Source organism: Prevotella dentasini JCM 15908 (assembly GCF_000614065.1).
Lineage (GTDB): Bacteria > Bacteroidota > Bacteroidia > Bacteroidales > Bacteroidaceae > Prevotella > Prevotella dentasini.
Genome location: NZ_BAKG01000006.1, coordinates 1 through 115343, shown reverse-complemented (window position 1 = coordinate 115343; position 115343 = coordinate 1). Strand labels below are relative to the sequence as shown.

The 115343-nt window shown below is 51.6% G+C and carries 77 protein-coding genes, 1 tRNA gene and 14 pseudogenes (1 of these 92 running past the window's edge); 51 read left to right on the top strand and 41 right to left on the bottom strand.

The genetic code is table 11. From position 1 onward, the window contains the following. The 4 genes from polA to JCM15908_RS04550 form a co-directional block, all read left to right on the top strand. On the top strand, positions 1–1635 hold the 3' portion of the coding sequence (gene polA / locus JCM15908_RS04565) for a DNA polymerase I (RefSeq protein ID WP_025002447.1). The gene continues 1128 nt to the left of window position 1, outside the view; 1635 of the gene's 2763 nt are visible here — the last part of the coding sequence; its start codon lies off the left edge, out of view; it ends in the stop codon at positions 1633–1635. Positions 1636–1970: 335 nt separating this feature from the next. Further along, positions 1971–3731: a helix-turn-helix domain-containing protein gene (locus JCM15908_RS04560; RefSeq protein WP_025002446.1), complete on the top strand. Its 1761-nt coding sequence runs from the start codon at positions 1971–1973 to the stop codon at positions 3729–3731. 368 nt (positions 3732–4099) lie between these two features. Next, positions 4100–4570, top strand: a complete 471-nt coding sequence (greA, locus tag JCM15908_RS04555; RefSeq protein ID WP_025002445.1) for a transcription elongation factor GreA — start codon at positions 4100–4102, stop codon at positions 4568–4570. A gap of 17 nt (positions 4571–4587) precedes the next feature. Then, positions 4588–4983 carry an HIT family protein gene (locus JCM15908_RS04550; protein ID WP_025002444.1) on the top strand — a complete coding sequence of 132 codons (396 nt, stop codon included), beginning with the start codon at positions 4588–4590 and terminating at the stop codon, positions 4981–4983. A gap of 203 nt (positions 4984–5186) precedes the next feature. On the opposite strand, the gene JCM15908_RS04545 is transcribed toward JCM15908_RS04550, so the two are convergent. The 6 genes and pseudogenes from JCM15908_RS04545 to bamJ (JCM15908_RS12310) form a co-directional block, all read right to left on the bottom strand. Continuing rightward, positions 5187–6200: a M28 family peptidase gene (locus tag JCM15908_RS04545; RefSeq protein WP_025002443.1), complete on the bottom strand. Its 1014-nt coding sequence runs from the start codon at positions 6198–6200 to the stop codon at positions 5187–5189. 62 nt (positions 6201–6262) lie between these two features. Next, on the bottom strand, positions 6263–8116 hold the full coding sequence (locus JCM15908_RS04540) for a membrane dipeptidase (RefSeq protein WP_025002442.1): 1854 nt from the start codon (positions 8114–8116) through the stop codon (positions 6263–6265). A gap of 182 nt (positions 8117–8298) precedes the next feature. Beyond that, positions 8299–8762: pseudogene (locus JCM15908_RS12320) on the bottom strand (Lrp/AsnC family transcriptional regulator). A 191-nt stretch (positions 8763–8953) separates the two neighbouring features. Then, complete coding sequence (bamJ, locus tag JCM15908_RS04530) at positions 8954–9970, bottom strand: BamJ family beta-barrel-assembly machinery protein (protein ID WP_025002441.1); 1017 nt, start codon at positions 9968–9970, stop codon at positions 8954–8956. Positions 9971–10061: 91 nt separating this feature from the next. After that, a pseudogene (gene bamJ / locus JCM15908_RS12315) lies at positions 10062–10972 on the bottom strand (BamJ family beta-barrel-assembly machinery protein). Positions 10973–11039: 67 nt separating this feature from the next. Further along, positions 11040–11644 (bottom strand): annotated as a pseudogene (gene bamJ, locus JCM15908_RS12310) (BamJ family beta-barrel-assembly machinery protein). A gap of 204 nt (positions 11645–11848) precedes the next feature. Here bamJ (JCM15908_RS12310) and JCM15908_RS04515 point away from each other — a divergent pair. The 6 genes and pseudogenes from JCM15908_RS04515 (at position 11849) to JCM15908_RS04490 (ending at position 18634) form a co-directional block, all read left to right on the top strand. After that, positions 11849–12544: an NAD-dependent deacylase gene (locus tag JCM15908_RS04515; protein ID WP_025002440.1), complete on the top strand. Its 696-nt coding sequence runs from the start codon at positions 11849–11851 to the stop codon at positions 12542–12544. Between the two features lie 412 nt (positions 12545–12956). After that, a complete protein-coding gene (locus tag JCM15908_RS04510; protein ID WP_025002439.1) occupies positions 12957–13604 on the top strand; it encodes a hypothetical protein in 648 nt (215 codons plus the stop codon). A 222-nt stretch (positions 13605–13826) separates the two neighbouring features. Further along, positions 13827–15337: pseudogene (gene rpoN, locus JCM15908_RS12305) on the top strand (RNA polymerase factor sigma-54). Between the two features lie 112 nt (positions 15338–15449). Beyond that, positions 15450–16066 (top strand): annotated as a pseudogene (locus tag JCM15908_RS12300) (hypothetical protein). A 67-nt stretch (positions 16067–16133) separates the two neighbouring features. Continuing rightward, positions 16134–16640, top strand: a complete 507-nt coding sequence (purE, locus tag JCM15908_RS04495) for a 5-(carboxyamino)imidazole ribonucleotide mutase (RefSeq protein ID WP_025002438.1) — start codon at positions 16134–16136, stop codon at positions 16638–16640. Positions 16641–16726: 86 nt separating this feature from the next. Further along, positions 16727–18634, top strand: coding sequence for a 4-hydroxy-3-methylbut-2-en-1-yl diphosphate synthase (locus JCM15908_RS04490; protein WP_025002437.1), 1908 nt, complete (start codon positions 16727–16729; stop codon positions 18632–18634). A 329-nt stretch (positions 18635–18963) separates the two neighbouring features. Here the strand turns inward: JCM15908_RS04490 and JCM15908_RS04485 are convergent, their stop codons facing one another. The 10 genes and pseudogenes from JCM15908_RS04485 to JCM15908_RS12275 all read right to left on the bottom strand — a co-directional run bounded on the left by JCM15908_RS04485 (position 18964) and on the right by JCM15908_RS12275 (position 34096). Beyond that, positions 18964–19920, bottom strand: a complete 957-nt coding sequence (locus JCM15908_RS04485) for a lysophospholipid acyltransferase family protein (protein ID WP_025002436.1) — start codon at positions 19918–19920, stop codon at positions 18964–18966. Positions 19921–19997: 77 nt separating this feature from the next. Continuing rightward, a pseudogene (locus JCM15908_RS12295) lies at positions 19998–22018 on the bottom strand (LTA synthase family protein). 22 nt (positions 22019–22040) lie between these two features. Beyond that, positions 22041–23899, bottom strand: a pseudogene (locus tag JCM15908_RS12290) (ABC transporter ATP-binding protein). 280 nt (positions 23900–24179) lie between these two features. Further along, a pseudogene (miaB, locus tag JCM15908_RS12285) lies at positions 24180–25489 on the bottom strand (tRNA (N6-isopentenyl adenosine(37)-C2)-methylthiotransferase MiaB). Positions 25490–25864: 375 nt separating this feature from the next. After that, a complete protein-coding gene (locus JCM15908_RS04465) occupies positions 25865–27850 on the bottom strand; it encodes an Omp28-related outer membrane protein (protein ID WP_234396375.1) in 1986 nt (661 codons plus the stop codon). Between the two features lie 199 nt (positions 27851–28049). Further along, positions 28050–29708 carry a putative transporter gene (locus tag JCM15908_RS12280; protein ID WP_234396374.1) on the bottom strand — a complete coding sequence of 553 codons (1659 nt, stop codon included), beginning with the start codon at positions 29706–29708 and terminating at the stop codon, positions 28050–28052. A 91-nt stretch (positions 29709–29799) separates the two neighbouring features. Then, positions 29800–30618, bottom strand: a complete 819-nt coding sequence (locus JCM15908_RS04455; protein WP_025002434.1) for a bifunctional hydroxymethylpyrimidine kinase/phosphomethylpyrimidine kinase — start codon at positions 30616–30618, stop codon at positions 29800–29802. Between the two features lie 1039 nt (positions 30619–31657). Further along, complete coding sequence (locus JCM15908_RS04445) at positions 31658–32065, bottom strand: glycosyltransferase family 2 protein (protein ID WP_025002432.1); 408 nt, start codon at positions 32063–32065, stop codon at positions 31658–31660. Between the two features lie 21 nt (positions 32066–32086). Then, positions 32087–32845, bottom strand: coding sequence for a glycosyltransferase family 32 protein (locus tag JCM15908_RS04440; protein WP_304621697.1), 759 nt, complete (start codon positions 32843–32845; stop codon positions 32087–32089). A 106-nt stretch (positions 32846–32951) separates the two neighbouring features. Continuing rightward, positions 32952–34096 (bottom strand): annotated as a pseudogene (locus tag JCM15908_RS12275) (glycosyltransferase family 4 protein). 41 nt (positions 34097–34137) lie between these two features. Between JCM15908_RS12275 and JCM15908_RS04430 the strand changes: the two are divergent. Continuing rightward, on the top strand, positions 34138–34911 hold the full coding sequence (locus tag JCM15908_RS04430) for a glycosyltransferase family 2 protein (RefSeq protein WP_025002430.1): 774 nt from the start codon (positions 34138–34140) through the stop codon (positions 34909–34911). A 167-nt stretch (positions 34912–35078) separates the two neighbouring features. Here JCM15908_RS04430 and JCM15908_RS15045 read toward each other — a convergent pair whose 3' ends face one another. The 6 genes from JCM15908_RS15045 to JCM15908_RS04400 all read right to left on the bottom strand — a co-directional run bounded on the left by JCM15908_RS15045 (position 35079) and on the right by JCM15908_RS04400 (position 39249). Continuing rightward, the gene (locus tag JCM15908_RS15045) at positions 35079–35276 is read right to left on the bottom strand and encodes a hypothetical protein (protein WP_234396373.1); all 198 of its coding nucleotides are present in this window, start codon (positions 35274–35276) and stop codon (positions 35079–35081) included. A gap of 132 nt (positions 35277–35408) precedes the next feature. Next, positions 35409–35936: a PG0215 family putative anti-sigma factor gene (locus JCM15908_RS04425; protein ID WP_025002429.1), complete on the bottom strand. Its 528-nt coding sequence runs from the start codon at positions 35934–35936 to the stop codon at positions 35409–35411. Continuing rightward, positions 35902–36399, bottom strand: coding sequence for a GFO_1088 family ECF-type sigma factor (locus JCM15908_RS04420; protein WP_025002428.1), 498 nt, complete (start codon positions 36397–36399; stop codon positions 35902–35904). The genes JCM15908_RS04425 and JCM15908_RS04420 overlap by 35 nt, the downstream gene beginning before the upstream one ends. A gap of 146 nt (positions 36400–36545) precedes the next feature. Continuing rightward, complete coding sequence (locus JCM15908_RS04415; protein ID WP_025002427.1) at positions 36546–37493, bottom strand: GIN domain-containing protein; 948 nt, start codon at positions 37491–37493, stop codon at positions 36546–36548. A gap of 400 nt (positions 37494–37893) precedes the next feature. Continuing rightward, on the bottom strand, positions 37894–38487 hold the full coding sequence (locus JCM15908_RS04405) for a hypothetical protein (RefSeq protein ID WP_025002425.1): 594 nt from the start codon (positions 38485–38487) through the stop codon (positions 37894–37896). 126 nt (positions 38488–38613) lie between these two features. Then, the gene (locus JCM15908_RS04400) at positions 38614–39249 is read right to left on the bottom strand and encodes a DUF4294 domain-containing protein (protein ID WP_025002424.1); all 636 of its coding nucleotides are present in this window, start codon (positions 39247–39249) and stop codon (positions 38614–38616) included. A 189-nt stretch (positions 39250–39438) separates the two neighbouring features. Here JCM15908_RS04400 and JCM15908_RS15460 point away from each other — a divergent pair, with 189 nt between their 5' ends. Together JCM15908_RS15460 and JCM15908_RS12270 are read left to right on the top strand one after the other, a co-directional pair. Then, complete coding sequence (locus JCM15908_RS15460) at positions 39439–39660, top strand: hypothetical protein (RefSeq protein WP_306303706.1); 222 nt, start codon at positions 39439–39441, stop codon at positions 39658–39660. Beyond that, a complete protein-coding gene (locus tag JCM15908_RS12270; protein WP_306303705.1) occupies positions 39639–41429 on the top strand; it encodes a helix-hairpin-helix domain-containing protein in 1791 nt (596 codons plus the stop codon). Before JCM15908_RS15460 ends, JCM15908_RS12270 begins: the two co-directional genes overlap by 22 nt. A gap of 162 nt (positions 41430–41591) precedes the next feature. On the opposite strand, the gene JCM15908_RS04385 is transcribed toward JCM15908_RS12270, so the two are convergent. The 5 genes from JCM15908_RS04385 to JCM15908_RS04360 all read right to left on the bottom strand — a co-directional run bounded on the left by JCM15908_RS04385 (position 41592) and on the right by JCM15908_RS04360 (position 48611). Then, entirely contained in the window at positions 41592–42401 is an 810-nt protein-coding gene (locus tag JCM15908_RS04385) for a DUF3108 domain-containing protein (RefSeq protein WP_025002422.1), read from the bottom strand. An 895-nt stretch (positions 42402–43296) separates the two neighbouring features. Further along, complete coding sequence (locus JCM15908_RS04380; RefSeq protein ID WP_148295514.1) at positions 43297–44289, bottom strand: hypothetical protein; 993 nt, start codon at positions 44287–44289, stop codon at positions 43297–43299. Next, positions 44286–45578 carry a leucine-rich repeat domain-containing protein gene (locus JCM15908_RS14065; RefSeq protein WP_084607822.1) on the bottom strand — a complete coding sequence of 431 codons (1293 nt, stop codon included), beginning with the start codon at positions 45576–45578 and terminating at the stop codon, positions 44286–44288. The genes JCM15908_RS04380 and JCM15908_RS14065 overlap by 4 nt, the downstream gene beginning before the upstream one ends. Before the next feature lie 28 nt (positions 45579–45606). Next, complete coding sequence (locus JCM15908_RS04370; RefSeq protein ID WP_025002419.1) at positions 45607–46881, bottom strand: Omp28-related outer membrane protein; 1275 nt, start codon at positions 46879–46881, stop codon at positions 45607–45609. 788 nt (positions 46882–47669) lie between these two features. Beyond that, positions 47670–48611, bottom strand: a complete 942-nt coding sequence (locus tag JCM15908_RS04360; protein ID WP_025002417.1) for an acyltransferase family protein — start codon at positions 48609–48611, stop codon at positions 47670–47672. A gap of 350 nt (positions 48612–48961) precedes the next feature. Here JCM15908_RS04360 and ychF point away from each other — a divergent pair. The 5 genes and pseudogenes from ychF to JCM15908_RS04335 all read left to right on the top strand — a co-directional run bounded on the left by ychF (position 48962) and on the right by JCM15908_RS04335 (position 57099). Beyond that, positions 48962–50064: pseudogene (ychF, locus tag JCM15908_RS12260) on the top strand (redox-regulated ATPase YchF). 67 nt (positions 50065–50131) lie between these two features. Next, on the top strand, positions 50132–50971 hold the full coding sequence (gene lgt / locus JCM15908_RS04350) for a prolipoprotein diacylglyceryl transferase (RefSeq protein ID WP_025002416.1): 840 nt from the start codon (positions 50132–50134) through the stop codon (positions 50969–50971). A 163-nt stretch (positions 50972–51134) separates the two neighbouring features. Further along, positions 51135–52397 carry an energy transducer TonB gene (locus tag JCM15908_RS14060; protein WP_084607821.1) on the top strand — a complete coding sequence of 421 codons (1263 nt, stop codon included), beginning with the start codon at positions 51135–51137 and terminating at the stop codon, positions 52395–52397. A 442-nt stretch (positions 52398–52839) separates the two neighbouring features. Next, on the top strand, positions 52840–55530 hold the full coding sequence (locus JCM15908_RS04340) for a TonB-dependent receptor (RefSeq protein ID WP_025002414.1): 2691 nt from the start codon (positions 52840–52842) through the stop codon (positions 55528–55530). Between the two features lie 30 nt (positions 55531–55560). Beyond that, positions 55561–57099 (top strand): beta-helix domain-containing protein, encoded by a 1539-nt coding sequence (locus JCM15908_RS04335; protein WP_148295512.1) that lies wholly within the window; start codon positions 55561–55563, stop codon positions 57097–57099. Positions 57100–57569: 470 nt separating this feature from the next. Here JCM15908_RS04335 and thiD read toward each other — a convergent pair whose 3' ends face one another. After that, positions 57570–58742, bottom strand: coding sequence for a bifunctional hydroxymethylpyrimidine kinase/phosphomethylpyrimidine kinase (gene thiD / locus JCM15908_RS04330; RefSeq protein WP_025002412.1), 1173 nt, complete (start codon positions 58740–58742; stop codon positions 57570–57572). 173 nt (positions 58743–58915) lie between these two features. Between thiD and JCM15908_RS12250 the strand changes: the two genes are divergently transcribed. Next, on the top strand, positions 58916–59422 hold the full coding sequence (locus tag JCM15908_RS12250) for a methylated-DNA--[protein]-cysteine S-methyltransferase (protein ID WP_036892749.1): 507 nt from the start codon (positions 58916–58918) through the stop codon (positions 59420–59422). A gap of 10 nt (positions 59423–59432) precedes the next feature. On the opposite strand, the pseudogene JCM15908_RS12245 reads toward JCM15908_RS12250, so the two are convergent. Together JCM15908_RS12245 and JCM15908_RS04315 are read right to left on the bottom strand one after the other, a co-directional pair. Continuing rightward, positions 59433–60406 (bottom strand): annotated as a pseudogene (locus JCM15908_RS12245) (phosphatase PAP2 family protein). 44 nt (positions 60407–60450) lie between these two features. Beyond that, positions 60451–61470, bottom strand: a complete 1020-nt coding sequence (locus JCM15908_RS04315; protein ID WP_025002411.1) for an NAD-dependent epimerase/dehydratase family protein — start codon at positions 61468–61470, stop codon at positions 60451–60453. A gap of 79 nt (positions 61471–61549) precedes the next feature. On the opposite strand from JCM15908_RS04315, the pseudogene rnr reads away from it, so the two are divergent. The 3 genes and pseudogenes from rnr (at position 61550) to JCM15908_RS04300 (ending at position 65415) form a co-directional block, all read left to right on the top strand. Continuing rightward, positions 61550–63808: pseudogene (gene rnr, locus JCM15908_RS12240) on the top strand (ribonuclease R). A 135-nt stretch (positions 63809–63943) separates the two neighbouring features. Then, the gene (gene trhA, locus JCM15908_RS04305; RefSeq protein ID WP_025002410.1) at positions 63944–64600 is read left to right on the top strand and encodes a PAQR family membrane homeostasis protein TrhA; all 657 of its coding nucleotides are present in this window, start codon (positions 63944–63946) and stop codon (positions 64598–64600) included. Then, on the top strand, positions 64597–65415 hold the full coding sequence (locus JCM15908_RS04300; RefSeq protein ID WP_025002409.1) for a hypothetical protein: 819 nt from the start codon (positions 64597–64599) through the stop codon (positions 65413–65415). The genes trhA and JCM15908_RS04300 overlap by 4 nt, the downstream gene beginning before the upstream one ends. Before the next feature lie 177 nt (positions 65416–65592). Here the strand turns inward: JCM15908_RS04300 and JCM15908_RS04295 are convergent, their stop codons facing one another. Then, positions 65593–67182 (bottom strand): tetratricopeptide repeat protein, encoded by a 1590-nt coding sequence (locus JCM15908_RS04295; protein ID WP_036892748.1) that lies wholly within the window; start codon positions 67180–67182, stop codon positions 65593–65595. A gap of 361 nt (positions 67183–67543) precedes the next feature. Here JCM15908_RS04295 and JCM15908_RS04290 point away from each other — a divergent pair, with 361 nt between their 5' ends. The 3 genes from JCM15908_RS04290 (at position 67544) to JCM15908_RS04280 (ending at position 73634) form a co-directional block, all read left to right on the top strand. Beyond that, complete coding sequence (locus tag JCM15908_RS04290) at positions 67544–69295, top strand: leucine-rich repeat domain-containing protein (RefSeq protein WP_025002407.1); 1752 nt, start codon at positions 67544–67546, stop codon at positions 69293–69295. Between the two features lie 60 nt (positions 69296–69355). After that, entirely contained in the window at positions 69356–71302 is a 1947-nt protein-coding gene (locus tag JCM15908_RS12235; RefSeq protein WP_025002406.1) for a leucine-rich repeat domain-containing protein, read from the top strand. Between the two features lie 793 nt (positions 71303–72095). Beyond that, positions 72096–73634: a calpain family cysteine peptidase gene (locus JCM15908_RS04280; RefSeq protein ID WP_025002405.1), complete on the top strand. Its 1539-nt coding sequence runs from the start codon at positions 72096–72098 to the stop codon at positions 73632–73634. Positions 73635–73814: 180 nt separating this feature from the next. Here JCM15908_RS04280 and JCM15908_RS14055 read toward each other — a convergent pair whose 3' ends face one another. Then, positions 73815–75095, bottom strand: coding sequence for a leucine-rich repeat domain-containing protein (locus JCM15908_RS14055; protein ID WP_148295511.1), 1281 nt, complete (start codon positions 75093–75095; stop codon positions 73815–73817). Positions 75096–75433: 338 nt separating this feature from the next. Between JCM15908_RS14055 and JCM15908_RS04265 the strand changes: the two genes are divergently transcribed. From JCM15908_RS04265 to JCM15908_RS04255, 3 genes are all read left to right on the top strand, one after another. After that, on the top strand, positions 75434–76861 hold the full coding sequence (locus tag JCM15908_RS04265) for a lactonase family protein (protein WP_025002402.1): 1428 nt from the start codon (positions 75434–75436) through the stop codon (positions 76859–76861). 110 nt (positions 76862–76971) lie between these two features. Then, positions 76972–77571, top strand: a complete 600-nt coding sequence (locus JCM15908_RS04260) for a choice-of-anchor J domain-containing protein (RefSeq protein ID WP_025002401.1) — start codon at positions 76972–76974, stop codon at positions 77569–77571. 191 nt (positions 77572–77762) lie between these two features. Beyond that, positions 77763–79847 carry a choice-of-anchor J domain-containing protein gene (locus JCM15908_RS04255; RefSeq protein ID WP_025002400.1) on the top strand — a complete coding sequence of 695 codons (2085 nt, stop codon included), beginning with the start codon at positions 77763–77765 and terminating at the stop codon, positions 79845–79847. 273 nt (positions 79848–80120) lie between these two features. On the opposite strand, the gene ribD is transcribed toward JCM15908_RS04255, so the two are convergent. Beyond that, positions 80121–81128 carry a bifunctional diaminohydroxyphosphoribosylaminopyrimidine deaminase/5-amino-6-(5-phosphoribosylamino)uracil reductase RibD gene (ribD, locus tag JCM15908_RS04250; protein ID WP_084607820.1) on the bottom strand — a complete coding sequence of 336 codons (1008 nt, stop codon included), beginning with the start codon at positions 81126–81128 and terminating at the stop codon, positions 80121–80123. Between the two features lie 29 nt (positions 81129–81157). On the opposite strand from ribD, the gene prmC reads away from it, so the two are divergent. The 17 genes and pseudogenes from prmC (at position 81158) to JCM15908_RS04165 (ending at position 97754) form a co-directional block, all read left to right on the top strand. After that, on the top strand, positions 81158–82018 hold the full coding sequence (prmC, locus tag JCM15908_RS04245; protein WP_025002398.1) for a peptide chain release factor N(5)-glutamine methyltransferase: 861 nt from the start codon (positions 81158–81160) through the stop codon (positions 82016–82018). Positions 82019–82050: 32 nt separating this feature from the next. Continuing rightward, a pseudogene (locus JCM15908_RS14330) lies at positions 82051–82568 on the top strand (regulatory protein RecX). Further along, positions 82552–83256 carry a ComF family protein gene (locus JCM15908_RS04240; RefSeq protein ID WP_025002397.1) on the top strand — a complete coding sequence of 235 codons (705 nt, stop codon included), beginning with the start codon at positions 82552–82554 and terminating at the stop codon, positions 83254–83256. Before JCM15908_RS14330 ends, JCM15908_RS04240 begins: the two are co-directional and overlap by 17 nt. Before the next feature lie 908 nt (positions 83257–84164). Continuing rightward, on the top strand, positions 84165–84734 hold the full coding sequence (locus tag JCM15908_RS04235; RefSeq protein ID WP_025002396.1) for a DUF3575 domain-containing protein: 570 nt from the start codon (positions 84165–84167) through the stop codon (positions 84732–84734). 10 nt (positions 84735–84744) lie between these two features. Further along, complete coding sequence (locus tag JCM15908_RS04230) at positions 84745–85290, top strand: DUF3868 domain-containing protein (RefSeq protein WP_025002395.1); 546 nt, start codon at positions 84745–84747, stop codon at positions 85288–85290. A 5-nt stretch (positions 85291–85295) separates the two neighbouring features. Next, the gene (locus JCM15908_RS04225) at positions 85296–86195 is read left to right on the top strand and encodes an OmpA family protein (protein WP_159101303.1); all 900 of its coding nucleotides are present in this window, start codon (positions 85296–85298) and stop codon (positions 86193–86195) included. 40 nt (positions 86196–86235) lie between these two features. After that, positions 86236–87990: an Mfa1 family fimbria major subunit gene (locus JCM15908_RS04220; protein ID WP_025002393.1), complete on the top strand. Its 1755-nt coding sequence runs from the start codon at positions 86236–86238 to the stop codon at positions 87988–87990. 110 nt (positions 87991–88100) lie between these two features. Then, entirely contained in the window at positions 88101–89081 is a 981-nt protein-coding gene (locus tag JCM15908_RS04215) for a FimB/Mfa2 family fimbrial subunit (RefSeq protein WP_025002392.1), read from the top strand. A gap of 397 nt (positions 89082–89478) precedes the next feature. Beyond that, the gene (locus tag JCM15908_RS04205; RefSeq protein WP_199897206.1) at positions 89479–90603 is read left to right on the top strand and encodes an Mfa1 family fimbria major subunit; all 1125 of its coding nucleotides are present in this window, start codon (positions 89479–89481) and stop codon (positions 90601–90603) included. A gap of 7 nt (positions 90604–90610) precedes the next feature. Then, complete coding sequence (locus JCM15908_RS14550; RefSeq protein WP_159101302.1) at positions 90611–90805, top strand: hypothetical protein; 195 nt, start codon at positions 90611–90613, stop codon at positions 90803–90805. Positions 90806–90938: 133 nt separating this feature from the next. Continuing rightward, positions 90939–91337 (top strand): hypothetical protein, encoded by a 399-nt coding sequence (locus JCM15908_RS04195; RefSeq protein WP_025002389.1) that lies wholly within the window; start codon positions 90939–90941, stop codon positions 91335–91337. A gap of 62 nt (positions 91338–91399) precedes the next feature. After that, positions 91400–92128 (top strand): hypothetical protein, encoded by a 729-nt coding sequence (locus JCM15908_RS04190; protein WP_025002388.1) that lies wholly within the window; start codon positions 91400–91402, stop codon positions 92126–92128. Between the two features lie 3 nt (positions 92129–92131). Then, entirely contained in the window at positions 92132–94390 is a 2259-nt protein-coding gene (gene fimD / locus JCM15908_RS04185; protein ID WP_025002387.1) for a fimbrial tip adhesin FimD, read from the top strand. Positions 94391–94395: 5 nt separating this feature from the next. Continuing rightward, on the top strand, positions 94396–95331 hold the full coding sequence (locus JCM15908_RS04180) for a hypothetical protein (RefSeq protein ID WP_159101301.1): 936 nt from the start codon (positions 94396–94398) through the stop codon (positions 95329–95331). 5 nt (positions 95332–95336) lie between these two features. Then, complete coding sequence (locus JCM15908_RS04175) at positions 95337–95861, top strand: hypothetical protein (protein ID WP_025002385.1); 525 nt, start codon at positions 95337–95339, stop codon at positions 95859–95861. 2 nt (positions 95862–95863) lie between these two features. Further along, positions 95864–96820, top strand: coding sequence for a FimE-like fimbrial tip protein (locus tag JCM15908_RS04170; protein ID WP_036892745.1), 957 nt, complete (start codon positions 95864–95866; stop codon positions 96818–96820). A gap of 1 nt (position 96821) precedes the next feature. Continuing rightward, a complete protein-coding gene (locus JCM15908_RS04165) occupies positions 96822–97754 on the top strand; it encodes a DUF5106 domain-containing protein (protein WP_025002383.1) in 933 nt (310 codons plus the stop codon). A gap of 344 nt (positions 97755–98098) precedes the next feature. On the opposite strand, the pseudogene JCM15908_RS12225 reads toward JCM15908_RS04165, so the two are convergent. The 8 genes and pseudogenes from JCM15908_RS12225 to JCM15908_RS04125 form a co-directional block, all read right to left on the bottom strand. After that, positions 98099–99645, bottom strand: a pseudogene (locus tag JCM15908_RS12225) (YifB family Mg chelatase-like AAA ATPase). A 7-nt stretch (positions 99646–99652) separates the two neighbouring features. Continuing rightward, positions 99653–100642, bottom strand: coding sequence for a TlpA disulfide reductase family protein (locus tag JCM15908_RS04155; RefSeq protein ID WP_025002382.1), 990 nt, complete (start codon positions 100640–100642; stop codon positions 99653–99655). 23 nt (positions 100643–100665) lie between these two features. Then, positions 100666–100750: transfer RNA gene (locus JCM15908_RS04150), tRNA-Leu, on the bottom strand. A 118-nt stretch (positions 100751–100868) separates the two neighbouring features. Beyond that, positions 100869–101468, bottom strand: a complete 600-nt coding sequence (locus JCM15908_RS04145) for a hypothetical protein (RefSeq protein ID WP_025002381.1) — start codon at positions 101466–101468, stop codon at positions 100869–100871. Further along, the gene (locus tag JCM15908_RS04140) at positions 101461–101910 is read right to left on the bottom strand and encodes an SRPBCC family protein (RefSeq protein ID WP_025002380.1); all 450 of its coding nucleotides are present in this window, start codon (positions 101908–101910) and stop codon (positions 101461–101463) included. Before JCM15908_RS04140 ends, JCM15908_RS04145 begins: the two co-directional genes overlap by 8 nt. 172 nt (positions 101911–102082) lie before the next feature. Further along, positions 102083–102718: an orotate phosphoribosyltransferase gene (pyrE, locus tag JCM15908_RS04135; protein ID WP_025002379.1), complete on the bottom strand. Its 636-nt coding sequence runs from the start codon at positions 102716–102718 to the stop codon at positions 102083–102085. A gap of 236 nt (positions 102719–102954) precedes the next feature. Continuing rightward, positions 102955–103566, bottom strand: coding sequence for a glutathione peroxidase (locus JCM15908_RS04130; RefSeq protein WP_025002378.1), 612 nt, complete (start codon positions 103564–103566; stop codon positions 102955–102957). Positions 103567–103982: 416 nt separating this feature from the next. Then, positions 103983–104186 carry a hypothetical protein gene (locus tag JCM15908_RS04125; protein ID WP_148295508.1) on the bottom strand — a complete coding sequence of 68 codons (204 nt, stop codon included), beginning with the start codon at positions 104184–104186 and terminating at the stop codon, positions 103983–103985. Between the two features lie 722 nt (positions 104187–104908). On the opposite strand from JCM15908_RS04125, the gene JCM15908_RS04120 reads away from it, so the two are divergent. From JCM15908_RS04120 to porZ, 6 genes are all read left to right on the top strand, one after another. Continuing rightward, on the top strand, positions 104909–107443 hold the full coding sequence (locus tag JCM15908_RS04120) for an outer membrane beta-barrel family protein (RefSeq protein ID WP_025002376.1): 2535 nt from the start codon (positions 104909–104911) through the stop codon (positions 107441–107443). 318 nt (positions 107444–107761) lie between these two features. Continuing rightward, a complete protein-coding gene (locus JCM15908_RS04115) occupies positions 107762–108718 on the top strand; it encodes a HipA domain-containing protein (protein WP_148295507.1) in 957 nt (318 codons plus the stop codon). Continuing rightward, positions 108715–109104, top strand: coding sequence for a HipA N-terminal domain-containing protein (locus JCM15908_RS04110; RefSeq protein WP_025002374.1), 390 nt, complete (start codon positions 108715–108717; stop codon positions 109102–109104). Before JCM15908_RS04115 ends, JCM15908_RS04110 begins: the two co-directional genes overlap by 4 nt. Positions 109105–109502: 398 nt before the next feature. Then, a complete protein-coding gene (locus JCM15908_RS04100) occupies positions 109503–112415 on the top strand; it encodes a leucine--tRNA ligase (protein ID WP_025002372.1) in 2913 nt (970 codons plus the stop codon). A gap of 117 nt (positions 112416–112532) precedes the next feature. Beyond that, the gene (locus tag JCM15908_RS04095) at positions 112533–113111 is read left to right on the top strand and encodes a non-canonical purine NTP diphosphatase (RefSeq protein WP_025002371.1); all 579 of its coding nucleotides are present in this window, start codon (positions 112533–112535) and stop codon (positions 113109–113111) included. A gap of 87 nt (positions 113112–113198) precedes the next feature. Beyond that, positions 113199–115226, top strand: coding sequence for a type IX secretion system anionic LPS delivery protein PorZ (gene porZ, locus JCM15908_RS04090; RefSeq protein WP_025002370.1), 2028 nt, complete (start codon positions 113199–113201; stop codon positions 115224–115226). Positions 115227–115343: the final 117 nt, after the last annotated feature.

Genomic DNA, 115343 nt, shown 5'->3' with positions numbered 1-115343 from the left:
AAGGCGTTTTACGTAGCCATTCCGGCAGAACGTGAACAAGCCTTAAAAATCATCAATATCTTCAAACCACTCTACGAAAACCCCAAAATAGAGAAGGTGGGGCAAAACATCAAGTACGACATGGAGGTCTTGCACTGCTACGGAGTGTCCGTTCAAGGACCTCTCTTCGACACCATGATAGCCCATTACCTCATCCAGCCGGAGCTGCACCACAACATGGACTATATGGCGGAGACACTTCTGAACTATAAGACGATACATATTGAGGAGCTGATTGGCCCGAAAGGCAAGAAGCAGAAGAACATGCGCGACCTCCATCCAAGCACGGTCTATGAATATGCGTGCGAGGATGCCGACATCACCCTGCAACTGAAGAACATCCTCGAAGCGAAACTGAAAGAGGCAAATGCCGAAGACCTGTTCCGCAAAATAGAGATGCCACTTGTCCCCGTCCTTGCCGACATGGAGCAGAATGGGGTGCTTCTCGACACGGAAGCCCTGCAGGAAACGTCAAAGATTTTCACAGAAAGGATGCAGGAGTACGAGCACGCCATCTACGAGGCAGCCGGTGAATCGTTCAACATATCGAGTCCGAAACAGGTAGGCGACATTCTCTTCGGGAAACTACAGATTATGGACAAACCGAAGAAGACGCGCACAGGGCAGTATGTTACCAGCGAGGAAGTCCTGACAAGCCTGCAAGGGAAGCACCCGATAGTAGGAAAGATACTGAACTACAGAGGGATAAAGAAGCTGCTGGGAACTTATATCGATGCGCTTCCGAAACTTATCAACAAGCGTACCGGCCATATCCACACCTCGTTCAATCAGGCCCTTACGGCGACGGGGCGGCTCTCCTCAAGCGACCCCAATCTACAGAATATCCCTGTACGTACAGACGACGGCAAGGAAATAAGGAAATGCTTCATCCCCGAAGCCGGATGTCTGTTCTTTTCAGCAGACTATAGCCAGATTGAACTGCGCATTATGGCCCACCTCTCCGAAGACGAGAACATGACAGAAGCCTTCCGCGAGGGATTAGATATCCACCGTGCGACTGCCGCCAAAATATGGCACGAGCAGATGGACGACGTTTCCGACACACAGCGGAAGAAAGCCAAGCAGGCGAACTTCGGCATCATATACGGCATTACCACCTTCGGACTGGCACAGCGAATGGATATTCCCAACAGCGAAGCACGCGAACTGATAGAAGACTACTTCAAGACCTTCCCGAAGGTACAGCAGTATATGGAGCGCGCCAAGGAGGAGGCACGCCGGAAAGGCTACGCAGAGACCATCTTCCACCGCCGCCGCTATCTCCCGGACATCAACAGCCACAATGCCACTGTGCGTGGATTTGCCGAGCGAAACGCAATCAACGCCCCCATACAGGGTTCGGAAGCCGACATCATCAAGGTGGCCATGATTCGCATCTGGCAGCGTTTCAAGGCAGAGAACATCCGTTCCAAGATGATTCTTCAAGTACACGACGAACTCAATTTCTCCGTATTCCCCGAAGAAAAGGAGCTTGTAGAGCGCATCGTCATCGAAGAGATGCAACGTGCCTATCCCCTCAGCGTTCCCTTGGTAGCCGATGCCGGATGGGGGAAGAACTGGCTGGAGGCGCATTAGGAAGCCTCCCCCACCCCCTCCCTTCGGAGGGGAGCCTCAATGGGAAACAAGGGCAGGAAAGGCAAAAGGCATATCTTTCCTTAGACTACCGAAGGGAAAGAGCACCCAATAAAGCAGGGACACACTTCGCGCGTGTTCCCATCCACCGGCCGAAACAGACAGACGAGGGCGGCTGTCTGCTCATTGCAAACCGATTATCAGCCGATATAGCCCGATAAAAAAGCCAAAGAACAGGACTCCTACTTCACGAAAAAAAGAAATAAAGAAGATACTACGGCAGAACCCGTAGCAGAAAACGTGCCCCGGAAGACAGCACACACAACAAAAGGACATCAATGACAAAGAACATCAGAACCCACATGCCCCTACTCCTGCTACTCTTACTCATCCATTCCCCTGCCATCAGCGGAAAGACGGGAACGAAGGGGCTGAACCTACTCCGTCTCACCGACATGCAGCTCTTCCGACAGGGCGACCGGCTGATACAGACAGAGAAGGCAGACAGCGCACTCCTCTGCTTCGAGCTGCTCAACCGCCGCAACACGTCCGACAAGCAGCTCTATGCCTCCAGCCTCTACAAGGCCGGACGGCTCTACTACGAGCGCGACTCCTATTCCAAGGCTATGGAATGTTACATGAAAGCCCTCCGATTCTGTCAGGAACAGGGCCTCGAGAACCTCCAACCACTGCTCTACAAGGACATAGGCAACATATACAGCATGTTCAACGACTACGAACAAGGCAGCTCGCTCTACACCAAGGCTCTCGAAATAGCACGGCGGCAAGGCGACAGAGAGTTTGTCAACATGCTCCTGAGCAACCTCATCTGTGCCTATACGCCCAAGACGCCCATCAAGACCTACTGGCAGTACTACGACGAAATAAGCAAGAACCGGGAAAAGCGTCCCCGGTACAACTTCGACCTCCTCTTCGACAAGGGCGTCATACTCAAATACGAAGACAAAAACAGCGAAGCCATCGAATACTTCCACCGTGCAGCCCGGTACAGCACCGCCAACCGCCTCACCATCGTCTGTCTGGCATCCTGCTACTCCAGCCTTTCCAGTGCGTTCCAAAGCCTTGGCAAACGCGACTCTGCCCTCTTCTACCTGAACAAGAACAAGGAAATAGCCATCCAGACAGGCCAAACCTCGCTGCTCATATCCACCCTCCGCAGCCTCTCAAGGCTCTATCACGGCATCAACGAGCCTCTATCGCTGGAATACAAGGCCCAATACCTGAGCCTGAGCGACTCTATCTTCAACCTGAACGAGTTCAACGGCATACGGAACACCCTCTTCTACTACGAGATGGACAACAATCAGAAGACCATCAGCAGCCTCAACCAAACCAACCGTGCCCAGACCGAGGAGATAGCCCAACAACGCCGCTGGCTCATTACGCTTGTCGCCTTCATCGCCATCGTCCTCCTGCTCGTCGCCGTAGCCTATATCCAGTACCGCCGGCTGCGCCATGCCTACCACGACCTGTTCGACCGAAGTCAGGAACAACTCGCTGCCGACAACCTGCACGCCCTGCGCATCAAGGAACTGGAGCACCGGATAGCCACCATGAAGGCCGAACAGACGCAGCCGTCAGCCCCGGCAGGCATACCGTCCGCACCGCTTCCAACTACGGAACAGACACAACCGGAAAGGCCTAAAGACGAGGCCGGAGCCACGTCTCCCCTGCCCGACTCCATGCGCATGCCCCTGAAGCTCTCCGAAGAGCACCAGACCCAGCTGCTGAACTCCATCCTACAGGTGATGGAACAGACCGAAGTCTACTGCGAAAGCGACTTTACCATCGACCGCCTCGCCACACTCGTCAACTCCAATTCCCGGTACGTCTCCCAAATCATCAACGATGTCTTCTCCAAGAACTTCCGCACGTTCCTCAACGAGTTCCGCGTGAAGAAAGCCATGATAAGAATGAACGACACCGAACACTACGGCAACTACACCATCAAGGCCATTGCCGAGAGCGTAGGCTACAAGTCGCAGTCTAACTTCATCAATGTCTTCACGCGGCAGACGGGCATTAAGCCGTCGGTTTTCCAAAAGCTGTCCAAAGAAAGACGCACCGTGGGAGAATAGCCTACGCACGCAGCCGGCACCTCCTTTCCCGCCCCTGCCGGCAACCATCCGGCAGGGGCAAGACCATACCGCCGCAGCGGCCAGACGAAAGTGCCGTTCCGACCATGCGAAACGGGCACTTTCACCATGCGAAAGCGGCACTTTCATTTTACCGCCATTTTATGCCCTAAAAACGGGCATTGCAGTATCATAAAGCATTTTTAACCCCATAAAACTTTGCCATCTCGTTTTTTAGGGCTACCTTTGCACCAGAAAAGATAAAGATAAGGAAATAAAGGATATGGAATTCCGACATGATGCTTGTGTCGGGATTCTGTGTTTTTTATGTCCGCTGAAAAACGTATAAACTTTAAACGTAAAGATTAATTATGTCTTACATGTCCCAAGAAGGCTACGACAACCTCGTGGCCGAACTGAAGCGTTTGGAGTCCATAGAACGTCCCAAGGCATCGGCTGCCATCGCCGAGGCTGCTGACAAGGGCGATTTGAGCGAGAACTCCGAGTACGATGCCGCCAAGGAGGCACAGAGCCATCTGGAGGCAAAAATCAATAACATCAAGCTGACGCTTGCACAGGCAAAGATTGTGGATGTTTCGCGTCTCAGTGCCGATGCCGTGCAGATTCTCAGCACGGTCGAGATGACCAATATGGCTACACAGGCAAAGATGAAATACACCATCGTCAGCGAAACCGAAGCCAACCTGAAGCAGGGAAAGATTTCCATAAAGACCCCTATTGCTCAGGGCCTGCTCAACAAGAAGGTGGGCGACATAGCTGAGATAACCATTCCGCGCGGCACCATCAGGCTGCGCATTGACAGCATCGCTATCGATGCCTAAGCCAAGGAGGAGAAAAGATGACCATATTTTCCAAGATTGCAGCCGGTGAGATACCGAGCTACAAATGCGCAGAAAGCGACAAGTTCTATGCCTTCCTCGACATCAACCCCGTAGGGAAGGCACACACGCTGGTAATACCCCGCCGCGAGGTAGACTATATCTTCGATATGGAAGACGACGAACTGGCAGAGTTTCAGGTCTTTGCCAAGAAGGTGGCACGGGCCATCAGGACGGCCTTCCCCTGTAGGAAGGTAGCGCAGATAGTCCTCGGACTGGAGGTCGACCACGCGCATATCCATCTCGTCCCCATCAACAGCGAAGCCGACGTAGACTTCCACAAGCACGTAAAGGTAAGCGACGACGAACAGAAGGAAATAGCCGCAAAGATTCTGACAGCATTTCAGAGCCTTTAACCGCTACACGCCGTACGACAGAAACGACAAGCCCCGGTCTTCCCGAAGAAATTCAGGGAAGACCGGGGCTTCGTTTGTATCTTTCTGTACCGGCAGTTTCCGTCCCCTCGCCCGGGGCAGATGCCCTGCCGGTGTCCGCCACGCCCTGCCGGAAATACCCGGACACTATAGCGACAACGCCGGCACGGCAGGCGAAAACGGCCTTAGCTGAACAATACCTGTATCACCGTCTGGCCCACAGCCTGCAAAGTGGTCTTGTCGATGTGTTCCATCGTGTCGTTGACGGTATGCCATACGGGGCCGAACGAGCTGGCCTGACAGTCGGGATAGTACGGAATGATGTCTATGGTAGGGATGCCTGCCTTCTGATTGACGGGTACATGGTCGTCCGTAACCATACCGCCATCCGACTCGGGGAAGTAGCTGCCGAATCCGGCTGCCTGTGCTGCCGACCAGACACGGCTGACAACGTCGGGTGCAAACTGCTTCGACATGCCTTCGCGGTAGAACTGCGCTCCCTCGCCGCCAACCATATCGAGGAGGATTCCGAACATGGGCTTCACGGCAGTGGGGAAGTTTTCGGCATAGTAGTGGGCACCGAGAGCCCACGTGTCGCCCGTATCCTGATAGCCGGTCTCCCACTGTGGCAGTCCCCAGTCCTCGGCATCGAAGCACACAAAATCCACGCCGATGTTCAGGGTGCTGTCCGCCTGTAGCTGACGGGCTATCTCCAGCATCACGGCAACGCCCGACGCACCGTCGTTGGCAGCCATGACAGGCTTGCGGTGGTTGGCAGAATCGGGATCGTTATCGGCCCACGGACGGCTGTCCCAGTGGGCGCAGACAAGCACGCGCTGCTGTGCCTCGGGATTGAACTGGGCAATGATGTTGGTCGACTTCAGCGTCGTGCCGTCGTAGCCCTTGAGGTCTGCCTTCTGCTCCTGTACGGTACAGCCATACTGCCTGAACTTTCCGGCTATCCATTGTCCGCACTTCTCGTGTGCCTCGGAGTTCATTACGCGAGGCCCGAAAGCGCATTGCGCGGCAGTAAAGGCGTATGCCGAGTCGGGATTGAACTTAGGGCCGACAGGCTTGGCGGTCGCCACGGTGTCTGCATTGTTGTCGGTAGAGGTGGACTTACCCTTACAGCTGAAAACTGAAGTGGCAAGTGCAGCGGCTGCGAGGCAGCCAAGGAAAAGTTTTATTCTGGTCTTCATTGTTGGTGAAAAATTCTTGTTTAGAGAATCTCCCCTCCCTCGGAGGAGCTTGGCGAGGCTTTTTACCGCTGCGCCTGTGCCATGACGCGCAGCCAGTTTCCTCCCCATATTTTCTCAATATCGCGTTCGCTGTACTTCCTGCGCAGGAGATGGAGGGTGAAGTTAATCATCTCGCTTGCATCAGCCAGTCCCCTGACCGTGCCGTCTCCGTCGAAATCGGTGCCGATACCCACATGGTCGATGCCCATAACGCTGATGGCATGTTCCAGATGTGCCACAGCGTCGAGCACGGTAGCCTCTCCCGACTTTACGAGGAAGCCCTTGTAGAGCGTTATATGGGCCACGCCCCCCTTCGCAGCCAACGCACGCAGCTGCTCATCGGTAAGGTTTCTGGGCGAGTCGCAGAGGGCACGGCTGTTTGAATGGCTGCATACGATGGGTTGGCTGCTGATGTCCAACGCATCGTAGAAGCTCTTTTCGGCACCATGGCTAAGGTCAACGAGTATGCCGTTACGGTTCATCTCGCGGATGACCTCCGCGCCAAACTTGCTCACACCGCCGTGCGTATTGCATCCGCGGGCTGAGTCGCAGATGTCGTTGTCGCCGTTATGGCACAGCGTTATGTAGGTTACGCCTCTCTGCGCGAAGTGCTTGACATTCTCCAACTTATGTTCGAGGGCCAATCCGTTCTCTATCGCAAAGAGAATACTTCTCCTTCCCTTACGCTTGTCTTCGTAGATGTCGGACGGAGTGCGTGCTATGCTCAGGTAGCGTTGGTTCTTCTTGACAATCTGCTCTATCTTGTCGAAGATTAAGTCGGCATAGACCGCAGGCGTAAGGTTATCGAGCGAGGCAGTAAGTTCGGGGTTATACTTCTCCAGTCCGGCTACGTCTATCTTTGAAGAGAATGTTTCGCCAATCTTGGGTTGCGGCAGATAGGCTGCCATCGTAACGGCGTCCTGATGCCCCTCGGTCATTTTGTGGAGGTCGTAGAGGATGCGCCGGTCGCGCTGGTCGAACTGCACGCCCTGTGGGAAGAACATCGGCGTGTCGCAATGGGTATCGAGCGTGAGGACGCGCTGGTGGAGTTTCTTTGCCTGATAGAAGTTGTTCGCCTGTACGACAAGCCACTGAAAGAGCTTCAATCCGTCTTCTCCGAGAAATTCCGGGTGCCACTGGACACCCAATATAGGCTTGAACTCCGTGCTTTCTATGGCTTCTATCACACCGTCGGGGGATTTTGCCGTCGCCCGGAAGCGTGGCCCGGGAACAGAGACGGCCTGATGGTGGAACGAATTGACGCAGATGGTATCCTCCCTATATAAGGCCCGCAGAATGGAACCTCGTTCCAGAGAGACCGTATGCGTCGGTTCCGACCAGCCGGCATCCTGACTATGCTTGATGGAAGCAGCATGCAGCTTGGTTATCACCACGTCTTTCCCGAGCTTCTTCTCTATTGTTTGCTCGGTCTTTATGTAGTCTTCATAGATGTCCTGCTGCACTTTCCCGTCCAAAGCCATCACAATGGTCTGTATACCGCGGCATATTCCGAGTATCGGTATCTGACGATTGAACGCCAGACGGGTCAGAAGGAGTTCCGGAAGGTCCCGGGAGGCATTGATGCCATGCAGCTTTGTCGATGGCTCCTCGCCTGCCCAGAGCGGGTTGAAGTCGGCCCCACCCGACAATATCAGCCCGTCGAGATGCGAAAGCGTGTTGATGACGACCTCCTTGTCGGCAACAGGCGGAATCAGCAGGGGCGTTCCACCGGCAGCCACGACCTGTTCATAATAGAATTTGCGTATGGTAGCATCGCAATCCGAGAAGTTTGTCGTGATGCCAATAACGGGACGGTGCTGCGCCTCGGGGTATGTCGCATAGACTTTATCGAGATACGACTGCAAATCGTAGTTCATTTCTTTTGCTGTTTGACTGACTTTCTTCTGCTGTTTGAGCGATTTTCTTTTGCTGTTTGAGCGAGTATAATTGGCATAATCCGACGAGTCAGACTGGTCATACTGGTCCGACTCGACTCAGACAGAGGCTTTTCCTTTCGGCTTCCCCTACCCTATTTCAAGGCCAACTGACTTGTCTGGCGTTATAGCCCGGTCGCAATGGGAATCTCGCGCTTAATGCTCTGCTCAAGAGATATAAGCGTTTCCGTCGAGACAACGCCGGGAATAATCTGTATCTGTGCGTTGAGCAAGTCCATAAGCTGCTCATTGTCCTTGGCATAGAGCTTCACCAGCATCGTGTAATGGCCTGTCGTGAAATGACATTCCACCACTTCGGGAATCTGGTTGAGCTTTTCGACCACCTCCTTATACATAGATCCGCGTTCGAGATTGAGTCCTACGTATGTACAGGTAGTATATCCGAGGCTCTTGGGGTTCACGTCGAATCCGCTGCCGTGATGACTCCATTCTCTATCAGGTGTTGCACGCGTTGGTGAATGGCCGCACGCGACACGCCACATTCGGCTGCCACATCCTTGAACGGGATACGGGCGTTATGGGAAAGGATTCCTAATATCTTCTTATCAAGTCTGTCTATCTTTTCCATTTATTTAATATTTTGGCATCAACAGATTAATGCCACGATGTTAATACTTTTCAATCTGAAAGCAAAAGTAGTCAATTAATATGATATAATCAACAAGTTGATACAAAAAATGCGCCTAAAAGGCGCATTTTGTTGTTCTTTAATGTTTCGTGGGCGTAAAAGCATCGCTTAGGCCCCGTACGAATCCCGTATTACTTCTTTCTCGCAGCCGGCTTGCCACCCTTGGCAGCAGGCTTTGCAGGAGTGGCCTTAACAACGGGCTTTTCCTTCATTCCCGTGGTTTCAGCAGGCTTTTCCTCAATGCCCTTCAGCTCTAAAGTGAATATCAAAGCAGAGTAGGGGTCGATGTCGCGACCTGCTCCGCGCTCGCCATAAGCCAAGTTCTGCGGAATGAAAATCTCCCACTTCGAGCCTACCGGCATCATGGTCAGAGCCTCGGTCCAACCCTTTATGAGTCCGCCCACGCCAAAAGTATCGAACTCGGTACCGTGCTTGGATGTGGCATCAAATACCTTTCCGTCGAGCGTCTTGCCTTCATAGACCACGCGAACCCTGTCGGTCGTATTCGGAGTAGGGCCTGTTCCCTGCGTGATAATGCGGTACTGAAGACCATCGGGCAGGGTGATGACTCCCGGACGCTTTGCATTCTCGGCAAGAAACTTTTCGCCTGCCGCCTTGTTGAAGGCCATCTTCTCATTCTTCACGGCCGTCTGCCTTGTCCGGAAGAAGTCTTCCGCCGCTGCCTGCCTGAAGAAAGTAGTGTCTTTCTCCAACGCTGCGAGAAATCCACGGTACAGCATCTCGGCATCAATCTTCTCTGACGAACCCTCGAACTGGCTCTCTACGTTCGGGAGCATGCTCTTTTCTACCTGCGTAGCCACTTCCATACCTGCCGCATAAGCCGCGAAGCCGGAGTCCTTACGGTGCTCTATGCCGTACTTCAGGCCACGGAGGAAGTCGGGCATCTGCTCCTTGGTCAGCCCGACGCGCTTGGTAAGATAGGCGTCGAGACCGACTGTCATAGACATACCTGCGGCATAGCTGACTGAGTCTGCCGAGGTCTTGAGTTCTATCTTCTGACATGCTGTGTCGCAGGCGGCTTCCGTCTGCTGCCTGTTCTTCTTTTCCTTCTTCTTTCCCTGTGCGCTTGCCGTGCTGAAAGCTGCACCGCCAACGACGAGAAGAGCTAAAATCAATGTCTTTTTCATATCCTTTCTGATGATGTTTAAGCTATGACAAGGAGGATATAATCAAGGCCGGACACGAATATCCGACCTTGTTCCTCCTACTGATATATCTTTAATGCTTATGCTGTGCGTCTGGTTCAGACTTCGGAGCAGCCTCCGGGGTCTTCTCGATAGAGAGCAACTCAACGGTGAAGACGAGGGTAGAGAACGGCTTGATGGCCGGATTGGGTTCCTGAGCACCATAACCTGCGGAGTAAGGGATGTAGATTTCCCACTTCGAGCCTACAGGCATGTGGGTCAGGGCCTCGGTGAAGCCTTCGATAACACCGCCTACCGGCATTCTTGCAGCGTCGTTCTTGTCGAATACCTTTCCGTCAAGGGTCTTGCCTACATAGCTGATTTTCACGATGTCAGAAGCCTTCGGAAGTGCACCCGTGCCTTTCTTGAGTTCCTTATACTGCACGCCCTTGCCGAGCTTCTTTACGTCTGCCTTCTTGGCATTGGCTACCATGAAGGCGTCGCTCTTCTTCTTGTTGGCTCCGTAGGTCTTCTCGGCAGCCTTGGCCTGAATGGCTTTCGAGGTCGCCTGCTCTACCGAACGTGCCTGCTCTACGGTCATCTTCTGCCCCTTGCCCTTTGCGCTGGCAGCGAAACCTGCGATGAAGTTGTTCAGCGAGATGGTCTTCGTAGAGTCTTCGCCGAATATCTGACGGTTGATTTGGTTCTTGATAACCATGTTCATCTGCATGCCCACACCGATACCGGCATTGTATGCCGCTTTCTTCTTGTCGTCTACGTTCTTCGCGCCATCGTTCATGCCCTTGACAAACTCGTCGATATAGGCCGTGTCAATGTCCATCTGCTGAAGATACTGCTTTACGTTCTGACCCTGATCAATGCCGAAAGCATAGCTCAGAGAGTCGATGTCGGACTTCAGCTCTTCCTTCGGAGCTGAAGAGTTGCCACAAGATGTGAATGTTGCCGTGGCGATAGCATAGCGGCTAAGATTGAAATTTTCTTCATTTTATGTTGTGTTTGTTATATACTATTGACTGAATGGAGCTTTCCAAAGCCCTTCCGAAAGAGGGAATCACACAACCTCTATCAGCTCTACATCGAAGACGAGAGCTGCAAACGGGGGGATGGAAGCACCTGCACCACGCTCGCCATAGGCCAGATTGTAAGGGATGAAGAAGCGGTATTTCGCGCCTTCCTGCATCAGCTGTACGCCTTCGGTCCAGCCCGCAATGACCTGATTCAGCCCGAACGTCGCTGCCTGCCCCCGGTCGTAGGAGCTGTCGAACTTGGTACCGTCTATCAGCGTACCCTCGTAGTGGCACTTGACTTGGTCGGTAGCCTTTGGCTTCTTGCCGTTGCCTTCCTTCAGTACCTGATACTGCAAGCCTGACGGCAGCGTAACGACCCCTTCGTTCTTCGCATTGGCTGCGAGAAACTCCTCGCCTGCCTGCTTGGCAGCCTTGCCTGCCTCGGCCGCAGCTGCCTGCTGCTTGGCTCCTGTTCGGCAAAGAAGTTGTTGACAAGCGTCTGAGCCTCATTGTGGTCTACCTGCAGCTTGTTGCCGGAGACAACGTCCTTGATAGCCTGTGCGAAGTCATCTATATTCAGTTCGCTTGCGCCCATCCCGGCGAGTTGGGAACCGATACCGATGCCCAGTGCATAGCTTAATTTGTCCATTTCTATCGTTGCTTTTATAATAAAATAATGTGCAAAGATACTATTTTTACAACATAGTAGGGCAATAATCTAATTAAAATAACTAAATTTGTAGAGGAGAACCAACGGGAGAACCCAACGGCCTTTGCAGCTGCATACGGCTTGCCGCCCCAAACGGGACAGCCAGCCTGCCGGACGGCTCCCCTGACTAAAAACAGCAGAACTATGAAGAAAATCGTATTCCTGACAGGTGCCGGCATGTCGGTAGAGAGTGGATTCAAGACCTTCCGCGGCAACGACGGGCTGTGGGAGAACTACCCCGTGGAGCAGGTAGCGTCGCATCAGGGATGGGAAGCCGACCCTACGCTCGTCACCAACTTCTACAACATGCTCCGAAAGAAGCTCTACGATGCCGGGCCGAACGAGGGGCACCGCCTCATCCGGACGCTCGAAGACCGCTACGACGTTACGGTCATCACCCAGAACGTCGACAACCTGCACGAGAAGGCAGGTTCACGGCACGTCATCCACCTGCATGGCGAGCTCACGAAGGTATGTTCGAGCAGAGAGCCCTACGACTCCCGATACATTGAGGAGCTGACGCCGGAACGCTGCGAGGTCGTTCCCGGCACACAGGCCGGCGACGGCAGCCTGCTCCGCCCGTTCATAGTGTTCTTCGGCGAGGCTGTCCCTATGATGGAGCCGGCGATTGCCGAGGCACAGAAGGCCGACATCTTCGTCATCGTGGGTACTTCGCTGAATGTCTATCCGGCTGCCGGACTGGTGCAGTATGTCCGTCGCGGCACGCCCGTCTACCTGATTGACCCGGACGACGTGGCCTCGGGAGGAATCGGGAACGTTACGCATATAAAGAAAGGGGCGAGCGAAGGCATGAGAACGCTGTGCGGACTGATAGGGTAGGGGACTGCCCCGGCAAGAGGATTACGGCATAGCCGAAAGGCCGGAAAGCCCGTCCGGCAAAACGAACAAGCCCGTTTCGCTGTGTCAAAGTGCCGTTTTGACCATGCGAAACGGGCACTTTCGCAACACCTCTGCAACTGACTGATATACTGAACCTTACAAGACGCCTTTTTCTCTGCAAAAGGCCATACCTGCCGCATGTCCCGTAAGGCAGGATTTCCATGCCCGTGAAGCGATACGGAAGGGCATATTCTTCCCTCCGACACCATGAAAGACACGTGCCGCAACGGCTTCCCCCCCGGCCCTCCGGCCTGTCGTGCCCCCACCTCACAGATAGTCTGCCTTTTATTTGGCAATTACTTGGAAAAGAGGTATCTTTGCCATAACGAAACCAAGACATCCTTTCCTGCTTATGGCAACACATCCCCTATGGTCCGACGAATACTGGCTGCTCCTGCTTCAGCTCTACATGAAGAAGCCGGAAGGACTGAAACCACCCTACTCCCGTGCGCTGGTCGACCTCAGCCTCGAACTCCATATTCCGCCCCAAAGCCTCTACGAACAGATGTTCCGCCTACGACAGTGCGAGACGCCCGTCCTTCGGCTTATCCGGGACACCTATGCCGGAAACCCGAAGAAGCTCGCCAAGGACGTGAAGCGGCTGCGGTCGATGACGGGATTCGGGCAGCCGGCAGCGTTCTACGAGGGAGTTGCCGTCAGGGAAACCTTCGAGCGCGACTTCCTGCCCTTGGAACAAGACAGGGAACTGAAGCCAGTCATGCTCATTATGATACTCGACCTGTACTTCCGGCTGACGCCCATCACGATGGCAGAGGAGACACCCGAGGTGCAGGAACTGGCCCGGCTGCTGAAGATTCGGGCCGGAAAGATAGTCGGAATCATGGACATCTTCCAGCTCTGCGACCCCTACCTGAACCGCAACGAGTTCATCGTCTCGCCGCTCCTCCTGCCCTGTCAGGAAGTCTGGGAACGGTACGGAAACGGCGAACCCGGGAAACTTTCGGCCTTGGCAGCCCAATTGCGCGACTACTTCAGGTAGCGGAAGCCACGGCTATCTGCTTATCTCACAGGGCGATAAAAATCCGCCGCCCATCCCGCAGGGGCAGATGCCCCGTCCGCCCGCAGAAAGCCGGACGGATCGGACTGACGGGCCGTTTGTCTCCGTATTCTGCCATAAACTCGCACAAGGGTGAAAAAGTCTTGGCAACAGTATCGTATCTATTAGTTTTTTATTACTTTTGCAAACGTAATTCAGGTCAGAATGGCACAAGGACAAATACAGATTCAGCAACAGAAACAGAAGCTCGTACAGCGTCTCTCCCATCAGCAGATACTGCTGGTGAAGCTGTTGGAGATGCCGCTGACCGAACTTGAAGAGAGCGTCAACGCCGAACTCGACGACAATCCTGCCCTCGAAATGGGCGGCAGCGAGGCAGGCGAGACAGAACATACCGACAGCACGGACGGCAACGGCGACGACTTCGACCTGCAACAGGAGCGCGAAGAGCGGCAGGATGCCCTCGACACGGCTCTCGAACGGATGCGGTCGGACGACGACCTGCTACCTTCGACAGCCGGCAGCAGCGGAACAATGCCGACTACGAGGAGATGGTCTATGGCGATACGACCTCGTTCATCGACAAGCTCAACGAGCAGGTGGGCGAACGCGAGCTGACCGAACGGCAGAGGAGCATCATTGAGTATATCATAGGGAGCCTCGACGACGACGGACTCCTCCGTAAGAGCCTCGAAAGTATCAGCGACGAGCTTGCCATCTATCACAATCTGGACTGCACAGAGGGCGAACTGGAGGAGGTTCTGCTGATTCTTCAGGACTTCGACCCGGCAGGCATCGGTGCCCGTTCCCTGCAGGAGTGCCTGCTGTTGCAGGTAGACCGCAAGGTGGAAAACGGAGAGTGGGACGGCAATAGCAGCGTTTACAGGTATCTGCGCACCATCCTTTCCGACTATTTCGAGGCTTTCACGAAGAAGCGGTGGGACAAGATACAGGCTTCCCTCGGCCTCAACGACATTCAGACAGAGGCCCTTCAGCACGAGATTCGCAAGCTGAACCCGAAGCCGGGGTCGTCGATGGGCGAGACGCAGGGACGCAATATACAGCAGATAACGCCCGACTTCATTGTCGATACCGAAGACGACGGGACGGTAACATTCACCCTCAACCAAGGGAACCTGCCCGAACTGCACGTTTCGCAGGCTTTCAACGAGATGGTGGCAGCCTATAAGGAGAACAAAAACGGAATGACCCGACAGGCGAAGGAGGCTCTGCTCTATGCCAAGGAGAAGGTGGAGAAGGCGCAAGGCTTCATAGAGGCCATCAGGCAACGCCGAATGACGCTCCAAACAACAATGAAAGCCATCATCGACATACAGCACAAGTTCTTTCAGGACGGCGACGAGGCGGACCTGAAGCCGATGATTCTCAAGGACATTGCCGACCGCACGGGACTGGACATATCGACTATATCGCGCGTCAGCAACATCAAGTATGCGCAAACCCGGTGGGGCACGTTCCCCCTTCGGTTCTTCTTCACCGACAGCTATACCACCGGGGACGGCGAGGAGCTTTCCACACGCAAGATAAAGATGGCCCTCAAGGAGGTCATTGCCGGAGAGGACAAGCAGCGGCCGCTCAGCGACGAGGCTCTCGCCAAGGTGATGAAAGAGAAGGGATTTCCCATAGCGCGCCGGACAGTAGCCAAATATCGCGAACAGATGAACCTCCCCGTAGCACGGCTGCGCAGGGAATAGATGGGCCGGTAACGGGTAATAGGTGATGAGAGTTTGCCCTTCCGCCATACGCAATCAGCAACATCCACCGCCCCGGCCCGTCAGCATCCGGCAACCGGCAACCAACAACCAGATGACAGAAAAGAACATCATACTCACCGCACGGGTCATCAGCATGCTGCTGACACCCTTCTACCTGCCGTCGTAGGGTTGCTGGCGATATTCATCTTCAGCTATCTCAGCACGTACCCATGGCAGGCAAAGCTGTCGCTGGTGCTGTTGGTATATCTCTTTACCGTCCTTATCCCGACGCTTCTCATCCACATCTACCGGCAGTATCACGGATGGACACCCGTTCAGCTCGGACAGAAGGAACGGCGGATGATACCCTATATCATCTCCATTGTCTGTTACTTCACGTGCTTCTACATCATGAACGTGCTCCACCTGCCCCATCTGATTACGTCAATACTGATGGTTGCCCTCGTCATTCAGGTGCTTTGCGCCATCATCAACGTATGGTGGAAGATTTCTACCCACACAGCGGCCATCGGAGGAGTACTCGGCAGCCTTGTCGCCTTTTCGATGCTGCTCAGCTTCAACCCCGTATGGTGGATTTTCCTGACCACCATCCTGTCGGGAATCGTAGGCTCCAGCCGCATCATCCTGCGGCAACATTCGCTCGAGCAAGTCTCTTGCGGACTGTTTCTCGGCATTGTCAGCTCTTTCATCACCATCCTGCTGATATGACATTCTTACCCTTCGGCATCCGCAACCACCCATCGTCCCACAGCCAACTCCCAAAAACAGAATAATTATGAAACCATTAGTAAGCATTATCATGGGCTCGACCAGCGACCTGCCCGTTATGGAAAAAGCCTGCAAGTGGCTTGAAGAGCAGGAGATTCCTTTCGAAGTGAACGCCCTCTCGGCCCACCGCACTCCCGACGCCGTCGAAACCTTCGCCAAAGAAGCCAAGGGCCGCGGCATCAAGGTGATTATTGCAGGTGCCGGCATGGCTGCCGCACTGCCCGGAGTCATCGCCGCCTCTACGCCGCTGCCCGTTATCGGCGTGCCCATCAAGGGGATGCTTGACGGTCTGGATGCCATGCTTTCCATCATACAGATGCCTCCCGGTATTCCCGTTGCGACCGTCGGAGTGAACGGAGCGCAAAATGCGGCTATCCTTGCAGCCGAGATGATGGCACTGGGCGACGATACCATTGCTGCCAAAGTTGACGCATGGAAGGCTACGCTCGGCAAGAAGATAGAGAAAGCCAACCAAGAACTGGCTGCCATCAAGGACTATCGGTTCAAGTGCTAAGAACTTTCTTGTAATCCAAAATTCATGGCTCAAGATTCAGAATTGAGATTTTGAATGAGGGATTGCGAATTTTTGAACTAAAGAAAATGACAGACTTATTCAACTATAACCGCCGTCCTGCCTCCGTAACTCACGTGGGCGCACTCGACATAGGAGGGGAAAATCCCGTCCGGGTGCAGTCTATGACGACGACAAACACCAACGATACCGAGGCGAGCGTGGCACAGGCGGAGCGCATTGTCGAAGCCGGAGGCGAGCTGGTACGCCTTACCACACAGGGGAGGCGCGAGGCCGAGAACCTCAGGAACATCAATGCGCAGCTCCGTGCCGACGGCTATACGACACCGCTCTGCGCCGACGTACACTTCAACGCGAACGTGGCGGACGTCGCCGCCCTCTATGCGGAGAAGGTGCGCATCAATCCCGGCAACTACGTAGACCCGGGACGGACATTTAAGATGCTCGAGTACACCGACGAGGAATACGCACGGGAGCTTCGGAAAATAGAAGACCGGCTGACCCCGTTCATCGAAATCTGCAAGCAGAACCATACCGCCGTGCGCATCGGCGTGAACCACGGAAGTCTCTCCGACCGCATCATGTCGCGCTATGGAGATACTCCCGAAGGCATCGTAGAGAGCTGCATGGAGTTCCTCCGCATCTTCAAGAAACACGGATTCAGCGACATCGTCATCTCCATCAAGACCTCCAACACCGTAGTGATGGTGCGCTCGGTGCGCCTTCTGGTCGCAGAGATGGACAGGGAGGACATGCACTATCCGCTCCATTTGGGCGTTACGGAAGCCGGCGAGGGCGAGGACGGACGCATCAAGAGCGCGGTGGGAATAGGAGCACTCCTCGCCGACGGAATCGGAGACACCATCCGAGTATCGCTGAGCGAAGACCCGGAATGCGAAATTCCCGTAGCGAAATACCTGACGTGGCATATCCGCCGCCGTCAGGGCCATCTGCTCATCCCTGCCGAGCAGGCGGCAGACTTCGACTACCTCCGTCCCGAACGACGGAAGACCACGGCCGCAGGCAACATCGGGGGCGAAAACGTACCCGTAGTCATTGCCACGCGCAGGGCAGAAGACCTCACCAACGAGATTTCGTCACCCGGCCTCCCCACCCCCGACTACATCTACGTGCAGGGAGAATTGCCCGAAAAGCTCTCAGAGAAGCAGAAATACATACTCGACTTCAACGCCTACGCTGCACTGGCTGCCGAAAACAGACTGCCGGAAAAGAACGTATTCCCCATTTTCCCCGTTACGGGCATGCCGTTCATCAGCTCCGTCCACGCTCCCGTGAAGTTCCTCGTGCTGAAGTACGGCACTCCTTCTGAAGAGTTTCTGGCTTGTCTCAAGGCTCACCCCGAGGTGGTCGTAGTCTGCATGAGCAGCCACCAGAACCGCTTGGGCGACCAGCGTGCCCTCGTCCATCAGCTGATGGTGGCAGGCGTGAAGAACCCGGTCGTATTCGCAGAAATGTATCAACATTCCAACGCCACCCAACACCCGTCGCCCATCACCGCCAAGGAGCAGTTTCAGCTGGAGGCCGCCGCCGACATGGGCGCACTGATGGTGGACGGCCTGACGGACGGCCTGTGGCTGATGAACGACGGAGACCTCGCGCAAGAGGACGTAGAGCAGACTGCCTTTGCCATTCTGCAGGCAGGCAGGCTCCGCATGGTGAAGACAGAATACATCTCCTGCCCGGGCTGCGGACGCACCCTCTACGACCTCCGCACGACCATCGCACGCATCAAGGAAGCCACAAAGGGCATGACAGGACTGAAAATCGGCATCATGGGGTGTATTGTCAACGGTCCCGGGGAGATGGCCGACGCCGACTACGGATACGTAGGCGCAGGGCCGAAGAAGGTGAGCCTGTACCGGAAAAAGGTATGCGTAGAGCACAATATTCCCGAAGACGAGGCGGTAGAACATCTGCTCGCCCTCATCAAAGCCGACCAAAAAACAGAAGAATAAAGAAGACCCGTCGCACGAGAATACGGGCGAAAGCGTCAAGATATTTCACATTTTATGCTTCATCATGCCGTTTTCATGCGGTCAAAGTGCCACTTTCATTTGATGAAAGTGGCACTTTCACGTTACGAAAGCGGCATTTTCGCATCGCAAAATCAAGGCTTTGGAACTCGCTATATATCAGTATGTTACAACTGCACATCCCTTATCTCCACACGAGTATAGGAAAAAGGTGATGTAAAAATATTTCAGTGCATGCCTGAAAACACGGAGTGCCTATAGCAGACACGCCAAACCAGTCTCCTTCCCAAGGACAGGAAGGCCGGCGGAAATTAGAAAATCATCTCCTTCCCCTCGCGCAGGTGCACCTTCCCGTCGACTTCCTCGAAGTACTCGTCGAAGCGTTCGCGCGTGCGCTTCCAGCGGTTATGGCTCCAGAGATAGATTTCGGGCTGACGGCGGACAGACTTCTCAAGCTCCTTGAAATAGAGGTCTGTTATCTCGTAGTCGGGCAATCCTCGGGTCTCGCGGTGGATGACGCGCATCTCGCAGTTGTAGTGTCCGCGGCCGACACGGGTAACGTCGCCGTAGACAAACGCCTGCCCGGTGTGCCGCACAATACGCTCCGCACCCGTCAGCACGGGCGTATCGTGGTGGAGAAAGTCCACCCAGTGGTGTATGTTCCACCAGAAGGGGGTCTGGTCGGAGATATATCCGACGACGAGAGGCCTGCCTTCGCGCGAGAACCGGATAATCTTGCGGAGCGACTCCTGCATCGGGATGCAGAGGGCACCCTGCCGTTCGCGCACAAACTTGAAGAGACGGTCGAAGTATTCGTTCTCCAACGGATGGTAGAGCTGGCAGCAGAGCGAGCCGGGTGCCCAGTAGGGCAGGGCCGTTATCCACTCCCAGTTGCCCAAATGGCCGAGATAGACGGCAACAGACTGCCCCTCGGACAGGATTTGGTTGAACTCTTCCATTCCCGTAAAGGTCATCCGCTTCATCAGCTGCCGGCGGCTCATGGTCATCAGCTTGATGGTTTCGACCAAGTAATCGCAGAACCAGTGGTAGAATCCACGCTCAATGACGAGGAGTTCCTGCTCGCTCTTCTCGGGGAAACTGCTCTTGAGGTTGTTCCATATCACCCGATGGCGGTATCTGACGAGCCTTCCTGCAACGAGGTAGAGGGCATCGGAGATGAGGTAGAGCACCCAAAAGGGAAGGAGAGAAACCACGTACCAAAAGCCGTAGGCAAAGAGGTAGAGGAGACGGTATAACGCTTTCTTCATTGTTGTGAGTTGTTATGGTGGGCGGCTTACGGGCAGCCCGTCAGCCCTTTCCGGCAGGTCTGACTGTCTGCCGGGGGCTACTTGCCTGCCCGCGGGCCGGCAGCGGCAGCCGGAGAACCGGCACGCAGCTGGTCGTGCACCATACGGTACATATACTGGTAGATGATTCCCTTCAGCTCGCGCTCCATCTTTGCCTGTTCGGGAACACGCCCGACAAGGTTCCGCTGCATCAGAAGGTCAGTCAGACGGTAGACGGCGCGTGTCTTCTTTCCGTCCCACTGGAGTACGTAGCCATACTTGACGTACTGGTAGATGCCGTTCAGATAGTTCACGGCCCACGTCTCCCGGGCAGGCGTGCGGAGAAGGTCGAAACCGAAAGAGAGGTATTTCTCAGGATAGCCGACGTGGTTCAGCAGCGTCGGCATGATGTCTGTCTGCTGCGCAATGCCGTCTACGCGCCCCGGCTGAATCTCGCCCGACGGGTCGTAGATGATGATTGGCGAGCAGAAACCGCCTATGTCGGTCTTGTATTGTTCGTGGTCGCTCTGGTTGGTGTGGTCGCTCGTCAGCACGAAAATGGTGTTCTTGAACCATTTCTGCTTGCTCGCAGAGGCGAAAAACTTGCCGATGGCCATGTCCGTATAGCGGATGCACTTGTGTATGGGCAGGTTTTCCTCCTTATAGACATTCCTGTATTTCTCGGGGACTACGAAGGGGTCGTGGCTCGAAACGGTGAAGAGGGCGGTCATAAAAGGCTGCTTCATCTCGCCCATCTTCGTACAATAGTATTGCAGGAACGGCTCGTCCCATATTCCCCAGTTGCCATCGAAGTCCTTGTCGCCGCCAAACCGCGGGTCGGCAGCATAGTCCTGACGGCCGTAATAGCTCTGGAAACCTATCTTGTTGGCAAATGCCAAGAAGCCCATCGAGCCGCGGTTGGCACCGTGGAAGAAAGCAGTCTGGTAGCCCCAGCGGCTCAGCAGGCCCGGGATGCCCGTATAGTCGTTCATCGACGCAGGCGTGAGGATGAACGGTTCGCCGAAGCGCGGAATACCGCACAGGACGGACGGCATGCCGTCGATGCTCTTCCTGCCGTTGCAGAACGAGTATCTGTAGACGAGGCTCTTCTCTATCAGCTTGTCCACATAAGGCGTATAGCCTTGTATTTGCCTCCGAAAAAGTCCTTGTTGAAGCCGCCTATGTACTCCCGGCCGAAACTTTCGACTATCAGTATGACGATATTCTTCCTATTGGGCCGCGGTTTTCCTGCCGCCGCAGAGTCGGCATACTCCTGCTGATGGAACGGTGTATAGACTTGGGCAGAGGCTGCCAGAGAAGGGAAATAGTCGGGAACGGTGAAGTCTGACTTACCTATCGTGCGGATAAGGGCAAAGGGCGTGTTGAGCACCAAGGCGCAGTCGGTGGGCCGGTCTACGTACTGGTTGGCGTTGCTGATGGTAATCGGACGCACGCCCGACTGCAGGCCGCCACGGCATCCGGCAACGGTGAGCACGCCGGCAACGGCAAGGCAGGCAAAGAGCCGGGCAGAATACATCCACCGGCTCCGCACGCTGACATAGCTGCGGTAGTCGTTCCGGGGCATGGCATAGAGTTTCCAAGCCAGCCAGACCATTACGAAGAAGAGCAGAAGAAGGTACCAGTGAGTAACGGCATTGTGAAGCAGGATGCCGGAAATGTTGTTCTCGTTGTCAAATTCACGGAACACGCTCGTGGTGGTACGCCGCAGCGTGAAGGGGAAATAGACCGAATCGGCAAGATTTATGGCCAGAGAAGCGGCATTGACCACCACAAACAGCCACTTGCAGACCCTATGATAACCGCGGTTTTCCTTCAGCCAGAGGGGCAGAAGCATCATCACGATATAGGGAATGTGGGTATAGAGAATGGCGGAAGTATCGAAAAGCAGACTTCCCCGTACCCATGCGGAAAGGGAAGAAGCCGTCAGTCCGTCAGCGAAATAGCTGTAGTTGACGAAAAAATAAGCCAGTCGCGCCACAAGAAAAATGGCATACGCCATCGCCAAGTTAAGTATCAGGGCTATGGGCGAGGCAAATGTAGACTTCAGTAAGCGTCTCATTCAAATATTAAAACTTATCCTACTATATCTCCTGCATGTCGTGCAGCTTCCTGTAGTAGCCGTCCATTGCCATAAGCTCGTCGTGTGTTCCGCGCTCCACAATCTCTCCCTCGTGCATGACGCATATCTCGTCGGAGTTCTTGATGGTGGACAGCCGGTGGGCCACGGCAATGGTCGTGCGGGTCTTCATCAGCTTGTAGAGGGCGTCCTGAACCAGTCTCTCGCTCTCGGTATCGAGTGCCGACGTCGCCTCGTCAAGGATGAGGATGGGCGGATTCTTCAGTATGGCGCGGGCAATGCTGACGCGCTGACGCTGCCCCCCGGAGAGACGGCCGCCCCGGTCGCCGATGTTCGTCCCGTAGCCGTTCTCGCTCTGCATGATGAAGTCGTGTGCGTTGGCGATGCGCGCAGCATCCTCAATCGCCGAATCGGTCGCTGTCGAACCGAAAGAGATGTTGTTCCGGAAGCTGTCGTTGAACAATATCGCCTCCTGATTGACGTTTCCGATGAGCTGCCGCAGGTTGTGGACGCCCAAATCCTTCACGTTGATGCCGTCGATGAGGATTTCCCCCTCCTGAACGTCGTAGTATCGCGGAATGAGGTCGAGCAGTGTAGACTTTCCCGAGCCGCTCTGACCGACCAAGGCGACCGTCTTGCCCTTCGGTATAGTGAGGTTGATGTCCTTCAATACCCAGTGGAGCATGGTCTTTCCGTCCTTATCTTTCTCGTCTTTGTATGCAAAGCTGACGTGACGGAACTCTATCTGATGCTCGAAAGTGTCAAGACGAACCGGCTGGTCAGGCTCCTGTATCTCTACCTCGGCCTTGAGAATTTTGTCGACGCGCTCCATCGAGGCCAGTCCCTTGGGGATATTGTAGCTCGCACGGGAGAACTCTTTCAGCGGATTGATGATGCTGTAGAGTATAACAAGGTAGTATATGAAGGTGGGACCGCTGATGACGGGGTATTGTCCCAAGACAAGCGTTCCGCCAAACCAAAGGACAACGACTATCATCACCGTACCGAGAAACTCGCTCATGGGGTGGGCGAGCTGCTGGCGTATGCTGACGCGCATTATATCGTCGCGGTATTGCGAGTTGACCTTGTCAAACCGCCTGTTCATAATCTCCTCGGCACAGAACGCTTGATTACTCTCAGTCCGCCAAGTGTTTCCTCCACCTGACTCATGGTGTCGCTCCAAAGTCCTTGGGCGGTGATGCTGTTCTGCTTTAACCTGCGTCCCACCAGCCCCATAAACCATCCGAAGACGGGCACGAATATGAGGGTGAAGAGGGTAAGCTGCCACGAAATGAACAGCAAAGTGGAAAAATAAATGACTATGAGTACCGGATTCTTGAAGAGCATGTCGATGGACGACATGATGGAATTGTCTATTTCCTGCACGTCTCCGCTCATTCTGGCAATGATGTCTCCCTTCCGTTCCTCGCTGAAAAAGCCCAGAGAAAGGGACGTAATCTTCTCATAGAGCTGATTGCGGATGTCTCTTACCACGCCCGTTCGGATGGGAATGACAAATGCCGAGGAAAGAAAATAGGCACCAGTCTTGAGGAATGTCATAAAGGCCAGACCGAGGCCGATAACCAGCAGCAGCGTGGTCGGCCCCCAACTGGTAATATATATCTGCGTATAATAGTCGGCATTGTTGGACAAAACCTCCTTCAACGACCCTTCGCTCCACGCCATCACGTGGGTGGCACCTGTCCCTGCATCTACCTTGAAGAGGATTTGGAGCATCGGGATAAGCGTGGCAAAGGAGAAGATATTCAGCACCGCCGATATCACATTGAACACTACCGCCAGTACAAGATACTTCTTGTAGGGCGGAACAAACCTGCGCAAAACCTGAATAAATTCCTTCATACGTCTTATCTGCTTATCCTTTTCGGCCTAAGTTAGGCGGTCCTTCCTTCCATTCCGTTTCACCCAATTAAGTTTATCGTAGACATTATATGCCCTTTCTTTTTTTTTCTATTCCGCAAATATAGCATTAAAAAGGAAAACCACCAAGGATTTGTCGGTTTTATTGCTCTTCATGGCCTGTTCATCTTAAAACAACGGGCATAAGGGCTTCACACGACGATAACGACTATCACCCAAAATCCGAATCCTCAAACATTAAATACAAACGGCCTCCTCGCTATCAGCGTTGCGAGGTGGCCCCGGTGATGCACACACGGACGGTCTCGCCGATGTGGTGCCTGCCTTTCGGTATGACCACGGCCTTGTTCTGCTGCGTCCGGCCCATCAGCTGCTCGCGCTGCGCTTGCCGAACCGCTCTATGAGAATATCGAACTCCTTGCCTATATCGGCCTTGTTGCGCTCGGCAGAAATCTCGGTCTGAAGACGAATCAGCTCGTTCAGGCGGCGTATTTTCTCCTCTTCGGGAACGTTGTCGGGCAGGTGCTTGGCAGCGTATGTGCCCGGACGCTCGGAGTATTTGAACATGAAGGCGGAGTCGAACCCTACTTCCCGGACAAGGGAGAGCGTCTGCTGGAAATCCTCCTCGCTCTCGTCGTGATAGCCGACGAAGATGTCGGTGGTCAGACCGCAGTCGGGAATGAGGCGGCGGATAGTAGCTACCTTATTCATATAATCCTCGCGGGTGTACTTGCGGTTCATCATCCGGAGCACGTCGTTGCTTCCGCTCTGTACCGGAAAGTGGATATGGTGGCAGAGATTAGGCTCGGCGGCGACGGCTTCAATGATGTCATCCGACATATCCTCGGGGTTCGACGTCGTGAAACGGACACGCATGTCGGGCACGCTCTGCGCCACCTTGCGCAGCAGCTGGGCAAACGACGTGCCGCCCTCGGGACGCCTGCCGTTCGGCAACAGCCCGTAGGAGTTGACGTTCTGCCCGAGCAGCGTAACCTCCCTGAAGCCCTTGCCGTGCAAGTCGTTCACCTCGGAGAGGATGCTCTCCACGTCGCGCGAGCGTTCGCGGCCCCGCGTAAAGGGCACGATGCAGTAATGGCAGAAGTTGTTGCACCCGCGCATGATGCTGACAAAGCCCGACACGCGGTTGCCTCCGATGCGCTGGGGAACGACGCTGCGGTAGGTCTCGGTCGTAGACAGCTCTATGTTGAGTGCATTGTTTCCGTTCTCACACTGGGCAATCATGTCCGGCAGGTTCAGGTACGAGTCGGGGCCACATACAAGGTTCGCGTAGTGGTTCTCGATAAGGTCCTCGCGCACGCGCTCTGCCATACACCCGAGTACGCCGAGGATGAGCCGTCGGCCTTTCTTCTGCTCTGCGTGGAGCGTCTCAAGACGGTTGTAAATCTTGTTCTCTGCATTTTCGCGAATCGAACAGGTGTTGAGGAAAATGGCATCTGCCTCATCCTCATTCTCGCAGACGTCGTATCCAGCCATCTTCATCACCGAGGCAACGACCTCGGAGTCGGCCACATTCATCTGGCATCCGTAGGTCTCAATATAGAGCTTCTTCATTCTTTTCCTTATAATGTTGACGTGCAAAGGTAAGAAAATGTTCCCATCCCCACAAGTTAGCGACCGTTCTTTTGCCGAAAACGCGCCAAATGGCGGACCCATTGGATGCTGCCGGTCAGCTGCCCCTTTTCAGGCAAGAAACAGCCAAGCCTTAGCGGCAAATCGAAAGTGCCGTTTTCGCAGTGTCAAAGTGCCCCTTTCGCAGGGCCGGAACGGCACTTTCATTTCACCGGCAAATAGCGAGCATTTCTTTGCCGGACAGCAGACGTTTCACCGGCAAGCGACAACCGACAAAAAGCCCCGGCCAAGTCAATCCTCGGCCGGGGCTTCTCCCTTTATCTATCAGCACCACGCGGATGCCGCTGAGTTTCGTTTTTACTTAACCATAACCTTAACGGTAGAGCCATCAGACATCTTAACGATGTTCAGACCGCGCTGCGGAGCACTGATGCGACGACCGTCAACGGTGTAGCGGGCTACTTCCTTCAGTTCAACGCTCTTATTCTCTGAAACGCCGTCGATTCCGGCTGATGCAGAGAGATAGCTCTTTGCAGCATTTTCTATGCTACCGTCAGGGTTGATAATCATTGCAATGACAGCCACCTTGTCGTAGCCTGCTGTTTCGATAGCCTTCTTCATGGCGTTTCTCTTAGGCATCTCAAGCATGTAGGTATTGGTAACAACTTTGCCCTCTACGAGGTCTTCGATGCTTGCCTGATTTACGTGCGATGTGCTGTAAGAGCTTCCAATGAGTACGTCGTCAAAGTTCCAGACAATCGTGCTGGTTCCCTTTGAGCCACCTTTACCAAACTGCTGCAGGTCCTCCGGAAGTTGATCGGCAGAAACCTGAGAAGCATAGTAGTTGGCCTGCTTCCATGCAGATGTCGTTCCAGTAATGCCGTCGACGATAAGAGCGTAGGCAATGGTGTACTTGCCATTAACCAACGGATCGACGGTCGCAGTAGCAGTAACCTTCGTGTAGTCTTCATTGTATTCTCCCTTAACTTCTACTCCTACTTTGGCAGCACGTTCAAGAGCCTTCTGGAAGTCAATGCAAATATCGTCGCCAGTGCCATAATAGGGATCTATTGTATCGCCTTTACGGTCAATGATACAGCTTGGGGCACCTTTGAAACCAATAGTAGCGTATGAGTTAAAGTACATAGCGTCGTTGCTGTTGTACTGGTGAATACCTACACCCACAAAGCTGTCGCCGAACTTCTTGCGCATCTTCTCCATACCGACAAGGCCACGTGGACACCAACCACAGCCCGTTCCGGTAAATTCTTCTACGACAACACCACGCTTAACGAGCTTCTTAAGAGTGGTAAGGTTGAACTTAAGACTATTTTGAGTTGTCTCGTTCTTCACACCGTTTACCTTGGTAATGGTGAGAATCTTCTCCTTTACGCCCACCTGCTCGTCGGCATTGAGCTTGATGATGACCTCGAATGTACCACCGAACTTGGTAAACTTCTCGTTCAGCTTCACGTGCTTCTCCTCGCCTGCAACACCGTCAGAGGTGATGGTATAGTCAAAGTCGCTGACGCCTGCGCTACCGCCGTTAGCCAAAGTGAACTTGGTGTCAATGGTGCCACCCAAACCTACCGTCGGGCTTACAACCGACTGAGGAGTCAGAGCGTTCTGCGTGAACGTACCTTCTGCGAGAACCATGATGGCGAGGTTGCCATAAGTCTGTCCCTTGCAGTCGGTCCAGTCCTTCACATTAGCCGATGTTCTGAGCAAAAGACCATTTTCTGCCGTAATATTGTTACCTCCATCATAGGTAGTAACAATAGGAAACTTGTCGCCATCTTCCGAAAGTGCAGTAACGGTATAGCTATAGCCGATATACACGCCTTCCGTACCCACGGAGTAAGGAGTAGTCAGCTCTATGTCGTTGGCAGTTCCGCAATATCCCTGCTTCAGGTCTCCGGCACTGATTTTCGCCATATCGACGGCCTGGCTATAGTCAGCATCTGCAACCTTTGCAGGGAGCTTCTTTGACAGCCATACCTTAAGGTCTTTCAGATTTTTCTTGGAACGGAAGTAGATTCTTACGGCCTTGATGGTGTTTCCTGCCAGTACGGGATTGCCACCGGGAACGAATATAGCCTGATCGATGGTTTCTGCTGTCTGGGTTCCGAGTGCACTGCGCTGTCCTTCACCGTTGTAGACGGGACTCCACCAAACCTGATTCTCTGCCGCCTCGAGCTTATTGACAGCTGCCGGAGCATTTCTCTGGGTGTAGTTCTGCACGAAACTCTGTGTACTTGGGTCGCGATGGATATTCCCTACCTGTGCATTGGCAGTGAGTCCCAATGTTGCCGCGAAAGTCAAAAGAAGTAATTTTCTAATCATGGGGATTATTTTTAATGAATAACAATATTGCGCACAAATATACAAAATTATAGGAAGACGACAATAAAAAGAAGAGAAAAAATACAGATAAATTGCTATTTTTATGGTCAAAGCCACCAATTAATACCATTTTTACCCCTATTTCGTATAGCCGGCAGGGGACGATGCTACCTTGTGGAAGCACTTCCCCCGCTGCCGGCTATACGAAAAACATGACCAGCACCTGCGCTATGATGACGCGGATGAACATGCCCAGCGGATAGACGGCGGCATAGCTGATGTTGCCCGTCTCCCCTTTCAGGGTGTCGTTGGCGTATCCCAGTGCCATGGGGTTGGCCATTGAGCCGCAGAGAATACCACAGACGGTGCCGAAATCGAACTTCCTCGTGCGCAGGGCTACGATGCCTACAATGACAATCGGCACTACCGTGAGCAGGAAACCTGCCCCCACCCAGAGCAATCCCTCGGGACGGATGACGGTAGAGAGGAAGTCCTTGCCTGCGTCGAGGCCGAGGCAGGCAAGATAGAGTGCCAGTCCGAGCTTGCGGAGCATCAGCGACGCACTGCGCGTAGTGTAGGAAACGATGTGCAGGCGCGGCCCGAAGGCACCCACGATAATACCCATCATAATGGGGCCTCCTGCTATTCCGAGGCGGATAGGGGCATCCATGCCGGGCAGTGAGAGCGGAATCGTCCCCAGTGCAAGCCCGAGCATCATGCCGAGGAAGATGCTGCTGATGTTCGGCTCGTTGAGCGTCTTGACCGAATTGCCCAGATAGTGCTCGGCATGGTCTATTGCTCCGGGCTTGCCGATGATGGTCAGGCGGTCTCCGTACCGCAGGACGAGCCGCTCGGTAGCCAACAGCTTGATGTCGCCGCGCAGCACACGGCTGACGTTGACGCCGTACATGTCGCGCAGATGGAGCTGTCCGAGCCTCTTCCCGTTCAGTCCCGGCTTGGAGAGCACGATAATCCGGCTCTCCAGATGGGAGTCGATGTGGTTCCAGTCTATCTGTTCCTTGTTCCAGTCGCGCGTTACCTGCTTGCCGAAAAGTATCTCCATGCCGGCTGCCTCATCCTTGTTGGTGATGACGAGCAGGTTATCGTTCTCTTTCAGAACGGTTTCTCCCTTGGGGACAAGCACTTCCTTGTTGCGCCAGATTCGCGAGATGATGAACTTCAGGTGGGTTCCCTGCACTATCTCTGCCACCGTCTTGCCCACCAAGGCGGGGTTGACGACGACAAACTGCCCTATGTATGTATAGTCTTCCTCAGCGTCGTGGCGCAGTTCCAAGTCGGCAGGGCGGACGAAAAACTTACGGATGAATATCATGGCGAAGATGACCCCGACCACTCCGAGCGGATAGGTAACGGCAGTGGCGAGGGCGGCTTCTCCCCCGCTGTTGCCGACATGGGCCAGTGCCTGCTCCGCCGCACCGAGGGCAGGGGTATTGGTTGTCGCCCCGCAGAGTATGCCCACCATGGCCGACATGGGTATTCCCATGATATAGGTGAGGGCCACCGCCATTGCCGTTCCGACGAGTATCACCCCAAGCGACCACAGATTGAACATGGTGCCCTCCTGCCGGAACGAGCCGAAGAAGTTGGGCCCTACGTGCAGTCCGAGCGTATAAACGAAGAGCACCAGCCGAACGTCTCGCAGTAGGTGAGCATCTGGTGGTCTATCTGCAACCCGAAGCTGCCCACGCAATGCCGAAGAAGAAGACGAAGCGATGCCGAGCGATATTCCGCCCAGACGTATCTTGCCCAGAGTAAGCCCGATGGCGCATATCAGCGACAGGATAACGACTGCCTGCAATGCCGAGGGGATGTTGAATAGTCCGTTTATCCAGTTCATAAAGTCATTTCGTTGTCATACGTATTGTGAGATGATTCTCCCGAGGCGCGGGAAGCCCGGGACGGCCGCCCGGCAGCCTTCCCTATACCTATTATAATATACCGAGGAACTTCTCCACGGGTATGCCGCGGTTCTTGTCCTCGTTTTCCTTATTCCGGTCTATGAGCTGATAGACTCCGTCCATGGCTTTCTGCGTGCTTTCTACCAGCGGCTCGCCGCCGAGCAGGTGGCCTATGAGGATGGCGGAGAAGATGTCGCCCGTCCCGGGGAAGTGGACGGGTATCTCGGTATAGGGCAGGGCGAAGTAGTCTCCGCCCCCGGCGTCGTACCCGATGACCGAGGGCTGCCCGTCAACGGGAATCGACGTGATGAGCGCCGACCTCGTTCCGATGGTGCGGAGCTTGTCGAGGAGCCTCCGCCCCTCTTCTGCCGTTACGCCTTCGGGGCGGTAGGGCGAATCGGTGAGGTAGCACGACTCGGTGAAGTTGGGGAAGCAGAGGTCTGCCACGCCTATCATTTCGCGCATGGAGTTGATGGCCGACGGGGTTACACCGTTGTACAGCTTCCCCTCGTCGCCCATGATGGGGTCTACGAAGACGGTCGTCCCGAGGGCGGCCTGCTCGCGGCAGTAGGCCGAAACGAGCCTTGCCTGACGCTCGGAGGCTATGAAGCCCGTGGCAATGGAGTCGAAACGGAATCCCAGCTCTTTCCATACGGGGAAGACGCCCTTGATATAGTCGGTCGTCTCAAGTATGTTGAACTTGCCATAGTCGAGCGTATTGGAGACGAGAGCGGTAGGAAGGTTGTAGACGGGGTGTCCGAAATAGGACAGGATGGGCAGCATGGCTGCGGTAGCCACCTTGCCGTATCCTGCCATGTCGTTGATGAGGAGTATTTGTTTTTTGCTCATTGCTTGTTTATTATGTGGCTTCAAAATTTCTGCAAAGGTACGGGAAACAAAAGGAACGGCAAAATAAATAGCCTCTTTTCGGCTGTCTTTTGTCGAAAGAGTGGCCCGGCAGGGTAGGGGAAGGGGGGAAACAGGCTGAAAAGGAGACTGCCGTGGCCCCGGCTCTGCCTTACTTCGCGGAGGGGAGACGGCCGGGCGGCCTGCCTCAATGTTACGGCACGGGAAAGCCATCTATAATCTATTGATTGTCAGATATATAGAAATGAAGAAACGAAAGTGCCGCTTTCGCATGGCGAAAACGGCACTTTGACCTTGCGAAAGGGGCTTGCCCACACGGCCGGAACGGCACTTTCATTTTCTGATTCTGACCAGACCATGAAACGGATTTCAAAGTCCTATACCGTTTCCGAGCCTTGCACCGGCTGCCCCAACAGCTGTCCGGACACCTATTTGTATAAGTTGCGGCAGATGTTCTTGTTCTTCAGGCAGAACACCGTCGACTTCTCTGCTATGCTCTTGAACAGCTTCGGACTCTTCTTTATCAGCTTATAGCGCAGCAGGCACTTTGCCCCGAGGTGCCGGTAAGAGGAGCTGAGGTGGATTTTCTTCAGTTCCGACGAAATCTCACGGAGGAAATAAATCTTGAATCCCTTGCTGTAGGAAGAACGGGAAAGGTCCTTGGCCGCCTTGATGAGCATGCGCGTATAGATGCCGTTGACAGTTTCGGCGTCTTCGCGCAGCAGTCCCTTGTCGCTGATGAGGCGGTAACGCTCCATGGTAGCGTTGAGGAGGTCGATGTTGTTCTGCGCCGCGCGGCAGTGAAGGGTGCTCGCCGCCGACTGGCGATAGTGGTAGAGGGGAGTCCGAAGCCGCACGACGGTCTCTACGTGCGACATCCATTTGAACACCGTCGCATAGTCTTCGTAGGCCCGATAGTTGGAGAAAGACTCCTGCATGACCTCCTTCCGCACAAGCATAGACCAGAGATAGCACTTTATTTCGTCCTTGAAGGTGCGCAGCAGAGCCTCCTTTCTGTCCATCAGCTCCACCGAGTCGTCGCACTTTCCTTTCCTGACGGTTTGGTTGGCATACTCCTCGAAGAAGTCGCAGAGACGATGTCTGCCTGTCGTTCCCGTGCCGTGGCATGGAGAAGCTCCAGCCACCGGGGTTCCGTCCAGTCGTCGCTGTCGGCAAAGGCAACGTATTCGCCCCTTGCCATCGCCACGGCCTCGTTGCGGGCAGCGGCAGGTCCGCCGTTCGTTCTGTGTACTACGCGTATGCGCGGATTCTCCCGGGCATAGCGGTCGCAGATTTCGGGCGAGCCGTCCTTGCTTCCGTCGTCTATCAGGAGCAGCTCCCAGTCGGTGTAGGTTTGGCAGATTATCGATTCTATCAGGGTTTGCAGATAGTCTTCGCACTGGAAGACGGGAGTGATAATGCTAATCATCAGATTCTTTAAATTAAGTTTCTATTTTCCCGACCACCACTTTCTCAGCTTCTCCTTCAGGCTCGGATGCCAGCTGTGGGCGCAGTAGTGGATGGCGTAGGAGGCAGGGGTAACCTCGTGCCTGTTGCCTGCGAATATCTCGGAACGGTAAATCATCATGTTCTGTTCCAGTGGCTGGTCGCGGTCGAGATACTTGAATCCGTACTTCTCCATCACGCGCGCATAGATGTAGGGCGACAGGACGGTGGTGTTGAGACTTCCGTCCGGGTTGAGGAACTGGCGGTGCTCATAGTCTTCGAGCACGTCTTTCACAAACACGTTTCCGGCCTCCGCGCCCATCACGGCCGCCTGTATCTGTATGCCGGAAACGTATCCTTCCCTGATGCGGTTGCCGTTCTCGTCTATCATTGAGGCCGAGCCGTCGCGCTCAATCTGTATGGGATGATACTCCATGGAGGAGAAGAAGGAGTGGCTGAGAAACTCGTCGAAGGGCTTTACTACCTTTACGTCGGAGTCGAGATAGATGCCTCCCTCGGTGTAGAGGGCGTACATGCGGATGTAGTCGGCTGCAAAGGCCCACTTGCGCTGCCGGAACGCTTCCTGAACGTAGGCCGGGCTGCCGGCTATGTCGAAGTTTTCGGTATTCCATAGCTTTATCTCGTAGTCGGGAAGCACCTTTCGCCAGCTTTCCATACATTTCTTTATCTTGCCGGGATAGGGGTCGTTGCTCAACCAGCAGTAGTGAATTACCTTGGGAATCATATACTTTTGTGGGTTTATTTTTGTGTATTAAACGGGTTAAAGGGTCTTGCCGAAGATTGCGTTTGCACGTGTAGGCCGAATGAGGAGAATATTTTCACAGAACGATACTTAATAGTAAAATAGGTTATTTTACTTCATTCAACAACCTATTATAGCACTCCAATACATTTTTCGCAACGTTTCTGTTCTCGAAACGGGCGACGTAAGCAAGGCTTTTCGGCACTATCTCGGCCCGACGGCCGATGGCCTGCACGATGGCTGCCGCCATGTCGTCTGCGCTGTCGGGCGAGACGTAGAGACAATCCGGGCCTCCTGCCTCTTCGAGACAGCTGCCCGTGGCTGCCACGACGGGCAGTCCGCTCTGCACGGCTTCGATTATCGGGATGCCGAAACCCTCGTAACGGGAGGGGTAGACGAAGCACTCGGCCTGCTGATAGATGCCGGACAGGTCGGCGTTGGGGACTCCCTGAAGGAAGTGGACACGCCCCTTGAGACTGTCGCCGAGTGCTCTCTGGATAGTGTTTTGGTAATTTGTCTGTCGCCCGACTACCACCAAATGGAGGTCGGAAGGAAGCCGTCGCAGGGCCTTGATGGCAAGAAGGACATTCTTCCGCTCCTCCACCGTGCCCACATTGAGGATGTACCGGTCGGGCAGGGAGTAGCGTCGCCTCACCTCCTGCTTCGTTTCGTCGTCCGAACGCTGCCTGAAGCGCGTGTCGCAGCTTTGGTATATCACGTCGATGCGGTCTTCGGGGAAGTGTCCGTAGTGGAGAATGTCGTGCTTGGTACGCTCGCTTATGGCAATGATACGGTCGGCCTCGCGCAGCGTCTGGTAGAATTTGCGCTTGTAAATCTGTACGTCTATCCAGTTATAATACTCGGGATGGCGCATGAAAATAAGGTCGTGGATGGTTACAATGCCCCGTATGCCGGAGGCTTTCAGCCCGTGCGGCAGCTCGCCCGAGAGTCCGTGGAATATCTGTACGCCGTTCTCGCGCAGCACCTTACGATGCCGCGGCTGCGCCAAAGGTCGCGCTGAAAGCGGAAACGGAGATTCTCGGGATATACAAACCGCACATTCGCGCGCAGGGCAACCTGTTCCCGCAAATCGGCATGACCGCTGTCGGGAGCGAAGAGAAGCAGACGGTGGGACGAATCGGCCGAGGAAAGGTCGTTGACGAGGTTTCGTCCGTAGCTCCCCAAGCCCGTCCGGTTTCTCACAATCCGCTTGGCGTCGAATCCAATGGTAATTTCTTTTTCGGTTGCCATGTTGCAAAAATACGGAAAAATATCGTATCTTTGCCCATAAGATGGAAAAAAAAGACATATCGGTAGTAATCAATACCTACAACGCGGAGAAATTCCTGCAACGCGTACTCGACTCGGTCAGGGGCTTTGACGAAGTTGTAGTATGCGATATGGAAAGCACCGACCACACCGTGGAGATTGCCCGGCGCAACGGATGCAAGGTGGTAACGTTCCCGAACAACCACGTCTGTGCCGAACCGGCACGCACATTCGCCATTCAGAGCGCGCAGGGCAAGTGGGTACTGGTAGTCGATGCCGACGAACTGGTAACCCCGGAACTCAAAGACTACCTATACGGCAGGATAAACCGCCCTGACTGCCCCGAGGGACTGTACATTCCGCGCCGCAACCGCTTTATGAACATCATGAAGAAAGGCCTGCCGAAGGACTACCAGCTGCGCTTTTTCATCCGCGAGGGGACGGTATGGCCTCCCTATGTCCACACTTTCCCACAGGTGAAGGGGCGGACAGAGTATATCGACAACCATCTGAAGAACGTCGTTCTCGTCCATCTCATAGAGAATTACATAGACGACCGACTGGAGAAATACAACCGATACACTACCGGGGAAGTAGAGAAGAAGAAGGGAAAGCGGTACGGCGTGGGCGCGCTGCTGTTCCGCCCGTTCTGGCGTTTCTTCAAATCGTACTTCATGGATGGCGAGATTCGTAACGGCATCACGGGCTTCATAGACAGCGTGATGACGGGTTTCTACCAGTTTATCCTCGTTGCCAAGGTGATAGAACACCGTCTGAAAGAGAAAGACGAAAGGTAAACAAACGATAGACCAACTCCCGATAAGCCTGCTACGGCAGGCTTATCGGGAGTTTTTTCATTCCCTGCAAAGGGACGGCGAAGCCCCTGCCGTCTCTCCGAACTATCCCTTCGGCTGAACGATAACCGTTACCTTGGCGTAGTGGGAGAAGTTGGCGTTGATTCCCTTCAGCATATAGATGCGCAGTTGGCGGCTGTCTTCGCATACGAGAGTAATGACCCGGCTGCCGTAGGTGGCCTTGTCGGTCCAGCTGCCTGTCTTCTTCTCGCGCCTGAAGCTTCGTAGAAGTCGCCTCCCAATCCGTTCTGCATCTCCAAAGTCTTCACTACCTTCTCCACTTTCTTTGTTTTTGGATTGCGCTTCACCGCAGTTGTAAAGGTGGTCAGGTTGTTGGTAGAGACTTCGTTACCATCCTGTCGATGCTATTCTGCGCCTTTGCTCCCGCGAAACAGAGGAAGCAAAGCAACCATATCATTATATATCTTCTCATAGCAGGCCTAATCTTTTAACAATTGTTCCATTTCCGCCCTTTTCTGCGGACTGTCCATGCTCTCCAACACTTCCCTCTCGGCATCGGAGATTATGTCTTCCTGACCGATATTCTGCTCTATCCTGCGCGCATCGTCAAGAGTTGACTTTATCTGACGGCGTATCTGCCGGAGGTTGTCTATCCGTTTGCCATTGACAATCATATAGCTTCCCTCGTAGTTTTTGGCAAGAAGATGATTCTCATAGGCACGATAGCCCATGCCTACGCCCAAGACCAACAATGCCGAAGCAGCGATGCCGGCAATCCGACGAACCCACCTTCCACCCCGGGGCGACTGTCTGGGAACACGGACGGAAGCCATATCACCACTCAACAGCGGCAGCGCGGCATAGTCGCGGAACATCTCCCGATAGGGCAGAAACTCGCCGGCAATCCGCGCCTGACGGAAGAAGGCGTAGAGAGCGCGTTCTTCTTCCAAGGTCGTATCGCCGTCAAGGAACTTACTGATGAGCTTTCTTACTTCTTCTTTCTTCATTGTTGTAGCGTTTTAATACTTCTCTTCTTGCCCGGCTGAGGGCCTGTCTGACTGCCGCCTCGCTGCTTCCCGTGAGCAGGGCAATGTCGCGGAACTCCATTCCCTCTATGTGGCGCAGACGGATAATGGTCTGCTGGAGCGTCGGGAGGGCTGAAACGATGGCGAGTACGTGGCGGATGCGCTCCTGTCCGGCCTCGTCGATGCTTTCGTCAGTCAGCGGCAACAGCTCTACCGGCTCATGCGGATGCTGCCGGCGGAGGTAGTCTATGGCAAGATTGCGTGTCAGCACCATTGCTATCGGCCCAATCGGGAGGTTCAGCCGCGGGTGCATCTGCCAGAGACGGAGCAAGGCATCCTGCACGATGTCTTCGGCTGCATCGCTGTCTCTGACGTAGCGGACGGCCGTGGCAAGCATCTTTATTCGCTCGCAGGCGGCTTCTTGCTTAAATTCGGCTTCGGACACGGTGGATGAGAGATGGTGGATGAGAGGATGACGGGTGCCGGATACCGGGCGTTGATGGGCAGTGCCGACAATGAGCGAGGTTCAGATAATGGGGAAATAATGACTCATTCAAATCACTGCCACCACACACCCGTCATCCGATACCTTTAATAATTATTGAGCTTCGAGGTGTCTACCTTGCTCACTCCCGACGAATCGATGTTCACATTGTCGGCATGTCCCTGAAGGACTACGTCGCCTACGCCTGCATTGGAGGCCGAGACGCTGTTGCAGTCGAGCTTGCCCACGATGTTGCCTATGCCCGTATTCTCTATGGAAAGGTCGCCCTCGTTGAAATTGAAGTTCATACCGCCCTGTCCGCTGTTATCCATGACGAGCTTCCCGGAGGTTATCTGCGCCTTGAGATTGCAGAGGCCGCTGTTCTCTATCCGCGTGTCCACGCCCCTGTAAGTAAGGTTGACACGGGCTTGTCCGCCGTTCTCAAACTTCAGGCTCGTGCCGTCGGCCGTCAGTTCGAGCTGGCAAATTCCGGTATTGTCTATCTTTATCTTATTGGCATCGGCCTTTCCTTTTAACGATGTCTGCCCGGAGTTTACCATACTAAGCGTTCCTGCCGAGATAGTACCGATATTGATTGTAACTAATCCCGTGCAGTCGAGGAGGAGACTGCGGCTCTCCACCTTGTCCGCCTCAAATGTTACGATACCGCTTACGCTCACTTCGCTGATTTCCGGGGCGGTAATGAATACTTCAAACTCGTGTTCTTTGCCCTTGTGATAGCCCGTATTGATTGTTCTTATCGTCAGTTTTCCGCCCGATACGGTTGCACTCACGTTATCAAGTGTCTTCCCATCTCCCTCCAGACGAACCCTACAGGTAGTGCCCTGAACGAAATGGACGCGGCAATAGCTTGTCAAATCCATCTTGGAAAACTCGCCGACATTGACATTTCTCACCGTTTTCCTTCCGCCCTTGGCAGCATCGCTCTCGTAGGCAACCGGGGCGGAAACATTATTCTCTACTTCTCGCTTGGCGGCACAGCTGGTCAGGATGGCTGCCACTGCGATGCCGAATAACAGGATTCTCTTCATCATATTTTCATTTTTACAGTTCGTTTCTACATGTAATACGCAATAGAAGCAAGATTGTGACAGAACAATAGCGAATTTTTTTCATTCCGGTTTCCCTGCCGAGTGCTGGCAGCCTTCTATTCTACGCCATTTCGCATACCCGGAAATATATTTACACCGTCCCGATTTTTCATTTCCGTTTCACCATTTGCCAGCGTTCGTAACGGCAGGTGTATCACTCTGTCTGCCAGATGGTTACCAATCAGCATAAAAAAGTGGCACTTCCGTTGTGCGAAAGTGCCACTTTGGCTGAGTCGGAACGGCACTTTCATTGCATCAGAGTGCCGCTTTCGCCCTGCCGGAAAGCCTGTCTGAAAATATCATCCTTTTGTTTCAACGAAATTGTTTTACAGACAAGACTATTCTAAAATGCCTTTCCGAAGCTGATGTAGGGGGCAAGCATCACCGAGTGTGCACTTTGACGGGCATTGCCCAACGTTGCTGCCGTGGTGAGACCGATGCGGAACTGAAATCCCTTGGTAGCGGTATGGCGGTAGCCTACGTTGAAATAGGCAAACGAGCTGAAGTTGTTTTCAGAACTGCTGTAGACCTTTTCCTGATAAGTATCGGGGAGACCGCTGACAGGCTCGTAATATCCCACCCTGTGATGGTCGTTATACAATCCGAGGTTAACGCCGAGGCCCAGTTCCAGCTTGCTCTTTTTCTTGCCTGCAAGGTAGTTGGCCTCCAAGGGGAAAGAGTAGACACGGGTAGACTGGGTATCGCCAAAGAACCAGTTGGATTGTGAATATCCGAAACCGAATCCGGCACGGAATCCGAACGGAGAACCTTTCTTCAGCCGTGCATCGTAGCTGACTCCGATGCCGTTGCTGGGTCCTAACAATTCCAAATAGATGCTTTTCTCGCGCGGTTTCTCTTCCTGTGCGGAAGCAGTCAGCGTCCCTGTCAGCAGGAGTAAGCCTGCAAGGGCGGCCGTTTTCTTGTTAAAGTTCATCATTTCATTTGCTCTTAAGTTTATAATCAGGTACAAAGATATTTATTTTGTGGGGAAACGGCAAACGGGAAAACATTTTTTTATTTTCCGGCACCTCCGTTTCCAAACTTCATTTTCCCTTGCAGGCACTTACAGCTGTCCGGCCTCAACCTGCAATACAATCCGTTCTACGAGGCGGTCGGCTCCCTCCGGCTCGTAGCGTTTCTTAAGACTGGCACCAAATACCCACGCAAAGGCCTGATAGAATCCGGCACGCACCGGTCCGAGAAAAGCCTGTATAAGTTCGTAACCCGTCGAGTTGGTTTCGCGGTCAATGAGCTTTATGAGCAGTTTTCCTTGGCTATAGCTTAGCTTTTTCATCCTTGGCTTATACTGTTCCATCAGTCCTTTCTCCACGCGCTTGAGATGTTCGCTGCGCTCTTTCTTCGTGGGAATGGTCTCAAGGTAGGAATAAGTCTCTACAATTATCTGGTTACACTCCTTTGCCATCGGCAGTACCTTCTTTATATTGTAAACCAACCGATTGTAGGCCTGACGTTGTTTGTCGTTCTTAAACTCCATGGGCGGAAACACATATATCTTGTTCGTGCGGACATACTGGATGCTGTCCGCCCCGACTTTGGCTTTTCCGATATGCACCATCGGCACAAACGTAGGCGAATCCATATCCACCACCCTGTCCTCGGGATTGATATGGTCTTGCGGCATGGCTGGCACCGACAACGAAAGGCAGCCCAACAGGAGTATAATAACCTTCTTTCTCATACGCTGGCAAAAGTAACCAATATTTCCGAACCACATTTCTTTTTTAATAATAATTTGAGTTTCGGCTTGCTTTTATAGTAGAGTTGGAGTATATTTGCAGTTGAATTAATGCAGAGATATAAGACAATATTTTCCCAACTCTGTACCATATATATAACTATATTATCTAATTTCATTAAACATTACTATATGAAAACCGTCTGGCTGATGCTTCTTCTCTGTATGGCTTCTTTCACCCTCCACGCCCAAAACACCCATCCGTGGGAACAATACTACGACGAACTCAGCACCGCAGAAGATGAAACGGAGGAGCAAAGGGAAGAAAACTTAGAGCTGCTGACCCAGTTGGCGGAACATCCGATAGACATTAACACCGCCACACGGAAGATTTGGAACAGATTCCCTTCCTGACCGATATACAGATTGAGGATATTCTCGCCTACATCTATCAGTATCACGGCATGAGAACCTTGAATGAACTCTTCCTTATTTCCTCCATTGAATATACGACACACCAATTGCTCCGTTACTTCGTACGACTTTCTCCCATCAATGAGACGCAGCGGTTCAGCCTCAACAACGCACTGAAATATGGAAAGCACACCCTGCTGCTGACCGCCAAGCTCCCTATGTATGAGCGGCATGGCGACCGCAACGGCTATCTCGGCTATAAATATACACACTCTCTTAGGTATGACTTCCATTATGGGAACTATCTGAAAGCCGGAATAGTAGGAGCGCAACAGGCAGGAGAACCCTTTCTTGCCAACAAAAATTCAATGGGGTACGACCATTACAGCCTTTACTTTATTGCAAGGAAGCTCGGCAGACTGAAGACTCTTGCCATAGGGCACTACCGTGTACGCATAGGCGAGGGACTGGTCATAAACAATGACTTCGGCTTTGGAAAGCTCGCATCGCTTTATTCCCTTGGAAAGACGGGCAACATGATTCGTGCCCACGCGTCGCGCTCGGCTTCCAACTATCTTCAGGGAGCTGCAGCCACCCTATCGGTGGCACGACATCTTGATCTGTCTGCCTTTGTTTCATACCGCCGTCTTGATGCCACGCTCAACAGCAACGGCACTGTCAGAACACTGCTACAATCAGAGTATCACCGCACAAAGACGGAAATGACAAAGAAGAACAATACTTCACAGACTACAGCAGGCGGAAACCTGCACTGGAAATACCAAGGACTGCATATCGGAGCAACAGGACTATACACCCGTTTCAACCGTCCGCTGGCTCCGCCCACGCAGCAGGTTTACCGAAAATACGACCCCGAAGGCACGGATTTCTGGAATCTGAGCCTTGACTATGGCTATGTCCATCCCCGGTTTTCGTTCAACGGCGAGACGGCAACGGGCGACTGCGGAAGCGTGGCCACCCTGAACAACCTTCGGGTAAAGCTCTCCCGGCAACTCTCCTTCGTCGCCATACAACGTTACTACGGCTACAAGTATCATTCGCTATTCTCTAACGGATTCAGCGAAGGAGGACATATTCAGAACGAGAGCGGACTACTCATAGGCGGAAACTGGCAGACAGGCAAATACCTATCGCTACTGGCTTATGCAGACTATGCCTATTTCTCCCATCCGCGCTACCGTGTCAACCGCGCCAGCCACGTCTGGGATTATCTCGGCTCGGCTGTCTACACCCGCGGAAACTGCACCGTCTCTGCCCGATACCGGCTAAAGATAGGCGAGGCCAACGGAGAATCAGCCGGCCGGCTCATCAACGACATCACTCAGCGTGCCCGCCTATCCTTTGCCTATACGACTGACAGATGGAGCAGCAAGACACAGATAGACTTCTCAAAAAATCAATATAAAACCTCCAGTACGGGCTATATGCTGAGCGAAAACGCCTCCTTCTGCCTTTTTCCATGGCTCAACCTGACGGCCACTGCCGCCTACTTCCATACCGGCAGCTACGCCTCGCGCATCTATTCTTACGAGCGAGGCCCACTCTATTCATTCTCTTTTCCTGTCTATTACGGCAAGGGAATCCGCTATGCCCTTTTCCTCCGTTCCGACATCTCGCAACAATGGATGATTATAGCCAAATGTTCCACCACCAATTATCTTGACCGCGACCATATTTCATCGGGGCTACAGCAAATAGCCCGCTCTGTCATGACAGACTTGGAAATACAGATTCGGATTAAGATATAGAAGACACAGACTTTCCCCGGACCTTCCCAGTAGGGGAGGGAAGGCCTCGCGGAATATAAGAATATGGTAACCGTGAGATTTGAATACAGTCCCTCTCACAGATGAAAAAGTAATTTCTTCCCTTCCTGCCGAGGAAAATCAGGGTAGGGCGGTTCCTCCCTCCTACTTCAATTGTGAAGTAATCTTATTGCTAATTCCCTTCATCGAAACAAGGTAAGCCTTGGCAGAACCAAACTTCAGACGCATGTCCAGACGGATGGGGATATGGTTTTGGTCGTCGGTAACGTAGAAACTGGCTACATTGCGCCACTTTCCCTTTTCGTATTCAAGGTATGACAGCTCCAGACAACGGTATCTACAGCCGTTGTCCGCCTTGATATTCGTCTTGCCATTGTAGACTATCCGTGCAGGATTCTTGCTGTTGCCGTCTACAATAGGGAAGTTCACCACCTGCCCCTTCTTCCAGCTCTCGGGATTAAAGCTCCGCGCCCGAAGGAAGATACTCATCATGTCGTACACACAATCTTCATAGGTATGCTCCTGCCACTGGTGTTTTCCGTCGTTGTCTATGCGATGCTGGCGCACGTGGCACTTGCCGTTGGGATAGCTGTAGAATACTTCGTCCACCGTATATCGCTTTCCTTCGCGTGCCCCTTTGCGGAAATAGAGCGGTGCCATCTGCTTGGAGTCGTAGCAGAGCAGCGTGTCGCGCAGGACGAAGTAGTCGTCGAGCTTTCCGTTTCCACGCGTAGTCAGCGAGGCGCGGTAGGCAGGTATGCCACGATAGGTGGAGGAAATGGTATACCACGAGGCCGTCCCTGCCTTCACCCAGATAAACTTCCAGTTATAGTAAAGGTTATATGTCAGGTATTCCCCACTCCCGAAGGCTGTGTTGCGGAATGTACATTGTGCCGCCATTCCGATGGAAAAAAACGTCAGAAGTGCTATCAGGTAAATCTTGAAGTGTCTCATCTTGTTCAGTTTTTGCTTGTTGTAACATTATATTCTTATTCCTTTCTTTTTAAGAAGAAAAAAGAATGATTTAGTATGATAGGCTGTGGATACGTGCAAAGATTTCCGTCTGATTTCTTGGCAGAATGTTTATCAACTTGTGAAAGTAAGTTATCAACAAGTTGTTGTTTCTGTTTTATTCTGATTTTCAGTATCTATTGGCAGTTTTCCACAATTCTGTCAAACGGTGCAAAGATAATAAGTTTATATCTTTTTCCGTGTATTTGGTGTGTAAAACTTCCCTAAAAGGGACTTAACAACCGTATGGATATCCACTTATTGCTGCTTTTCCGATTTCTGATGTGGATAAACTCATAGTTATTAGACGACTTTTGAGAAAGTTTTCCATATAGTTATCAACAGGTTTATCCACAATCCGCATGATATCGGACCATATTCTCGTTACGATTGTCTTTACTTGCCGAATAGACGGTCTTCCAAATATAGACTAATGTTTTCCATTCATTGTAGGCAGCATACGATTGAGAAGAGAAAATCTTAACAAAACAGCCAAAAAATGAAAGTGCCGTTTCCATTAAATGAAAGTGGCGTTTTCGCATGATGAAAACGCCACTTTCACCATGCGAAACGGGCTTGTTCGCAATATGGGGCAAACATGGGGGCATATACAGAACGAAACGCAGGCATCGTGACAGATGGGAGATTTGTTCCTATGCGTTGCTTTATTTTCCTGCAATCTTGTGATATAGTGGTATATAGGGAATATGCAGGAACATGCGGAGGTGTATTTCTGAATAAGAATTTGCAGGTTTTAAGGTTTGGATACTTAAAACCTGCAAATATGAAGAATGTTCAATGACGGTATTATGGCTGAATATCCGTCATGAAGAACTGGTTATTTAACGGATATTTTCTTTCCGTTGACAATGTAGATTCCCTTGGCAAGACCATTCAGAGATGTTCCGGCATATTGTCCGCTGATGGTGTATATCTTGTTGTCTGCCTTGGCACTATTGTCTGTAATGTTCTTGATGGCCGTAGGAGTATCCAATACCAGCTTCACTTCAGAGCCATACCATATTTCAGGAACAGCCACGAATGATGTGAATCCCGGCACATAGTAGTTTTCAATGCCCTTCTCCGGCACGATGGCGAGCGTTCCGTCCTCGTTGAGCACATAGACACCGCTTCCCCACACATCCGTCTTGTTGAAGGTGGACATGAAGAATGCCTGATTCGGTTCGTCTCCTATGATGACTTCTACACCCACGCAGGCTTCAATCTTTACGTTTTCGAAGTTCATCACATCGGTATTGACGGACGGTTTAATGAAGTAAGCCTTTCCCGGCTCCATTGCTTCCGCCTTCTTCATGACGATGGATTTCTCCTCTTCACCCTTCGATACGTCTCCGAGACGGTCGGGTTCCATGAGTACCGCTTCCTCTCCGAAGTATTTCTTTACCTGTTCTCCGTTGAGTGCGAATGGCAGACTCAATGCCTGCCATTTGCCGGCTTTGAGCTTTCGTGTGAGCTTGACGTTTGCTTCTTTTACTCCGTTCTCATAGAGAGTGAGCGTATTGTTCTCGTTCTCTTCGTCCAGTACGAGTGTGTTCATGGGTTCTTCGGCTTCCAGTATCAGCTTCACTTCAGAGCCATACCATATTTCGGGAACAGCCACGAATGATGTGAATCCCGGTACATAGTAGTTTTCGATTCCCTTCTCCGGCACGATGGCGAGCGTTCCGTCCTCGTTGAGCACATAGACACCGCTTCCCCACACGTCCGTCTTGTTGAAGGTGGACATGAAGAATGCCTGATTCGGTTCGTCTCCTATGATGACTTCTACACCCACGCAGGCCTCAATCTTTACGTTCTCGAAGTTCATCACATCGGTATTGAGGGACGGTTTAATGAAGTAAGCCTTTCCCGCTCCATTGCTTCCGCCTTCTTCATGACGATGGATTTCTCCTCTTCACCCTTCGATACGTCTCCGAGACGGTCGGGTTCCATGAGTACCGCTTCCTCTCCGAAGTATTTCTTCACCTGTTCTCCGTTGAGTGCGAATGGCAGACTCAATGCCTGCCATTTGCCGGCTTTGAGCTTTCGTGTGAGCTTGACGTTGGCTTCCTTTACTCCGTTCTCATAGAGAGTGAGCGTATTGTTCTCGTTTTCTTCATCCAGTACCAATACGTCTGCGGCTGGCTCGGTTTCCTCGATGTTGGCGAACGCACCAAAGGTATAGTTCGCCCGATAGATTTCAAACGCACCTTTTGGTACATAGAGCTTGCAATTGTTCACATCCACATTTAGAAAGACTCCATCCTCGCACACTGGAGGAGTCATTGCCTTGCAATAAATATTCTGAAGCATTTCATCGTTGGCGAACGTATTTTTTCCGATAAACTTGATAGAGTCCGGCAAAATCAGCTTAGTGGCATTTTTGCATAGCATAAATGCGCCCATGCCGATGTTTTCTACTTTGGATGGAATGTTGATTTCTTCTAAGCCTTCACAACCGAGGAAGGCCATGTCCTTGATGGTCAGCAATGTGCTTGGAAGCACAACGCTCTTCAGACCTTTGCATCCAGAGAAGGTGCGTTTGTCTATTTCAGTAATACCTTCAGGAATAATCATCCCTGTGAGAGCCGAACAGGATGCGAACGCACCGTTACCTATCTTGGAGACTGTGGCCGGAAGGTTGAGTTCTTTCAGCTTGTAGATTCCAAAAAAAGCGTTGTTACCGATTTCCTTGATTGTTTCCGGAAGAATCAAAGTGTCGAGACGAGAGCAGTCGCTGAACATCATGTCTCCTACCTTATCGTCCTCTAAATAGAAGACATCGCCCGTTCCACCGTAGTCTACGTCTTCGTAATAGGCTGAACCACCTGCAACGATTTTGGCTTTTGACAAGTCAAGTTTGTGGAGCATACCGTTTTGGTCGTCGTAGAAGGCGGGAGCACACAATTGGCGGATTACTACCATGTCCGTTCCGTTAATTTCTCCCTGAATGGTAAGGCCTGTAATGGTCTTTGGGTCATGAGGTGCCAAGACCTCGCTCAGATGTCCTGCCGTACAGGTAACTTCGACATCGTTGATTACAATGTCGTCATCTTCTTGTGCGAACGATGCGAATGGCCATGCCATCATCATCATCATCAATGCTAAAAACTGCTTCATACTTGTAATCTTTTGGCATTATTAAAGTTTACTTATTCACTTTCTTGACGGTGGTTCCGTCAGAATATTTCACGATATAGACACCACTCGGGACTTTATTCAGCTTTACGCCGGTTATAGAATATATCCCTGTTACGTGCACTTCTGCATTGTCAGCGACTGAATGTCCGATGGCAGTTGTAGGAATCAAGCTGCCTGCTTCCATCTGTGCGGTATTGACAATCCTGTTATTCTCCCGGTCGATGAGCATAGCCACCACTTTCAGATTCTTCTTGTTTTGAATAGTGGTGATGGCAGACAAGTTGAGGCTTTGCCTGTGAGTCTGTTTCGCTCCGGCCACAAGAGGTGCCTGAATACTTTCGTCGTATCCTTTACTTGTTCTCCATCCTCCCATAGCTACGTGGTTGTAGACCATGTCCTTGATGATTCTTTCACCTTTGTAGAACTCCTTGAAGTCGTCGTCAAATGAAAATTCCAAATCGTCCATCAGATTGTTTTTCTGCCACCAGTCTTTCGTGGTTCCTGTGAGACTGTCTTCTACGACGGCGTATCCCAGTGCATAAGGTGCCTCGTCCCTATTATATTGGAAGATGACATCCGTAGCAATGTCTATTTGCTGCAAATCGTCGCTCCAGTTCAGCTCCGAGATTTCGACAGAGGCTTCTGCCTGTTGGTTGAGACAGGTTTCTACAATGTCTTTCATGCCGAAACCGCCATACTCCTGTCCCCAGTAAGGATCACCGTCGCGCCATCTGTCAACCATAGAATAAGGAACGCCTTCGACTTTCTTGATAAGGGCATTATATCCGCTGCACGACATGATGTCGTCCAAATGGATGGCAATGCCGATGAAGCGATCCTGAAACAGATTTTGAAGCTTTCTCATGGCTACAATGCCCCGTGGGCAGTTGATGCACCATGTAGCCGTAAACTCTTCCATCAGTACTCTGTGCTGAGACGGCTGGGCCACAGTGATAATCCGGCCCTTTGAAGTAGCCTTATCTTCGTCTGCCTCGTTGGGAAGACCGTTTACCTTAACTATCTTCAGCTCATTTGCTTGTATGCGGGTTTCTGTTCCTGCTGTGGCAGGGAGGTTCAGCATAGTCGACTTAGCTCCTTGAGGAATACAGATGAGCGAAGCGGGAATATCGTAATGATACTCCTTGGTTTCTCCTGTTTCCGGGCAGGTAATCACGTAGTCTATGTTGCGAATGTCGGCAGAACCCACGTTGCTAACCAATACGGGCATTTGAGCTGTGGTTCCTTTCAGGGCCACAAAGATGGAGTAATCTTTAATTTCCATTGCGTTGGTTTGTGCGTATAAACAGGCAGATGACAACCACGCAATCAGTAGGCAGTAAATTTGTTTCATCTCTTAGGTTGTTATGTAGTAATATGTTTTCACTGGCAAAAATATTAAAAATTTGCCTAAAATAATATTGATTTGATAGTTATTCTTGTTTAATTTAGATTTTTTAATAGAGAAACGGTTATATTTCCTTACTTTTTTCTTGAGACTATTCTGCTTTGAAAAGTATTTTCTTCTAAACGATTTAAAGATATTCAATAAGGCGTCTATCAGACCAAACGACAGAGAAATTCAGGCCGATTCCCCAAAATGTCAGGGTGTAAATCAGTAGTGGGGACAGCCGCCATGTCTGGCTGAAAGCGAGTGGAAAGCGTATATGCGGAGAGAGACAGGCGCATGCGGACAGACACAGGGGCTGTCCCTGAAAGAGAAAAAATTGTTATGAGATAAGGAAATCTATAATTTGAAAATAAAGCGTGCTGTCATCGTTTAAGCACAATGGCAGGCGTTCTGTCCCTACAGGCAGTGGTCTTTTCTGCAAACTGTTGAGTTCGTGAAATGAAAGTGCCGTTTCCGCGAAACGAAAGTGGCGTTTTCATCATGCGAAAACGCCACTTTCACCATGCGAAACGGGCTTGTTCGCAATATGGGCATGGGGAAGCCGGGCTGCCGTCTGTTTTTTTGAAATAACCCAACGTGGGAATACTGATTTTCGCGTCCTGCGTCTTCCTGCGATTTCTAAGGTATTGTAGTCGTGGTTGTCCTGCACTGCCGGGCGTTTCCTAAGCCATTTCCCTGATGAAAGCCCTGCGCCCGAAGACAAGCGAGAGACGGGTTTTGTCAAGAATCAGAGCGATACCCAAAGAGCCTGCAACGCTCAACGAGAGGGTGAGGAGGGTGAAAACAAGCCCCGTCGTGTCCCAATCGAAGTATCGGAGATAGAATTTTCCGGCCATCGTAAAGACGGGATGAAAGAGATAGACGGGCAGGGTGTTCATGCCTATCCAGTCCATCCATCGCGCCAGAGGGCCGTTGAGACGGCCGTAGACCCATCCGCAAAAAGAAATGAACGAGCAGACCGCCCCCACGATGGCTATGCTCCCCCAGTCGCGGCTCTGAAGAATGAAGATGAAGCCTACGAAGGGCAACAGGGCGTATGGGGTAGGACGGAAAACAGAATTGTAGTCGCACCGGCACTGGCGGAGCATTGCCCCGATGAAGTAGTAGGCCACATTCTGCACCGACATCAGCGGCAGGACGAGCGAAAGGAGAATGAGCAGGAAGCCGAAGACTGCCAACCGGGCGAAACGGTTCTTGCCTGTCGGAAGGAGACGGAAGCTCAGGTAATAGACCATTCCGCAGCCCATCATCACGTATAGAAACCAATAAGGTCCGATTGCCGACACAAAAACCTTCTCGGCAAGTATCGCTGCCGACAGTTCCGTAATGCCGTCGCGGACGGGCAGGAAGAAGGAGAGTACCGAGAAGCCCACTACCATTATTAAATAAGGCAGGAAAATGCGCCAGAGATAGACTGCGAACTGCCCGACGGTCTTCTCTACGTTCACCAGATAGCCCGTCAGAACGAGGAACGAGGGCATCATAAACGCCAATATCCCTGCCTTCGTTTCGGGATATAGATTGCCGAAGTGTACGATATGGATGAGCACGACCAGCAGGATAAGTACTGCGCGTGTGAAATTGAGTTCGTGATATTGCTTCATTGCGTTTGTGTGAGGCGTTGAATATACGAGGGCAAAATTACAAAAATAAAACAATCCTACGACCCATCTGTTCCCGATAATTTGCGTTTGTGGGAGATAAACGCCTATATTTGCATGCGGAAACGTACCCATAAGGTCGTTGTCTCTTTAATATTCCTCCCGTGGGGCTGCAAGGACCGTCCTGCCCACCATCAGCCATCGTTCCGGAAGCCGTGCGAACCGAAATCTCCGTCCACACCTCCTCTCTCCCAACTGCAACCTTGCTTCACCCTTTTGTGGCTTTCTGTTGCCTATCTCAATTTTATTGTGTACTTTTGCACCCAATAGAAAATAAACGTTTAGATAAAGATATGGCATTAAAATGTGGTATTGTAGGACTGCCGAACGTCGGTAAGTCTACCCTTTTCAACTGTCTGAGCAGTGCCAAGCGCAGGCAGCCAACTTCCCCTTTTGTACGATAGAACCGAACCTCGGCGTGATAACTGTCCCCGACGAGCGTCTGAACAAGCTGGCGGAGATTGTCCATCCGGGACGTATCGTTCCGGCAACCTGCGAGATTGTAGACATTGCCGGACTCGTGAAGGGTGCCAGCAAGGGCGAAGGGTTGGGCAACAAGTTCCTTGGCAATATACGCGAATGTGATGCCATTATCCACGTTATCCGCTGTTTCGACGACGAAAATGTCGTCCGCGAGGGCGGCATGGCGGTCAGTCCGCTCGAGGATAAGGAGATTATCGACACCGAACTCCAGCTGAAAGACTTGGAGACCATCGAGGCACAGCTTGCCAAACAGCAGAAAATAGCAGCGGCAGGCAACAAGGATGCCAAGGTGATGGTAACCGTGCTCGAAGCCTATAAGGAGGTGTTGGAGCAGGGGAAGAACGCCCGCAGCGTCAGCTTCGAGAGCAAGGAAGAGCAGCAGGCGGCTCACGACCTCTTCCTGCTGACCACCAAGCCCGTACTCTATGTGTGCAATGTAGACGAAGAAAGTGCCAAGACGGGCAACCAGTACAGCCAGACCATCGAGAAGATTGCCGCTGAGGAAGGTGCCGAGGCAATGATTATTGCTGCCAAGACCGAGGAGGACATAGCCTCGCTTGAAAGCTACGAGGACAAGAAGATGTTCCTTGACGAACTCGGACTGGAGGAAAGCGGTGTCAACCGACTCATCAACAAGGCCTACCACCTGCTCAATCTGCAAACCTTCATCACTGCCGGAGAAATGGAGGTAAAGGCGTGGACGTTCCACAAGGGCTGGAAGGCTCCGCAGTGTGCCGGCGTTATACACACCGACTTCGAGAAAGGATTTATCCGTGCAGAGGTCATCAAGTACGAGGACTACCTCAAATACGGTTCCGAAGCCGCCATCCGCGAAGCCGGAAAGCTCGGCATCGAAGGCAAAGAGTACGTCGTTCAGGATGGCGACATCATGCATTTCCGCTTCAATGTATAGTCTTCACCATGTCCTTTGTGTTGCGGCATTGTCGCAACACAAAGGACTTTAGAAATAAAATATAGTCATGAGCAGTCTCCTATATATTCCTTGGCAGCCCGACGAGACCATTTTCAATCTCGGGCCACTGCCCATCCGCTGGTACGGCATGTGCTGGATGGTAGGCCTTGTCATCGGTTACTTCCTGATGCAATGGCTCTACAAGCGGCACAAGTATCCGTCCGAAAAGTTTGAGCCGCTTTTCCTGTACGTCTTCTTCGGCGTTCTTGCAGGCGCGCGCCTCGGGCACTGCCTCTTCTACGAGCCGCAGGATTTCCTCACCTCGTGGGACGGGATAGTCTCCATCTTCATTCCCTTCCGTCATCTTGCCGACGGCACGTGGCGGTATATCGGCTATCAGGGACTGGCGTCGCATGGCGGAGTGGTCGGGCTGCTCATCTCGCTCTTCCTGTATATCCGAAAATCGAGGATGAACACGTGGGTTGTGCTCGACTTCTTCGGTATCTGCTCTGGCATCGCCGCTGCCTTCATACGTCTGGGCAACCTGATGAACTCCGAGATTATAGGCAAGGTAACCGATGTGCCATGGGCTTTCATCTTCTATAAGGTAGATACCCATCCGCGCCATCCGGGACAATTGTACGAGGCCATTGCCTATCTCGTCATCTTCGTTCTCATCCTCGCCCTTTACAGGCGTCGTCCGCAGAAGGTAGGAACGGGCCTTTACTTCGGCCTTTGCCTCACGCTCATCTTCACCTTCCGCTTTTTCATTGAGTTTACGAAGATAGTTCAGGTAGACTTCGAGTCGGGACTGCCGCTCGACATGGGACAAATTCTCAGTATTCCGCTCGTTGCCCTTGGCGCGTGGGCGATACTTCGGTCGAAGGGAAAGACGGGTAAGAAATAGGCAGTCTGCACTATTTATAAAGTGCCTTTTCATTTGTCTGAAGCTATTTTAGGCTATAAACCTTGCTGCATACCCTATTTGAAGATAGGATTGTTGCAAGTTGAAGAATGGGAATGAGCATATTTGTATCTGTGAAAATTATAGTGAAAAATCCAAGTCAGCCATGACACCAACCCAAAAACTGATATTGTCGTGTTCATTGACCGTCCTTATTGGTGGTGGCATAATGATTTGGCTGCTTTCGCGTAGCAGCACAGCACCGTCCACAACGCAGAAAGATACCGATACTACAACGGCTTTCGTACAGCAGCCTGCCACTGCGATTGATACAGCAAAAGACATCGAAATCATCAGGGCTTATTATACCTTTCTGCTTAAAGATACTTCTGAATGGAAAGAATACCAACGGAGGCAACGCAAATATGTTACCCAGACATTCATAGACAACTTGTCGCTGTACGACGAGCAGTGTTTCGATCCTGTTACGCGAACAGAAAATTATACAGGAGTATCGTTGCGGACATTTCGAGTGAAGCCGTTAAAGGGCGGATGGTATCGGGTTAGCTTCTTCGATTCATTCACAAAGGAATGGATAAGTATTCCTATTAGGATGGTAACAGACAAAGAAGGCAAGCGGAAAGTAGGATATATTACTCCTCCCGATTTGAAACTTGCCGCATCAGACTCCATCTTCTACTCGTGTATCCAAAAGATACAGGAATTTCAACCCAATGCCGCAAGTTTTCTCTCTGCTTTCTTCCGCTCCTATATATCTACTTATCTGACCATTGACCTCGATGCCTCTGCCTACAGAAAATATCTGTTTCAGAAATTTATAGGAAAGAAATTGAAACATAATCTAAGGGAAATAAATGGAGACGGGGAGCATATCTATTTCTTTACAGCCCTGATAGGAAGTACGCCTGACAATTCACAATGTACCATACTTGCAGACAGACGGAAAGGCTGGTACAAGGTAGTTGATAAAATAGCAAACAATTATACTTTTTCACTGAAAGTAGAGAAGCACAACGGACATTTCTTCATCATGGATATAGACGAAGAAGAGGAGGCAGACTCAAAAGGCCCTGCTAATTGCGATATAGAAGGCGCATGCTTTACCATTGTAGAAGAGATGCCGCAATTTCCGGGAGGATACCATGCATTATTGGAATACCTCTCTTCGCACACCGTTTATCCCAAAGCTGAGTTAAAAGCCGGCAACAGCGGCCGCGTCATCCTATCGTTCGTGGTCAACAAAGACGGCTCCATAACGGATATAGAGGTCGTAAGGTCTGCTTCAAAGGGACTGGACGAAGAGGCTGTTCGCGTTGTCCGCTCCATGCCGCTTTGGGAGCCGGGCAGAAACGAGGGACAGCCTGTGCGTGTTAGATTCATGCTGCCTGTAACCTTTAAGTTGGAGTAATCCCATTCCTTATAAAAACATAAGGATGTCTTTGCCTTTCCATGCAGACTTTGTTTTTCGTAAAAACAAAGTCTGTTGCGTGATAACTGAAGAGAAATGATGTTATAATTTCTTCAGTTATCAAATATTATCAAAGTGTAAGGATGATTATTGTTGTTAAAGTATAATGGCAGGTGTCTGTCCCTACAGGAATAACGAATCATCGAAGTATAAGGAAACAAATGCCACTTAAAAGGAACTTATTATAAAGGCGTCCTATCACCTATTATTATATACGCTTATACAATCGGCTACGTACGCTTGGAACAACAACTAAATTAACATACGCCTGTAACCATTTTGCGATATGTTTTTAATGTATTCATCATTTAATAGTAATCGCTTTGTAAAATCGCTGCTATAATTTTGCAGTCGAAAGATATAATATTAATGTATTGAATAGATGAAGACAAGCAAAAGGAGAATAGCGGTCGTGCTGTTGCTTTTTTTATCCATCCTCAATGCCTCGGCACAGAAAATAGCCGGGCGAGTGATTGACAAAACGACACAGGAACCAATTATCGGTGCCATCGTAGAGGTTACGGGGACAAGCCAAAAGGCTGTAACGGACATTGACGGAAACTTTACGGTCGGCGGACTGCAGGCACAACGCTATAGTCTGGTCGTCAACTTCATTGGTTACAGGACACGGAAGATTGACGGCGTTCAGGCTGATGAGGCATCCGAAGGCAATCTGCTCGTGGATATGGCAGTAGACGAAAGACAACTGGAGGGAGTAACGGTTACGGCCGTAAAAAGAACCAATACCGAATCGGCAGCCATACAGAGCGTGAAGAGCAGCCCGGTCATCATAAGCAATGTATCGGCGCAGGAAATACAGAAGACACAGGACAGCGATGCCGGGGAAGTGATACGGCGAGTGCCGGGAGTAAGCGTCATAGAAGACAAGTTCGTCATGGTCAGGGGACTTTCGCAGCGTTACAACAACGTTTGGATAAACGGGGGAGCCGTTCCGAGCAGCGAGGCCGACAGCAGAGCTTTCTCGTTCGACATCATTCCCAGTTCGCAGATAGACAACCTTACCATCGTGAAGACTCCCACTGCTCCGTATCCTGCCGATTACACCGGCGGATTCATCATGATTGACACCAAGGAGATTCCGTTGCAGGGATATGTCTCCGTGTCGGCAGGCGGCAACTGGAACGATATGTCGCATTTCAGAAGTTTTCTGCAAAATCAGCGCAACGACAGCTGGATGACGCCCAAGACAACTCCCGTGGGCGACCTGAAGCTGTCTGCATCTACCGGGCAACAATATATGGTTGGCGAAGAAAAACTGGGTCTGGTGGCATCTGTGAACTACACCCGCGAATATCGCAGGCTTGCCGATATGCAGAACAATCTATATGGTATATACGATACTGCCAACGACCGCAAGAACTATCTGCGTCATTCGGTAGACGACCAGTATAATGATAACAGCAGGCTGGGGGCGATGCTCAACCTTACGCTGCTGAGCAAGAGCGGCAGCAACAAATATCAGCTCAAGAATATTTTCAACCGGCTGGGCACTACCCGGTACACATGGCGCGAGGGAGTAACGGCACAGGCCAATATGGAACATTCGGCAGAGTATTATTACCGCAGCCGGACTACCTACAACGGTCAGATTACAGGCAAGCATACATTGACGGAGGGGAATGTGCTCGACTGGAGCATCGGATACGCCTATGCCAACCGGCGGCTGCCCGACCGTCGCAGGTATCTTGTAGACGACGCCCTCGAAGCAGGCGTCTATGCCCTGAGTACGGGTAACGACATCTCCCGCGAGTGGACAAAGCTCGACGAGCACATATTCTCTGCCAATGCCAACTATTCCCGAGACTTCAGCTTCTCCTCATGGCAGCCTTCGCTCAAGGTGGGTGTCTACGGAGAATACCGTACCCGGGAGTATGCCACAGAGGAAAAGGTGTACAACTGGAATACGGACAACAACAACATGCCGGACGGATTCCGCTATATAGACATACCGACCCTGCTCAGCGATGGGAACAACTATGGCCCGGACAAACTCCACCTGCTGGAGCTGTCGCAGTGGCGCAACAACTATCGCGGACACAACACCCTCGGTGCGGGGTATCTCTCCGTCTCCCTCCCCTTCGGGAAGCTCGGCATACTGGCAGGCATCCGCTTCGAGCACAACGACATGGAGCTTATCTCCAATACCCGGGACACCGAAAGGAGCGAATCGTCGCGCCACTATGCCACTGACGATTTCTTCCCCTCGCTCAGCGGTACCTTCAAGTTCAACGACAGGCATCAGCTTCGGGCGGGCTATGGCCGCAGCATCAACCGACCCGAGTTCAGGGAGGTTTCGCCGGCGGTCTACTATGATTTCGACCTTGCCTCCGATGTGCAGGGAAATACCGAACTCAGCAACTGCTACATAGACAATCTCGACCTCCGCTGGGAGTATTACCCAAGTAAGGGAGAGTATATCTCGCTGGCAGCTTTCTATAAGCATTTCGCCAATCCGATAGAATGGACCTATACGGTTGCAGGAGGTACCGACCTTATCTACTCCTACAAAAATGCAGACAATGCCGACAACTACGGTCTGGAACTTGATATCCGGAAGAGTCTTGACATCATCGGATTGCCGGATTTCAGCTGGTCGTTCAACGGTGCGCTGATTAGGAGCCGGGTAGAGTTTGCGGCAGGCAGCAAGGAGGAAAACCGCCCGATGCAGGGGCAGTCTCCCTATCTCGCCAATACGGGTTTTTTCTATCATAATGAGAAGGAACAGCTGCAAGTGGGTTTGCTATACAACCGCATTGGCAAGAGAATCATAGGCGTAGGGCGCAGCGAAGGTTCTGTATCCGACAACGAGACGGCACGCATCCCGGACAGCTACGAGATGCCCCGCAACACGATAGACCTGTCTGTCTCCAAAAGATTCGGCAAGCACTGGGAGGCACGGCTGAACGTGCGCGACCTGCTGGCAGAAACGGTATATTACAAGCAGTTTGCCGACGTCTCCTATTCTAATGGCACTCACAAGGAGGTAGAGGAGATTACGCGCAGCTTCAAGCCGGGAAGGAATATTGGTTTCTCTATAGAATATAAATTTTAGTAACTCAAAACTATGAGATGTATGAAAACTATGAATGGTAGAAGAGTGATTGGCCGTATGGGCATCATGATGGCACTGGCCTCGCTCACGGCATGTAGTAACGGCGATGACCCTGTTGACGACAGCGGAAAGGTGGCCGGCAGCACTGCCTACGTATGGTCGACCGACAACGGGCTGAAGGCCTGCGACCATATTCTCTTTGACGGCGAGGGGCGCGAGGATGCCAAGGGCAGCGTCATAGGCAACGGAGATCAGGAATTCGTATTCAGGGGGAAGCAGACCCTGAAGAAGGGCACCTATCTGCTCAAGGGATGGGTGTACATTGCAGACGGGGCACAACTCACGATAGAGCCGGGAACGGTCATCAAGGGAGACAAGGAGACAAAGGCGAGCCTCATTGCCGAGCGTGGCGGACAGCTCATAGCCCGGGGAACGGCTGCCGAGCCTATTGTCTTTACGTCAGAGAAGGCTGCCGGAAGCCGGAAGCCCGGCGACTGGGGAGGCATCGTACTCTGCGGCAAGGCAAGGAACAATCATACAGAGATGCAGATAGAGGGCGGCCCGCGCACCAAGCATGGCGGCAATGACGATGCGGACAACTCGGGCATACTGGACTATGTGCGCATAGAGTTCGCAGGGTATCCGTTCCAGAAGGACAAGGAAATCAATGCCCTCACTTTCGGCTCGGTAGGTTCGGGCACTACCGTGGACCATGTTCAGGTTTCCTATTCCAACGACGACTCATACGAATGGTTTGGAGGGACGGTCAGCTGCAGGCACCTCATTTCCTACCGTGGATGGGATGACGATTTCGACACGGACAACGGTTTCTCCGGCAACGTGCAGTTCGGCCTTTCCATCAGGGACGGAAAGATTGCAGATACCTCGCAGAGCAATGGCTTCGAAAGCGACAACAGTGCCGACGGCTCGGCAGTAAGCCCGTACACTTCGGCTACATTCTCGAATATTACCTTCGTAGGCCCCAAGACTGAGTCGGGGTTCAGCAATTCGGTAGATTATATCACGGGCGGTTCGATGAATCCCAACAACGGGGCTGCTTTGGGCAAGTTTCAGGCGGCCATGCAGATTCGCCGGAATTCCCGTCTGAACTGCGTCAACTCGGTTGCTCTCGGATGGCCTATAGGAATCATCCTCGACAATCAGAAGGGGGATACGCAGAACGCCGCCAAGGCCGGAAGCCTGAAAATCAGCAATGTCTACTTTGCAGGCATGGACGCCGTGGGAACGGATGCCAACAAGCTGTACGACGACATTCTGGTTACCGGCTACGACAGCAACAGCAAGCCGGTTACCGATGCGTCGCAGAGGAGCTTCTCGTCGGCATGGTTCCTCGGACAGAACGGGAACAAGGCTTTCGGGAATATTTCCGAATTGGCCTTTGCCGCCAATGGATACATGCCGACTGCCCTTAGCCCGGTGCTCAACGCAGCCGACTTCTCCGGTCTCGCTTCATGGTTCAGCCGGGTAAGCTATATAGGTGGCTTTGCAGCAGGCGACGGATGGCTGGATGGTTGGACCAACTTCAATCCTCAGAATACGGAATATTAGAGAGTAGGCAGATTCTTAGATGACGGGAGCCGTGTGCCTGATGTACTTTTGTACATTGGCGCACGGCTTTCTTTCTTTTTCAGTTGATGTATTGTCCTTGCTTCTTCCGCTATAACAGCCCTGCCCGTGGGTGTCGTTATACCCCACGGACGGGTGCGGAAATACCCCACGGACGGGTGCGGAAATACCCCACGGACGGGTGCGGAAATACCCCACGAGTGGTATGCAAACGTACCCCACGAGTGGTATGCAAATGTACCCCACGAGTGGTATGCAAATGTACCCCACGAGTGGTATGCAAACGTACCCCACGAGTGGTATGCAAACGTACCCCACGAGTGGTATGTAAATGTACCCATCCGTGGGGTACGTTTACCTCTGTATTTTGCTGTAAAAATAAGGTAATAAGTAAGTTTTTTCCGACAAGTCTGGCTATGGCAACATAGCATCGGGCGGGGTAGATTCAGGGGCTACAGATGCTGTCTGCGGAAGGCCGTGGGGGTGCATCCGCGCATTTTCCGGAAGAACTTATTGAACTGCGCCTGCGACGAAAAGCCGAAGTGGAAGGCTATTTCCTGTATGTTCCTTGACGTGCCGCAGAGCTGCACCTCCACTTCCTTGATGATATATCCGTCTATGAGCTGTTTGGGTGTCCGTCCGGCAATGCGCCTTGTTATCTGTGCAAGGTAGCGCGGAGTGATGTTGAGCAGGTCGGCATAGAACCCTACGTCCGAAGTTTGTCGGTGATGGCAGGCAATGGCGTTCATCAGGTGGTTGTAAAGCTCCAGCACGTGCGTGGAGACTGCCGGCTGGGAGAGGCTGCCGCCATGGTCGAGCAGGCGTTGCTGTCCGCCGAGGCCGGAGTCGACGGAGCGCAGGATGAGCTGGCTCAGATAGTCGAGTGCTCCTCCTACGGCTTCTTCCATGTCCTTTCCCCGTGCGAGGAATACGGCCGTAGCTGCCGAGAACGCACCTCCGGCACCATGGGTGTTTCGGTCTATGAATCCCGGACGGATGAAAAAGCGCGTACGGCAAGGCTCTGCCGCTACGAGGACGTCGGTCAGCGCGTCCTTGACAATGTTGCCGCCCTGTACCACTACGGCTTGTCCGCCCTTATCCAGCAGGCGTCGTGCCACGCGCTCCAGTCCCTCGTTGCTCCGCACGTCGGTCGATTTTCCCAACAGGTGGAGCGCGCTTCGGAGCTTAAGCGTGATGAGCGAGCTCAGCGGGAAAAGCCTGTCCGTTACCGCGCGTATCACCTCGGGCGGCATCAGAACGTTGCCATGGCTGCTGACGGGGACTACGTCGAGTACGACATGCCGTGGCTCGTACTGCCGCAACAGCCGTTCTACCGCCTCCACCTGCCCGACGGAGCGCAGCAGGCCCACCTTTACTGCATCGGGGGGGAGGTCGTCCATCACCGGTTGCACCTGCTGCTCGATTACTGTCGCCGGAAGGTCGTGGAAGTCGCGTATGTCGCCCGTGTCCTGTGCCGTTACGGAGGTGATGGCCGAAGCTGCATACGCCCCCAGTGCGGTTATCGTCTTGATGTCTGCCTGTATTCCCGAACCGCCGGTACTGTCCGAGCCTGTTATCGTCAGTATCGTGGCCCGTCGGTCGGCCTTAGCCTTATTGGATGCCATCGTATTGTATTGGGTTATGATTAATCTCTATGATTATTCTGTTAAAAAAAGCACCGTGTCTGTGCCATCTCCGTCAAAAGGTGTATATTTGCAGACGGCGGAACGGACAACGGCCGAAAACTCTCTGCCCCATTCTGCTGTCCTGTTCTCCGCAATCGTAAAAGACTTCAAGCATGCAGCATATCCACCACTACGCATCGCCCCTTGGGCCTATGACGATGGCCAGCGACGGGACGGCTCTTTCCGGCCTGTGGTTCGATGGACAGAAATACTTCGGTGCAGGTCTCGCTCCCAGCCCGTCGGTTGCCCCCCTGCCGGTCTTCGATGCCGCTGTCGGGTGGCTCGACCTCTATTTCTCGGGGCAGCGTCCCGGTTTCCTTCCCCCTCTCCGTCTTGTCGGTACCGGCTTTCAGCGCATGGTATGGAATCTTCTGCTCTCCATTCCCTACGGCACTACCGTCAGCTATAAGGACATTGCCCGTCGGGTGGCAGCTCTGCGCGGTACTTCAGGCATGGCTGCTCAGGCCGTAGGAAGCGCGGTGGGGCACAATCCGATCAGCCTTATTGTTCCCTGCCACCGCGTTGTAGGCAGTAATGGCAGTCTGACGGGATATGCCGGCGGTATCGGCAGGAAGGCATGGCTGTTGGAGCATGAGGGTTGCGGCCGTCTTCTGCCGTAGCACGGTCCGGCTATCTTTCCTTGCGCACCATGCCGCGCGAGGCATATAGAAGAGCGAAATAGAAAGCCGTAGCGGTAACGAGCCCTGCCAAGGCGTCAACGAGATAGTGTGCCTGAATATAGACCGTCGCACAGCAGAGCAGCAGGTAGAAAGGTGTCATCACTGAGAGCAGCTTGTAGTTGCGGGCGTGCCGGACGAGCAGCATGCACACGGTAGATATGCCGACGTGCGAACTCGGGAAAGCAGCTGTTGGACGCTCTCCGGCAGCTTGGCATCCTCCACAAGATGGTAGAACAGCCCGTCGCTATATCCGGGACTGGGCAGGCACGCCTGATGGCTGTTGAAATAGTCGTGCAGGTTGGGGAATACTCCTGCGGCAATCTGTTTCAGTCCCACGGCATGGTAGTAGAACGTCGGGCCTACGACAGGTACGAAGATGAAGATGACGTAATAGATGAAAAACGATGCCATGACAATGAAGGAGGCACGCTCGAACTCGCGGTAATGCCATCCGAAATAATAAAGCACCGTGAGGGCTATCATCGGATAGTAGGCTGCATAGCCCATGTCGAACAGCTCGCTGAACAATGCATCGGGCAACTCCTGATGGAAGAGAAGGGCAGGCTGGCAGCCGAAAAGGCTTTGTTCCCACTCGGCAAAGAGATGGTCGAGATTCGGCAGCACCCGGTTGATTTCGTAGGTATCGGGATACCACCATGCCAGAAGCCCCATCTGTGCAGCGATACGCACGAGTCTCGTTAGCCGGCACGGTACAATGCGGTAGACTATCCACAAGGCTGCCGTCATGGCTATAATCCGCAGTCGTCCGAAAATCATTGCCTGTGGATTGTCCATCTTCGTATAGAGGAAGAGAATGAGCAGCAATGTCAGGAGCATATAGCCCAGCATTATCCACTCTACGGACATCAGCCCTTTAAGGGGTTTCTTTTCGAGTTGGAAAAGATTCCTTATAAATTTTTGCATATTGTCGTTGTTGTTGCTTTTCTAACTCCTTTAATTTCTTAGGCTCACAGCCATCCCTCATCCCGATACCACTTTATCGTTTCCTTCACGCCTCTCCGCAGGTCGTACCGGGGTTTGTAGCCGAGTTCGTCGCGTGCGGGCTGGATGTTGCACCGCCAGTTCCGCTGTTTGAGTATCTGATATTTGTCGTTGTTCAGAGCCGAGATGCGTCCGGTGAGATGCCCGATTATGTCCCCGAAAGCAGTAACGATACGCAGTAGCCATATTGGGGCAGTAATGCGAATCCACCACGGCTTGCCTAGTTCCTCGTGTATCAGGTCGCTGAAAGTGCTGCTTTGGTAGACCTGTCCGTCCGAGAGAAAGTAGGCACTGCCGTCCTTTCCATGGTCAAGGGCGAGGAAAACTGCCTGTACGACGTCCTTTACGTAGACGAAGGTAATATCCTGACGCTTGAACCCTACCGCAAAGTCGGAATGTCCCTTAATCGATTTTGCCATCAGGAAGTAGTCTTTCTCCCTCGGGCCATATACGCCTGTGGGGCGGAGGATGACGTAGGGAAATCCTTTTCCCAATCCCTCACGGGCGGAGAGTAACTGGGAGAGGTATTCTTCCGCCTTTAGCTTGCTCTTTCCGTATGCGGTGTTCGGGCGTGGCGTATCGGTCGGTTCTATTTCTCTGTAGGGCTTACTTTCGCGGATGGCTCCGAAGATGCTGAGGCTCGAAAGGTAGACAAAACGTTGTAAGGGCTGCCCTGTAGCCGTTAGAGCATCAGCGAGATGTCGTGTGCTGTCAGTGTTGACACGGAAGAAGTCTTCCCTGTTCAGGCACTTCGTAACTCCGGCTGCATGGACAACGTAGTCGAAGTGGTGCTCAGCAAGGGCTTCGCAGAGTTGATGTTCCGACGAGAAGTCCAGTTCTATGAAGTGTATGCGTGGGTCTTGCAGGTACTTTCGGGACGAAGTGGAGCGTATGGCGGCCCATGTCTCCATCCCTTGTCGGAGAGCTTCCTCAACGATAAATGAGCCGATGAAGCCAGTAGCACCTGTTATTAATATCTTCTTCATTAGAAAATTTAGCATGAAACGTTTGCAAAGATACAAACTTTTTCGTTACTTTGTCAAAAATATCAAAAGACAATATTATATGGGAAAAGAAAAGAGAGGCGGCAAACGACTTAATAAAAAACAGCTCGCCGAGAAATTGACCGGCTTTTTCCAGTCGCAGCCAGACGCGACTTTCAGTTTCAAACAGATATTCCACTCCCTCAAGCTGACCACTCATCCACTGAAGATGCTTGCCATTGATATAATGGAAGAGATGGCATGGGACGACTTCCTGTCAAAGGTGGGTGAGAACGCTTATACTTTGAATACCAAGGGACAGGTTCAGGAAGGTACGTTCATGCGCAAGTCAAATGGCAAGAATACTTTCCTGCCCGAAGATGGCGGTACCCCCGTCTTTGTATCGGAGCGCAATTCAATGTCAGCCCTTAACGGCGACCGCGTCAGGGTACAGTTCATGGCCCGTCGCGAAAAGCATATCAAGGAGGCGATGGTCATAGAAATCCTGCAAAGAAAGAAGGATACGTTCGTCGGACGCCTGAAGGTTGAGAAAGATATTGCTTTCCTTATTACGCAGGAAAACCTTTTTGTGCACGACATTCTCATCCCCAAGAAGAAGCTGAAGGGCGGACATACCGACGACCGTGCCTTGGTGAAGATAACGAAGTGGCCCGATGCCGACCACAAGAATCTTGTAGGAGAAGTCGTTGACGTACTCGGGCAGGCAGGAGATAACGATGTAGAGATGAATACCATTCTTGCCCAGTACGGACTGCCCTACAGGTATCCGAAGAAAGTGGAGGAGGCTGCCAACAAAATCAGCGGAGAGATTACAGCGAAAGACCTTGCCGAGCGTGAGGACTTCCGCGACGTATGGACCTGTACCATTGACCCGAAGGATGCAAAGGACTTCGACGATGCACTTTCCATCCGACGATTGGATAATAAACTATGGCAGGTGGGCGTGCATATTGCCGATGTATCGCATTATGTGAAGGAGGGCGACGTCATCGACAAAGAGGCACAGCAGCGTGCCACGTCTATCTATTTGGTTGACCGTACCATCCCGATGCTGCCTGAGCGGCTCTGCAACTTCGTGTGCTCGCTTCGTCCGAATGAGGAGAAACTTGCCTTCAGCGTTATCTTCGACCTTGACGACAATGCTGAAATCAAGTCTTACCGTATTGTTCATACTGTCATCAAGAGTAACCGGCGTTATGCTACGAGGAGGCGCAGCAGATTTTGGAAGACAATGGTGTAGTGGATGGAACGGAAGAGCCTGCACCGCTGCCCGGCAAGGAGGGATATAAGGGTGAGTTTGCCGAGGAAATCATCACCCTCGACCGTCTCGCCAAATTGCTCCGCAAGAAGCGTTTCAAGAATGGAAGCGTAAAATTCGACTCCGAAGAATTGCATTTTGACGTCGATGACAAGGGTAAGCCGACACGCTGCTACTTCAAACGGTCGAAAGATGCCAACAAGCTGATAGAGGAGTTCATGCTTCTTGCCAATCGCCATGTGGCAGAGAGCATTGGAAAAGTTGCCAAGGGCAAGAACCCCAAGACCCTTCCCTATCGTGTACACGACAACCCCGACCCACAGAAATTCGAGAACCTGAGGCAGTTCTCTGCCAAGTTCGGCTACAAGCTGAAATCGTCCAGTACGAAGGGAGCGGCTGCCCGGGCCATTAACGCCTCATGGACGAGGTACAGGGAAAGCGCGAGGAGAAAGTCATCCAGACGATAGCCCTCCGCTCAATGATGAAGGCGAAATATACGATACACAACATCGGACACTTCGGACTGGCTTTCGACTACTATACGCACTTCACTTCTCCTATCCGGCGTTACCCCGACACAATGGTTCACCGGCTTATCACGCGCTATCAGGGAGCGGACGCTCTGCCAACAAAGACCATTACGAGGAACTTTGCGAGCATTGCTCGGATATGGAGCAGGTGGCTCAGAATGCAGAACGCGACTCTATCAAATACAAGATGGTCGAGTTCATGGGCGAACACATCGGGGAAAGCTATGACGCACATATCTCTGGGATTCAGAGCTACGGTATCTATGCTGAGATTGACGAGAACCACTGCGAAGGAATGATACCGATGCGCGACCTTGACGACGACTATTACGATTTCGATGAGAAGAACTACTGTCTCATAGGACGCCGGCATCACTATAAGTACCAGCTGGGAGACCCTATAAGAATAAAGGTGGCACGGGCCAATCTTGAAAGGAAGCAGCTTGACTTTACCCTTGACGACAACAAGGAGCGCGCCTACCGCCCTGCCCCTGAAACTGACAAGAAGAGCAAACGACGCAGGAGGAAGTAATAGTTTCTCCCCAATGGAGGCTCGGAATACTCCGTTTGCAGGGGTAAAAACGCCCCGTTTGTCCGTTATAAAACACAGGTTGTCACAGATATGGGGACGAGGCAAGCCGCTCCAAGAAAGACGAATAACAGGACGATGAAGCGAAAGATATTTTTTTCACACAAGGAAGAGCTTTGGAACTCGTGGAGCCACAGCGGAGGCATTGCCTTGGGTGTGGTTTTCGGGACGGTCTTCCTCGTGTGGTGCTTCAAAGTCCGCAACGGATGGGCGACGGCAGGTGTGATACTCTATCTCGTTGGTATGTTGTTCAGTTACATTACTTCCACCGTCTATCATGCACTCTCGGCACGGTCGGTATGGAAGGAGCGGCTGCGGAAGTGGGATCATGCTGCGATTTACTGGCACATTGCAGGTTCCTATTCCCCCATTACGCTCATTGCTCTCCGAAATGAAGGATTATGGGGATGGGGACTTTTCGCCTTCGTATGGCTCTGCACGGTAGCCGGAACGGTATCATCCTTCCATAGGCTCAAAGACCACAGCAATCTGGAAACCCTCGCCTTTATCGGGATGGGCTTGTCTGTACTGGTTGCCTTTAAGCCTTTGCTTGACGTTCTCAATACTTCCGCCATCCTATGGATTATCGCTGAAGGTATCATGTATATTACGGGTGCACTGTTCTATTCGCTCAACAAGCGGAAATACATGCACACCGTCTTCCATTTCTTTGTCCTTGCCGGCAGTGTCTGCCATATTGTTGCCGTGTGGGGGATATTAATGCAGTATCTATGAGTCGCACCCTCTCTTTTCTCCTTTTGTTCTTCCTCGCGCTATCTTTGCAGTCTCGGGAAAAGGAATACATACGCCTGAAAGGCTACTACCGTGTCTATCAGTCTACCAACTCCATGCTCGCCTATTTCGTAGACGGAATGATGGAAGTATATATCCCCGTTCCCGATTCATCCTCCACTACTGATAAAGGAGATATTTTCGTAGAAAGGAAATTCCTTGGAGAACGTCGCAGGAAAGCCCCACAGGCCAATGGAGACGACACTTTCGTGAGAATGAATCTTCCGAATCTGGAACAGGTAACGCTTATTGAAAGTATCAGAAGCGAGGTGTATTCGGTCAGAAATAACGGAGATGTCTACCGATGGGCAGACAGATGCGGCAAAATAACACACGGAACGCGCCGGCAAGGAGGTATTCTCTTTCCGACAACGACCATTGAGATAGACAACCTCGTGGGACAGCCGAATCACGAAATAGACATGAGCCAACTGAAAATCTACGGCATCGTAGCACGGATGACCCTGTACGACGAGACAGAAACTTACAACGGAGAGAAAGAGTCCTATACACTTGCCGACCTGTTGGCCACGCGCAAGCAGCAAACGTTCTTCGCCCATTACAAGGGGGATGACGATGACAACCGTATTGACGTGTGGTCGGAATTTTTCATAACCGACCAAATGACCATTACCGAATCGGAACTCAAGGATATCAGGAAAGAGAAGAACCACGTATGGACGTTCACCATTCCGCGAACCATACCGAGGCTTGATAAGGAGATAGAAGAAGCGTGGGGCAATATGGTGGAATACTGAATAGTCTACAGGAATGTGTTGAACAAATATGAACAGCCAACTCTGCCTGTTCCCTCGTCTGCTTTCTCATTGTTTGCTTATCCCGGACTCGTGTATTCGCCTGATATTATATCTTCGGTATAAGACAATAATTCTTTGAAAAGAAATTGATACGGCGGCGGATTCAGAGGTCGGTTGTCATGACATTTCGCTTTCAATGCTGTGTTTGTTGATTCGGCTTTTGGCAGACCTGAGAGAGCCTTCCGCAAAAGCCATGATTCGCATGATTTCCTTTCTGTCTTTGTCTAAGTGTTCCAATATGAGCAGGAATTTATATTTGGGTGAAAGTCCTTTGTAGGCTTGTTCCAAATGGTCAACAAATTCCGCATTGACCAACCGATAGTATTCTATGAAACATTCAAAGTCCTTTCTCTTCCACATGATGGTGGTCTCGTTCGATTCCAAGATGTCAGTGTAGAGCTTGTGCCCTTCACTGAGAATGTCTCTGTGCTTGTCTATCAGCTGCTCTCGTTTCCTTGTCAGAGTCTCTATTTCTTTTTCCTTTCCCTGTTTCTGCTGTTTCAGCTCTGAGATTTGGCTCTCATAGCCTCGGATGAGCATTTGGTCTTTGGCAAGAACCCCCTGTGCCTTGGATGTCTTATAGCGCGAATACAAGAGGACGATGATAAAAAGTAGAGACAGAAGGACGATGACGAAAAGACTGATTCCGATTCTCTGCTCGTAGTCTTGCGTGGCTTTCATCTTGTCAAACTCCTGCTGGATATCAATAATGTTGTTCTCATCGTGCGCTTTCGACAGGCTGTCGGTCAATTCTACGAGTTCTTTTGCCGTTTGGGTGGCTTCTTGATATTTCCTGTTGGTTAGTTGGCTGTGGAACAGCGAGTGGAGAACCTCGTTTCTGACGTGAAAGTCATTGGTATTGAGTGCTTTCTTCCAAATGTCTTCTGCCTGTTCGACGTTGCCTTTGAGTGCATAGAGATACGCCAAGTTGATTTTCGCTGCTTCGAGGGGTTCAATCTCAAGCACTTGTAGGAAATATTCTTCGGCTTTCTTGGGGTTGGTAGGAATCAGGTGTGCCCCGATATTGTTTAGTATATATATCCGTTCTTTTCTTGGAATATGGGGAAGAAGGTCTATGCTCTTTTGCAGATATAGTCTGGCACTGTCCGGTTGCCCCAGTTCGTTGTAGGACACTATCAAGTCGTTATAGGCATGTGCTATCCAAAACGGTTTTTGCACTGAAAGCGATATCCGCAGGTTTTTCTTCGCATATTCAAGTGCGATTTTGTGCTCATCGGCTTCTTCGTTCAGGATGACGAAGTTCTTGTAAATCTTATGTTTCAGGTTTATGTTGTCTGTTTTCTCTACGAGATATTCCGCACTCTTCAGGCAGACAACGGCTTCCTTGACATTTCCGAGTTCGTGCAGGATAGAGGCCTTGTGATAGAGTGCTTCCGCCAGCTTTTCCTCGCTGTCATGGTGATGGTTGTAAAATTCAATGCTGTAATCAATTATTTTGGTTGAGCCAATCGGCATGTAAAGCTCATACATCACTTTTGTCTTCAACAGGAAGTAGTAGGCCGAATCCCGGGTGTCCCGTAAGTTTTTCGCTTGGACTTTCTCTATTTCCCTATATGCAAAAGTCAGGGAATCCCGATTGATGAGCGAGTCGATTCTCTTCAGTTCACCATTGGAGTTTGCCCCGGAACTGCAGGCTCCCGTCATAATGATAATAATCAGCAATAATAGTAAATATAACTTTTTCACGATAGTGTGTGCTTATTTTTGTTACAAAAATACGACTTTTTCAAGAGAAAAGAAAGAAAAAAGAGCAATTTGATTTGTAATTAAGAGCTTTTCTTTGTTGCATTTCTGGTATGGCAAGCATCAAGGAATAATGTAAAAATACCTGTAATACGTTGAATTAAAAAGGTTTATGAAATTTCCTCAATGCAACGCATACGAAAATTAAAGTTGGAACAAATTATGTTTTATTCCGAAAATATATTAAATTTGCATTGAAAGAATCTCATACTAAAAATAAAAGACAAACATCATTATGAACAGAACTTTAAGTATTTTATGGGCATTTCTTACGGTTTTAATCGCAGGTGTTCCATGTCAAGTCATGGCAGGGACAGAAGAGAATAGCCCGTGTGTCAAGATGCACTTCGCCGGTGGTGTGGGAACAGATTATGAACTCCTGATTATGGGAACGGAAGAAGGCGAGTATTCGCTGGATTGGGGAGAAGGTACCGTAACTTCCGGACAACTCCATGTTTCAGCCACACGCGTCAGTGGGAAACTCGTAAGCCAAGACCTTACCATTTATGGAAATCTTACTGTGCTGGAGTGTTCCGGCAATCAGCTTACAGCCTTGGACGTTACACAGATGCCTTCGTTGGTCTACCTGATTTCACGCAAGAATTATGTTACCCAGATAGATCTCTCCCATAATCCCAAATTGCAGATGGTCTACATTCAGGATACTCCTTTGGAAGCCTTGGATTTATCTGCCAACCATCAGATTAATACGGTTATAGCAACAAACAACCATTTGTCTTCCTTAAAGCTGACACAGCACCCCGAACTGGAGACACTGGTCTGCAATTCCAACTTTGCTCTGAAAGAGCTGAACCTTGCAGAATGTCCAAAGCTTAAGCGTCTGGATGCTGTTCAGACTTTGGTAGAGAAGTTCAATCTGTCTAACTGTAGGGAGCTGACCTATGTCAGTGCAGGATTGGGAAAGCCCTTGAAGGAGTTTGTGTTGCCGGAGAACAACAAGATTGACACCCTGATGGTGCCGATGGCCGGATTGAACACCCTTGACCTCTCTCAGACCAAGCGTTTGAAAGTGCTTGTTACGGACAATAATTTTGGTCTTTCCTCACTCGACCTTTCTGGAATGACACAGCTGAGAGACCTGTCATGCGGAGGCAACAGCCTCTCCGAACTGAATGTGAAGGACGCTCCCGAACTTGTATCGCTGACTTGTAACAACAATCAGCTCACGAAACTTGACGTGAGTGGTATGAAGAAGCTGGAAACACTGGTCTGTTATTCCAATTTGCTGGGAGAGCTGAAGTTGGAGGGATGTACTGCCATGAGCTATCTGGACTGTTCGGACAATGCAAGTCTTCGTGATGTCGGCTTCCCCTTGTCCTTGAGAACCCTGAACTGCAGCGCATGCGACTTTTCTGCGACGAACATTTCAGAGTTGACCAAGCTGACAGACCTCAATTGCAATGATAACAAGATAAGTACGCTTGATGTCTCTAAGCTGACAGGACTTTTCTCTATCAATTGCAGCAACAACGAGATAGAAACCATCGATTTGGAAAACCATCCGGCCCTCTTGGACGTAGTAGTGAGCGGCAATCCCATCACGTCGGGTCTGACACTGAAGGCAGCAGACAATCTGCGCTACGTATCGGTAGACAGAACCCAACTTGAGGTCTGTGCCTTGGACGAACTATACCGCTCTTTGAGGAAGAAACGTGCAGAAGACGACTACAATGACCTTGGCGGACTGCTTTTGTTCAATGACGTGGCGTCGTCAGCAGAAGTGAGCAAAACAGACATAGCCACAGACAAGGGGTGGATGGTGTCTGTCCTTGGCGACGGAACCGGCTGCGTGCAGGACGGTATCGGAACACCTGACGGAGCATCCCACAGGCTGTCAGTCCACGAAAATGCCGATGGCTGGGAGATTAACAATATTCCCCAGTCGGCCAAGACGCTCTACCTGACGACCACACACGGACAGCTGATTGCAGCATATCCGGTCGCAGCGGCTTCTGCCTCTGTCAAGGCACCTCACCCGGGACTCTTTATCATCTCGGTCGACGGAGGTAAGGGCGTTGTGTGTATCAAGCACTAATCCCAGTCGAATCAAGAGAACCATTCTATTGTCTTTCTTTTAATCTTAACAATTGGAAACATGATGAAAAAAGAAATCATTCACATCTTATGTGCCGGTCTTTTGACCGTAGGCGGCATGATTCCGGCAACGGCATACGCGCAAGGAGCAGAGAACACAGAAGAAACGGCCGCCAGAACGGTAACAGTACATGTTGACAAACCCGGAAATTTGGAAAATCTTGTGCCGATAAGTGTATGGGAAGACCAAGTGGACACCATGAAAATCAGCGGTGAACTGAACAGCTACGACCTGAGATGGGTTCGGAGATTCTGCGGTTCCGACGAGTATGGAGCCTTCTATCCTACGCAACTGAAAAAGATGGACCTGTCGGAAGCGACCATCGTGCCCGACGAAGAGGCAACCAAAACCTATTACATCCTCACCGACGATCAGGGAACCGACCGCGAGTATAGCGTGGAAAAGGATAAGCCGACCCTGTTGCCCGACAAGCTGTTCTTCAATTGTTGCAGCATCGAGTCTCTTGTCCTGCCCAAGAATATACGGGAAATCGGCATCGGTGCTTTCTTCAAGTGCTTTGCGTTGAAAGAAATCGTCATGCCCGACGAGATAACCCATATCTACAGTACGGCTTTCGGTGTGTGCGACGCCTTGGAGACCATCAAACTTCCGTCTCATCTCGTGCATTTGGGCGGCTATGCGTTCACCCATTGCTCGCATCTTCGTGAGCTTACGTTCCCCGACAACCTCACCCAGCTGCACATGCGCATGTTTGATCAGGCCGCGATGCTGACGACCATCCATTTCCCGAAGAACCTCAAGGAGCTTGACAAGGAAACGTTCTATGGTGCGACGGGACTGGTTGAGCTGGAGATTCCCGAAGGCATCACTTCCTTGCCCAAGGGCTGCATCGGCTCGTGCAGCAATCTGAAGAAAGTCGTTTTGCCGGCTTCCCTGAAGGAAATCAATGAGAGCGCGTTTCAGGACGACCACTTGCTGGAAACAGTCGTCTTCAAGGAAGGCCTGCAGAAGATTGACATATATGCCTTCAAGAATTGTGAGAATCTTCACGATGTAGCATTGCCCAACTCCCTGACGGACATTGCCAACGAAGCCTTCATCGACTGCAAGAACATGAGCAACCTCACCTTGGGAACCGGTCTCAAGACAATCGGCGAGAAGGCGTTCTTCCACAATCACGGCATCAAGAGCCTCACTTTCCCCGATGGCATGAAGACGATAGACTATGCCGCCTTTGCCGAGTGCATGGGCTTGGAGAAGGTAGATTTTGGACGTGGTATTCCCGAACTGGTTCAGAATCCTTTCTTGGGCTGCTTCGGATTGAAAGAATTTGTCGTAAGCGAAGAGAACGAGAAGTTTGCGACGGCAGACGGGGTTCTCTATGCCAGAGACTTCACCCAAGTCTATTCCTATCCGAATGGCAAGGAGAGCAAGACGTTCGTCATGAACGACCAGACAAGGAGCCTCGACGACTTCTCTTTCTGGTATTGCAAAAATCTGGAGGAGATAACCTTTTCGCCTGCTTTTGATGAGTTCGGAGCACGCGCGTTCTGCGGATGCGAGAATCTCAAGAAGCTGACTGTCAGGAAGGCCACTCCCGTTGAGAACTACGGAATGGACGATGTGTTTGAAGGCGTGAAGTTTGCTAATTGTACACTCGTAGTCCCCGTGGGCAGCAAAGAGGCCTATCAGGCTTCCCCTACATGGAACAGATTCCAGATAGAGGAGGAGGTAGTTGACGGACTGGGCGTGGCGCACCACGATGGATGGATTCTGAAAGACAATGGCAGCACCGTCCGTGTCGAAAACATTGCCGGCGATTGTGCCACTGTTACGGTTCATCACGTGTCCGGACAGCTGATGGCAAGGACTGTGCCCGTAGGCGGCAATGCAATGTTTGATGCCTCTGCTTGGACTCGGGGCGTGTATATCATCACCTTGCAGGGAGCTGACGGAACGCGTACAAGGCGATTTGTCCATCAATAGTCTTTCGCCTTTACTCTTCTGCCTCTTGAAAGAAGGGCGTGTTTCCTCCAGAGGCAGAATTTGTGTACCGGCTCTGCGGTGTGCCCAACTCCGGTTTGCTGTTTTCTCAACTTACGATTTGTAGGAGACGGACAAGCTGACGACAAGACAAAAGGCCGTATCCCATCCCATAGCAGGGACGGGTATGGCTTTTTGATAAAATGAACAAGCCCGTTTCGCACCGCCAAAGTGCCGTTTTCGCATTGCGAAAACGGCACTTTGACTATTCCGAAAAGACATATCCTCCTATATTTTTCGCAAGTTTCTATAAATCAGTATTTTACATAAATTGAGCCATTTAAGGCAGTCGGAATATCCGGGTACCTGTATATGCGATGGCATTGTCAGGTCAGGCCATGCCTCAAGAAAGTGTATGGCATCGTAAAAGTAGAGTTTCAAAGAGGCAAACAAAAAATAATCATATATTCATTAAAAAAAGTTATTGCAATTGGAATTTTAAAATTATTATCCTATTTTTGCAAAAACGATTTATCTAATTGTCTTACATGCTGTTAGACATATTAGAAAACGATGACGGTAATTAACCAATAAAGAAACCGATAAGGTGTTATATAGACAGGGGACTGATTTCCCGCTATGTTTTCTACATCCTTCTTTGGTTATTATCTGCGACCGGACTTCTCTGCAAGGGGAGTACTCTAACTACTAAAAAAGATACGTGGGAAAGGTAACCGTACCACTATCGCATACAAAAAACAAATCAATTTTTATTCACATTTCAAAAACTAAAACTATGGCAAAAGAATCTCAAATTCCCGAGAGACTTCTCCAGAAAGAGAAAGATGCCCGGATGACAGCTGAACAAGCAGAACAGCTGGAGCGGAAAGTAGAGCAGCATGAGAACATGCTGAAGAGTATCGGATTCAAGCAAGAAGAACCCGACGCAAGAAGAATGGCTCCCCGTCGGGGCACCCAGTCAAGGGAAGAGACCGAAAAAAGGAAAGTCGGTATCGTCAATCCCTATGCGCTCACCGAGCTGATACTTGAAAAGAAGATTGACTGGACGAAAGACGGGGCCAAGGAACTCATGGAGGAAACCCTCGAAAGCAGCTATGAGGATCTCATTCACCGCGACGACTCCATCCTTCTGTCGTGTCAGCAGAAGGAAGTTACCGTCCGCGAGGAAAAGAGCCGCTTGGAGATGGAGAGCATTGCGAATACCGGGCAGCTCCAAAAGCTCGTAAAGCAGGACAATCTGAACATTCTCAAATCGAAGAAGAAAGGAAACAAGCTCACGCTCGACATCCTTATTCCCGAGAAGCGCGAACGTGCCCTATCGTCTGTACACATCTCGAAAGCCATGCAGCAGGTACTCAGGCCCGGCATGTCGCTGAAAGCAGGCGACACAAACAGCTCGCCTTCCAACGACCTCTACCTTGAGGAGATGGGCATGCCGACGATGTTTGTACCCGACAGGGCCAACAGCATCGTGCAGGGGGCAATAGGCGACTGCTACTTCTTGGCGGCACTGACCTCCATAGCATGGACATGGCCCGGCCTGCTGCAGATGGATATAGACCAAAGCAGCGACACCGGGCATCCGCTGAGTTTCTGGCATTATTTCACCGCGGCTAAGGTGAGGTATGGGAACTCCGTGCTGGAACATCCGGGTACAAAGACGGGATGGGCCAAGACAGACAACCGCTTCCTGCTGAAGGGCAGGTGCCGTTTCCCACTGTACGCACGCGGACATCGCTGGCAAGATGGCGACTACTGGGCTGCCTACTGGGAGAAACTCTATGCAGCATGGCATTACTACAGCGTAAAGGGCAAATATCCGTCTGATTTGGCAGAAATAGCAGAGTCCATCCAACTTATTGACGGCGGTTGGCCGGAAGTATCGTTGAAGGAAATTGCAGGAAGCCGTTTCAATGTAGCAAGTTTTCGGCTGAAAAACCAGAGTTATCAATTTCTCTATAATTTCTTCCACAAAAGAACGGATGCCTACTGGGCAACCAACTATCCGATGGTATTGTGGACCTTCAACTCTACTATCTCAACCATTGCCAATTCTCATGCCTATAGTATTCTGGGTTGTATCAACTATGACGGCAAGCTGTATGTTGTCATACGCAATCCGTGGGGAGAGACAGAACCTTCAGGCGCAGGTACATTGGCTGGTTCTTACAAGTTGCGGCAGATCTTTGACCAGTTAACTTTACGTAAGGGTAGTTGGGACGACCTATACTCCTTGTCGCGCAACGACGGAGTTTTCGCTATGGAGTTAAGTATGGTTCAGAAGCAGTTCACCGGATTGGGCTATATCTATTAGAGGCTTCACCCGGCAATGAGGCTTCGCTATCGGACAACGGCCCGGTTGGCGAGGACCAGAGTCGGGTGAATTACCCGTAAAACACAATGTACCCCCGTATATCCGTACAGAACTGGGTTCTGGAGGATGTACGGGGGTATTGTCGTTTCCCGTTCCGCATGAGGAAGATGCGGACGATGGTTATCTGCGCATGACCTTAACGCACTTTCCGTCTTTCATCTTCATCACCTGCAAACCGCTTCTTGGCTCTGACAGCCTTCTGCCGGACAGGTCGTAGATGGCCTCTATCTGTGCGTCGCCCGATGCGATGCCGTCGATACCGCTGGCCTCGCTTCCTGCATAGTCTACCCATGTCCGTCCGTCGCGCTCCTTTACGGCCCAGCCTTTGCCTACAGCTTCCTTCACCTGTTCCTTTGTACATACGTTCTTGTCGGATTCCTTGGTGTTGTCGATGATTCCAAGCGTTCCCTGCTGCTCTCCTCCCGAGAGATTATACAAGGAGGCTATCAGCTTGTCGGTTTCCGTACCGCTTATCTCGTTTCGGCTGCAATACAGGAAAGTAAGTTCCGTACATTCCGTGAGGTCGAGGGAGGTAAGATGGTTGTCGGTGCATGAAAGGCTGGTCAGAGACTTATTGGCGGATACATCAAGCGTCTTAAGCTGATTTTCGGAGCAGTTGAGCGACGAAAGCAAAGTGTTGTTTGCGAGATTCAGCTCGTCGATGTTGTTCCCGAAGCATTGCAGTCGCGTCAGTTTCTTGTTGTTTGATACGTCAAGTTTGCTGAGCCGGTTGTTCTGGCACAATATTCTGTCCATGTTCTCGCACATGGAGACGTCAAGCGTCTCTATCTTCATGTTGCTGCAAAGGAGTCCCGTGAGCTTTTGGTTATTGGCCAGATTAATTTCTTTCAGAAGGTTTCCGGAGCAGTTGAGCCAGTCCAGTTCAGGGTTGGCAGATGTGTCAAGGCTTTCCAGTTTGTTGTTCGAGCATGCAAGCCATTGCAGGGCCGGGCATGCGTCTAATTTCAATGCTGCCACTTTGTTGTCGCGGAAGGACAGTTTCTTCAGCTCCCCGTTGTTGGTCAGGTCAATGGTCTCTATCTTGTTGTAGTCAACGTCTACCGAATTGATTTCCGGGCATTTTGAGATGTCCAAGGCTGTCAGCTTCTCCTCCTTGCACTTGAAGGCCTGTATGCCCTCGCCCTCTATTCTCACGTTCTTCGAAGTCAGCTTGTAGGTAACGCTCCTGTCGTTTGTCCAGTCGCCTTCCGCGCCTTCTACCGTTACCGAACCCTCATCGGCGAATGTGCTTACGGCAAAGGTGATTTCCTCCCCGACCTCTTTTTCCGTCGTGAACTCAAGCACGTCTGTAGTTGTCTGTGCCCTTGACGACATTGCAAACATGGCCAAGGCTGATACGAGAATGTTTCTCGAAGTTTTAAGTAAAAGATTTTTGTTCATAATGATTGAAATGATTAAGTTATATAATGTATATTCTATGTTTTTCATTTCTCCGTACACCTTTGTCGCGTATGGTCTTTTTCGGACTATATCTGGCAGTAGAGTGTACGTCGGTATGATTGTCAGACGCAAAGTTATATATTTTTTCTTTATTTCAGATGATTTCTGCAAGGTATTTGCCGCCATGGGAAAATATTTCGTTCAAATGATTCCCGGACACCTATAAACTTACTCTGAAATTATTTTCGCGGGACAGGAATATTTTGTCGGTATATTCTTGGTGACTGAATGTATAATTATTACTTTTGCAGCATCATTTCATCAAAAATCATAAAAACATGAGAAAGAGAATTTATTTAACCTTGGCAAGCATCATGGCAGTGCTGTTCATGCTTCCTGTCGGGTTACAGGCGCAAGACAAAGGCGTTCCTGTAAAAGTGCCTTTCAGGCTGATTGCGAAGCAGATTACGAAGGAGGATGCTCGCAAGTACAAGAGGAGCTTGGAGAAAACAAGCCCCAACATTCTACGGGGACGCAGCTTCGAGAACAGGATTCCCATGAAAATGTCCCACGGAACGGTTGGCAGCAATAGAGCAGTTAACAAAATCGTTGCAAAGACGCCGGATGGAACCACCCTCTGGGGCAATGTTATCTTTGCCGACAGCTGGGCAGCCTTGGAGACACCACCGATAGGCATGTATTCGTTTACGGCATCTGCAAGTCCTGTATTCAATCCTATCATTACTACAGACTTTGCCTCTGCTACGGGAGGTGGCGTATATTATGACGGCAACTTCAAGTATGTAAACAATTACCGCGTGTACGGACTGAATTTCGTTACTCTATATTCTTATGATACCGAGACATGGCAGCAGAACGCCGAACCTGTATCCATAGAGAACGACATGAGTCTGGTTGCTTCATCCACAACTTACGACCCTGTCAACGAGAAGGCTTACGGTTGCTACTACACAAAGGACGGAGAAAATATTCATATTGCAGAAGTCGACTACGATGCACAGACGGTAAAGGTTCTCGCATCTACCGAGACCCTCTACCTCGCATTTGCTGCCAACAAGCAGGGAGAGGTATATGCCATATCTGAATCAGGCGACTTGTTTAGGGTAAATAAAACCAATGGTGAGACGACTCTGATAGGAGCTACAGGGGTATCCCCGGCAAAATATCTCCAAAGTGCAGCCTTCGACATGAAGACGGGAAAGATGTATTGGGCAGCTCAAGAAACTGACGGCTCTGGCAAACTATATGAAGTAAACACAGAGACGGGTGCTGCTGCACAAATTGCTTCATTCCCCGACAATGAAGAGATTACTTGTCTTTACATTCCTGTACCATTGGCAGAGGCGGGTGCTCCTGCCGTAGCTACAGACATTGAACTCATGTTCAAGAATGGCTCCACCAAGGGACAGATTTCCTTCAAAGCCCCAAATAAGACATTTGCAGGCGATGCGCTCACTGGAAAAATCGACTACAAGATTATTGCCAATGGAGCAGAAGTGGCTACTGGAAAAGTGGATGCCGGACAGGTTGCAACCGCAGAAGTAACAGCTCCTGCCGGAATGGTCTACTTCGCCGTTATAACAACAAATGCAGCAGGAGATAGCCCAAAGGCAAAGACAAGCAGCTGGATTGGATATGACATTCCAACAACACCTGTCGTTGAACTTGACATAACGGAAGACAGAAAGGCTACTGTTAAGTGGGAAGCTTCTGATGCAACGCATGATGCTACGTCGGAACAATAAAGTACGATGTTACACGCTATCCCGACAATAAGAAGGTAGCCGACCACATCACAGGAACCACATTCACTGAAATTCTTGATGACACACCCGTAAGGGCATACTCTTACGGAGTGAAGGCATATACGGAAGAGACGGAGAGCGAGGAGGGATTCTCCAACTACAAGGCTGTGGGCCATGCTCTTGAAGCTCCTTTCTTCGAGGACTTTGAAGACCCAAGCTCCATAGCTTTGTTTACCGTTTTGGATGTTAACAATGACGAGAAGACATGGGAATGGAATCCTTCCTATGAGGCAGCTTCCTGCATGTTCAACGAAGCACAAAGTGCCAACGACTGGCTGATAACTCCTTCTATCCATCTGGAGCCGAATTACCTGTATAACCTCTCCTATAAGGTACGTGCCGGTCTTGCCGACTACATGGAACGGATAGAAGTTTATTACGGACAGGGGAACAAGGTTGAGTCGATGACTCAGAAAGTCTTGGACAAGACGGATGTCATAGGCGAGCAATACAAGGTTTACGAACACGACATAACTGTCGGTGCCGACGGAAACTACAATTTCGGTTTCCACTCAATAAGCGATGCCGACAGATACTACCTGATAGTAGACAGCGTGCAGATTGTAAAAAGCTCCTCCTTTGCAGCACCAGACTCTGTGCAGGGACTGAAGGCAACGGCAGGCGAGCAGGGGGCGATGAAAGCAAGATAGAGTTTACGGCCCCGTCCAAATCCATTGAGGGCAAGAACCTTTCCAGCCTGACAAAGATAGAAATACTGCGTAACGGCAAGTTAATAAAGACTTTCAGCAATCCTTCGGTAGGTGCGGCATTATCCTATGAAGACAATGCTGTTGAAAAGAACGGAAACAACACCTATACCGTTGTTGCCTACAATTCCGAGATGGGCCGCAAGGCAGGGAGGACGGTATTCGTCGGCGAGGATATTCCCACTGGCCCCGATGCAATACTGATAGACGGACAGACAAATGTAACCCTTGAGTGGTCGCCTATTACCAAAGGAAAGAACGGCGGATACGTCAATCCAGACAATGTGAAGTATGCAGTTGCAACCATTGTCAGCAATAATGTAGGAGAGGTGTTGGCCGAAGGCCTCAGCGATACAAGCTACGAGATTGAGTACAATACCGACGAAGGAGAACAGAAGATGCTGCAATATGCCGTCAACGCAATAGGCACTGCCGGAGAAAGCGGATATTATGTGTCGGAAGGACTCTTGGTCGGAAAGCCCGATGAGCTGCCATTCAATGAGAGCGTTAAGGGATATTTCTTCGAGCATCTTACATGGTGGGTTTCCTCTTCCAATCCCGATAATACATTCAAGCTGTCAAAGAACTCTTCTGACGACGACAATGGCTCGCTGACATGGAAAGCCAATGCGGCAGGAGAATGGTCATCCATCAACTCGGGAAAGATTAATTCCAAGTCGGGAAATCCCAACTTCTCGCTCCTCTACGATTATTGGGCCGTCCCGGGCAAGGATGTCAAGCTCGACATTATCGTACAGAAAGCCAACGGCACGGAAGAAGTGGCAAGAACCATAGACTTCAAGAACCTCACGGGCAACGAAGAATGGCGTACCGACATGGTATCGTTCAGCAAATATACCAATGAGCGTTACATTATCGTCAAGTTCAGATATACGAGCAATGAAATCGGTACGGAGCTGTTTATCGACAACATCAAGATACAGAACATGTACAACAGCAACCTCGAGGTGAAGCTGAAGGCTCCTAAGAAGGCAAATGCCGGAATACCTGCCGAGGTAAAGGCCATTGTCATGAACAGCGGAAAGATGCCTGTAAACAGCTGCCAGCTTGAAATCAAGGTAGACGGCAAGCCGTTCAAGCAGGAGAATATCGTGGAGGGTCTCAATTCTATGGAATCGAGAGAATTTGCCCTGTCCATACCCGTTCCCTCCGACAAGACCGGCAAGATGACCGTCGAAGCAACCATACTCGGCACGGACGAGAATCCTGCCGACAATACTGCTTCAAAGGAAATAAGCATAGAAGAGTCCAATCTGCCCAAGCCGGAGAACCTGAAGGCGGAAAGCCTCGGCGGCGGTGCCGTGAAACTGACATGGGATGCACCGGCCAACAACGTAGAGAAGGTTACCGAAGACTTTGCCGCTTACGAGCCGTGGATTATCGAGGGCATGGGAGACTGGACGCTGATAGACGGAGACAAACTGACTACCTTCTCCATCTTCAACGGCGTAGAATGGCCTCATATCGGCGATCCGCAGTCATTCATAACTTATAACCTTGCAAATATCGGCATAGACGTAAGCGCGGTAGACCCCGACTACCTGCCCCACAGCGGTGAGCAGTGCCTGCTCAGCATCAACGGAAAGGGCGAGAACGACAACTGGCTCATCAGTCCTGCACTCTCCGGCAATATGCAGACCGTAAGGTTCTGGGCTACCTCTCTGAGCAACGAATACCCGGAGACCTTCGAGGTGCTCTATTCCATGGGAGGCAAGACCGTCAGCGAGTTCAGGCAAGTTAAGGAATATGCCGGCGTACTGAAGGGATGGAAGCAGTTCGAAATAGCGATACCGGAAGGCGCAAGGTATTTTGCAATACGCCTGAAGTCGAACGACAAGCTGGGTCTTCTGCTCGACGACGTAGAGTTTGAGCGCGGTACGGCCGTCCCCGTAGGCTACAACCTGTATCGTGATGACGCCTTCGTGAAGAACGTCGGCAGAAATCAGCTCTATACCCACGACAGTGTAGGCAGTGCAGGCGAACATACCTATGCCCTGACCGCCGTTTACCCCGAGGGAGAGTCTGCACCTGTTCAGGCAACGGTGGTTACGGCTATTACCGACGTAAATGCAGCAGCGGGCCAGACCTACACCGTCTATACGGTAGATGGCAAGCTGATTGGTAAGAACCTCAAGTCTCTGAAGAAATTAGCGAAGGGCGTTTACATTGTCAATGAGAAGAAAATCACAATAAAGTAATATTGTTTTCATTTCACCTATCCATTGGGGGATGTGCCGTCATGGCACATCCCCCATTGTTTTATACACGGTTTCTTTGGAAACAGGTTGTGTGAGCGGAAGAAAGATTGCTGCCTCGATATTGGGTACTCTAAAGGCTATATAATACCTGTTTTTATTTTTATGTCCTTTGCTGTCAGTTTTAACAATTCGTGCAATCGGCAGATAACCAGTGTGTTATAAGTCCTGTAAGGCTGACGGACTGACAGGAAATTGCTATCATGCCTTTTCGGCTTACTCTTTTGAAGTCCGGCGGTAGACGGTTATCCTGTTGCCGAAGTCCTGCGTTCCTGCTACCTGCACGTTGTCGGGCAGCCGGGGTGCCCTCACTCCGCCCTCTACGGTCAGTGGGGAGGTCTCTACGCGTATCTCGTCCCACAGGCCGCACTCGATGAAGGAGCACAGGGTGCGCGCCCCTCCCTCCACTATCAGGCTTTGCTTTTGGTTTTCAAACAGATAGTCCAGTGCCGACCCGATGGTCGGGAACACCTTTTTGCCGTGTGGGGCAATGCGCCCCGAGGCTGCCAGAGAGGCAGAGAGGATAAGGGGAACAGGACTCTCGCCTGCCCATAGTCTGACGTTGAGCTGCGGATGCTCCTGCTCTTCGGTCGTCCTGCCTACGAGTATGGCATCGTTCTCGGCCCGCAGCTTGTGCACCAGCATCTTCGTGAATCTGGTCGATACTTGCAGCGGTTGTCCCTCTCCCTCTCCGGGGTGGGGCAGGGCAGAGCCGATGAATCCGTTGGCCGTCTGTGCCCACTTCAGTATGATGTAGGGCCGGCGGTGCCTGTTGTAGGTAATGAACCGCCTGTTCAGTTCCAGACATTCCTTTTCCAGCACTCCTACGGTTACTTCTATGCCTGCTTCGCGTATGCGCCTTACGCCCCGTCCCTGTACCTCGGCAAAGGGGTCGATACATCCGCAGACCACGCGCCGCACGCCTTTCCGCACTATCAGGTCGGCACAGGGAGGGGTCTTGCCGTGGTGCGAGCATGGTTCGAGGCTGACGTAGAGGGTTGCCGACGGCAGCAGTGCCTCGTCCTCTTCGCTGACCGAGGCGAACGCGTTCACCTCGGCATGCCCCTCGCCGCAGCGTATGTGGTAGCCCTCGCCTATGATTCTTCCGTCCTCGCTCACGATGACCGCCCCCACCATCGGGTTGGGCTTTGCCAGCTGCCGTCCGTTCGCTGCGAGCTGAAGACAGCGGCGCATGTATATTTCGTCAGTTTCCCTTTGTTCCATTCTCATTATTTTCTTACCTTTGCGTTATGATGTCGTTTCAGCAACTCTGGCACCGTCTCGTGCCGCTCTATGATGCCGGCGAGGCACAGGCCTTGGTGCGCACCGTTCTCGAAGTCCGTTTCGGTTTTTCGCCGGCCGATATTTATACGGGCAAAGTTAGTGAATTATCCACAGACGAGGCAACGGAACTCGAAAAAATAATGCAAAGGCTCGTGCAGGCCGAGCCTGTGCAGTACATTCTCGGCGAGGCTGTTTTCCTCGGGCGGAGCTTCCGGGTGGCTCCGGGCGTGCTCATTCCCCGTCCCGAGACCGAAGACCTCTGCCGCTGGATTGTCGCCGACTACGGTGCGCCCTACTGCGCCCTCCTTCCGCCTGCACCGCTGCAGGTGCTCGACGTGGGCACGGGCAGCGGCTGCATTGCCGTCTCGCTCGCCCTCGCCCTCCGCAACAGCATGCTCACGGCGTGGGACGTCTCGGGCGATGCGCTGCTCATTGCCCGCGACAATGCCATGCGCTGGGGCGCGGAGGTAGATTTCCGCCTGACGGACGCGCTGAACCCTTCCGCGCCCTCCCGGAAGTACGACGTCATCGTCAGCAATCCGCCCTATGTCTGCCGTCAGGAAGCCGGTGGCATGGCGCGGAACGTGCTCGAGTACGAACCCGACACGGCCCTCTTCGTGCCCGACGACGACCCCTTGCTCTTCTACCGCGCCATTGCCGGGTATGGCGTGCGCGCGCTGTCAGCCGGAGGGGCTGTCTATTTCGAGACCAACCCCCTATATATATATAAGGTGAAAGAGATGCTCTCCGATTTGGGCTATCGCAATGTCGGGAGCCGTAAGGACCGCTTCGGAAAGGAAAGGTTTGTGAAGGGAGAGAGAGGGTCTTGAATTGCGGATTTTGAATTATAGTTTTTTGAATTATGAATAATGAGTTATCACCTTCGCAGGCCCTGCAGAGGCTCGCTGCCCTCTGCGCAAAGGGCGAGCACTGTTCGGGCGAAATGCGTGAGAAAATGCGCAGATGGGGACTGACGGAGGAGGAACGGGAAAAGATTCTCGACCGTCTCGTCAGTCAGAAGTACGTCGACGACGAACGGTTTGCGCGGTCGTTCGTCCACGACAAGATACGCTACAACAAATGGGGACGGCGCAAGATAGAGCAGGCTCTGTGGGCAAAGCACATCGACCGCCAGACGGCACAGGCCGTTCTGGACGGGGTAGACGACCGGGAGTATCTCGAAATACTCCGCCCCCTGCTGGCCGGCAAGTATCCTGCCATCAAGCAGAGACCGACTACGAGCGTTCCGCGAAGCTCATCCGCTTTGCCATCGGACGCGGCTTCACCATCGAACTCATCCGCCGGTGCATCGACGAAGCCGGATTCAACGGCATTACCGGCGACATTGACTTTACCGCAGACGATGCCGCCGACGATTAGCCTCTGGTCGCGGATGTTCGACCTCCTCGCCCCCCGTGCCTGCCAAGTCTGTGGCAGGCGGCTCGCCATGACCGAAGAGTGTCTCTGCACCGCCTGCAACCTCGCCCTGCCCCGCACCGGCTATCACCAGTCTGCCCGTGACAACGAGCTTGCCCGTATCTTCTGGGGGCGCATCCCCGTGGAGAAGTGCTCGTCGTTCTTTTTCTATCATCCCCATTCCGATGTCGGCAGGCTCATCTATCTGCTGAAGTATTTCGACCATCCCGAAGTGGGCGAAGACTTGGGACGGCTTGTAGCCCAAGAATATCAGCCTTCTGGATTCTTCGACGGCATCGGCGGCCTGCTGCCTGTACCGCTCACCCGGGGGCGCGTCGTCCGGCGCGGATATAACCAGAGCGTGGAGATAGCCCGCGGCATCAGTTCCGTTACGCATATTCCCATCTTGTCCGGTGCTGTGAGGCGGACGAGGTTCGCCGCCAGTCAGACCCATAAGACCCCGTGGGAGCGCAACGAGAATGTTGCCGGCGTGTTCCGCCTTGTCCGTCCCTCCCTGATTGTGGGCCGGCACATCCTTCTCGTCGACGACATCATCACCACAGGTGCCACCCTCGTGTCCCTCGGTTCGGAGGTTCTGAAGGCGGAGGGCGTGAAAGTCAGCATCCTCTCGTTGGGTTTTTCCAAGAAATAGGTCAGCCCGTTTCCCATGCGCATTTTGCCGACAGTCCCGTATCACGTGCGCATTTTGCCGACAGGCCCGTATCATGTGCAGGCCTCATGTTGTTGACAAGCCCGTATTATGAACAAGCCCGTTTCGCATGGTCAAAGTGCCGTTTTCGTCATGCGAAAACGGCATTTTCGTTTCGCGGTCTTGGAAGTATGCAGCCCCCATCCACCTGTAGGGACAGGCCCCGTGCCTGTCCGCCTGTTTCTCGTGGTGATTTTTTCCATCTATCTGTGCCTATCCGAAAGATATTTGCGTGCGGACAGACACGGGGTCTGTCCCTACATCCCCGTGCGTTGGCAGTTTCCAATCTGTAGGGACAGGCCCCGTGCCTGTCCGCTTCTTCCTCGTGCTGTTTTTCTCCATCTATCTGTGCCTATGCGAAAGATATTTGCGTGCGGACAGACACGGGGTCTGTCCCTACATTTCCCCGTGCGTTGACAGAAAACTCCCACCTGCCCCACACCTTCCCCGTGCGCTTGCAGATATTCCCCCAAAACTTCTCTTTTTTGCCTTATACTTGTTACGAAAGGTGAATAATAGTTAAATGGGGGGGGGGTAAGGAGCAAGATTATTAAATTAATTTTGGTAAACCTTTCTGAAATACATACCTTTGCAGAACCCGAATGAGGTTTGGGATGTAACATTATAAAATGAGGAGTTATATAAAAGAACGCAGGTTGTAAAGTCTGTAAGTCCACGAATAACTAATGAACTCTTGTCTATATAGAATACATGTATCCTCAATAAAAAAAGGTTGTAAAGTCTTAATAGCAAGAGCTGAAATAGAAGAAAAGCAATATACCCCATATTTATATGGGTAAAATTACTTGAGAAAAATATCATTAAAAAATAAAATACATGTCATGATGCAAATTAGATCGCTCGCTATCTTGTTGTGCATCTCCCTGTTTTCCATTCAAGGTAAGGCACAGGAGATAGCACTGAAGACAAACGTGTTGGCAGATGCGGCTTTACCGGCACCCAACTTTTCTGTCGAAATGAGTTTGGGAAAGAAACACACGCTCGACGTGATGGGCGTTCTGAATCCCTTTACTTACAGCGACAACAAGAAGATGAAGGTATGGGCCGTTCAGCCGGAATGGCGTTATTGGTTCTGTTCCTCCTTCAACGGGTGGTTCGTGGGCGTTCATGCCCATGCCGGGCAGTACAATGTAGGCAACTATAGCCTGCCCTTCGGCCTGTTTCCTTCCACGAAGGAACACCGCTACGAGGGATGGATGGTAGGCGGAGGCGTGTCTGTCGGCTATCAGTGGGCATTGTCCAAGCACTGGGGACTCGAACTGGAGGCAGGAGCAGGATACACCTATTTCGACTACGACCGGTTCAAGTGTGCCAAGTGCGGAGTGAAGGAAAAGAGCGACAAGAAAGGTTTCTGGGGACCCACCAAGGCCGCAGTCTCACTGGTTTACATGATAAAATAAGTAAGGAGCTATGATGAAGAATATCATTAAGAACTGTTTGCTGGCCTCGTTGGCACTGTGCCCCGTGTTTGCTTTTGCGGCAGAGGGCGGAGGTCCGCGCTTTAAGATACAGAAGGCCTATCGTGACGGCGACTCCGTGAGAGCCAAGATGACCGTTGTGTTGGACGACGTGAAGCTCAAGGGGCAGACGCTCCTCACGCTGACGCCCTCCCTCACGGCCGACGACGGTGCGAAAGCCTACACCTTCCCACCTATTTATATAGGAAGGCACAACGCCCTCGTGCAGTACAGGCGTCAGGCCAAGAAGCTCGACCGGGGCGTAGAGCCTCTGGCTGTAGTACACCGCCGCAACGGAAAGCCGCAGGAAGTAGAAGTGCTCCTGTCGGCTCCTTACAGCAGCTGGATGTCGCAGGCTGCCGTAAAGGTAGACGAGCACACCCGGGGTTGTGCCGGCTGCGATTTGGGCGAGGACAACTACGACGTGGCGCAGCATCTCTTCGGCGACCCCTATGCGCCGCATTACCAGTTGGCGTACATTGAGCTAAGGCCGAAATAAATAAGGTGAGGAACGAGAGGTTTGCAGCGCATTTCGCCTTCGTGGTGTCCAACTCTACCCTGAAGCGCGACTACCGCAACAACAAGCCCGAACTCGACCGCGTGGACAGCATCACCAACAGCATACTGACGAACAAGGACCTCAAGGTGTCCGACGTCTCCATTGACGGCTACGCCTCGCCCGAGGGCTACGAGAAGGCAAACCTCGACCTCTCCAAGAACCGCGCACAGGCCTTGGTCAACTATCTTGTAGACAAGTTCAAGATGCCCGTCGGCATGTTCCATGTTCAGGGACATGGCGAGGACTGGGACGGACTGCTGAAGCTGGTCAACAACTCCGAAATGGAGTGGAAGAACGACGTGCTGACCATCATCAACAACTATAGCGGACAGGCACGCAAGGAGAAGCTCGTCTCAATGCACGAGGGACTGCCCTACCGCTTCCTGCTGCTCAACTTCTACCCACTCCTCCGCCGCACGGAGTACACCCTGAAGTACAGCGTGAAGGACTTCAATCTCGAAGAGGCAAAGGCCTACATGGCCACCAAGCCGCACCTGCTGAGCCTGAACGAGATGTATATGGTGGCAAACTCCTACCCCGAGGGCAGCGAAGAGCGTAATGCCGCTTTCCGCACCGCCGCTACCATCTACCCCAACGAACCTGTGAGCATGGCAAACCTCGCTGCCCTGAAAATATCGGAGGGAAGCGTAGACAATGCCGTTGAAAACCTGCTCAAGGGTGCGGCACGTCTGCCGCAGGCCGTTAACAGCTTGGGAGTGCTCAATGCCAAGAAGGGCAACTGGGCAAAGGCTAAGGAACTCTTCATGCAGGTGGCTGACATGCCCGAGGCACAGAGCAACATGAAGGAGTTGGAGAAGATGCTCGAAAGCATCGGCGAACGATAAACAGAGATAAAAAACAATATTTTATTTTTAATCAGTTATTATGTTTAAATTCAAAACAAATGCAATGGCTGCTTTAGTCCTCGGGTTAGGACTTCTGACAGCATGTTCAAGCAACGACGAGCTTGGAAACGGCACTGACACTGCGCCTAACGGCAGCACCTACATGTCTGTTGCTATCAATTTGTCTACTGGCAGTGGCACTCGTGCTGATGCTGATAACCAGAAAGACACAGAAGAAAGTGATAAGCCCGACTACAACTTTGTAGGTAAGTGGGCAGGTAAGGACAAAATCAAGGCAATCGAAGTTTATGTCTTTGATGCAAGTAACAAGCTCGAAGCCAATGAGGAATTTGCTGCTGGTCAGTTCCAAGTTCAGGGTGCTGCCGCTGACAACTCTGTAACGATTGCTCCTTCTAAAGGTATTAAGGTTTTGCCGGGTAACAAAACTGTTTATGTAGTTGTTAATCCAACACAAGAAACAAAAGATTTCTTGCCTCACGATAAAGGAACTACTACACTTGATGCATTCAAGGTGAAGTATGAAAATGTTGCAGATGCTGCGGGTAACTTCTTAGCTCCTGCCAATACTGGTAATGCTCACACTAACGTGAAAACTTCTGCAGACGGACTTGCTGCTGTAGATGGAGATAACACTGACGTTATTACCATGACTGCTATTGAGGCTGCTACAAATGTAGATGTTAAGGACAATGTAAGCGAAAAAGCTACTTTGGCTGGTAACACTACAAACCGTGCTAATCTGACAGTGAAGCGTGCTGTAGCTCGCGTAATGGTTACAACAACTGCTACAGAGTTTATAGTTAAGGGTGATGATGCTTTGACGCAAGGTGTAGTAGAGCCGGATGCTGAATTGGGTAAGGTTACTAAGATTAAGTATGTAGTTGGTCAAGGCGAGAAGTCTATCTACTTTATGCAGCGTCAGGGTGGTATTCCTGAATTGACTTATAAGACTCCTAACTCTGACTATAAAACAAATAAAGACTACACTTGGACTAACGTAGGTCCAAAGTATGATTACTCTGGTTTGTGGAAGGGTTATGACGATACTGGTGCAGAGAATATTAACGGTATAACTGTTCCTACTAAGACCCTTTACAACTCTGTAGCAGGTACTGCGTTGGAGAATATTAAGAATGATTTGGTTGCCCAGTTGAATGGTGAGTTTATTTTGCCTAACACTCATAAGTGGGGTGATACTCAGGATGCTTCTGATTATCGTAAGGGTAACACCGCTTATGTACTTGTTCGTGCTCAATTCCAACCAAAAAGAGTTGTAAAAGAGGACGGTACAATCTATGAAGATTATAGCTATCCTGCTGGTAAGGACTTCTACTTGGGTGCTAATGGTATATTCTATGAATCTATCACAGCAGCACATGATGCAGCTAAGAAGGGCGTAGCTAAGCAGGACGCTTCCCTGTATGTTAAGGGTAAGACTTTGTATTATGCTTGGATTAATCCTGATAAGACAGGTGCTGTAGAAGGCAATAAGTGGATTAACTCTCCTGTAAACCGCAACAACATCTATCATATTGAGATTAGCGGCTTCAAGAGAATCGGTACAAACTGGAACCCATTGGTACCGAGCGATGATCCTGAGCCAAATCCAAACGATCCTAACAACCCAGACCCGAAGCCAGACAATCCTAACGAGCCGGATGAGCCTTCTGTAGACCCAGACGACCCATTGACTCCGAAGGAAACTTGGATGTCTGTTGAGACCAAGATTTTGCCTTGGAATGTTCACTCTTACTCTGTTGAGCTTGACATGTAATTGTATCGTTCCAATAAGATAAACTTATACGTAAACCGGGAGGATGGCTCCTGTCATCCTCCCGGTTTTAATAAAAAAGATATTCCGAAGTATTTATAACAGCAGAAAAGATGAAGCATTTTAGCAAGATATTATTGGCAATATTCGCGTTGGTGGCAATTATAGGGTGTGATAGCCTGATCTATGATGACAATAAGGATTGCCCCCAAGGTGTATATGTGAGCTTTTATTCCAAGACACCTTGTGATGAAGAGCAAGTCTATCCGTCTGTTGAACGCTTGGAAGTATTCGCATTCGATCAAAACGGAGTGTTGGCAGGCGTGCAGGAGGTGAGCAACCCCAAGCTGTCGGCCGACTACGAAATATATATGCCATTGCCCGAAGGTTACTACACGTTCGTGGCATGGACAGGACTGGACAAGGAACGCCTCGACCGCGCAAGCCTGCAGGTGGGCACGACAAAGAAGTCGGACCTCTTGTTCAGCCTGAAAGAAAAAGCAGGCTTTGCCGATGCCAACCCTGTTCCCGGATTCAAGATTTATCAGGGCGAGAGCGAGGTGGTCTATCTGCCGTCGAGCGAAGACAACGGTACTGTAGAAAGACATACCAAGATTAATCTTTTGGAGCAGACCAACCGCATCAAGGTTTCCCTCATCGGCGTGAAAGAGCCGAACAACTTCGAGATAAGGGTTTATTCTGCCAACGGCAGCATGAACGCCGACGGCGGCATCGTGATGAACCAAAAGGTGATGCAGTATCCCGGCATTGCCACGGCCAATCCCGGGGACACGGTGCTCGTGAGCAAGTTCAACACCCTGAAGCTCAAGACGGGCTACAGGAACACGCTGGAAGTCTACGACAAGTTCCAAAACAAGGTTATGTTCCGTGCCGACCTTATCGGCTCGATACTCTTGAGCAAGTCGGACGACCACGACACCAACATCAATCTTGACTGTACGCACGACTTCGACGTGAAACTATACGTAAGAGACGTATGCGACTGCGACGACTATACCGTAATTGCCTGCGAGGTAAACTTGATTAAATGGAACATCCATAGCTATAACATAGACTTGGGTGGGGTGTACTAATTACTGAAATCACTAACTAATATATGACTCATAAAAGGATATTTTACAGCTGCTTGGCGTGGATGGCGGCTTCGCTTCTGCTCCTTTCCTGCTCCTCCGCCGTGGAGGGGCCGGACGACGGCGCGGAGGGCAAGGCACCGCAGTGGCTCGCTATATCTGTCAGCCTGCCACGCTTCAGCCAGACAAGGGCCGGAGTAGCTGACAAGGGCAACGACCAGCCTTACGAAGGGTCGGCCGACGACCAGAAGGTAACGTCGGCGCGCGTCGTGCTGTACGACGACAACAATATGGCCGTTCACTCTTTCGACATCACTTCTACCGATATTGCCGTAGGCTCGTTTACCCATGCTCCCTTCACCATCAAGGCAAGGGCACTGAAGAAGGCCAACTATTCGGTATTGGTGCTGCTCAATCCCAACGACAAGGTGAAGGCCGTTACGAACAAAGGCAACGTGAAGTCGCAGTTCGAGCTGCCGCCACCGTTGATCTCGCTGACCTTGCCTCTGACGCCAACGGCGTGTTCATGACCAACGTACGGGGCTATGTGGCCACCGAAGACCGCAACTGGAAGGAAACGCAGGCCGAGGCTCAGGCCGCGAATGTGCCTGTAGAGGTGCAGGTGGAGCGTGCCGTGGGCAAGGTGTTTGTCTTCCCTGCCAATGGAGGAAATGTGCCTGTAGAAGGTGGTACCGCTGTCGGCACGGCCACGATGAGCGACTTCGCACTCGACGTTACAAACCTGAAGACCTATTGGATGCGCAAGCCGGGCGAGAGCCTTACGGGCAACGGCACAGCCGATGCCGCAGCACCGACTGCCGCAGAAACCGGCACCACGCCACATTATTATCAGTACGCCATCGACCCCAATATGGCAGCAACGGCCGTTACCGAGTTTAGCACCGCCGTGGAGTATCCGCAGACATTCTCTACAGGCGGATGGGACGACGCCAAGGGTCTCTACGTCGTAGAGAACACGATGAACCCCGATGCGCAAAAGCGCAACAATACCACCCGTGTACTGGTACGTCTCACGTATCTTCCTGCCTCGCTGCAATTCACCTCTGCCGATAACAGCAGCTGGGCCGACTACCGGGGCAAGATGATGACGCTCACGGAGCTGAAGCAGAAGATACAAGATGCAGCCACACAGAGCGACGAGCAGATGAAGATGCCCGTAGGCTTTGCAGCAGATGTAGCACAACTGACTGCTGAGGAAAAGAACTTCGGCAAGTCGTTCTACAGCCACAACCTGAAATACTATCATCAGGGACAGAACATATATGCTACATACATCCGCCATTTCGACGACACGAAGCAGCCCAAGCTGATGGCTTACGGCCGCTATGGCGTAGTAAGAAACCACATCTATAAGATAGAGGTTACCAAGGTGATGGGGCCCGGCTCGCCCGTTCCGCCCACGCCCGACGACAATCCCGACGACAACACCACTACTTACATAGCAGTGAAGACGGTTGTCCTGCCGTGGAATACGAGAGACCTCGAGACGATAAAACTTAACTAAAATATAAATGACTCTATTCAAAGTGAATTATAAGATTTACGGCCACTTCCATCGGGCAATATTCAATGCGTGCCTGATGATGGTGGTAGCTCTTGCCGCCTTGTCGTGTGCGAATCACGACGAGGACGACCCCGGCGTGCAGAGCGGAGAAGTAGGCTATATGCTGTCTCCACCCGGGCACAGGGGGCAGGCAGCTCCCTGAATCAGGATACGCAGGACTTTGAAGATAAGGTAGTAGACCTTCGACTCATGCTTTCGAGCATGCCACAGGCAAGGCTGTCTACAACAAGAAGCACGCCATTGCCGACTTTATCGACTATCATGTTAAGGTGCCCATGCGCACTGGCGAGTACGACTTCTGCTTCGTTGCCAACGAAACGCCGGAGATGACTACCGCCCTCGACAAGGTTACCTTCAAGGACGGACTCTATTACGACGACGCACTGACGAAGATTGCCTACAAGGGCGTCAACGATAAGCCTATGCTCTTCCTCATGACGGCAGAGAAGACGGCGACCGTTGCTGCCGACAACACACAGAACAATCCGCTGCATCTTGACATAGAGCTGATTCGTTGTCTGGCCAAGGTCAAGCTCAATATGGATTATAAGGAGGGCATGGACGCCTTGGAGAAGGAAGCCACAAAAGGCTTGCGCCTCACTTCCGTCATATTCAAGAATCTGCCCAAGACCTACTCCCTCTTCCCTCCCAAGCTGCATACGCCGGAGAGCTGAAAGATAGAGAGGAATATACGGGCATCGATGCTGCGCAGTATAGCGAAGAAGGCGTCAACCCCGTGTTGCACAAGGCTGTCTATGTGCCCGAGCATCTTCGTGCCACCACTGCTCCCGAGACTACGCAGAGTAGCATCGAGGTTCACTACGAGAAGCACGGTATAGACCGGCAGCATACGGTGGTTATCGACCATAAGAATTTTAATCAGGGTGACGACAAGTACACGCCTGCCAACTTTGCAGACTTGAATACCAAGAGCATTGTCCGCAATACCGCCTATTCTCTCTCGGGAACGTTGATAGGATGGGTAGAGGAATCCATAACCTTTAACTGGGAAGTCCTTCCGTGGACGGTGGTAGCCTCGGAGAAGCAGTTCTCGGCCGTCATCGTGGAAGGCGAGCCTGATGAACAAGGCCAGACAGGCTTGGATATTACGGGTGAAAACGGAAACGAGCTGCTTTGGCACTCGGGTGCCGTTGATGGACTGAAAATAACGTTCAATATCAAAGGCCCTGCCGGTGGCGTATGGCGTTTCACCATTACCAACCGCAACGATTTCGAGCTTACGGGCAGAATGGTAAACACTGGAAATGCTGCCGTTACGGGTATTGCAGGCAGTGGCCCTGTAGAGCTGACCATCAAGCCGCTTAAGCCGTGGACGGGTATTATCCGTGCTACCGAGCTTTACCTGACCATCAATGGCGTGGAGGTTCAGATTGTGCCTAAGTTCAAGCAAACAGGACAAGAGCCCGGCCCAACTTACAGATATATGATTAAGCAAGTCAATTAAGTTATGAAAGTATCAAGCTATATATATGCAGCCATCGCCTCAGTGTTCTTGCTGACACTGGGTGCCTGCCGGGCGGAAGAAGATTTTCCTGCCATTGATAAGGAGGATTGCTACCAACTGCAGTTTGGCTTATCCATCCTGCCTCCCCAAACCCGTGCCCTGACAGAAGAGCCGGGTGAAGACCCGCTCAATGAGAATAAGATTTCTTCGATGGAGGCTTTCATCTATGATGATGCAGGTGTTCAGAAAGGATACTATTCTACAAAGAAGGGCGACTTGGTGTTGGATATTCCCAATCCTGCTGCTGCTAAGGGTACGGCCACTATTTATGTGCCTAAGACCGCGGGCATATCTGCTTCTTATTCCGGGCATGAGTTCCAGCTCTATGTGCTTGTCAACTATCACGGAAATGAGACTTTAGAGGGCAAGAGCCTGAACGATTTAAAGGCGGTCGTCATGACGACAGATGCTATGGTTCAGTCTACGGTGCAACCGCAGGAGGACTTCCTGATGGACGGAACCATGAAGACAGGTACGATGACTTGGGCTTCAAGCGACAATTATAACATCACCGCCAAAACCGGGGAGACGCTGAAGCTCTCGCGTGCCGCTGCAAAAATCAGAATCCGATTAGATACTGATATTGAGGTGAAAGACCGCGACAACACCTACGATGTCGTGGGCGAGCCTACCATTTCGCTGAAGAGCTATAACAACCAAACCAGCTTGTTTGCAGGGTCTCCTGCACCTTTTCCCACTCGCCTGTTCATGACCGAGGAGCAGCCGATGGTAAAGGCTATGTATGATGGCAAGGAGTTTTATGCACGCACGGTTCCTTACTATAGCTATGAGAACGACTGGAGCAGCGACGGTACTTTCCGTACCTACGCGGTCATCAAGTTGCACATCAAGAGCCAGACTGACGGTAAGGAGAGCGACACCTATTATAGTGTGCCTCTCAACTACCTTGCCGTCAAGGATCGTATGAGCGACAAGGAGATTGCCGGACTCACGAAGTTGCAGCGCAACCATCTTTACGACATTGTCTGCAGCATTAAGGAGATTGGCAGTGCCGAGCCTACCAAGCCCGTCAATATTCCCTACGGCTACATTGCCGTGGAGGACTGGAACAATCCCGATGCCATCGATGCCGCCATCACCAAGGTTCACTACCTCGTGGTAAAGGAAACCCACCCTGAGATGCTGAATGTAAACGAGCGCTATGTAGAATACATTTCCGACTTGGACATAGATGGCCAAAAAATGAATCAGAGTATTCGATATGAATATACGCAATATAATACGGATGGTACAGAAGAATTAAAGACGGGAACGAATAAGGATGGGGCTATCCATATAGAAACAGAAGAGAGGGACGGTAAGAAGTTCTTGAAGATTACAAGTCCTATCCCTGACAACTATGTGCCCCTGACTTTTAAGTTCAGAGTTACTCAGGTGCAGGATCCTGATGGCAGTACACCCCTTTACAAGGATGTGGTGGTAACGCAGTATCCGCCTATTTACGTTACTTCCAAGAAGTCAGAAGGAACTGAGATTTATTGGTATTCTGCTTTTACGTCCTATCTTGAATATGGTCCTAATGGGGCAGGCTATCAGAGCAATAGTACATTGTTTAAAGTTACAACTCTTGCGCCCCAAGCAGGGCAAATCGTGGGCGACCCCACGTTTGGTACTGATAGGACTGATAGAAGTGATGAGGCTAATAAGATTACTTCTCCTCAGTTTATCATTGCTTCCCAGTGGGGTATGAGTATACCTGTTCGCCAATATAATGGATATGGTAGTGGGTCTTGGTCTACTATTACTAATAATTTTGAAAACGTTACTGGTAAAACCGATAGATACAGGATTAGTCAATGGTCTAATCGGTCTCGTAGATATCGTGATTATAGCAGTGCCGATGAGCGGGCCTATAATTATTGGGAAGATGATTATGGAGTTTCGGTTACAGGTAAAGAGATTCAGGGTGATGACTGGGGACATCAAAATGGCACAAAGTATTGGACGCATACCTTTAAATATGAGGGCCATTGGCGTATCCCGACTTTGGCTGAATTAGCATTGATTGTAAAGATTCAAAAAGATCCAAAGAGTGCTGTCAAGAGTCTTTTGTGGGGACATCGATATTGGTCGGCACAGACAGGGATGGGGTATGATTTTGATTATGGTCGTAATTATCCTTCAAATGGAGGAGAGATGTCCATCCGTCCCGTCTTTGACACATATAACAAGAGCGAATAATGGTTATGATGAAAAGAAGTTTATACTATATAGGTATGGTGGTAAGCATGTTGCTCGTGCTTACTTCCTGTACGAGCGACATCTTTGAGTCGTTCGGTGGCGACGACGCTACCGACGGTGTGCCCGTAACGCTCTCTTTCGAGGCGGCATTTCCCGGTGGCGGCCCCATGACGAGAACGACGGCCGACATCAAGAACCTTACTTTGTTGGTTTTCAACGATAAGCACCGTTACCTCTATCGTGCCAAAGCTACCCTTCAGGAGATTGTAGATACCCCCAGTGGAATCACCTTCCTGCCGGACGGTGTTACGTTAGGCCCTGTTGAGAACAAGCTCTATAAGTTTACCGTTACCTTGATGACGAGCACCAAGCCGCGCATCATTCATTTTGTTGCCGATTACAGCAAGGATGGTAAAAGTCTGGATGAGACCTTGCCGGGCGACCACGACTTGGAAAGTTCCGACGAAGGTGAGGTGATGCCCGGCATCATCAGCACGGACACGGAGGACTATAGCTATTGGCAAACGTTCTATTTTAAGAATATCAACGAGAACAGCTTCGAGAATAAGGCTTTTAAGCTGCTGCGCGACAAGGCTAAGATTACGGTAACCAATGCGCAGAACAGCGGGTTCGAGCTGAAAGGCTACAGCCTCCACAACGCGCCCGACCGTGGTACGGTGGTTTCTTTCCAGTCGAAGACGCAGCTGACCAATGGCCCTCGCGAGTTCTATAGAGACGTGCTGTACACGTTCCCTATCGACCCCACTCTGCCTACTCTGCCATCGGACATAGTGCTGAAGAACATACGTGAAACGACGACCAACCTCAATCCTATCCCCGTCTTTGAATACAGCAACAGCCAAGCTGAAAGAACCAAGCAGCTGTCTGTCATTCTCTACGGAAAGGGTAATAATGATCCCGCTATGCCTATTACAAGTTAGACATCGTGCGTGATATTTATGCCGATGCCGAGAAGAAAAACTTTATCGGTACACAGAGGATAGACTTGATTCGCAACTATAATTACATCGTTAACATCATTTCCTCAAAGGGTAAGGGCTATCCTACCTACGACGAGGCTGTCAGGAATCCAGCCAGCAACAACCTCTTTGCCTCTGTGGAGCTTCAGGACTATGCTGACATCAGCGACGGAGAGTACACCCTCATCGTCGACAATACCAATGCCATCATGACCTTGCCGGGTAGTTTCACCTCACCCATTAAATTTTACGGTAAGGATATTGAGCCTGACCATTCGGGAACGTATGTGCGTGTTTACCTGAATCAGAAGATGTGCGACGGAGACATTACTGACGATCCTTATATAGACTATGCCAAGTACGATCAGAACACGGGTCTGCTCAGTGTGAATGTGAAGGCTATTCCTGTCAATGAGGATAAGCACTATACGTTCAATGTGGTGGCATCGCTCCTAATTCTCCAACTCATATTCAGCGTACCATCAATTTGATTTTGCGCAAGCGGTATGATTTCAACCTGAAGTTGATAGACAAAGATTTAACTTACAGGAGGCAGGGCAGCGAGGTGGATGTGCAGCTGACCATCCCCGGCACGTTGCCGTCAACGCTCTTTCCGTTCGATATTTATATTGAGGCCGACCAGTTGAGTCCGTTGGTCAACGGCACTTACAACGACCAGATGAAGGTTATCAAGATAGGCAAGCGTACCTACTATGTCTATACGGTCCGCACACCGTCTACGACCGATCAGCATATTACGCTTCACTTCCAGCGTACCCGCACCAACGGCACTTGCGACGTAACCGCCATTTCGGAGAACTTCAACAATGCCGATGCCATATTGACCAACGATAAAAGCAGCCCTACGGGCACTCGTGGCCTGCTCACCTATTCGGGTATCAGCTACACTGTGCCAAAGGTGGTGCCCAGTGAGTATCGTACGAAATTAGAAGTTTCGGGAGTCAGTGGAGTTACGGCTAAGATGGCTTCTGCTGGTTATGTGGAATTTGAAGGTTGGAACTGGAATAATGCTACAGGAAATCTTACGCTTACTGCCACTATGAAACTGGGTAATGGTACGGTTGTGGCCAAGGCGACCCATACGGTAGACGAATGGAAAAGCTTACTGGCGCAGCACAAAACGATGAACTTGCAAATCAGCGAGGTTACATTGGAGGAAAAGGCGACTTATAAAACATCCGTCGATGCTGCTGCAGAGGCTGTACCGAATGGAACTCCAATCACAGTAACGACAACCGAGTCCTCTGTCCACCCAACGGTTTCATATAATAATGGTATCTACAAGATGACGGTTACAGGACTGGAAGGTATCACACGTCCTATTTCCTTCGTTTACAAATGTACGATACTTGGCAGGAACTATGAGACGAACTCGAAGTATCTTTCCAAGATGATTGATAACCCGGTGATTAATTTTACTGCCCAGTAAGATGCTGAGCAGCGATAAAGGACTCTTGCGCGGTGTGGGCACCATTTGTGTGCTGATATTCTTCCTCTTGTCTTTTAGTGCAAGGGCACAGAAAGCCACGGCGCAAGAGTCCTTTGTCTTTTCTTTCCCCTCTATTCCCGATTCTCTTACTACGGTCGGTGGCCGTGCTGCCTATTTGGTGAGCCACTACTGGGACAGGGCTTCTTTTCCTGCCGCCTTGTCTTCAGCTGACAACGACTCCATAGAGCAGGCATGGGTGAACTACTGCGACCTCTTCGCCCTGACCGATGCTGCCGTGGTGGGGCATTCGCTGTCGGGACTGACTGCCAGTGAAGCCATTCCACCGTCGGCAGGCATCTTCCTGATGTCTTTGGCGGAGAAATACCTCTTTGATACCGGCTCCCCCTATTGCAACGATGCCGCCTATCTCGCTGCCCTGAACGCCTTTACGTCCCGGCACGATGTAGACACGTTGTATCAGTTGCGCTACGCTTCTCAGCTCCGCATGCTCTCGCATTGTCGTGTGGGAGGCACGGCAGCCGATTTCGGTTTCGTATCCGATTCGGGTGCAGCGTCTTCGCTTTATCAGCTCTCTGCCCCTCGTCTGCTGCTGTTGCTCTACGATCCCGAGTGCGACCATTGCCGGTTGGTAATGGGTTGGCTGGAGAGTAGTCCCCGTGTCGCGTCGCTCCTGTCGTCGGGCAGGCTCTTCATCCTTTCCGTGAATGTGGGTGATGTCGATTCGTCTGCCGCACGTTACGGCCACCGTCCTAACTGGACAGACACTCATGACCGTAACCACAGCATTATAGCTAATAGCCTCTACGACCTCCGCACGCAGCCTCTCTGCCTGTTGCTGGATGCCGACAAGAAGGTAATCGCCAAAATGACCTCCGTTTCCGATTTGGAGCAGCAGCTCGCATCCCTCCTGTAGGGACAGGCCCCGTGCCTGTCCGCCGTGCTTTGAATTTACATGGAATCCCCATTCACCTGTAGGGACAGGCCCCGTGCCTGTCCGCCTTTTTCTCCTGACCTCTGTGCTCTCCGTGCCTCATCTTTTTTAAGGAAAAAATGTTTTTCATTTTCCTGTCAATCTGTCAACCTTTACAACTCATTGATAACCAGTCTTCAAAATGTTAAAATCGCTGACAGGCTGACAACAATTTCATGTTATCTTCTCTTTCTCCCTTGGTTGTTATTGTTGTTTTTAATGACGTGATATAAAAAAGTTTTTCCGTGTTTATAATTTTTATGAATATCATCTGTCGCCGTCCAGCCCTATAATCCTCTCTCGGCCCAGTCGCTGCGGTCAAGATTTCGGTAGCCAATGGCTTCGGCGATGTGCTGCATCTGTACGGTGTCCGATGCTTCGAGGTCGGCAATGGTGCGCGCCACTTTCAGGATGCGGTTGTAGGCCCGGGCGGAGAGTTTCAGCCGTTCCATGGCATTGCGGAGCAAATCCATCGAGGAGGTGGACGGTTCGGCAAACTGATGAATCATCCGTTCGGACATCTGTGCGTTGCAATGTATGTGCCGGTAGTTCTTGAAGCGTTCGGTCTGAATGGTGCGCGCCTGTATGACGCGCTCGCGGATGGCAGCACTCGGCTCCCCCTGCGAGGCTTGGGATATGTCCTTGAAAGGCAGGGGGGCTATCTCGCACTGGATGTCTATGCGGTCGAGCAGCGGGCCGGAAATCTTCGAGAGGTAGCGTTGTATCTGTCCGGGCGAGCAGACGCAGTGGTGCGTCGGGTCGCCATAATAGCCACAAGGGCACGGATTCATGCTGGCAATGAACATGAAACTGCACGGGTAGGTAACGGTGTATTTGGCCCGCGATATGGTGATGTTACGGTCCTCGAGCGGCTGACGGAGCACCTCGAGGGTGTGCTTGTTGAACTCGGGCAGCTCGTCGCAGAAGAGAACTCCGTTGTGTGCCAGTGTTATCTCGCCCGGCATGGGACTGGCACCACCCCCGACGAGTGCCACTTCCGATATGGTGTGGTGCGGACTGCGGAACGGCCGCTGTGTTATCAGGCCCGCATCGCGCGGCAGCTTTCCGGCAATGGAGTGTATCTGCGTGGTCTCAAGGCTCTCGGAGAGCGACAGCGGAGGCAGGATAGACGGCAGCCGTTTTGCCATCATGCTCTTTCCGCTGCCCGGCGGCCCTATCATGATGAGGTTATGTCCTCCGGCTGCTGCCACTTCAAGGGCGCGTTTCACATTCTCCTGTCCCCTGACATCGGCAAAATCCAGCTCGAAGTCGTACTGATGTTCGTAGAACTCCTTGCGCGTATCGACGATGCAAGGTTCGAGCAGAGAGGGATTGTTGAGGAATTGAATGACTTCCAGTATGTTGTTCATCCCATAGACTTCGAGCGTATCGACCACAGCCGCCTCGTGCTCGTTCGCCTTGGGTACAATCAGACCCCTGAAGTGCTCGGCCCGAGCCTTGATGGCAATGGGCAATGCCCCTTTGACGGGCTGCAGACTGCGTCCAGACTCAGTTCGCCCACGAGCATATACTTGTCGAGATGGTCGGTCTGCATCTTCTCGTTGGCTGCAAGAATGGCAATGGCAAGCGGAAGGTCGAAGGCCGCCCCCTCTTTCCTGAGGTCGGCAGGAGCAAGATTGGCAGTAATGTCGGCAACAGGAAATCTGTAACCTGTATTGAGCAGAGCTGCCGCAATGCGGTCATGGCTTTCCTTGACAGCTGCGTCAGCAAGTCCTGTGAGATGGTACAGCACCCCGCGGGTGATGCTAACTTCCACCGTAACGGTAGTAACTTCCATTCCGTTGACAGCGGCACAATATGTTTTTACGAGCATTGGGTCATCAGTTGAAGTTGCTTAGCCGTTGCCGGAGGGTACTTTCCGTTATATTGCGTTCGGCAATCCGTCCGTTCTTTATGACGATATTATCGGGGATGGTTCTTAGTCCGAGAGTCCTGACGAGTTGGCTTTCCATCATCATTCCGTCGCAGACGTTCGGAAAGTGCACCTCATTGTTCTTCAGGGTCTGCTGTGCCTCCTTGGGACTTGCATCTGCCGAGATGCCCAACACGGTGGCATAGCCCTTTTCTACGGCCTCGCTGAGTGTCCGCTGCATATTGACGCTCTCGTAGTTCCATGTGGCCCAAAGGCTGATAATGACCGTCTTTCCCTTCAGGTCGGCTTGGGTAATGGTCTTGCCGTCGAGCGTCCGGGCAGAGAACCGGGGAAGCCTATCACCGACATTCCCACCTTTCATATTATTAAGGAGGCGTTTCAGGCGGACAAGCGCACCGTTCCTCGGCTGTTCTGCGAGCATCTTGTCTATCAGGCGCAATGCCTTCCTGTAGTCGGGAGCCTCGGTCTGGACAAAGTATTTGCTGAGCAGATAGACGCTGACGGCCGATTCGGGATGGTCTTCTATGAATTGGCCGGCATATTTCAGCTCGTCGGGAGGCGAGGCCGATGCTATCTGCCTGCGGAACTCCGTCATCAGCTCGTTGTCGTCCGTTCCCCCGACTTCCATTTCCTTCAGGTGGGAGGCGTCGGCCTTTATCTCCACCGCCTCGCCCGATTCGGCAAAGATAGGCTGGGTAGAGTAGTTGGGAAAGATAATGACGAGTGTCGCACGCTCCTTGCAGGGAATTTCGTAGGCAAACCGGCCACCCTGAATCTTGATGGTGTCCAGTCCTTCAAGTCCGCCGTCGGGACTATAGACATAAAGTTCTCCTTGGTTGATGTGCAGCAAACGTCCCTCCATCTTGAAGTGCCCACTGCGAGTACCACAAGAAACCAATAGCAGGGAGAATAAAAGTAGACTTACTATTTGCTTCATGTGTAGGTGTCTAAGAAAAAAAGTGCCGCGAGCGGGACTCGAACCCGCACAGCCATTACTGGCCAAGGATTTTAAGTCCCTCGTGTCTACCAATTCCACCATTGCGGCAAACCTGCGTGCAAAGATAAGGGTATTTCTTCGATTTGACAAAATATTTGGAAGTTTTTTGCCGTTACGGTACTTGCAGGAACCATACGGGGACATTAGCCCCATGACGCTTTGGGAATTAATATACCTGAAGGATTCCGAACGGCCCGTTTGTGGCTGCCCGGTAGCTGATGAGCTGCTTTCCCTTGTCTCCGCCGACGATGTTTCCGCCCGTGTTCATGTTGTAGCTGCGTTTGCAGTTTCGGCAGGTGGCTATGCCTGTCTGGCTGACTGACAGCTCATGGGAAAGGACGGGATACGCGTTGGGGTTGAAGCAGTTCGGGCATTGCAGGTCATAGGCATGGAAACTGACGGGACTTCCCACGTTGCCGAAGCCTATCACAAGCCCCTGATTCTGTCCTACGCGCCGATGGTTCTCCAGTCTTATATCTATGGCAGTAAACCTTTTCTCTGACGAAAGTCCCTGATTATTGTCAAAGGTATAAAAGTTCGCGCCGTTTTTATAGACAGTCCGGACGGTACAGAACACCCCGGGGGACAACTCGCTCATGGCACTTGCCAGCGTGGCATCCTGATGCGTGCCGTTGTCTATCGTAAGATTGCAATGATAGTCGCTGTAGGTGAACTCAATGTCGTTGCCGCACGACACGGCCAAGAGCACTGTTGCCAGTGCCCATGCCGCTTTTCGTGCTATAGGAAAGTTGCCCCGTTTATTCATACGGAATCATGGCCAATGCGTCGGCTATCTTCTCAATGCCCTCTTGCAGAGGCTTGGAGACCATTCCCTTGGCAAAGAAAGGAATGTCGGCATCGATGGTCAGCCTGATTTTCGACGACGTTTCGGTAACCGGCAGAATCTGAATCCAGAACTTGAACGACAGCGGCGAGTTGTCGCTCTCGAACTTTATTGTCTTCGGTTCTTCACGCCCGACAATCCGCATGGATATTTGTCCGACCGGGTCTACGCTGACCGAGAGTGAATCGTGGTCGAAAGTGAGGTTCTGTAGTTTCTCCTTTATCTTGTCTGCGTCTTCGTTTCCTGTCGTTCCTTCGGGCAGCCGGTCTTTCAGCCGCTGCACGTTGTTCAGGTCGCTCAGTGTGTTGTAGACACTTTCTTGGGTATGTGGTATCTGCTTTACGCTGCTTTCAAATTTTGTCATGCTTGGTTTCATTTATGGAATGAGAGAAGATGCAGGGCGTTGTCTTTCCGTGCCGTTGGCAGAGAGGGACAGGACAATGCTTTCGCGGTGTATATGCGGATAGTCTCCGTACACGTTACTTCCTGCCGTTTTCTTGCCCTGCTTTTGCCCTCTTGCCTTTTCTTTTCTCCGATTAGTCTTTCTTCCAGTTGGCAGGGTCTTTGCGCCATTCGTGCAGCATCGCTACCTCGTCCTGCCTGATGTAGCCCGTCTCCAGTGCTTTCTCCACCACGTGCTCATAGTCGGTGAGGGTTACGAGCTTCACCCCGGCAGCCCTGAACGCCTCTTCTGCCACAGGGAATCCGTAGGTATAAGATGCCACCATGCCCACCACCTCAAATCCGGCTTCGCGGAGGGCTGCAACGGCCTTCAGCGAAGAGCCGCCGGTAGAGATAAGGTCTTCCACTACTACCACCTTCGAGCCTTCGGGCAGTTCTCCTTCTATCTGGTTCTTCATGCCGTGGTCTTTCGGTTTCGGCCGGACATAGGCGTAGGGCATGGCCAGTTCTTCGGCAACGAGTGCGCCTTGGGCTATCGCTCCCGTTGCAACTCCGGCAACGGCAGTAGCCTCGGGGAAGTTTTCGAGAATGGCGTGGGTGAGTTCCAGCTTCACGAACGAGCGGACGTCGTGAAACGAGAGGGTCTTGCGGTTGTCGCAATAGAACGGTGATTTCCATCCGCTTGCCCATGTAAATGGGTCGTTGGGTTGCAGTTTGATGGCCTTGATGCCCAGCAGCTTGCCTGCAAAGGCTTTTTTCAGATTTTCCATTATTATTTATTCTGTAGTTTTTCGTACTTTGTCCGCCTGTCCGGCATTGGTTGCTTCTCATCTGCAAACTTACAAAAAAACTGCCAATATAGCCATTGTCGGACAGGAAAATATACCGATGATGCTTGTTATTGAATCTTCTTCCCGGTTTGGTCAAAGCCGGTGCGGATGTTCGCAACGGCTGTTCTGAGCCGCTCCTGACCTTTCTCCGTAGCGTGGGAAAGTCTCACGGGAGATTACATCTTGAGCAGTGCGCGCACCCCGGCCTCTACGTCCTTCATGTCGGCAGTAGGCTCAAACCGGTCTACTACATGCCCCTCGCGGTCTACGAGGAACTTGGTGAAGTTCCATTTGATGCCCGGATCCTTGTCGTAGTTGGGGTTATCCTCTCGGAATTTCTCATCGAGATACTTGCCGATGGGGGTGTTCGTGTCGAATCCCTTGAATCCCTGCTGTGCCTTGAGGTAGGTGTAGAGGGGCGATTCCGACTTTCCGTTGACGTCTATCTTGGCAAATTGCGGGAACGTGGTGCCGTAATTGCCAGTGCAGAACGAGTGAATCTCGCGGAAAGACCCCGGTGCCTGCTCCCCGAACTGGTTGCACGGAAAGTCGAGCACGACAAGTCCCTGTGCCTTGTAGGTCTCGTAGAGTTTCTGAAGCTCCTCGTACTGGGGAGTGAAACCGCACTTGGTGGCCGTATTGACTATCAGCAGCACCTTGCCCTTGTAGTCTTTCAGTTTGACGGTCTTTTCGTTTCCGTCTTTTACGCTGAACTTATACACGTTTTTCTGTGCCAGTGCCGGAAAGGCAAGCAGGACACAGAGGAGGGATAATAAAATCTTCTTCATATTTTCATTTCATGTTTTATGGGCGGCAAATCGGCTTTCGCCACCTGTTGATGAGTCTATGGCTGCAAAGTTACGTAAAAATGTCGGGAGCAGAAGATACAAACCGCGGAATAATCTGCATAATATGCTGAATTGGGAAGAAAAATAGAATCAGCTTTACCCCGCAGCCTTTCGTACTGCTGATTTTATAGTAGGGAAACCTGTAGGCGGCTTCCGCATGGGGCAGGTGGGCTGAAACCGTCTGACCACACAGGCAGGACTGCTTCCCCGCTGCCCTGAAAGGCATATACACACAAATGAGCCAGAATCGCGATGCCGACTATTCACATAGCCATACATAACGTTTTCTGGCTCGTACCTACCTTCTAAATTATCAACAGTATGAAACTTTTATATTATTGAGAAATCATATCGGGTTATAGCAATCGTACCGTGCTGTCGGTCATGCCGACGAGGCGGATGCGTTGGGCAGCCCCCAAGAGGAACACAGCTTCCTTTTGCGTACAATGATAAACGCGCTTAAGCTCTTTGAGGAAATCAGACCGGGACATCTCATCACCGTCATGGCCGTTGAAAATACTGACGATGTTCTTTTCCAAATCCTCCTTATTATAGTCCATCGTGTGTTTATGGAAGAACTTGAAAAGTACAACAGCAATCACAGCTGCCAGTATTATGAGAATAATAAATGTCCTTTGTTCCATAATATTCCTTGGTTTGGGGTATCATTCGTTCGCAAATATAATACAAAATAATCTTATCTGCAACTTTTTAGCTATATTTTTGTATCAAAGAAGTAGTTTTTTAATATTTTAAGCGGATAATCATAACTATTTCGTCTTTTATACCTGAATATCGTGCATTGCTCAAGTGGGGTGGCAAGTGTCGTGAAGTGCCATCTCCAATTCGGACAGACACGCGGTCTGTCCCTACATTTCCGCTTGCCCCAAACAGGGGATTCGCACCTGCAATCTGTCCTTTCTGCATCTTCTATCTGCATTACAGGCGAATCGCAATCAGCCCGTAGGGACAGGCCCCGTGCCTGTCCGCCATACTCGTATCGGACAGACACGCGGTCTGTCCCTACATTTTTGCTGCGTGCGATACCAACGTGCCTGTACGCTGCTGTTGGCTTGTCTGTCTGTCGCACGCAGAGCCACGGAGCCTCCGTCTTATCTTCACGCGACGAAAAGAGACGAAAAAGAACGCAAAAAAATCCATAAAAATTTGCGGGAGAGTTTATTTATACATACTTTTGCAGCGTACCATATAGATAGTACACCCACGATGAGGCAGAAGACGCCCCCACCCGGACAGGAATATCAAATAAACAGAAGAAGATATGACACTTACCAGACATTTGATGATAGCTGTATGGCTGCTGCTCTCGGCAACTTTCGCAAAGGCACAGACTACGACTATCACTGGCGAACTGAAAGACTCGCTGACCCGCGAGAGCGAACCCTACGCTACCGTGAGGGTCTATAAAAGCCGTGGAAAGAATGACAAGCCGCTTGCCATGTCGGTTACGGACGTCGACGGAAAGTTCGAGCAGAAGGTAACCGGTCAGGGGCGATACTACATAGTTTTCTCGTCGATGGGCCGCAAGGAGATTGTCCGCCGCGTAGAGTTGGGAAATGCTCCCACGCTCAACCTCGGCACACTGCTCGTGCAGGACGACGCCAAGGCACTGGAAGGCGTGGAAGTGGTGGCGCAGAAGCCGCTTGTGAAAATGGAGACCGACAAGATGTCCTACGACGTACAGAACGATGTCGATGCGAACACGAACACCGTGCTCGACATGCTCCGCAAGGTGCCGATGGTAACGGTGGACGGTCAGGACAACATCACGGTCAACGGACAAAACTCCTTCAAGGTCTACGTCGACGGTAAGCCCAACGTCATGTTTTCGGCAAGTCCGTCGCAGATATTCAAATCGATGCCTGCATCGGCAGTGAAGTCGATAGAAGTCATTACCAACCCCGGTGCGAAGTACGATGCCGAGGGTACCGGTGGTGTGCTCAACATCGTTATGAACCGCGCGAGCGGCCAGCAGAAGAAGATGAACGGCTATAACGGAAACATCAGCGTAACCGGCTCCAACAACGGATGGCGCGGAGGAGCATTTCTGAGCGGACAGCAGGGCAAGCTGACCTATAGTGCCAACGTCATGTATAACAACGGACGGAACAACGGCACCGAGACCTCCATAATGCGTACCGGCACCGACGGGTCGGTGATGGACTATTATCAGAAGGGCAATACACGCATGCACTTCACGATGGCCAACCTCTCTCTCGCCTACGAACTGGACTCGATGAGCAATGTCAGTGCGTCGCTGGGACTGACGGACTTCAACATGAAGAACGACGGACACCCCACCACATCCTTCTCCGGCGGCATCTACGGGCAGGGATTCTCCTACGGCAACGCGATGACGATGGAAAACGCGCACAGCTCTTTCAACGGGAGCATTGACTACCAGCGCTTTCTCAACAGGGAACGCACGAGCAGCATCACCCTCAGCTATCTCTTCACCGCCTCACCGCAGCACGACCGCAACCGCCGCACCTACGACCCTCTCCCCCCGGAAGTAACGATTCCGCTCACCGACCTCTATTCGGATGCCAGCGGACGCGGTACGGAACACACCGTACAGGCCGACTACACCACACCGCTCTCGAAGAGCCAGACCTTCAATGCAGGCGCGAAATTCATCGCACGGCGCAATTCGTCGGACTCGAAGTTCTACAACGTCGTCAGCGGAGAGGAACTATATAATGCCGGCAACAGCGTTGACTACAAGAACAGCCAGAGTATTCTCGCCGCCTACTCGGAATATAGTGCCACCCTCGGCAAGCTGGGGGCGAAGGCAGGACTGCGCTACGAGCACACGTGGGAGAACGTAGAGTTCGTGCTCGGAGCCGGAGAGAACTTCAAGAAACACTACGGAACGCTTGTCCCCTCGGCATCCTTTACCTATAATATTGCTGCCGCCACCAACTTGGGCATCAACTACAACATGCGCATCTCGCGTCCGGGCATCGGCTATCTGAACCCCTATATAGACCGTTCCAACCCTACCGCCCTCTCGTATGGAAATCCCGACCTTGCCGTAGAGAAGAGCCACAACGTCAGTCTGGTATTCAACACCTTCACACCGAAGTTCATGATGAACCTGACCTTGGGCGAAAACTTCGCCAACAACCAGATAGAGCAGTACTCCTTCCTCAAGGACGGTACGCTGAACACAACCTACGGCAACATCGTGCGCAGCCGCTGGACCAACTTCAACACCTTCATGAACTACGCGCTGACCGCGAAGACGCGCCTGATGATGAACGCCAGCTTCGACTACGGCGACATCCGGTCCGACCGTCTGGGCGAGCGCAACCACGGATGGCAGGCAAATGTCTTCTTCGGATGGCAGCAGACGCTGCCGTGGGACTTGAAGTGGAGCTGCTTCATGGGCGGAATGACGAAGCGGTACAACTTGCAGGGACATACGGGAGGATTCAATTTCTTCACCACCACCCTTGCCAAGAGCTTCTTCAACGACAGGCTCGACATCAGCCTTCAGTTCATGTCGCCGTTCACGGGCAAGATGGAAATGAAGCAATACAGCCGTGGTGCTGACTTCACGCAGGCTACCAAGACGACGATACGGCTGCACAACATCGGTCTGACCGTCAAGTGGAGCTTTGGAAACACCAAGAAGCAGTTCCAGACACACGAGAGCAAAATCTCCAACGACTTTCAGGAAAAGAAGAGCGGAAGCCAGCAGATGAACGGAATGGGCGTAGGCGGAACCAGTATAGGAATGTACCGGAAACCGGCAGAAAGGCATCCGCACAACGAAAGTGCCGTTTTCGTCTGACGAAAACGGCACTTTCGCATGGTGAAACGGGCTTGTCCGCATTGTGAAAGCGGCACTTTCGCAATGCAGTTGATTAAAGGCAATGAAGAAATGGCGAAATCTTGGGAAAATGACAGGCACAGATAAAAAAGACTGAAAGGCAGGCTCATTATAATCAAGCATATTAAGACTAATAATATATAAAAGGTAAAGAGAAAGTTGTTTTCTTCAAATAATTTGCATTATATTTGCAACGAAGAGAATCAAGGCAGTAAAATGGTATCGGGTAATTTTCCTTTCCATAAGATAGAAAATTTTTCGAGTGCATATTGTTATGATGTGCCAAGGGTTTCTGTCGTAAAGCATAAGGACTACTTTATTGACGACTCTATTACCATTGATGGTGATGCGCCGAAGAAGTTCATCGGGATTTATGATTATCGGCTGCTTGGCTCCAAGCACAAAGCTAACCGCAAGAACTGGATTCGCTATATTGCAAAGACCGGGCACAAGTGGTATCCGGTAGAATCCATAACCGAACTCTTGCTGAACCGGCTTGGTACAATCTTTGGACTGCGGATGGCAGATTCCCAAATAGCCATGATTGGCGGACAATTGCGTTTTCTTAGTCGCTATTTTCTCAATCCGTCGAAAGAAGAGCTTGTCCATGGAGCTGATATTTTAGCAGGTTTTCTGAACGAGGACTCTCCTCTGTTCGTAGAGGAAGTAGACAGGCAGAAACTGACGAGGGAATGGTTCACGCTTCAGTTAGTGGAAAATGCCATTTCCAGCATGTTTCTGTACCAGAAAGAGGAAATCATGCGGGAGTTGACCAAACTCATCATTTTCGATGCGTTGGTTGGCAATAATGACCGTCATTTCTTCAATTGGGGCGTCATTCGCTCCATTGACGGAAGTTTTCAACCCTATTTCTCACCGGTCTACGATACGGCAAGGGGATTGTTTTGGAATTATTCGGAGGCCAAACTGACAGACATTGTGGAGGTAAACAAAACAGTTGACAGTCATATACGAAGATATTGCAAAAGCTCACGTCCGAAGATAGGTTGGGAAAACGAGAAAAATCTGAATCATTTCAGTTTGTTTGAGAAAATCTATACAAATGAGTATTATATCTCGAAGGCAGAAATCAGAGCTTTGCTTGCACCGCTTGTTTTGGAGAAAATGCTTGCAGAAATCAGGCAAAATTTCCACTCTCTTATGTCCGTGAATAGAATCGCGATGATATGTAAATGTTTGGAACACCGTCTTAATGAACTGAAGAAAGTATTATGATAAAGTTGAAGAAAGAACTTAAACGTCTGTTCTGGTCGGAAAGCCATAATAATATGGTTGTGGCTGCCGATGATGATGCTACTTTTAATGTTAATTTAGGTAAGTTGCTCGTAGGTACACTGGTCTATGCGGACGGGATGTGGCATTTCAGTTATAGCAATGAGTTTAAGTCCCAGAGCCGCATTTTGCCGCTGACAAATTTTCCATCAAAGGAAAAGGAGTATTCTACCCGGCATCTTTGGCCTTTTTTTGCTTCGCGCATACCGAGCAATGCCCAATTGCAAATCGGCAAGGACAATCAGAAAGAAGACATTGTAACCCTGCTCCGCCGGTTTGGGCACCGCACAATATCCAATCCTTACGAGCTGCTCCCTGTCCGTGATTGAAAGTAAGATATATCTTTTTATGTAATAGCCTCGTCTCGTCAATTCAGAGATGGGGCTGTTGTGTTTTATCTCTGCTGTATATATTGATGGTATTCGGCAGCGGCAACTACTTTTCCCACCTTATTGGTCGGGTTTACGGAAAGTTTTCGTAATTTTGCAAGTCGGTAATTATCTACTGACGATAAGTGCTTTCCAAAGAAAAAGCAGAAGGGAAAGGGCGGCCGGCGTACCGCAGGACGGAACGGGGAATGGTGTCAGCTTCGTTGCTGTCGCCTCACGGTTCCGGCTATCATGGAGGGCGGTGTCTCCCCGTGGATTCCTTGGATTTCTGAAAGGCAAGGAGCAATAACGCCCTGTCCTTTACTTTATCTCTCAAAAACAAATAAATCATATATAGAATGGAATACAACTTCGGAGAAATCGAGAAGAAATGGCAACGGAAGTGGGTCGAGCAGAATACCTACAAGGTTGTGGAGGACGCAGACAAAAAGAAGTTCTACGTGCTCAATATGTTCCCCTATCCGTCGGGAGCAGGGCTGCACGTCGGCCATCCGCTGGGCTATATCGCCAGCGACATCTATGCCCGTTACAAGCGGCTGAAAGGCTTTAACGTGCTCAACCCGATGGGCTACGACGCCTACGGACTCCCTGCCGAGCAGTATGCCATCCAGACCGGCCAGCACCCGGCGGTAACGACGGAGAGGAATATCGCCCGTTACCGCGAGCAGTTGGACAAGATAGGCTTCTCGTTCGACTGGAACCGCGAGGTGCGCACGTGCGACCCGAAGTATTACCACTGGACGCAGTGGGCGTTTGAGAAGATGTTCAACTCCTACTACGACAAGCGTTTGCAGAAGGCCATGCCCATAGCCGATCTCGTGCGCCATTTTGAAGACGAGGGCACATTGGAACTCGATGCAGCCCAAGGCGAGGAGAAGATGTTCTCGGCACGCGACTGGAAGAGCATGGACGAGCGCGAGCAGCAGGAGATACTGATGAATTACCGCATTGCATACCTCGGTGAGACGATGGTCAACTGGTGTCCCGGACTGGGAACGGTGCTGGCGAACGACGAGGTGGTAGACGGTGTCAGCGAGCGTGGCGGCTATCCGGTGGTTCAGAAAAAGATGAAGCAGTGGTGTCTCCGCGTGTCGGCATACGCACAGCGGCTGCTCGACGGACTGGAGACCGTAGACTGGTCGGACTCCATCAAGGAAACGCAGAAAAACTGGGTGGGGCGTTCGGAAGGCACAGAGGTAGAGTTCAAGTGCCTCACCCCGGTTTCCTCTCCCAATGGTGGGGGGGAAGAGATGCGCGAAGGACATTTCACGATATTTACCACAAGGGCCGATACGATGTTCGGAGTTACGTTTATGGTATTGGCACCAGAGTCGGAACTCGTTGCCGGACTGACCTCCGAGGCACAGAAGGCCGAGGTAGAGGAATATCTGGCATACGTGAAGAAGCGCACCGAACTGGAACGCATGTCCGACCGCAAGGTAACGGGTGTATTCTCGGGTTCGTATGGCGTTAATCCGTTTACGGGCGAACGGATTCCTATATGGATTTCAGAATATGTGCTGTCCGGCTACGGTACGGGAGCCATCATGGCGGTTCCGGCCCACGACAGCCGCGACTACGCCTTTGCAAAGCATTTCGGCCTGCCGATTGTTCCGCTCATTGAGGGGGCGGATGTCAGCGAAGAGAGCTTCGACGCCAAGGAAGGCATTGTAATCAACAGCCCACGGCAGCCGCAGGAGGGCGGTTTCTCGCTCAACGGACTGACCGTCAAGGAGGCCATCGCCGCGACGAAGAAATATGTTACCGAGAAAGGTATCGGGCGCGTGAAGGTGAACTACCGTCTGCGCGACGCCATCTTCTCGCGTCAGCGTTATTGGGGCGAGCCGTTCCCGGTCTATTATAAGGACGGCATGCCCTACATGGTGCCGGAGGAGTGTCTGCCCTTGGAGCTGCCCGAGATAGACAAGTATGAGCCGACCGAGTCGGGCGAACCGCCACTGGGACGTGCCAAGGTATGGGCATGGAATGAGGCGGAGAAGAAGATAGTAGACAAAAGTCTGGTAGACCATCAGACCGTCTTCCCACTCGAATTGAACACGATGCCGGGCTTCGCAGGAAGTTCCGCGTATTATCTCCGCTATATGGATCCGCACAACGACGACGCTCTCGTTGGCCGGGAAGCCGACAGCTACTGGCAGAATGTAGACCTCTACGTCGGCGGAACCGAGCATGCTACGGGACACCTGATTTACAGCCGGTTCTGGAACAAGTTCCTCCACGACTACGGCTACAGCTGTCAGGAAGAACCGTATCAGAAGCTCGTCAATCAGGGAATGATACAGGGGCGGTCCAACTTTGTCTACCGCATTAACTCCGACGACCATTCCAAGGCCCCTGTCTTCGTCAGTCTGGGGCAGAAAGCCCAGTACGAGACGACGCCTATCCATGTGGATGTGAACATCGTCCATGCCGACGTGCTCGATGTTGAGGCTTTCAAGGCGTGGCGGCCGGAGTACAGCGATGCCGAGTTCATCTTCGAGGATGGCAGCCGCTCTTCGGATTCCGGCAGCACTCAAAGTCCGACAGCCAGCATCTACAAGTGCGGATGGGCGGTCGAGAAGATGTCGAAGTCGATGTTCAATGTGGTCAATCCCGATGTCATCGTAGAGCAATACGGTGCCGATACGCTCCGTCTCTACGAAATGTTCCTCGGCCCCGTCGAGGCGAGCAAGCCGTGGGACACGAACGGCATAGACGGTTGTTTCCGCTTCCTGAAGAAGTTCTGGAAGCTCTACCAACAGGAACTGAACGACGACGAACCGACGAAGGAGTCGCTGAAGAGCGTCCACAAGCTCATCAAGAAAGTAACGGGCGACATTGAGCAATTCTCCTACAACACGGCAATCTCCGCCTTTATGATTTGCGTCAACGAACTCGGACAGCAGAAATGCACCAACCGCGCACTGCTGAAAGACATGATCGTGCTGATAGCTCCGTTTGCTCCGCATATTGCCGAGGAGCTGTGGGAGCAGCTGGGCGGTACATCAACCGTCTGCGATGCCCGTTGGCCGGAATGGAACGAGGAGTATCTCGTTGAGAACGAGATACAGCTGACTGTCAGCTTCAACGGCAAGGCACGTTTTCAAATGACTTTCCCTGCCGATGCAGGCAAGGACGATGTGGAGAAAGCTGCTCTGACAGACGAGCGCAGCCGGCATTACATTGACGGAAAGACCATTGTCAAGGTCATCGTCGTGCCGAAGAAGATTGTCAACATCGTTTGCAAGTAGACTTTTCCATCCTGTCTCAGACCTCCCGGGAAAGGGAGGTCTGAGTTTACCGGGGTGTCCGGGACACGGGCATATCCCTGTCCCTCACGGGTCATCAATCCCTATAAAACAACCAATATGAAAATAGTATTTGCTACAAACAATGCCCACAAGCTCGCTGAAATAAACGATATTCTCGGCGACGGCTTCGAGATAGTGTCGCTGAACGACATCGGCTGCCACGAGGATATTCCCGAAACGGGAGCTACCTTGGAGGAAAACGCCCGTCAGAAAACCGCCTTCGTGGCAGGGAAGTACCATCACGACTGCTTCGCCGACGACACGGGACTGGAAGTGGAGGCCCTGAACGGAGAGCCGGGTGTGCACTCTGCCCGATATGCCGAGGGGACAGACCACGACAGCGAGGCCAATATGGAGAAGCTGCTCCGCAAATTAGGAAACAATAACAACCGAAAGGCAAGATTCCGTACCGTAATCTCGTTAATACTAAATGGTGAGGAACACCAGTTTGAAGGCCGTGTCGACGGCACGATAGCCTTTGAAAGACAGGGCAGCGAGGGCTTCGGCTACGACCCAGTCTTCGTTCCCGACGGCTATGACAAGAGCTTTGCGGAACTGGGCGAAGAGATGAAGAACAGGATTTCGCACCGTGCCCGTGCCGTGGCAAAGCTGGCGGAGTTTCTGAAAAGCCGTTAGCCTACCGGGACGACAGGGCGTATTGACATCAGCAGCCCGAGCAGTCCGACGGCCTCCACCAAGTGTTATATCCCCCTAAAATATGTGATGACAATGAAGAAGAAAATCATATCTCTCCTCCTCTTGGCAACTCTTTCCGTAGCGGAAGCCGCTGCGCAGGGAGTCGGTACGTGGAAAGCCTATATGGCTTACAGCGACATAGAATGGATAGAACGGGGCGGCAGCATGCTCTATGTGCTTGCCTCGGATAATCTCTATACCTACAACGAGAAGGACAAGAGCCTGCAAACCTACGACAAGGTAACGGGGCTGAACGACTGCGACATTGACTATATAGGGTGGAACGCTGCGGCCCGAAGACTTGTCGTAGTGTATGCGGACTACAATATCGACCTGCTCGACGAGAAAGGCAACGTCGCGAGTCTGCCCGACTATTATCATAAGTCGATAACGGCAGACAAGCGCATCAACGACCTCGCGATGTCGGGCAGCTACTGCTATGTCTCTACGGGCTTCGGGGTGATGAAGATAAACGTGGCGCAGGGCTATATCAGCGATACTTATAACCTCGGCTTCAATGTCGACTATACCTACACGGAGGGCAGCTATGTCTTTGCTGCCAGCAAGGAGAGGGGGCTCTACCGCGGACTGACCACTGACAATCTCCTCGACAAGAAGAACTGGGAAAGGATAGGGGACTATACCGCGCGTACAAAAAAGATGGATGAAGAACTCGTCGCTTTGGCAAAGACGCTCAGTCCGGGTGGTCCGAGGTATAATAACTTTGCCTTTATGCGGTTCAGCAACAATCGCTTGTATACCGTTGGAGGACTTTTCAAATCGGGAAGCGTATCGATGAATAATCCGGGAATGGTACAGGTGTTGCAGGATGGCGAATGGACTATCTATCAAGACAATCTTTCCACCATTACCGGCTATTCCTATACGGATAACAACTGTCTTGCGGTTGACCCGGGAAATCCTGACCATCTGTTTGTCGGAGGAAAGACGGGGTTGTACGAGTTTCTGAAGGGGCAACTGAAAAACTATTATAATAAGGATAACAGTCTGCTTCACGGAGCTATGGACAGGGGACAGGAACTGGGCAATAGTTACGTTCTCATAAACGGACTGACTTACGACAGCAATGGCAGCCTGTGGATTCTGAACAGCCAGAGTAACGCGGAGACAATCTTGGAGCTGTCTCCCGACGGCAAGATGACCTCTCACCACAAGTCGGCCATGCTGACCGGTGGCGTCGGGCCGAGCGTATTGAGTAATGCGATGTTCGACAGCCGCGGCCTGATGTGGTTTGTCAATGACAACTGGGAGCCTGCCGCCCTCTACTGCTATCAGCCTTCGACGGACGGACTGAACATTTTCAATCGGTTTGTCAATCAGGACGGCACCACCGTGGCGGCTACGCGTGTGCATTGTGTGGCGGAAGATGCCAGTCAGAATATCTGGGTGGGTACGGATGTCGGCCCAATCGTTCTCGAGCCGTCGCAATTGGACAATGCGGAAGAGACGGTTTTCACTCAGGTTAAAGTTCCGCGCAACGATGGGACTAACCTTGCCGACTATCTGCTGTCGGGAGTCGACATCACGTGCATGGCGATTGATGGTGGCGGAAGAAAGTGGTTCGGCACCAGTTCCAGCGGTGTCTACCTCATAAGTGCCGACAACATGACACAGGTACAGCATTTCCAGACTTCGAATAGTAAACTTTTGTCTGACAATGTGATGTCAATTGCCATTGACGATGCCTCGGGTGAAGTCTTTTTCGGTACAGATAAGGGATTGTGCTCGTATGTCAGCGATGCTACGAAGCCTATTGAGAAGATGGACAAGGACGTTACATACGCCTATCCCAACCCAGTGAAGCCCGGATATACGGGACCTATCACGATAGTAGGTCTTACGCTCAATGCCAGTGTGAAGATTTTGACCACCAATGGCATCCTCGTTGCTGAAGGAACAAGCAACGGTGGCAGCTTTGTGTGGGATGGCAATGACCGGAACGGGAAGCGTGTGGCGTCTGGGGTCTATATGGTGGCAACGGCAGACGAGAATGGCGATAATGGCACGGTATGTAAAATAGCCGTCATCAACTGATAATGCTGATGTGGTAGTTCAACAAAAAAGGGATAGGTACAAAGACTTATCCCTTTTCTTTATTCGGGATGATGCGTCCTTTGGCTCATGGCAATGTGGCTATAGTCCAATAAAAAA

What these genes read in the sequence shown, in the direction of transcription:
- JCM15908_RS04560 (WP_025002446.1), top strand. Translation starts at nt 1,971, where the DNA reads ATGACAAAGAACATCAGAACCCACATGCCCCTACTCCTGCTACTCTTA.
- greA (WP_025002445.1), top strand. Translation starts at nt 4,100, where the DNA reads ATGTCTTACATGTCCCAAGAAGGCTACGACAACCTCGTGGCCGAACTG.
- JCM15908_RS04550 (WP_025002444.1), top strand. Translation starts at nt 4,588, where the DNA reads ATGACCATATTTTCCAAGATTGCAGCCGGTGAGATACCGAGCTACAAA.
- JCM15908_RS04545 (WP_025002443.1), bottom strand. Translation starts at nt 6,200, where the DNA reads ATGAAGACCAGAATAAAACTTTTCCTTGGCTGCCTCGCAGCCGCTGCA.
- JCM15908_RS04540 (WP_025002442.1), bottom strand. Translation starts at nt 8,116, where the DNA reads ATGAACTACGATTTGCAGTCGTATCTCGATAAAGTCTATGCGACATAC.
- bamJ (WP_025002441.1), bottom strand. Translation starts at nt 9,970, where the DNA reads ATGAAAAAGACATTGATTTTAGCTCTTCTCGTCGTTGGCGGTGCAGCT.
- JCM15908_RS04515 (WP_025002440.1), top strand. Translation starts at nt 11,849, where the DNA reads ATGAAGAAAATCGTATTCCTGACAGGTGCCGGCATGTCGGTAGAGAGT.
- JCM15908_RS04510 (WP_025002439.1), top strand. Translation starts at nt 12,957, where the DNA reads ATGGCAACACATCCCCTATGGTCCGACGAATACTGGCTGCTCCTGCTT.
- purE (WP_025002438.1), top strand. Translation starts at nt 16,134, where the DNA reads ATGAAACCATTAGTAAGCATTATCATGGGCTCGACCAGCGACCTGCCC.
- JCM15908_RS04490 (WP_025002437.1), top strand. Translation starts at nt 16,727, where the DNA reads ATGACAGACTTATTCAACTATAACCGCCGTCCTGCCTCCGTAACTCAC.
- JCM15908_RS04485 (WP_025002436.1), bottom strand. Translation starts at nt 19,920, where the DNA reads ATGAAGAAAGCGTTATACCGTCTCCTCTACCTCTTTGCCTACGGCTTT.
- JCM15908_RS04465 (WP_234396375.1), bottom strand. Translation starts at nt 27,850, where the DNA reads ATGATTAGAAAATTACTTCTTTTGACTTTCGCGGCAACATTGGGACTC.
- JCM15908_RS12280 (WP_234396374.1), bottom strand. Translation starts at nt 29,708, where the DNA reads ATGAACTGGATAAACGGACTATTCAACATCCCCTCGGCATTGCAGGCA.
- JCM15908_RS04455 (WP_025002434.1), bottom strand. Translation starts at nt 30,618, where the DNA reads ATGAGCAAAAAACAAATACTCCTCATCAACGACATGGCAGGATACGGC.
- JCM15908_RS04445 (WP_025002432.1), bottom strand. Translation starts at nt 32,065, where the DNA reads ATGATTAGCATTATCACTCCCGTCTTCCAGTGCGAAGACTATCTGCAA.
- JCM15908_RS04430 (WP_025002430.1), top strand. Translation starts at nt 34,138, where the DNA reads ATGGAAAAAAAAGACATATCGGTAGTAATCAATACCTACAACGCGGAG.
- JCM15908_RS04425 (WP_025002429.1), bottom strand. Translation starts at nt 35,936, where the DNA reads ATGAAGAAAGAAGAAGTAAGAAAGCTCATCAGTAAGTTCCTTGACGGC.
- JCM15908_RS04415 (WP_025002427.1), bottom strand. Translation starts at nt 37,493, where the DNA reads ATGATGAAGAGAATCCTGTTATTCGGCATCGCAGTGGCAGCCATCCTG.
- JCM15908_RS04405 (WP_025002425.1), bottom strand. Translation starts at nt 38,487, where the DNA reads ATGATGAACTTTAACAAGAAAACGGCCGCCCTTGCAGGCTTACTCCTG.
- JCM15908_RS04400 (WP_025002424.1), bottom strand. Translation starts at nt 39,249, where the DNA reads ATGAGAAAGAAGGTTATTATACTCCTGTTGGGCTGCCTTTCGTTGTCG.
- JCM15908_RS15460 (WP_306303706.1), top strand. Translation starts at nt 39,439, where the DNA reads ATGAAAACCGTCTGGCTGATGCTTCTTCTCTGTATGGCTTCTTTCACC.
- JCM15908_RS04385 (WP_025002422.1), bottom strand. Translation starts at nt 42,401, where the DNA reads ATGAGACACTTCAAGATTTACCTGATAGCACTTCTGACGTTTTTTTCC.
- JCM15908_RS14065 (WP_084607822.1), bottom strand. Translation starts at nt 45,578, where the DNA reads ATGAAGCAGTTTTTAGCATTGATGATGATGATGATGGCATGGCCATTC.
- JCM15908_RS04370 (WP_025002419.1), bottom strand. Translation starts at nt 46,881, where the DNA reads ATGGAAATTAAAGATTACTCCATCTTTGTGGCCCTGAAAGGAACCACA.
- JCM15908_RS04360 (WP_025002417.1), bottom strand. Translation starts at nt 48,611, where the DNA reads ATGAAGCAATATCACGAACTCAATTTCACACGCGCAGTACTTATCCTG.
- lgt (WP_025002416.1), top strand. Translation starts at nt 50,132, where the DNA reads ATGAGCAGTCTCCTATATATTCCTTGGCAGCCCGACGAGACCATTTTC.
- JCM15908_RS14060 (WP_084607821.1), top strand. Translation starts at nt 51,135, where the DNA reads ATGACACCAACCCAAAAACTGATATTGTCGTGTTCATTGACCGTCCTT.
- JCM15908_RS04340 (WP_025002414.1), top strand. Translation starts at nt 52,840, where the DNA reads ATGAAGACAAGCAAAAGGAGAATAGCGGTCGTGCTGTTGCTTTTTTTA.
- JCM15908_RS04335 (WP_148295512.1), top strand. Translation starts at nt 55,561, where the DNA reads ATGAATGGTAGAAGAGTGATTGGCCGTATGGGCATCATGATGGCACTG.
- thiD (WP_025002412.1), bottom strand. Translation starts at nt 58,742, where the DNA reads ATGGCATCCAATAAGGCTAAGGCCGACCGACGGGCCACGATACTGACG.
- JCM15908_RS12250 (WP_036892749.1), top strand. Translation starts at nt 58,916, where the DNA reads ATGCAGCATATCCACCACTACGCATCGCCCCTTGGGCCTATGACGATG.
- JCM15908_RS04315 (WP_025002411.1), bottom strand. Translation starts at nt 61,470, where the DNA reads ATGAAGAAGATATTAATAACAGGTGCTACTGGCTTCATCGGCTCATTT.
- trhA (WP_025002410.1), top strand. Translation starts at nt 63,944, where the DNA reads ATGAAGCGAAAGATATTTTTTTCACACAAGGAAGAGCTTTGGAACTCG.
- JCM15908_RS04300 (WP_025002409.1), top strand. Translation starts at nt 64,597, where the DNA reads ATGAGTCGCACCCTCTCTTTTCTCCTTTTGTTCTTCCTCGCGCTATCT.
- JCM15908_RS04290 (WP_025002407.1), top strand. Translation starts at nt 67,544, where the DNA reads ATGGCAGGGACAGAAGAGAATAGCCCGTGTGTCAAGATGCACTTCGCC.
- JCM15908_RS12235 (WP_025002406.1), top strand. Translation starts at nt 69,356, where the DNA reads ATGATGAAAAAAGAAATCATTCACATCTTATGTGCCGGTCTTTTGACC.
- JCM15908_RS04280 (WP_025002405.1), top strand. Translation starts at nt 72,096, where the DNA reads ATGGCAAAAGAATCTCAAATTCCCGAGAGACTTCTCCAGAAAGAGAAA.
- JCM15908_RS14055 (WP_148295511.1), bottom strand. Translation starts at nt 75,095, where the DNA reads ATGAACAAAAATCTTTTACTTAAAACTTCGAGAAACATTCTCGTATCA.
- JCM15908_RS04265 (WP_025002402.1), top strand. Translation starts at nt 75,434, where the DNA reads ATGAGAAAGAGAATTTATTTAACCTTGGCAAGCATCATGGCAGTGCTG.
- JCM15908_RS04255 (WP_025002400.1), top strand. Translation starts at nt 77,763, where the DNA reads ATGGGCCGCAAGGCAGGGAGGACGGTATTCGTCGGCGAGGATATTCCC.
- ribD (WP_084607820.1), bottom strand. Translation starts at nt 81,128, where the DNA reads ATGGAACAAAGGGAAACTGACGAAATATACATGCGCCGCTGTCTTCAG.
- prmC (WP_025002398.1), top strand. Translation starts at nt 81,158, where the DNA reads ATGTCGTTTCAGCAACTCTGGCACCGTCTCGTGCCGCTCTATGATGCC.
- JCM15908_RS04240 (WP_025002397.1), top strand. Translation starts at nt 82,552, where the DNA reads ATGCCGCCGACGATTAGCCTCTGGTCGCGGATGTTCGACCTCCTCGCC.
- JCM15908_RS04230 (WP_025002395.1), top strand. Translation starts at nt 84,745, where the DNA reads ATGATGAAGAATATCATTAAGAACTGTTTGCTGGCCTCGTTGGCACTG.
- JCM15908_RS04220 (WP_025002393.1), top strand. Translation starts at nt 86,236, where the DNA reads ATGTTTAAATTCAAAACAAATGCAATGGCTGCTTTAGTCCTCGGGTTA.
- JCM15908_RS04215 (WP_025002392.1), top strand. Translation starts at nt 88,101, where the DNA reads ATGAAGCATTTTAGCAAGATATTATTGGCAATATTCGCGTTGGTGGCA.
- JCM15908_RS14550 (WP_159101302.1), top strand. Translation starts at nt 90,611, where the DNA reads ATGACTCTATTCAAAGTGAATTATAAGATTTACGGCCACTTCCATCGG.
- JCM15908_RS04195 (WP_025002389.1), top strand. Translation starts at nt 90,939, where the DNA reads ATGCGCACTGGCGAGTACGACTTCTGCTTCGTTGCCAACGAAACGCCG.
- fimD (WP_025002387.1), top strand. Translation starts at nt 92,132, where the DNA reads ATGAAAGTATCAAGCTATATATATGCAGCCATCGCCTCAGTGTTCTTG.
- JCM15908_RS04180 (WP_159101301.1), top strand. Translation starts at nt 94,396, where the DNA reads ATGATGAAAAGAAGTTTATACTATATAGGTATGGTGGTAAGCATGTTG.
- JCM15908_RS04165 (WP_025002383.1), top strand. Translation starts at nt 96,822, where the DNA reads ATGCTGAGCAGCGATAAAGGACTCTTGCGCGGTGTGGGCACCATTTGT.
- JCM15908_RS04155 (WP_025002382.1), bottom strand. Translation starts at nt 100,642, where the DNA reads ATGAAGCAAATAGTAAGTCTACTTTTATTCTCCCTGCTATTGGTTTCT.
- JCM15908_RS04145 (WP_025002381.1), bottom strand. Translation starts at nt 101,468, where the DNA reads ATGAATAAACGGGGCAACTTTCCTATAGCACGAAAAGCGGCATGGGCA.
- JCM15908_RS04140 (WP_025002380.1), bottom strand. Translation starts at nt 101,910, where the DNA reads ATGACAAAATTTGAAAGCAGCGTAAAGCAGATACCACATACCCAAGAA.
- pyrE (WP_025002379.1), bottom strand. Translation starts at nt 102,718, where the DNA reads ATGGAAAATCTGAAAAAAGCCTTTGCAGGCAAGCTGCTGGGCATCAAG.
- JCM15908_RS04130 (WP_025002378.1), bottom strand. Translation starts at nt 103,566, where the DNA reads ATGAAGAAGATTTTATTATCCCTCCTCTGTGTCCTGCTTGCCTTTCCG.
- JCM15908_RS04125 (WP_148295508.1), bottom strand. Translation starts at nt 104,186, where the DNA reads ATGGACTATAATAAGGAGGATTTGGAAAAGAACATCGTCAGTATTTTC.
- JCM15908_RS04120 (WP_025002376.1), top strand. Translation starts at nt 104,909, where the DNA reads ATGACACTTACCAGACATTTGATGATAGCTGTATGGCTGCTGCTCTCG.
- JCM15908_RS04110 (WP_025002374.1), top strand. Translation starts at nt 108,715, where the DNA reads ATGATAAAGTTGAAGAAAGAACTTAAACGTCTGTTCTGGTCGGAAAGC.
- JCM15908_RS04100 (WP_025002372.1), top strand. Translation starts at nt 109,503, where the DNA reads ATGGAATACAACTTCGGAGAAATCGAGAAGAAATGGCAACGGAAGTGG.
- JCM15908_RS04095 (WP_025002371.1), top strand. Translation starts at nt 112,533, where the DNA reads ATGAAAATAGTATTTGCTACAAACAATGCCCACAAGCTCGCTGAAATA.
- porZ (WP_025002370.1), top strand. Translation starts at nt 113,199, where the DNA reads ATGACAATGAAGAAGAAAATCATATCTCTCCTCCTCTTGGCAACTCTT.